We start from the raw sequence: 113,368 nt of genomic DNA, 5'->3' as shown, positions 1-113,368 counted from the left end.
TGGACAGCGGATTCCGGAAGTGGCAGGCGAAATCCAGAAGAACGTGAAGAGCGCGATCGAGTCGATGACGGGCCTGCTCGTAGTGGAAGTGAACGTGCATATTCACGGGGTTATGTTCAAAAATCCGGAGAAGACGGACGAAGAAACGGCGGCTCCGATCAGAGTGAAGTAACAGTCTGTGAGCCATGCATGGATATTGAACCCCCTGCTTAAGGAGTCAGGGGGTTCGCTTCTAAATCGGAGGGAGACAAGCGCCAGTGGTTAGAATATTAGACAGGTTGCTTCTGTTTATATACAGTTTAGCGATCCTACTCAGCTCCTGCATTCTGCTTTTTATGGCTTTTGGCTGGATACCGATTATGGACACAGGAATGTTCATCCAAAGAATCTATTATGATCCCGCCACCGCGATTGCTTTTATCGCTGCCTGCTTTGCCATTTTCTTCATCAGCCTTCGTTTCTTTTATATTTCGGTGAGGCGCAGCAAATTGGAAGACTCGTCGATCAACCAGAGGACGGATTTCGGAAATATCCAGATTTCAATGGAGACGATCGAGAATCTGGCCCTGAAAGCGGCCGGCCGAATTAAAGGGGTCAAGGATTTGAAAGCCCGTGTAAGGATCGAAGAAGCCGGGCTGGATTTGATGATCCGTACGATTGTAGACGGGGATACCCCCATACCGCTGCTGACCGAAGAGATGCAGAACCACGTCAAAGGGCACATTGAAGAAATAACGGGCCTGCCCGTGGCGAATGTTTCGGTCTATGTGGCGAATATCGTGCAAGCTGGGCCCACTTTCAAAAGCCGGGTAGAATAGAGGTGATTCCCCTATGTGGAAACAGTTATGGGAACGGCATCGGGGCGCTTTGACGGGTCTCGGCGCCGGTGTTATTCTCGGATTCATCTATCTGTTCAGCGGTTTTTGGGATATGCTGATTTTTGCGTTTATCGCTTATCTCGGTTTTTATATCGGCCGTAAGATCGACCGCAACGAAGAGTTTACCTTTTTTCGCACCGTATGGGAAAGAATCTTTGACAAGTGGAGAATGTTCAGATAAAATCCCTGGTTCTTCCATGGATTTTTTTGTTTGTGATCAAGGGTATACTATAAGCAATGAGTATGGAATTAAGGAGGAATTTGCGCATGAGACGTCGGCTGGCTAGAGAGCTTGCGCTGCAGAGTATGTACCAGATGCAGATGACCTCGGTTTCATCCAAGGAAGCCGTGACAATGGTAGTGGAAGAGGCGATAACGGACAACGAGGCCAATCTCTCGGTAAAAAAGGATGCAATATCACAGGAATATATTCTGCAGCTGGTGGAAGGCACGCAAAGCAATAGAGAGAGAATCGACAAGGTGCTGTCCGAATACTTGAAAGGCTGGCAGATCGACCGGTTGTCCCGTGTGGACCGGGAGGTGCTGCGTCTCGCCGTGTACGAGCTGCTTTATACGAAGGATACACCACCTAAAGTCGTAGTCAATGAAGCGATCGAATTGGCGAAGCATTTTGGCACAGAGGAGTCGGGCAAGTTCGTCAACGGCGTGCTGGGTAAGCTGTTCAAGGAGTTGGACGCGGTCCAGGAGAAGCAGGAGTAACCTCGGGAGTTAGTAAGTGCAAGTTAATGAGGATGTGCCGCTTTGATGGGCAGGTACGCCATGTGGGAGTCGGTTTATGAACTGGGAGCAGCGTGGAAATGGGCTGCGGGGACGCGGCGGGTCTGGAAAAGCTTCATACAAACGGGTACACTAAGTGTAGAATATAAGCATGACCATTGTACTCCCTACTCGGGCAGAATCAGAAGTATTTAGGCCGCTGCCGGAAAAGGTCAAGGATAAAGCGCTCGGAAGGCCGCCTGGCACTGTGTACGTTAGTAATCATAATTTAACGGATAAAAACACTAAACAGGGGGAAATGGGATGGCCGCACACATTATCAACGGAAAAGAGATAGTAGCCTCCGTAAGAGAAGGTATCGCCGCAGAGGTGGAAGGGTTGAAAGAGCAGGGCATTCATCCGGGGCTTGCGGTAGTTATTGTCGGGGACGACCCCGCTTCGCATGTCTATGTAAACAACAAGGAAAAAGCGTGCCTCAAGGCAGGCATCTATTCCGAAGTCCACCGTCTGCCCGAAACGACGACCCAGGAAGAACTGCTTCAGCTGATCGCGAAGTTGAATAATGATTCCCGTATTCATGGAATTCTGGTACAGTCGCCTCCTCCTAAGCACATTGCGGAAGAGGAAGTTCTTGCGGCGATCAACCCGGATAAAGATGTGGACTGCTTCCATCCGCTCAATGTCGGCAACTTGATGGTCGGCAAGGAAGGTTTTTTACCCTGTACGCCTGCAGGCGTTATTGAGATCATTAAGATTTTGGGCATTGATATGACCGGAAAGCACGCTGTCGTGATGGGAAGAAGCAATATTGTCGGCAAGCCGATGGCGCAGTTGTTCTTGCGGGAGAACGCCACAGTGACGGTGTGCCATTCCAAGACCAGGGATCTGGAGTCCATTACCAAGCAGGCCGATATTCTGGTAGCTGCGGTCGGACGGGCCCAAATGGTGAAAAGCGGTCATGTGAAGCCGGGGGCGGTTGTCATCGATGTGGGAATGAACCGTCTGGAGAACGGGAAGCTCGCAGGCGATGTCGATTTTGACGATGTGCTTGAAATTGCGGGATATATCACGCCAGTGCCCGGCTGCGTCGGCCCTATGACGATCACCATGCTGCTCAAAAACACCGTATATGCCGCAAAAAGATTAGCGGCCCGTGTAAACGCGTAAAAGGTTGGGCAGGACACCAGTGCCGGGGAAGCTGTTGGAAGGCTGATTGGCGGAGAGACAGCGGAATGCGGCGGGCTGTTGTATGTGTGGCAGAGCGATGAGGAATGGAAGCAGGTGTCGAGCGGCACCTTCCGCTCTAAGGAACGGAGCGTGTGTGGATGAACCAGAAAATATTATCTATCAAAGATTTGAACAGATATATCAAGCTTCGGCTGGAAAACGATCCCGGTCTGCAGAACGTGTGGGTACGGGGTGAAATATCGAACTATACCCACCATTCAAGCGGGCATATGTACTTTACTTTAAAAGACGAGGGCAGCCGGCTAAAAAGCATCATGTTCGCTTCGGCGAATCAGAAGCTTGCCTTTCTGCCGAGGGAAGGTTCTATGGTGCTGGCGCGCGGCAATATTTCCGTGTATGAACGGGACGGGCAGTACCAGTTCTATGTCACTCAGATGCAGCCGGACGGAATCGGCAATCTGTATTTGGCATTCGAGCAGCTGAAAAAGAAGCTCGAAGCCGAAGGCCTTTTTGCGGCTGAGCGCAAACGGGCGATTCCCCGATTCCCTAAGGCAATCGGGGTGGTCACTTCGCCGACGGGAGCTGCTGTGCGCGACATCATCATCACGCTGCAGCGGCGGTATCCCGCGGTGCAGGTGCTGCTGTACCCTGTGCTTGTGCAAGGGAAGCAGGCGGGTCCGTCGATTGTCCGTGCAATCGAACGGATGAATGCGCTGGCCGAGGTCGACTTGCTTATTGTCGGCCGCGGCGGCGGCTCGTTGGAGGAGCTCTGGGCCTTCAACGAAGAGATGGTGGCGAGGAGCATCGCGGCCTCCGCCATCCCGGTCATTTCTGCCGTCGGCCATGAGACCGATTTCACGATCGCCGACTTCGTCGCCGATCTGAGGGCGGCCACGCCGACGGCAGCAGCCGAGCTGGCCGTGCCGCACCACCTGGAGCTGAAGCAGCAGGTGGCGGCCGCCGGCCAGAGGCTGCACCGCGCGCTGCAGAAGGAGCTGCAGCGCGTGCGGGAGCAGTGGGACAGGCTGCGCAGGGCGCCTGTCCTGACGAACCCGCGCCGGCAGCTCCAGCAGCCGGCGCAGCGGCTCGACCGGGCGCGCGAAGGACTCGCGTACCGGATGCGCAGCCGCCTCAGCCGCTCCACGGAGCGGCTGGCCAAGCTGGACAAGGGCCTGTCCAGCTGCAATCCGCAGGAGCAGGCCGCATACGCCGCAAAGCGGCTGAAGGCCACGCGCCATGGCCTGCAGCAGTCGATGCAGGCCATATACAAGGACAAGCGCCACCTCTGGCTGGCTTCGGTCAGGCAGCTTGACGCGTTGAGTCCTCTGAAGGTGATGCAGCGCGGCTATAGTCTCGTATACGACGAGCGAGGGAAGCAGCTAGTAAAATCCATCAACCAAGTCCAACCCGGAGATGTCGTGAAGATTCGATTGACGGACGGACGGCTGGATTGCCACGTCTGGTCTATGGAGGAGAACAAAAATGGATAAAGAGGAAAGCAGCGTAAGCTTTGAAGAAGCTATGGAGAAGCTGGAGGAGATCGTGGCCCGGCTGGAAAGCGGCGACGTCCCTTTGGAGCAGGCGATAGATCTCTATCAAGAGGGGATGAAGCTCTCCCGGCTGTGCGGGCAGAAGCTTGAGCAGGTGGAGAAAAAAATCGAAATGCTGCTGGATAACGAAGAAGGGCCGACCCGCAAACCGTTCCTTCCGGCCGCTGAAGAATAGGTGAACGTGTTGAACAAGGAAACGGGCATCTTAGATTATATTAAATATTATGCGCAAAAAATGGAACAGGAACTCGCTCACTGTTTTCCTGCGGACTGGGATGTGCCTGCGGCGCTTCGCGAATCTGTGGAGTACTCGTTGATGGCAGGGGGCAAAAGGCTGCGTCCGGTTCTGGTGATCGCCGCCTGCGAAGCGTTGGGCGGACCGCTGGAAGCGGCGATTCCGGCCGCCTGCAGCATTGAAATGATACATACGTATTCCCTTATACACGACGACCTTCCAGCTATGGACAACGATGATTACCGAAGAGGCAAATTGACGAACCACAAAGTGTACGGCGAAGCCATGGCGATCTTGGCGGGCGACGCCCTATTGACCCATGCGTTCTATACGCTTTCACAAATAAGAAAACATGGCGTTCCCGCCGAACAGGTGCTGGCCATGGTAGAGGAGCTGTCGGCCCTGGCGGGAGCCAAAGGCATGGTCGGCGGCCAGGCGGCGGATATCCTCGGTGAGCAGGGTATGACCAAGCTGAGCGAGCTTGAATTCATCCACCTTCATAAGACAAGCGATCTTATCGTTTATTCGCTGCTCGCCGGAGGCCGGATCGCGGGAGCGAACCAGGAGCAGCTGAACGCCTTGGAACGCTTCGGCTACTCCATAGGTCTCGCCTTTCAAATCCAGGACGACATTCTAGATGTGATAGGCGATGAACAGAAGCTGGGTAAGCCGCTGCGCAGCGATGAGAAGCAGCAGAAAGTGACTTATCCGTATTTTATCGGGCTGCAGGCCTCCAAGGCCAAGGTGGCCGAGCTGACCGAACGGGGCAAACAAGCCATTCTTGCCGCCGGTTTTCCGTATCCCGGCCGCATGCTGGAAATCGCCGACTTTTTGATGGACCGCGACCATTAAGGCACTGCGAACCTTGTAACTCCGTGTCTGAGCTGGCGGGCTCCGTGCTCTGGCCGGCGAATATCGTGCTGCATTCGGTCCAGCTCCGCACTGCGCCTCGCCAACTCAGAGCTTCTGCTGACCCGATCCCTGGATTAACAGAGTCAAGATATGGCTTTGTTATGTTATGTCTGTGTTCCGTTGAGGAACATTTCTTTTTTGTGTTATAATATAGATCAAGTTACCCATAGTATTCTGGGCCAAGAATGCAGAGGCCGATTGCCGTGTGAAATCCGCTTTGCAAAAGAGGCTAAGAAATGGTTAAGGGTTGCCGAGGAAAACTCCTAGGTCATGGGGCTGGCCGCAGCGGCTGCCAGTGAAACTTTTAACGCAATGGCTTTTGAAAAGGTGAAAGGGTCAAGACAGGCCATCTTTATCGTAAGGAATGCGGATCGGTTTTCCAATTTTTGCAATAATGTCTTAGGAGACATAACGAGCGTAATCAGCGGCGTGGCCAGCGCCTTGGTTATTTTAAAATTGATGTCCTCCTTCGGGAGCAGCGAAGTACTGCGGTCCGTCGTCAGCGTTGTTTTTACCGCGCTGGTTTCAACGGTTACCGTAGGTGGGAAAGCGATGGGGAAATCCTTTACCATCCGTTACTCCACCACAATTGTTTTGATGATCGGCCGAGTTTTTTATTTCATGGAGCACCGCTTTAATATCCGGCTGTTCACTCTCAAAAAAAAGCAGAAGTCGTCCAATGGAAAGCGAGGAAACAAGCGTGCTTCTTGAACAAATACACGGTCCTGGGGATTTGAAAAAATACGGCCCCGCAGATCTGGAAAAGTTGGCAGGGGAAATCAGGCAATTTTTAATTGAGAAATTATCGATCACGGGAGGCCATCTCGCCTCGAATTTAGGGGTTGTGGAATTGACTCTGGTGCTCCATTACTTATATAACAGCCCACAGGACAAATTGATATTTGATGTGGGCCATCAGTCGTACGTTCATAAAATGTTGACCGGACGCATGGATCAATTCGATACGCTGCGCAAATACAAAGGACTGTGCGGCTTCGTGAAACGGTGCGAGAGCCCTCATGACGTATGGGAGGCCGGACATAGCTCGACATCCTTGTCGGCTGCGATGGGTATGGCGATTGCGCGGGATTTGAAAGGGCAGACCAACAAAGTCTTGGCCATCATCGGGGATGGCGCGCTCACGGGCGGAATGGCACTGGAAGCGCTAAACCACATCGGCCATGAGAAAAGGAACCTTACCGTCATCCTAAACGACAACGAAATGTCCATTGCACCTAATGTAGGCGCTCTGCACAATTATTTGAGCAAGATCCGCTCCGACAAAACCTATTTGAGAGCCAAAGAAGATATCGAATATCTGCTCAAAAAAATACCGGCGATAGGCGGAACCTTGGCCAAGACAGCCGAAAAAGTAAAAGACAGCTTGAAGTATATGCTCGTATCAGGCGTTTTGTTCGAGGAATTCGGCCTCAATTACATGGGGCCTGTGGACGGCCATAATATCCCTCTTCTGCTGGAAACGTTCAGGCAGGCGGATAAAGTCCAAGGGCCGGTGCTCATCCATGTCATTACGACCAAAGGAAAAGGATACTCGCCCGCGGAAGAAGACTCCCACAAGTGGCACGGCGCGTCGTCTTACAAGATTGAATCCGGTCAAATGCTGAAAACTGTAGGACCTCCTATGTATACGGAAGTATTCGGAGAGACATTGATTGAACTGGCCAAGCAGGATCCGCGGATTATTGCCATTACTCCCGCTATGCCTGGCGGTTCCGGACTCGTCAAATTCGGTAAAGCGTTTCCTAGCCGGATGTTTGACGTGGGTATAGCAGAACAGCATGCGGCAACGTTCAGCGCGGGTCTTGCGTCTGAGGGGATGAAACCGGTGTTCGCCGTATACTCCACCTTTATGCAGCGTGCGTACGACCAGATCGTCCACGATATTTGCCGGGCCAACCTGAATGTGATCTTTGCTGTGGACCGGGCCGGTTTCGTTGGAGCGGACGGGGAAACCCACCACGGCGTATTCGATATCGCCTTTATGCGGAGCCTTCCCAATATCGTGATGATGATGCCGAAAGACGAGAACGAGCTGCGTCATATGCTTAAGACAGCGGTTGATTATGACCAAGGTCCCATCGCAGTCCGTTATCCGCGTATCAGCGGGACGGGTGCCGATTTGGACGATGAGCTTGTGCCGATTCCGATCGGTTCCTGGGAAGTGATAAGGGACGGGGAGTCTGCCGCTGTTCTGGCTGTAGGCCAGTCCATGCTTGGCATAGCCTCAGCAGCTGCGGACCGGCTGAGCAAAGAAGGAATCAACCTTCGGATTATCAATGCCAGGTTTATTAAGCCTATGGATACGGACATGCTGCTGCAGCTGGCCAAGGAGCATATGAGCATCCTCACGCTGGAGGAAGGCGTCAAGTTAGGCGGTTTTGGCAGCGCCGTGCTGGAATTTTATGCCGAAGAGAAGATCTATGGCCTGGAAGTGCGTAATTTGGGGATCCCGGATGAGTTTGTGGAGCACGGTTCGATTAAAGAGCAGCTCGGCGATGCCGGTATCACCATTGAGAACGTCATAGCGGAAATCAAGTCGCTCATTCCGCGGAAGAGACAACGGGCGTGAGGATAAGGACAGGAGCTGACAATGCCTTCAGACAAAGAACGGTTGGATGTTTTACTGGTGGAGCAGGGATATTACGAGAGCCGGGAAAAGGCAAAGGCCGCCATCATGGCGGGTCTTGTACTCGCGGATGACGAGCAGGTCGACAAGGCCGGCACGAAGGTGAGCCGTACGGCGAGAATTACCGTCAAAGGCGCGGTTCATCCTTATGTAAGCCGGGGCGGATTAAAGCTGGAAAAGGCGATCAAGCTGTTTTCAATTTCCCTGCAAGGGGTGACGATGATCGATATCGGGTCATCGACAGGAGGATTTACGGACTGTGCTCTTCAGAACGGCGCCGTTTGCGTCTACGCCATCGATGTCGGCTATAACCAGCTGGATTGGTCGCTGCGCAACGATCCCCGAGTAAAAGTGATGGAACGGACGAACTTTCGCCACATGCAGCCCGAAGAACTGCCGGGCCCTCGTCCTGACTTCGCCACAATGGATGTGTCGTTCATTTCTTTAAAACTGATGCTTCCTCCACTGAAAACGATGCTCAAGGGAACCGGTGAAGCGGTCGCCCTGGTCAAGCCGCAGTTTGAAGCAGGCCGGGAGAAGGTAGGCAAATCCGGAGTGGTTCGCGAGCCCAAGGTTCACAAGGAAGTTCTAGCGTCAACGATCAAGTTTGCGGAGGAAACGGGCTTCCTGCTCAAAGGGCTTACCTATTCGCCCATTACGGGAGGAGAGGGCAATATCGAATTTCTCGCTTACCTCACCGTGAACAAGGAAGATCCGCATATTCTGCATACTCCTTTGGAGCAGCTGATTGAACAAGTTGTAACCGAGGCGCAAGAATTACATAAAAACCCATCGGTTTGATGGGTTTTTCGTTCTATAAATACCGATATGTGTTCCGAGCGTTTCCTTCACTTTTGGGAGATGTATTTTTCCAAGCTCAAGACACAGTGATCTCCCCTGAGAGACACGAGACACCAACTGCAGGCTTTTTGCTTAGATGTAAAAGGATTCCTGCCGGTTTCCGCGAATTACCTAATTGAGGTGACCGCAGTGCAGAAAAGTGATGTGCTTGTTATTTGGCTGATTCTCATTGCACTCATCATATGGATCTGGATCCCGGTGAAAAATCGTTTGTCCCGGAGTCGGGTGCTGCCCAGGCCCGGAAAGATACCGGTGGACGATGTGATTGAACAGAATGAAACGGTGGAGCTGCTGGAAGGAGCGGGCTTCGACGTGATTTCCGCCAAACAGCGAATTCCCGTCTATATTACGGTAAACGACACGGAAGAATTCGAAAGCCGGCTGTACATTGATTATTTTGCGCGAAAAGCTGGGGAATACTATATTGTTAAAGTAGCCAAGGAGCGCAGGCCGGTGGAACTCAAAGGGGCGGCGATGAGAGACGCCTGGCTGTCCTATTCCCTGCTGTATCCCGAAGCTTCGGGCGTGCTATACGTGGACATGCAGACAAGGAAGATCAAGAAAATATCTTTCTCCGTAGAGAGTGAATAACGGGCGGCCGGTTTAAATAATGAGGAGGATGCGGATGAAAGGCCAACGGCACATCAAAATCAGGGAGATCATTACGAGCCGGGAAGTGGAGACGCAGGACGAGCTTGTGGAAGCGTTGAGGGCGGCGGGCTATCAGGTGACCCAGGCCACGGTGTCGAGAGACATTAAAGAACTTCAGCTGCTGAAGGTGCCGCTTGACGACGGGCGGTACAAATATTCCGTTCCCGCGGATCAGCGGTTCAACCCGATTCAACGTTTGCGCAGAGCACTGACGGACCATTATGTGGGCGTCGATTTCGCCAATAATCTAGTGGTGATGAAAAGCCTGCCCGGCACGGCGAATATTTTCGGGGAGCTGATCGACAACCTGGAGTGGGAGGAAGTAATGGGCACGATCTGCGGAGACGACACGATCCTTATCATCTGCCGATCCGAGCAGGGCAGTCAGGCGGTGGTGGACCACATCAAATCGATGGTATCTTGATACATATCAAAATTCATGGCAGAGGTGAATTATGTTAACGGAGTTGTCCATTCGAAATTTAGCGGTCATTGAACAGGTCACGCTTCATTTTAGAAAAGGGTTCGGGGTGCTGACGGGGGAAACCGGAGCGGGAAAATCCATTATCATTGACGCTTTGAGCCTGATCGTGGGAGGCAGAGGCTCTTCCGAACTGGTCCGCCACGGCAGCGACAAAGCGGAGATTGAAGCCATGTTCGATATGGCGCCGGCCCATCCGGTGTGGGAAACGCTTGCGCGGCTCGGGCTGGAAGCGAATGCCGAGGAGCATCTGCTCATACGCAGGGAGATTACGGCGTCGGGCAAAAGCGTGAGCAGAATCAACGGCCAGCTTGTTAATTTAACGATGCTGCGGGAAGTGGGGGATTGGCTGGTCAACATCCATGGACAGCATGAGCATCAATCCCTGCTTAAGACCGACGAACATATCCATTGGCTTGATTTATACGGCGACCAGGAAATCAAATTCGTCAAGAAATTGTACACTGATGCTTACCAAACATACACTGCCCTGCAAAAAGAATTGAACGATCTGCTTGACACGAATAAGCAGTCTCTGCGCATGGCGGATTTGTACCGTTTTCAGGTCGAGGAAATTACGGCAGCGGAGCTTGATCCTGGCGAGGAGGAGAAGCTGCAAGAAGAGAAGATGAAGCTGGCGAGCGCCGAGAAGCTGTACCAGAACGCTTCGGAAGCTTATGAGGCCGTGTACGGCGCAGGCCGGGGCCTGGATTCGATCCGTAAAGCGAACCAAAAGCTGCAGGAAATCGCAGGCCTCGATGCTTCGGCGTTACAGCCGCTCGTCGATCAGATGGAGTCCGCATTCTTTCAATTGGAGGATGCCGCCTTTCAGCTTAGAGATTACAGGGACGGCGTTGAGTTCAATCCCGAGCGTCTGGATCATATTGAGCAGCGTCTGGACCTGATCCGAAATCTGCGCAGAAAATACGGAGACACGGTTGAAGAGATTTTGGCTTATCTTGGCGGCATTGTAAAAGAGCTAGATCTGATCGATAACAAGGACGAGAGAATACATAAGCTTCAAATGGCTTTGACGGACGAGCAAGAGAGGCTGGTCACCGCCGCCGCGGATTTATCCAATAAAAGAAAGAATCTCGCGACCGAGCTCTCCGCGGAAATCGAGCATGAACTCCGCGGCCTGCAAATGGAGAGGACCCGCCTGGAAGTAAGGGTTATGGCGCATGAAGACCCGAACGGAATCGAAGCGGACGGCAAGAAGGTGCGTTTTACCAAGGACGGCTGGGACGATGTGGAATTCCTGATTTCGCCCAATCCCGGGGAGCCTTTGAGAGGACTGGCGAAGATCGCTTCCGGTGGCGAACTTTCACGGATCATGCTGGCAATGAAGACGATTTTTTCCCGGATCGACCAGATTCCCGTCCTTGTGTTCGATGAGGTGGACACCGGCGTCAGCGGACGTGCCGCCCAGGCGATTGCTGAGAAAATGTCCCAGCTTGCGCTGTACTGCCAGGTTTTTTCCATCACGCACCTGCCGCAGGTAGCCTGTATGGCCGACGCCCATTACTTGATCCGCAAGGAAGTCGACGGCGACAGGACCTTCACCCGGGTGACCGATATGGACCGCCGGCAGCGGGTGGGCGAGCTGGCCCGGATGCTGGGAGGAGTGGAAGTCACGGACACGACACTCCAGCACGCGCAGGAAATGCTTGATCTGGCAGAGGCCAAAAAACAAAGGATATAAAAGCTTTCGTGGGATCATTTTCAGTTATAAAACGAATGTCGTGGGGTTAACTTAAAGGTACAGTTTTGGAGAAGGTCAACTTCCTCAGAATGAAGCCAAGGGAGCGTGATGAAGTGCAACCCCACAACAGAAAGAGAATGATTGGTTTATTGCTCGCTTTCTTTGTATGTGCAATCTGTTTCTCCACTCCTTTCAGAAATTACGCCTCTATACCTGATGAAATGCGCCTGTTTAAGGGCCAGAACAAACAGATTGAGCTCGCTGTTCCGGTCAATGGGCAAGTGACAGTCGATAATCCGGATATAGTAAAAGTCAACGGCAGCGCTGCGCACTCATTTCAAATGAATTTTAAACACCCGATTTCGCTGGAATCGCTGCATTCCGGACAGGCAGAGATGAAACTGAAGCTGTTTGGCGCGATCCCCGTGAAAACCGTCAAAGTCAACGTAGTCCCAGATTTAAAAGTAATACCGGGCGGACAGACGATCGGGGTCAAGATCAAATCGGCGGGGATTCTCGTGGTCGGGCATCATTTGGTGACCGCGGCCGACAATAAGAAGGTATCTCCCGGCGAAGATGCCAAGGTGCAGGTAGGCGACCTTATTATTAAATTTAACGGAACTTATTTGAATGATGTATCCAAAGTCGCGGATCTTGTTACCAAAGCGGGAGAAAGCAACAAGCCCCTCAAGCTGACGATTTCCCGGGATAACCAGCTGCTCGATGTGGAACTTACGCCGGCGTTTGACACAGTGGATAAATCGTACAGGCTGGGGCTTTATATCCGCGATACGGCCGCCGGGGTGGGTACGCTTACATTCTACGCGCCGGACCAAAAAGTGTATGGCGCGCTCGGCCACGTCATAAGCGACATGGACACCCAGACTCCGATTGCGGTAGGCGAAGGCGAAATCGTCCATTCCAGCGTAAATTCCATCTCCAAGAGCCAAAACGGCGAACCCGGAGAAAAGAGGGCAACCATCTTCAAAGGCGGCAAGGTGATCGGAACGATCGAGAAGAACACGTCCTTCGGCATATTCGGTAAAATGGCCGACAAGCCCGATCACAGCGTAACCGATAATGCGATGCCGGTCGCTTTTGCGGAAGAGGTGAAAGAAGGCCCGGCCCAGATCTATACGGTGGTGAACGGCCAGAAGGTGGAGAAATACAACATTGAAGTGGTGCATGTGGCCCGGCAGGACCATCCTGCGACGAAAGGTATGGTGATCAAGATCACCGATCCGAGGCTGTTGGAGAAAACAGGAGGAATCGTGCAGGGGATGAGCGGATCGCCGATTATCCAGAACGGCAAAATGATCGGCGCGGTGACCCACGTGTTCGTCAATGACCCCACTTCAGGCTACGGCTGTTTTATCGAGTGGATGCTCCAGGATGCAGGCATTATGCTTAAGCCCACCGCTGCATCCCCGATGTACCAGGCAGCGTCTTAATCCCTTTGAGAAAGGGATTTTTTTCTGTCAAAATGTCGAATTTTGTTATATTATGAAGTTAAATATTTAATTATAAATTAGCGCGGCCAAAATATAAAGAAAAATAATTTTCGACAGAAGGAATCAAATCATATATGTCGAAATCATTAACGGAGAGAAAAGAAAAAAATGACATTTACTTTTGTATGTAATATGAAGGAGGCTTTTACGTTGCCGAAGATAGAGGTTATGTTAGCGGACGATAACAGGGAATTCATTAATCTTTTATGTGAATTTATCGATGAACAAGAAGATATGCAAGTGGTCAGCGCAGTGTACAACGGCAACGATGTTCTGCGATATATCGAGGAGCAAAAAAAGGTGCCCGATATTCTTATTCTGGACATTATTATGCCGCATTTGGACGGTTTGGGCGTGCTCGAGAGGCTGCGTGAGATGGACATTAATCCGCAGCCCAAAATCATTATGCTGACAGCCTTCGGACAAGAAAACATTACGCAAAAAGCGGTGCAATTAGGCGCTTCCTACTATATACTGAAGCCTTTCGATATGGAAGTGCTTACGAACCGGATCCGGCAGCTTGTGCAGAAGGATACCTCGTTTACAACTTCTTCAATGCCTTCGGCTTCCAAAGCGAATGTGGTGCCTATGACCAAGGGTAAGAACCTGGACGCGAACATAACCAGTATTATCCACGAAATTGGCGTGCCAGCCCATATCAAAGGCTACCAGTATCTGCGTGAAGCGATCACGATGGTATACAACAACATCGAGATCCTGGGAGCGATCACCAAGACACTGTATCCGGCAATAGCGGAAAAATACAAGACGACTCCAAGCCGGGTGGAACGGGCTATACGCCACGCGATAGAAGTCGCCTGGACGCGCGGCAATATCGACAGCATCAGTTTTATTTTCGGCTACACGATCAATATCAGCAAATCCAAACCGACCAATAGCGAGTTCATTGCAATGGTTGCGGACAAGCTGCGAATCGAACACAAGGTGTCCTGAATGAAAGGGCAGTCGCCGCATCCAGTGCTTTTGCTTCCCGCTCCAGATAAAATCAGTCCCATAAGGGCATAGTAAACATAAGATGCAGTCTTCTATGGACTAATGACGTGCTGTGGAGCGGGCAGGTGCTTATGAACGATTTTGACCGATACGGGTTTCTGGGGGAGCAGATCGATGTGCTGATGGCACCCGTCCTTGAGCGCAACGCGGCGTATTACTCCCTGATCGAAGAGCTCAATGTTTTCTGCAATGAAGTGAAGAACAGAATTATCGTCAACCCTGATGATGTACGTTCAGCGATAGCCTCCATGCTTTTTCTCAAAATATCGAACGGTTTTCAAGCCATCGTACTTTTAAGCAAAAAAGGGCTGGGCGTCGAGTGCATTATACTTACACGTTCCCTTCTGGAGGTTACCTTTCCGCTGCGCATCCTTTCCTTGGAAGAAAATTTCGCACGGCAGTTCGTCTTGACGGAGAAGGCCAAGCAGCTGAGGCTTCTGAACGTGATCATAAACAACAAAGAGGCGTTTTCGCCTTATATTTCCGAGTTCGCAGAAGAGCTCCGAGTTCAGCTGAGAGCGGATATCGAGAGTAAGCAGATCCGCACTTTCACCGTCGAAGAGCTGGCCAAGAGAGCGAACATGCACCATTTTTACCAATTGGCGTACCGGCATTTCAGCGAAGAAGTGCACACGACGGTCAAATCGCTGGAAAGCTACGTCGTCTCTGATGAACACGGGTATATCCAGACGTTTGAAAAGGGGCCTCAGCTGTTTGAAGTGAATGAATTTAATACCGCCGCTTTCTGCCTGCTGATCGCCCTGGAGAGCATTAACGATATTCTGCAGATGGGGCTCGAGGCCAAGATTAAAAGCTTCGAGGACAGGATCCTGGGCCTTTCCTTGCCGTGAATCTAAAAAATCCGCACAACCCGGAGGGCAGGCGGAAGCGGCCGTCGGCTATTATTTGGGCAGCCCGGTTTTTTTGATCGCTTGGTCGGCAATCGTGTTCATGTACGTCTTCATGCAGTTGCAAAGGAAATCCTTCTTGCAGACAGGACAAGGCTCCACTAAAAGACGGCTGATGTGGCTGGCGCGGATTCCCTGCTCCTCATCTGTTTCAAATGTTACGCGGCAGACGCTGCGGTCTTCGAGCTTCGTTACAACTTCGAATAATCCGTTCTTTTTGTTATTGCTGACGATTTGCGCATCTCTGACGACTGGTTTATATGCCACTGGGGTAGCCTCCTTAGACCATTCCAAAAGTTAATCTTAGGCAAAGTATATAGAATTACTTCCTTGTCTGCAAGTGCCGGCGTTGCACGGCGGGCGATCAGACCCTTTGCTCTCCGGAGCGGTCGATAAAAAACAAGCAGTTGACCGCGTTACGAATCATTTTATTTGCCAATAATGAAATTTGTACGTTCTATCATGTACAAGAGTTACAGGACGCGATTCGCTGAACCGGATCGGATCCATTGATAGGGCAGCAATTTTTTATGATGGAAGCAGGTTTGGAACATGGCAAAAACCAAAGTTTCGGTCGTTGTCCCCGCCTGGAACGAGGAAGACACGATCATGGCCACCCTTGAAGCGGTGAGGCGCCTGGCGTCCGACGATCCGTATTTCGATTATGAGCTGATCGTTGTGGATGACTGCAGCTCCGATCAAACCTTTATTCTGGCTATACCTTGGGTGGACTTGCTGGTCAAGCATACGCAGAATCAAGGCAAAGCCGCGGCTTTGACGACAGGATGGAAAAGGGCGCGAGGGGAGTACATTGTGTTTCTGGACGCGGATGTGGGCTGTTCGGCTTTTCATCTGTCCGGTCTTCTTCAGCCGATCCATGAAGATATGGCGGATATCGCGGTCGCCCGTGTTCCGGTCCGCAGGAGCAGCAGGTTCAGCTTTGCAGCTAACCTGGCCCGTGAAGGAGTATTTCAGCTAAGCGGGTTCCGTTCCACAGCGATGATATCGGGTCCGATCGCCGTCAAAGCCACGGTGATGAACAGCATCGGCAGGCTGGAGGACGGCTATGGCACCGGGGTGGCATTAATGATCGACAGCATCAGGCGGGGCTATCGTGTAGCGGAGATGGATTTGCCTTTCAGCAGCAAGGAAAGAATGAGGAATTGGAACGGTATCCCTCATATGGGCAGGCAGATGTATGATGTAGGCAAGACGCTTTGGAGCCGGTGGCGGAACCCGGTTTCTTAGCCTTTCCCCCATATTGCAACCGAGACTAAAGACAGACGGGGCAGCCCGAGCTGTCTTTTTGAATGTTAAAGAGATGCATTTACCGTTTTTTCTTTTTTTGTCGAAAGCGCGGCGCTACATAGTTTCTCCTCCGGTCTCTGTAGAATGTCCAGCCCCCGATAAAAGCTACGCCTGCAGCGAACAGCGCCAGACCCAAGGCCAATTTGCCCCATTGGATATGCGGATCGTTGTTTGCCGCGCCAAACTGGTTGAACCAGGCGTCCTTCATCGTCACAAACCCGTATGTAGCCATCAGGCCGGGGACCACGAGCAGCAGTATGGCTATTAATCTTTGAATTACCAGCTTCATCTATGGGCCTCCCCATGTATTTGCCATTTTCCCGGGGCTCCCGCAAAGTAATCGGATTTCGCTCCGAAGCTTCACTTCACTTTGTGGGGTTTCTTCCCGGGGCTCCCCGCAAAGTAATCGGATTTCGCTCCGAAGCTTCACTTCACTTTGTGGGGTTATGATAATGATAACTGCCGCTATGGGGAAAGTCTATTGCAAAAGAACGACTATTTTTCTGAGACGGCAAAAAAAGGTACAATAGAGGCATTGATATTTTTAGGGGGCATTCATACATGAACAAAACATACGATATTGTCGTGCTGGGAGGCGGGACCGGAGGGTACCTTGCAGCGATTCGCGCGGCTCAATTGGGGAAATCTGTGGCCATAGTGGAACGGGACAAGCTGGGAGGGACCTGTCTGCACCGCGGCTGCATACCAAGCAAAGCGCTGCTGAGGAGCGCCGAAGTCCACGCTACTGTTCTGAAGGCTGAGGAATACGGAGTAGTCGCGTCGGGCGTGCAGCTGGATTTCAAAAAAGTACAGGAACGGAAAAACCAGGTGGTGGAGCAGCTTCATACCGGAGTTCAGTATTTGATGAAAAAGCACAAAATCGAAGTGTTCCGCGGCAACGGCCGGATCATCGGGCCTTCCATCTTTGCTCCCAAGAGTGGGGCAGTAGCCGTGGAACTGCAGGACGGGGAAGTGGAAACGCTGCTGTCCGCCAATTTGATTATCGCTACGGGATCAAGGCCCCGGGAGCTGCAAGGACTTCGCTCGGACGGAACTCATGTGCTGAACAGCGATCAAGCACTGCAGCTGGAGGAGCTTCCGGAGTCGATCCTCATTATAGGAGGCGGTGTAATCGGAGTGGAGTGGGCTTCGATGCTGAACGATTTTGGCGTTAAAGTCACGGTTGTAGAAGCGGCTGACCGGCTGATCCCTCAGGAGGACAAGGAAGTCTCCAGGGAATTGGAGCGAATGCTGTCAAAACGGGGAGTCCGCATCATTACGAATGCGGCTGTTATTACGGAAACTTTCGCCGCGGGAGAAGGAACGATTTCCATCACGGCTCAGCGGCAAGGAGAGAAGCTGGAGCTTGAAGCGGCGAAAATCCTGGTCTCCGTAGGCCGTCAGGGCAATGTGGAAGGAATCGGCTTGGAAAACACGGATATTAAAGTGGACAATGGGACAATCAAGGTAAACGCCCGGCTTCAAACGGCGGAATCGCACATATATGCCATCGGCGACGTCATCGGAGGCCTGCAGCTGGCCCATGTCGCCGGGCACGAAGGGATAGCCGCGGTCGAGCATATTTGCGGCGGCTCGCCGCATCCCTACAGCCCGCACCTGGTGCCAAGATGCGTGTATACCCGGCCGGAAACGGCGAGCCTCGGTTGGACCGAGGACGAAGCCCGGGAGAAGGGGCTGCGGCTGAAGGTCGGAAAGTTTCCGTTTCAAGCTGTTGGAAAAGCCCTTGTATACGGTGAAGCCGGCGGGTTCGTGAAGGTCGTCGCGGATGCGGACAGCAACGACATTCTCGGCGTCCATATGATCGGCAGCCATGTGACGGATTTGATTTCCGAGGCCGCCTTGGCCGCGCTGCTTGACGCGGCCGCTTGGGAAGTGGGGCAGACGATCCACCCTCACCCCACCTTGTCCGAGGCGATCGGAGAAGCTATGCTTGCGGTGGACGGCCGGGCGATGGGCATATAGGTGCGCATCGCAACGCTCACTGAACGGGATTTTTTTTGAAATTGTCATCATACCCAAAAAAGTTTATAATAAGCCTATAGAGTCAAGTCTTAGGACCAAGTCTTAATGAAACGAATTGAAGGAGGCTGGATTCATGTCCGTCGGTCAATTGGTTAAACACAGAAAGCTGGGTTTATCTGACGAGCAAGCGGTAGAAATGTACCGCACCATGATGAGGGCGCGCAAGTACGACGAAAGGGCACATATGCTGCAAAGATCGGGCAAGGTCGTGTTCCACGTTTCCGGAATCGGCCAGGAGGCCGCGCAGGCGGGAGCCGCTTTCGCATTGGATAAAGGCAAAGACTATCTCCTTCCTTATTATCGCGATTACGCATTTGTTCTGGCGTTCGGCATGACGATGAGGGATCTGATGCTGGCTCTTTTTACCAAGGCGGAAGACCCGAACAGCGGAGGGCGCCAAATGGCGGGCCATTTCAGCGACAAAAGCAGAAATATCGTGACGGGTTCAAGCCCTGTGACCACTCAAGTGCCGCACGCAGTAGGCATCGCTTTGGCTGCAAAAATGAAGAAACAGAAATTTGTTACGGTCACCTGCTTTGGAGAAGGCTCCAGCAACCAGGGCGACTTCCACGAAGGCTGCAATTTTGCGGGAGTTTACAAGCTTCCGGTTATTTTCATATGCCAGAACAACCAATACGCGATTTCGATGCCGAACCATAAGCAGTTTGCGGGGAGTATTTCGGAGCGGGCGATAGGGTACGGTTTCCCCGGCGTGAAGGTGGACGGCAACGATCCGCTCGAAGTTTACCGGGTCGTTAAGGAAGCCAGGGAAAGAGGGCTCGCAGGAGAAGGGCCGACTTTAATCGAGGCCGTGATGTACCGGATCTCACCCCACTCGACGGCGGACAACGATTTGCTGTACCGGACGAAGGAAGAAGTGGACGCAAACCGAGAGAAGGACGGAATCCCGAAATACAGGCAGTATTTGACGGCTTGCGGTCTATGGAGCGATGAGCGGGAAGAGGTTCTGCTGGAGGAAATCAAGCAGGAACTCAATGATGCGACGAAGTATGCGGATGCGGCTCCTTACCCGCAGCCGGAAGATACGCTGCTGCACGTGTATGGAAAGCCAGGGGAAGGGGTGCGGTAGATGGCGGTTATATCTTATTTGGAAGCGATCCGCTCGGCGATGGAGGAAGAGATGGAGCGGGACGGCAATGTGTTCGTCCTCGGGGAAGACATCGCCAAAGGCGGGGTGAATAACTCCACGGTCGGGCTGCTTGGCAAATTCGGCGAGGAGCGGGTGCTTGACGCGCCTTTGGCCGAATCCGCCATCGCCGGCGTGGCGATCGGAGCGGCGATGTACGGCATGCGCCCGGTAGCCGAAATGCAGTTTGCCGATTTCATCTTTCCGGCAGCCAATCAAATCATCAGCGAAGCGGCCAAAATCCGCTACCGCTCCAACAACGACTGGTCGTGCCCTATTGTGGTGCGTGCGCCGTACGGCGCGACGGGTGCCGGGGCGCTATATCACTCCCAGAGTCCCGAATCGGTATTCTTCGGCACCCCGGGGCTCAAGATCGTGGCACCGTCGAATCCCTACGACGCCAAGGGCTTGATGAAATCGGCCATCCGCGATAACGATCCTGTCTTATACTTCGAACATAAGAAGTGCTATCTCGGCGTAACCGGAGAAATCCCCGACGAAGACTATACCGTTCCGATCGGCGTAGCCGATGTCAAGCGGGAGGGCTCGGACATTACCGTCATCTCCTACGGATTGACGGTGCAGTATGCACTTCAAGCCGCCGAGGAGCTGGCGGGCGAGGGCATCAGCGCGCATGTCCTCGATCTGCGCACGCTACAGCCTTTGGACCGCGAGGCGGTGCTGAAAGCGGCGGCCAAGACGGGCAAGGTGCTGATTGTGCATGAGGACAACAAGACAGGGGGAGTCGGCGCGGAAGTGGCGGCCATTATCGCGGAGGAGCTGTTGTTTGACCTGGACGCTCCCATCATGCGATTGTGCGCCCCGGACGTTCCTGCGGTGGGCTCCAACCCGGTGATGGAGAAATTTTTCCTGATCTCTAAAGACAAACTGGTGGAAGCCATGCGCAGCCTGGCGCTATACTAGGACAGGGAGGCAGACTGTATGAGTAAACCGGCAGCACAGGGAACCCCGGTCCCGGTTCCGCATCTTGCGGAAACATTGGTGTCCGCTACGGTGGCCAAATGGCTCCGTAAGCCCGGGGACGCTGTGGAACAGTATGATGTAATATGCGAATTAATTACGGATAAAGTAAACGTGGAGATGCCTTCGCCGGTAGCTGGCGTTATTACTTCGATCCTGGTGGAAGAAGGCGGAACGGCTATGGTCGGCGAAGCGATCTGCTACATTCAGGAGCAGGGCGGTTCGTCCGTCGTGCCGGCGTCCACCGGCGGCGCGGACGTGGCCGCTGCTAAGACGCCATCCGCCGCCGAATCGGACGGGGGGGATCAGTCGATGAGAAGCCGCTACTCTCCTTCCGTGCTTAAGCTTGCAGCGGAGCATGGGATTGAGCTGGACTGGCTGCAGGGCTCCGGGCTGGGCGGCAGAATCACGCGCAAGGATGTGGAGCAGGCGGTCGCAAGCGGCACATACCGCAAAGCGCCTGTGGCCACGGCTGCCGCAGCAGTGCCGGCTCTGGCGCAGGCGCCGCTCACCCTGCCGGAGAATGCCCCTTCTATCCCGGTTCGTACTACTGGCATCCATTTGTCGGAGAACCCGCCGCTTCCGAAAATCGAAGTGGAAGGCACGGGCGATACCGCCAATGAATATTTCATTGACATTACGCCGATCCGCCATACGATTGCGAGCAGGATGAGGCAGAGCGTGTCGGAAATCCCGCACGCCTGGATGATGGTCGAAGTCGACGTGACGAACCTGGTCCAGCTAAGGAACAAGGTGAAGGACGAGTTCATGAAGCGCGAAGGAGTCAACCTGACTTACCTGGCTTTCATGATCAAAGCCGTAGTCAGCGCGATGAAAGATTATCCGATCATGAATTCCGTGTGGGGCGTAGACAAGATCATAGTGAAAAGAGACATCAACATCTCTCTGGCAGTGGGCACGGAGGACTTCGTCCTGACCCCGGTCATCAAGAAGGCGGACCAGAAAAATATCGCCGGATTGGCCAGGGAAATCGACGAATTGACAAAGAAGGCGCGCAACGGCAAGCTTTCGTTGAACGATATGCAGGGCGGCACGTTTACCGTGAACAACACCGGCTCGTTCGGTTCGATCCTGTCTTACCCGATCATCAATTATCCGCAGGCGGCTATCGTCACTTTCGAATCGATCGTGAAGAAGCCGGTTGTCATCCAGGATATGATCGCGGTGCGTTCTATGGCGAACCTGTGCTTATCGTTGGACCACCGAATTCTGGACGGCGTCATTTGCGGACGTTTCCTGCAGCGGGTCAAAGAAAACCTCGAGAGCTATACGCTGGAAACCAAGCTTTATTAAGCTCCCCGGATCACGAGAGAAACAGATTCAAGCTGAACAGCAGCGTCGAAGCCAGCATGATGATAAGCATGGTATAAATAACGATTTTAAACAGAACACTTTTATTGTTCATTACAACGAATCTCCTTTACGCGTTACTATCTCTATTCTAGCCAATCAAGCAGCAAGCTTGCAAACATTCTAACCTGCAAAAGCAGTTGGAGGACAGTCTATGGTGAACAAGGATCGTATCGTAAAAGAATTTCTTGAGCTTGTCCAAATTGACAGCGAAACTAGAAACGAAGCCCAAATTTCCAAAGTACTGAAGGAAAAATTTGCGGCTCTCGGGTTGGAAGTGGAAGAGGACGATTCGGCGCAGCGCAGCGGCCATGCTTCCGGCAACCTGATCTGTACCCTCAAGGCTTCGGAAGGTTTGGAAAAAGCGCCTGTGCTCTTCTTCACGTCCCATATGGACACTGTAGCCCCGGGCAACGGAATCAAGCCGCAGATCGGCGACGACGGAGTCATCCGCAGCGACGGGACGACAATACTCGGCAGTGACGACAAGGCGGGACTCGCCGTTATGTTCGAATCGCTCCGCTTGCTGAAGGAACAGAATGCTGCCCACGGAACCGTGCGATTCGTCATTACCGCGGGGGAAGAAGCGGGCCTCAAGGGCTCGAGGGCGATGGACCCGTCGATCATGAAGGCGGATTTCGGCTATGCGCTGGATTCCAACGGAAGCATCGGCGACATCGCCGTAGCCGCTCCTTCCCAGATGAAGGTATATGTTACTTTCAAGGGTAAAGCCGCTCACGCAGGTGTGAATCCTGAGGACGGCATCTCCGCCATTACGGTGGCAAGTAAAGCCGTGTCGCGCATGCCTCTCGGCCGCATTGACAGTGAAACGACCGCCAATGTAGGTTATTTTGCCGGCGGCGGCGAAACGAATGTCGTGACGGAGAGCGCGAAGCTTGTGGCGGAAGCGAGAAGCCTTGTCAAGGAGAAGCTTGACCGGCAGGTGGAAGCGATGCGCCAGGCTTGCGAGTCTGCGGCAGCTGATATGGGAGCGGAAGTCGATTTCAAGACTGAGCTGATGTATCCTTCGTTCAAATACGACGAGACGGCTCCGGTTGTGCAGCTCGCGTCCAAAGCCTTCGAGAAGAACGGCAAGAAGACGAAGCTGTTCCACTCCGGCGGCGGAAGCGACGCCAACGTATTCAACGGCATGGGTATTCCCACCGTTAACCTCGCGGTAGGCTACCTGGACATCCACACCACCAAAGAACGGATCGCCATCCAGGACATGGTCGATCTGTGCGCCGTCGTTGTGGATATTGTGAAAGAAGCCGCGCAGGCGTAAGGGAATAAAAGTATAAGGGTGAAGACCGCTGACCGTCGGCCTTCACCCTATTTTTTAACGTTAATTGAATGGCTCGGATTGAGGTTTTCTTATTGCGGAATTAACGGATGATTCGAAGATCCGCGGCCGCTCTGGACATCCCGCTCTTGCGATTGGCGTTTCTTGAAGGACTTGACGCATTAGACGGCTGTCCGGACAGATATTCCTTCAGCGTGGTATCTCCGCCTGCCTTCTCTATCATTTGCCCGATCGCTCTGCGGATTTCCCACCCCTTGCCCACCATTTTCATCTCATTGCCGGAAGCATAGCTTTTCATAGGAACTCATCCCTTCAAAAAATTTGGTATACTTGAAGGTATGACCAACTTGGACAAGTTATTCATCCGGAAACCGTTCCGCAGTGTACAAATCAAACATAGAAAGAGGACTCCCTATGACGTTATCATCCGACCGACCGAATTCTAAAAAATTTGAAGAAGTGACCTTGTCGACTCAGCCGATTTACGAGGGACGCGTGATTTCGCTGCAGGTGGATACGGTCAGGCTGCCCAATGGCCAGACATCCACGAGAGAGATCGTAAAACATCCAGGAGCGGTGGCCGTTCTGGCTTTGCTTGGCGATAAAATGCTCGTCGTGGAGCAGTACAGAAAGCCCATGGAGAAAAGCCAGGTGGAAATCCCTGCAGGCAAGCTTGACGCGGGCGAGAATCCGCCGGATGCGGCGGCGAGGGAGCTGGAGGAAGAAACGGGCTACACGGCGGGTAAGCTTGAGCATATCGCTTCCTTTTACACTTCTCCGGGCTTCGCTGACGAGCTCCTTCATCTATATGTGGCTCAGGAGCTTGTACAGGGCACCGTCAAGCTGGACGAGGATGAATTCCTTGACTGCGAGGCGATCGGTATGGAACAGGCTCTGCAGTATATTGCGGACAACCGTATTTCGGACGCCAAGACAATTATGGCCGTCTATGCGTGGAAGCTTTACCGGCTGACAGGATCGTTCAAAGCATGAATTCGTATTTTGCCGATCTGCATATCCACATCGGCAGGACCGAAGCCGATACTCCGGTGAAAATCAGCGCCGCCCGCAGCCTCACATTTTACAATATCGCGAAGGAAGCTTCAGAACGCAAAGGCATCGAAATGATCGGAATCATCGACTGCCACGCCCCCAAGGTGCAAAGCGATATTATGGAATATTTGCACCGGGGAGAAATGGCGGAGCAGGCCGGCGGAGGCATACGCTATCACGATACGACCGTGATCCTCGGCTGCGAGCTCGAAGTGAAGGACGAAGGCTTTGGCGCCGCACATTTGCTGGCTTACCTGCCCGACCTTGCGTCAATGCAGGATTTTACGGCGTGGCTGCGCAAAGTCATGAAGAACGTTGAGCTGAGCTCCCAACGGATCTATGCCCCGGCCCGGGTTCTGCAGGAGGAGGTTTACTCCAGAGGGGGAATCGTAGTTCCGGCCCATATTTTTACGCCTTACAAAGGGGCTTACGGGAACGCGTCCGCCAGAATGGAGCACTTTCTTGATCTTCGGCGGATTGCCGCCGTTGAACTGGGGCTGAGCGCCGATACGGAAATGGCCGGCGTCATTTCGGAGCTCGACCCGTTTACTTACGTGACCAATTCGGACGCCCACTCATTATCCAAAATCGGCCGGGAGTACAACCGGTTGGCCATGGAAGCCGCAACTTTCGAAGAGCTGGCTAAAGCGCTGAACAGGCAGGACGGCAGAGCGGTGAGAGCCAACTACGGCTTGAACCCGCGGCTCGGCAAATATCACCGGACCTACTGCTCCCAGTGCGACTCGATACTCAGCGAGCGGGAATGGGGTCTGACCACCCTCAGTGCAACGCTACAACGGGTGCCGGGAGAGGCGGCAGAGCGCTGCCCCTATTGCGGCTCCAAATCGATAGTCCGGGGAGTCTTGGATCGCATTATGGACGTGGCGGACCGGGAAGCGCCTGTGCTGCATGGCAGCCGCCCGCCGTACCATTTTCAAGTCCCCCTCGAATTCATCCCCGGCCTCGGTCCGAAAATGCTCACCCGGCTGCTGGAACGGTTCGGCACGGAAATGGACATTATCCATCACGCTTCCGAGGATGAGCTTGCCGAAGAGGCGGGCAGCGAGATTGCAAGATATATTGTGTTGGCGCGGGAAAACGCGTTGGAGCTCACCTCGGGAGGAGGCGGCACCTATGGAAAAGTGAGCAAATTGCTGTCATAGGAGCGTTTTGCAGTTCATATGCTTCTATTAAGCCGGCTGCGGACACGCTGTGGCATCGGTTAAGGAGGCATTACGACTATGTACAAAGCTCATGCCTTGCGCCAATTTTCGAAGGAGCACTTTATTCTTTATGTGTTTGTATCTGTGCTTTTTGTGGTTGGAGTGATGTTCGGCGCAATTATGGTGAACGCATTGACGACGGAGCAGAAGCAGGATCTCACCCGGTATTTGGGAAGCTTCTTCCAGACGATGGACGGGGGGATGGATTACGACCGCATCAGTTCGTTTCATCAGTCCTTTTCGCTTCATATCAAATGGATACTGATGGTGTGGATTCTGGGGATGTCGATTATCGGCATGCCGCTGATTCTGTTCCTTAATTTTCTAAAAGGGGTGCTGATCGGCTTTACCGTCGGCTATCTGGTCGGACATTGGTCGTGGAAGGGGATGCTGTTCGCCCTGGTTTCCGTCGCTCCGCAGAATCTTGTCCTCGTCCCGGCGCTCATTATCGCCAGCGTGTCGGCTTTGTCTTTTTCCATTCTGATGATCAGGAACAGGTTTGTGCTGCGCAGAACCAATCTGTATCAGACGTTTATACAATATACATCGGTTTCCCTCGTCATGGGCATTCTTACCGTCGGGATTTCTTTGTTTGAAGCTTATCTTTCCCCCGTCATGATGAAGTGGGTTACGCCTATGCTGCTGACCTTGAATTGAAGCGCAGGGAATTGACTTTCTCTTTCTCCGGACCCTATAATAAATAGAAGGTGATTGCCTCTAAGGGGGAGGAGTATGGAAGCGCGCATTGAAAAGATAAAAGGACAGCTGCAGTCGCATGGTTATAAGCTTACTCCTCAGAGGGAAGCGACCGTGCGCGTACTGCTGGAGAACGAAGAAGACCATCTGAGCGCGGAAGACGTGTTCATGCTGGTTAAGGATAAAGCGCCCGAGATAGGGCTTGCGACCGTATACCGCACTCTTGAATTGTTAAGCGAAATGCATGTAGTGGAAAAAATGAATTTCGGAGACGGAGTGGCCCGCTACGACCTCAGAAACGAAGGCACGCACCACCACCACCATCACCTCATCTGCGTCCAATGCGGAGCGGTGGATGAAATCATGCAGGATTGGCTGGGCGAGCTGGAGGAACGGCTGCTTGAAGAATACAACTTTAAAGTGCTGGATCACAGGCTTGATTTTAACGGCATTTGCCACCGCTGCAACGAGAAGAAGCAGAACGAGTAAGGGCGGGCCGTACCGCTGCAACTAGAAGAAGCAAGTGAGCGTGTCTGAAAAGCTCATTTAAGTTGGTTCTCTATATTTTTCAATCTACTGACCGCTCTGGTACCGGACTCCTTCCGCTGCCGGGCGGTTTTTCGTATACAATGCGTTTTGAATCGGAAGCCTATGGTTAATGAGCCATAGGAGGGGATACATATGCCGGAACAACAACTTAAAAATAAAGTTGCCGTAGTCACAGGAGCGAGCTCCGGAATCGGAAAGGCGGCCGCACTCCGTTTAGCGGAGCACGGGGCCAAGGTGTGCCTGGTCGATGTGAAGGAAAGCCGCGCGGAAGAGGTCAAACAGCAGATCGAGCGGTCGGGAGGCGAAGCGTTTATCACGGAAGCGGATTTGCGCAACGAAGATGAGGTAAGGGCGGCTTTCAAGGAGACGGCGGACAAGTGGGGCAGGGTCGATATCGTGTTTGCGAACGCGGGGATCAACGGAGTGCTGTCGCCGATCGAGACGATGGATGTGGAGGATTGGAACGATACGATCCACACGAACACAAGAGGCACGTTCTTATCCGTCAAGCATGCCATCCCTTACATGAAGGAGAACGGCGGCTCAGTCATTATTACAAGCTCCATCAACGGAAACCGTACATTCTCGAATATCGGCATGTCGGCTTACAGTACGTCCAAGGCGGGACAAATGGCTTTCGGCAAAATGGCCGCTCTTGAGCTCGCTCGCTATAAAATCCGCGTCAACATTATTTGCCCGGGTGCTATCGAGACCAACATCTCGGAGAACACCCACCCGACTCCGGAGCTGGAGGAGCTGAAAATCCCCGTGGAGTATCCGGAAGGACAGCAGCCGCTGGAGAACAAGTCCGGGGAGCCGGAGCAAGTGGCGGATTTGGTGCTTTTTCTCGCTTCGGACCAGTCGAGCCACATTACGGGTACCGAAATCTATATCGATGGGGCTGAGTCCCTTCTGTAGCACCGATCAGAGATAAGCCTGGAAGGCTTGCTTGATTTTGCGGGTAATTTGTTGGAATATCCTTTACGATGAAATCATAATCTTTCCTTGAAAGCGAGGGGACAGGTTATGATTTTTTCATACCGGAAAATGGTGAGCCGCTTTAAATTTCTGCTGTTGTTTGTTATATTTACCTTTGCCCTATATCATTTCATGGTTCTGGTGTCCTCCTGGCTGGAGCCGCCCCAAAAGTACCGCGAGCCTGCGGGAAAAGCCGTCAAAGTCTTCCATCATCAGATATCGCAGGTGGAAAAAGAGCCGATTTCCGAGAGGCTGAAGCTGTTTTACTGGTACGGGGAATAGTCTCGACGGCAAACTTACAACAGAAAGGGACAACAATCAGATGAAGCAGGAACTGAACTCTTTTATCCGTCACCTGGCTGAAGAACGAGGGTTGGCCCGCAGCACATTGGAATCGTATCGACGTGATCTTGGCCAGTATGCCGATTATTTGCAAACGCAGGGTATCGGAGACTGGAATGATGTAACCAGAATGAATGTCAGCTCCTATATGCTCAGGTTAAAACAGACCGGCAAAGCGGCCGCCACCATTTCACGCAGCTTGGTATCGATCCGGTCTTTCCACGGATATTTGAACCGCGCAGGCCGGATGGACCATAATCCTTCCTTGCACCTGGAGACGCCGAGGACTGAGAAAAAGGTGCCCAAAATCCTTACCGTCAAAGAGGTCGGGATTTTGTTGGAGGCGCCTGACGGAGAAACGGCGGCCGGTATGCGGGACAAGGCTATGCTGGAGCTGCTGTACGCGACCGGCATTCGGGTGTCGGAGCTCACTTCCCTGGACGTGCCGGATGTCAATCTGGTATTGGAATATGTACGCTGTGTCGGAAATGGCGGTAAAGAGCGGCTCATCCCTCTCAGCCGGGTTGCCGTCCAGTGTCTTCAGGCCTATATAGAAGAGAAAAGGCCCTTGCTGGTCAAGAAGAACGGAGAAGAACCGGCGCTGTTTATCAATCATTTGGGGACCCGGCTTACGCGGCAGGGCTTCTGGAAGATCATGAAACGGTACGCGGAGGAGTCCGGCATACATAAAGAGATCACTCCACACATCATCCGGCACTCGTTTGCGGCTCATCTGCTGGAGAACGGGGCGGATCTCAGGTCAGTGCAGGAAATGCTGGGCCACTCCGACATTTCCACGACCCAGGTCTACTCCCGGCTGGCGAAAACGAAGATGAAGGAAGTTTACGACAGGGCTCATCCCAGAGCCAAAATGTAATTTCGGTCACTGGGTGAAGCTATCGTACGGTACCGCTTGTCCGTTTGCCGGATGAGGCGGTATCGTTTTTTGTATTCGATCGGTATTTTATGAGATAATAATGTCAATGACTGATTGGAGGTTTCTTCCTGTGAACTTTAAACGCATCTGTTTAATCGTGTTGGACAGCGTAGGCATCGGAGAGTTGCCGGATGCCGCCAGGTTCGGGGACGTCGGGGCCCACACGCTTGGGCATATTGCCGAGCGTGCGGGCCTTGTCGTGCCCAACATGGAGAAGCTTGGGCTGGGCAGCATAGCGCCATTGAAGGGTGTCGACGAGGTGCGGCCCGCACGAGGTTATTACGGCAAGATGGCGGAGGTCTCGGTCGGAAAAGATACGATGACCGGCCACTGGGAGCTGATGGGGCTTAAAGTCGAAATCCCGTTCAAGGTATATCCGGAAGGCTTTCCACCGGAGCTGATTCAGCAGTTCGAGCAGCGGACGGGCAGAAAAGTGCTGGGCAACAAACCCGCATCGGGAACGGAAATATTGGACGAGCTGGGAGAAGAACATGTAAAGACAGGTTCATGGATCGTATACACCTCCGCTGACAGTGTGTTCCAGCTGGCCGCCCATGAAGAAGTAGTGCCCTTGGAGGAGCTCTACCGCGCATGTGAAATCGTCCGTGAACTGACGCTGGATGAGCGGTTCGCCGTGGGCCGCGTTATTGCAAGGCCGTTCACAGGTACGCCGGGCGCATGGAAGCGTACCTCTAACCGCCATGATTATGCCGTCAAGCCTCCGGCTGCGACCGTGATGAACCATTTGAAGGACGCGGGTCTGGATGTGATTGCTATTGGAAAGATCAACGATATCTATTCCGGTGAAGGCGTGACCTCGGCGCTGCATACCAAAAGCAATGAAGACGGGATCGAGAAGACGATCGAGACGCTGGGGAATGATTTTCACGGTTTGTCGTTTACCAACCTGGTCGATTTCGATTCCCTGTACGGCCACCGCCGGGATCCTGAGGGGTATGGGAAGGCATTGGAGGATTTTGACCGGAGCCTCCCACGGATCATGGAGCGAATAGGCAGCGAAGACCTGCTCATTCTGACAGCCGACCATGGCAACGACCCGGTTCATGAGGGGACCGACCATACGAGGGAGTATGTACCGATTCTGCTGTACAGCCCTTCCCTGACTGGAAGCGGATCGATCGGCGAAAGAAATTCGTTCTCCGACCTCGGAGCAACCATTGCTGAAAATTTCGGTACAAAGGGAACAGGGAACGGTGACAGCTTCCTGGCTGAATTGAAGTAGCAGACTTTATCGGGAGGGATCGAATGTGATGGAGCAGCAAACGCTATTGGAACGGGTGCGTGAAGCAGCGGAATATATCGCGGGCAAAAATACTCGAAAGCCGGAGGTCGGGCTTATTCTCGGTTCGGGGCTGGGCGTCCTGGCCGATTTGATTGAAGCTGCGGTCGTGCTGAAGTACGAAGATATCCCTCATTTTCCTGTGTCCACAGTAGAGGGACATGCTGGAGAGCTTATTTCGGGGACGATACAAGGCAAGTCGGTCATCCTCATGAAAGGCCGCTTTCACGGGTATGAAGGTTACGGACCGGAAACCGTATCGTTTCCTGTTCGAGTCATGAAGCAGCTCGGCGTACATACTCTGGTTGTGACCAATGCGGCCGGAGGCGTAAACACCGGGTACGAGGTAGGCGACCTTATGCTGATCAAGGACCATATTAATATGACGTCACGAAATCCGCTGATCGGCCCTAACCTGAGTGAGCTCGGAGTCCGCTTTCCGGATATGTCGGAGGCGTACAGCCGCAGATTGCGCGAGCTTGCCCACCAGGTGGCTTACGAGCAGGACATCCGGCTGCAGGAAGGCGTTTATTTCGGACTGTCCGGTCCATCTTACGAAACTCCTGCAGAGATTCGCATGATCCGCATTCTGGGCGGGGACGCGGTCGGCATGTCCACCGTACCGGAAGTGATCGTCGCACGCCATGCGGGGTTGGAAGTGCTGGGCTTTTCTTGTATTTCCAATATGGCAGCCGGCATTTTGGACCAGCCTCTTTCACACGAAGAAGTGATGGAAACCACAGAGAAAGTAAGACAGAAATTCCTTAACCTTCTCTTGGGCATTATCTCGAGGCTGTAACAGCAGCTGTACATAACGTTAACTCTTCAATTACTGGAGGTTTGCAGACCATGGCGGTATCTTATTTGGATCAAGTTAAAGAAGCGGCAGATCACTTGCGGGAACGCCTGAAAGGGATCAGCCCGTCGATCGGACTCATCCTCGGATCGGGACTAGGTGATCTGGCCGAGCAGGTGCAGGATGCGGTTTCCATAGATTACTCGGATATTCCGGGCTTTCCGATTTCAACGGTGGAAGGTCATGCCGGACGTTTTGCGGCGGGTACGCTGGAGGGCAAGCCGGTCATCGTTATGCAAGGACGCTTTCATTATTATGAGGGCTATCCGATGAAGAAAGTCGTATTCCCTGTATATGTACTGCAGCAGCTCGGAGTCCGCACCCTGGTTATTACCAATGCGGCCGGAGGCATGAACCGCTCCTTCCGTGCGGGCGACTTGATGCTGCTGAGCGACCACATCAATTGGACCGGCGACAACCCGCTCATCGGGCCAAACGAACCTGAGCTCGGCGTGCGGTTCCCGGATATGTCGGAGGCGTATTCGCGGTCTTACCGGCAGCTCGCCCGCCGGCTGGCTGAGAGCATCAAAGGCGAAGACGGTGAACCGCTGAAGCTGCAGGAGGGCGTGTACTGCGGCGTGTCAGGGCCGACGTACATGACGCCTGCGGAGCTGACAATGCTCGCCCGCCTGGGCGGCGACGCCGTCGGCATGTCCACCGTCGGCGAAGTGATTGCGGCCCGGCACGCTGGACTGTGTGTGCTTGGCATCTCCTGCATCACCGACATGGCGATCGGCGAGGAGCTGGAGCCGCTGACGCATGAGCAGGTCGTTGCGGTGGCGAACAAGACCAAGCCGAAGTTTCAGGCGCTGGTTAAGGCTTTTGTGCGTGAAGTGACGATGTAGCGTAAGGTAGTGGTTGATTAAAACGTTTTTCGTTAGCCACGACTACTTTCTGTTGATTGGAAATAATCAAAAGGAAGTGGTCTTTTTGTTGTTAAAATTAGCTGTTAAGGATTTCGTCGGGGACAGGCAGTATCAAAATGTCACTAAAAAAACAGTGATGGTTATTTACACATTTATATCTATTGGTTATTTTGGTGCAACAGTTTTGAGTGGCTGCTATGAGTGCTAAGCGCCGTCAAGGAAGCACGATCACTAAGGGGCAGCATGAAGCTGCTTGTGCTTTTTGTATTCCGGCAAGTACAAGTGGCAGGACTCTTATGAAAATGAAGTATGGCAATAACATCGTGTTGAATAGGCGCACTTGATCTCTATGCATATTTTAACAAGGGTGTAGATAATCTTGGTTTCGTTGTTGAATATGGAATATTTCCGGCGGTGAGTATTTTATTTTTATGTGGGTGGGTCACTAGCGAAAGAATTTTGGGGGAAATTCGGATACATTCTTATTTGTACTTGTATCTCGACAGGATATGAGTTTTGTTAAAAAGCGGTTATTTTTATTATAACGGTTGGAAGTTTTGGTACTCATTCATTCAATATCCTTTTCTGTTCTTAATTTTGGTTGCAAATCTAAGAACATTACAATGGTTATACAACAAAAGCAAATTGAAGCTATAAGTTGCACCTACTGGGGGAAATCAGATGTATTATATGTTCACAAATATCATTATTTTGAATTTGTATGTGTACTTTATGCAGAAGCGATTGCCAAGGATTTATTATTACGCAACCGTTCTATTTGCATTGATCTTTGAAGAAACAGTTAACATCTACCTCGATTTTAAATTGGACTTATACGGCTTTTTTCGGAATGGCGTCGACTGGCAGTATTTGTTCGTTATCTTCGGTGTAGTACCACAGGCTAACATGATTTTTATAAATTACTATCCCTTTGCTAGCGGAGCATTCCGAAAGGTTAGATACATACTGCTCGCCGCGATTCTATTTACGATTTGGGAATGGATAACGTCATTCACTTGGGTCTTTTACTACAACGGATGGAAAACGTGGTACTCACTCCTATGCTATCCTGTGATTTTATGGATTATCGTTCTCAACGCTCAATATGCACGACACTTACTAAAAAGAGCTACGTCCGATGTGATACGATCCCCTCATAGTAGACAGAAAAAAGAAAGCCATTTACTATGTCTATTGTGGAGGGGATTTTTTCTATGGGCGAAATAGCGAGAACATACGATGTTGCATTCAAGAAAAAGGCAGTAGACCTTTATCTTAAAGAAGGAATGGGCTATAAGACCGTAGCGAGGGAATTAGCGATTGACCCTTCCCTTGTTCGTCGGTGGGTGAAGAATTTTGAGGCAGAGGGCATAAAGGGGCTTGAGGAAAAACGGGGAAAAGCAAATGGCCCTGGAAAAGGCAGACCGAGAACACGACCCGAAGATCCGGAGGTGAAGCTGAAACGTCTTGAAGCGGAGAATGAACTGCTAAAAAAGCTCTTAAAAATGTGAAAGGAGGCATGGATGCTGTACAAAGCGGTAAAAAGTTTGCCATTATCCAGGAATTAGCCAGCAAGGGTTACGATGTCATCTTGCTATGTGAGCTGGCCCAAGTGTCCAGAAGTGGTTTCTATAGATGGAAAAAACGACAGACATTTGTGTCCCAAAAACAACGGGAAGACGAGGCAATTAAAGGGAAAATGTTAGAATGCCATGGACAATTGAAAGGGATTTATGGATACCGTCGTGTAAAGGTCTGGCTTATGCGGAAACATGGGCTGCACCTCAACCATAAGCGTGTGCAAAGGCTCATGCGAGAGCTAGGGATAAAGGCAGTCATTCGAAAGAAAAGACCTTACTACGGCAAGAAAGAGGCTTACGTTATCTCGGACAACCACCTTAACCGGGAATTTACAGCCTCTAATCTAAATGAGAAGTGGGTAACCGATATTACTTATCTAATTTTCAATGGACAGAAACTTTATTTGTCTGCGATTAAAGACCTGTACAACAATGAGATTGTAGCCTACCACATCAGTCGCAGAAACGATTTAAAGCTGGTGTTTGACACGATCAGGAAGGCAAAGAGAAAACGGAATGTGAAAGGGATCCTCCTGCATAGCGACCAAGGCTTCCAGTACACGTCTCGTCAATTTAACAACTTGCTTAAACGATACCATATGAAGGGTAGCATGTCCCGAAAAGGAAACTGTTGGGACAATGCATGTATGGAGAACTTTTTCAGTCATTTTAAGTCAGAGTGCTTTGATCTTTATTCCTTTCATTCGGTTGAACAAGTAAAGCACGCTGTTCAACGTTATATCCATTTTTATAACAATGAACGTTTCCAGAAAAAATTAAACAACCTGAGTCCTTATGAATACAAGACTCAGGCTGCTTAAAAGTTCTTTTTAATAGCTGTCTACTTGACAGGGGTCACATCAATGGAAGGTAGCAGTTTCTTTTTGTTCCGGCAATAAAGGGAATGAATTGGATATATGGGCAAATTATAGGAGAGCATTCTGGACGATTTATCTTCTAAAGGAATGGAATATTCCCTTGATACCTTTCACATTACAACTTTTCCGTTAATAAGCGAATTATTTAATGGGGGGTTCAAAATGGGGTTTATAAGTGTTCTCTTTGTTCTTTTTGGATTGTTGTTGCTATTCAAGCCATCAATAATAGCGTAAGCCCTTATTTGTGTCTGTTGATGTTATAATGCCCTCAAGGAATAAAAAGGGAATGTATTTGTTGATAGAATAATAATAAAAAGCCGTTTGGGCTGCCGATAATCTAAAGTCCGAAAAAGCTAATGAAATTGTATCACAATTCGCACAAGGAAAAGAGTATTTTCAGAGCGCTTCTAATGCTGCCGAAATGGTAAAACCATTACTTCTATATTACGGAGTAGTATCGCTAAGTAGAGGTCTTATGTTATTTCTTAATCCTGAATCAAGAGAAATTAGTTTATAGAAGCCTCATTATTACTGCCCATGCATTTGAATATACCAACACTAATCCTGCACATAGAATTGGCGCTGTTCTGTTTGGATTATTGATCTTAATCGTGTTGATGGAAATCTTCCGTCGTTTATTCAGCCAAGCCTTTTTTAACGGGTTTATCGTTGCAACTGGTTTGTTTCTTAGCTTTGATATTGTAGTATTTCATTGGATATTCAGGCTTCATCGCATTACAAGCGGCGCAGAAGCGAATTATTTGGAGCCTATATTTGTTTGCTTTGGGATAGTGCTAGTATGGCAAGGTATTCGCAGGGAATACAAAGTAAGGTCAACAATAGGAAACGTGATTTAAACAAAAAACGGAGGTTATACAATGCCACGAACAATTGAATTTGCGGAAGATAAGATGATTCTCCATCTTACTGGCTTAACAAGCGTCGCAGCCTTAAAACGCAATGGATTTTTACTTAATGAACTACCTCAAATTCTGTTTCTGCCGATACACCACCGGATGTAACGGAAATAGGCCACTTACCAAGCGTTGTATTTCCTCCCACATGCCAGGACCAGCTGACATTACCGTCGGAGTCCGCCTTTTTTGTTTCAAGTCCGGCAGCTTTGCTCGGTCCGCTTTTATAATGAACTACTATTGACGCGGATGCTCCTGGAGCTACTTTCGCTTTAAGTGTTGCAGTTGAATTACGCGGTGCAGGAGATGAAACACTAACGATTTTAACTGCAGCCGGCGTTTCCTCTTTCTTGGCCGCTTCCAGGGTTGATGTTGGTGCAGGTGCCGTTGTTGATGTTGGTGCCTGTTTTGGTGCGGATATTGGTTCTGACGATGATTTTGGAGAAGGAGTTTGCTTTATCTCCGTCTGTGATTGATCTTTTTTGTTTGCTGCAGGATCTTTAGGGGCATCCGAAGGTTGGCTGTTATCCTGTTTGACTCCGGTTTCCTGACCTGAATGTGCTTGGGTTTCAGGTTTCTTTTGGTCAGTTGGACTGCTCGGTGTACTCGCCTGCGCAGAAGCCGGCTTTTCGGTTGAAAGAGCAGTTGGTGTGGTCACAGTGCCGCATGCAGTGAGAGAAAGAGCAATGGCTAAAGAAAGAATGGTTGTACGTAAGATTTTCATTTCAGATTAAGACTCCTTTGAAAACAGTGATCTTTTCTCTCATTTTACACGATATGGGCATGGTAATTTATTGAAAAGTGAGTGGAAAGCAGGAACCACACCGTATATTTAGGCGATACCAACTAAAAAATTAGGCTCGTATCCTCATCTTAGCGGCTCCCTGGAGCCCGCTCGTTGATAGAGTTATTATATACAATAAATGGTAAAATGAACATGCCTTTTGGAATCCTCTCAGCGGCTGGGAATAGGCAAAGAGCTCTTTTCAGCTGTAGTGGAAGGCTTGGTGGAGCTTGGGTTTCAATCAATGCTTATTTGGGTTCTTGAACATAATCCGGCACGTTCCTTTTATGAAGCTCTCGGCGGTAAGCAGCTGAGGAAGCAGACCATTGAGATCGGCGGAGCGATGCTACAGGAGTTTGCTTACGGGTGGGTAAACATACCTGCATGAAGCAGAAGGGGATAAGGGACAATGCAATATTTTATCGGCATCGTACCTCCAGAGGAATTTAAGGAAAAGATCGCCGGCTTCCAAAATTTATGATTTACACAAGAAAATGGTGGAGGCTGTTTCCCGCCTGTGGAAGAGATCGGGAAATATTTTGAACTTGAAAACTATACACCGCATTTGACTCTTGGTCAAACCCATTTCGGGATGATTTCCGAAGAACTCCAAGAAATGGCGCAAAAAGCAGAAAGCGAGTTAACACCTAATCCGGCCTTCGAGGCCTCCTATGTAAGAGTGTATCAAGAGATTGAAGCTGATAGATATGTAAAATACAAAGATATTCAACTAAAAAAATAGAACGTTTCGATCTGTCCATATGCGACTGCAGGTGTGTACTTTCTGATGCTTATTTTCACGCTCGTCCGGGTATTAATATTACATACACATTGCGGGGAGGTTTTTATATGAAAATAATCGTTACAGCCGCCGAGGCGCAGGAAAAAGGCATCTGGCCGCAGGTCATGCGGATGTTCGGAAGGGACGAGAATGAGGACATCTGGCCGAAAGAGGAATTCATTCTCACGGAAGACCAGGCGAGGGAATTAAAGTTGATCCAATAAAGCAGAGAGGCGCGGGATTTCCCTCCAGAACGCAACGGTTGAAAAAGGTCTGGAAGGCGTGATCGCAAAACGTGCAGATTCTCGTATTCGGTCGGAACGCGTTCTGCAGACTGGATCAAGCTGAAAAACAAGTTTGAGATCGATGCTGTCATCCTGGGCTACCGGCAAGAGCCCGATTTTGCCTTGATCATCGGATTACATTTTCCTACGGTTGCCAATAAGCAAGTGGCCCGTAGTGAGCGGGGGCATAACAGAGCGGGATCAGGAGGACTTGATCCAGGCGGCAAGCCCGTTTCTCTCACTTCGTGACAAGAGTACCCAGTGGCTGAAGCCTCTTCTTTGCTGCACAATCGAATATTCGGATCACAACGAAATGCATCAATTGAGCGGAACCAGATTTAAAGGAATTCTTTCGGACAAGGATCCGAAGGACTGCAGGTGGGGTGAGCAGGTTACTGTTAAAACGTAAAGGAACACGGTTAATATCATTTTTGGTTGTTTAGACCCCTTCCCTTTTGGTTTAGATAAGAATTATCACCTATGAACGAATGGTATGTTATGTTAAAATATAGGAAATAGGTACCAGATGTTCCTTGTCGGAGCGGATAGAGGAGTGATGAGGATGGCGCTGCAGAAGGAGATCCGGGTTGCGAATTGCCCTCAGTGCGGTCATGTATATCAGAAAAATATAAGCAACCTTTGCCAATCCTGCATTTCTGAGCGGCAGGAACAGCTTGCGGCTTGTCACCGTTTTTTGAGATCGAACCGAAAAGCGACGATAGCGGAACTAAGCGGGAATACTGCTATATCTTCCAAGCAAATTTTTGCTTTTCTCAAAGAAGGCAGGCTGATATTATCGGATTACCCCAATTTAAGCTATCCTTGCGACAGCTGCGGAGCCGGGATTCGCAGTCATAAGCTCTGTTCTTCCTGCTCGTTGCGATTGTCCAAAGAAATACGCAAGCTGCAGCATTCGGATCGCAGCAAAGAGCTGGCGTCTTCGAACACAAGAATAGGATTTCAGATTGGAGACAGATTAACTAAATAAAACGCATAAATATTTCATAATTTTGTAACAAAATAGTCACTTTCTTGCCATGAAATGGATTTCTTACGGAGTCAATCCTTTTGTACAATAGAAAAGTGATTACATAACAGGGGGATTTCCGACATGTATAAATGGGCTTTGTTTGCACTATTGATCGTCTCAGGGGCATTGGGATTGGGCGTTCTTTTTGAAGAAATCTCGGTTCGGCAAGCCGCGGCGGCTGCGGAGAAAGCTTCGGGGCCAACGGTGAAAGTGGTTGCGACCAACTTCCAGTTCGACAAACCGGAATATACGGCCAAAGCCGGTGAAAAAACCAAAATCTCCTTTAACTCCAAAGAGGGCGCGCACGGACTTCATATTACCGGCGAAGGCGGCGTCGACATTAAACTTGATAAACAAACGACATCAGCCGATGTCACTTTGAAACCAGGCAAATATAATATGGAATGCAACATCCCATGCGGATCCGGGCATGCGAATATGAAAGCCGTATTGGTTGTATCCTAAAGAGAGGGGGGCGAAAGCTCCCTTTTTTTGTCTTTATGGTTGTGCGGTTTGATTTATACAAATTGGATAATTGATCGGGGTGGAGCGGAATGAGAACAGTTGACCTGATACAAAAGAAGAGGGACGGGGAAGAGCTGTCCACCGAAGAAATCGTTTATTTGGTGGACGGGTATACGAGCGGCAGGATTCCGGACTACCAGATTTCCGCTTGGGCGATGGCCGTTTTCTTTAAAGGAATGTCGGCGCGGGAAACCGCGGATTTGACAATGGCCATGGCCCGCTCCGGCGACCAGATGGATTTAAGCTCCATCTCCGGCATTAAGGTGGATAAGCACAGTACAGGAGGAGTGGGGGACACGACTACTTTGGTACTGGCGCCTTTGGTGGCCGCAGCCGGAGTGCCCGTTGCCAAAATGTCGGGCAGGGGGCTCGGCCATACCGGCGGCACGATCGATAAGCTGGAATCGATCGAAGGTTTTTCCGTGGAGCGAACCAGGGAGCAATTTATTGAACAGGTGAATACTGTAGGTGCAGCGGTCATCAGCCAGTCCGGGAACATTACACCTGCCGACAAGAAACTGTACAGTCTGCGCGATGTTACGGCTACGGTCAACTCCATCCCGCTCATTGCGAGCTCGATTATGAGCAAGAAAATCGCTTCGGGTGCAGATGCCATCGTACTGGATGTGAAGACAGGGGACGGAGCTTTCATGAAATCGCTGGACGATTCCATCGAGCTGGCGAAAGCCATGGTCTCCATCGGAGAGCAGGTTGGAAGAGAGACGATAGCGGTTATCACCGATATGGATGAGCCTCTGGGCGCTGCGGTAGGCAACGCGCTGGAGGTGCGGGAGGCGGTGGAAACGCTGAGAGGCCGCGGATCCAAAGATTTGGAGGAGCTGTGTCTCGACCTCGGCGGCTACATGCTGATGCTGGGAAGAAAAGCCGAGTCCATTGAGCAGGGCAGAATTGTGTTGAAAAAGCTGATCGAAAGCGGAGATGCATTCGAGAAGCTCAAGCAAATAGTCAAGGCACAGGGAGGCAATCCAGACGTGATAGAACATCCGGAGAAGCTTCCGGCCGCGAGAAGAATCCTGACCGTAGAATCGGCTGACGAAGGGTATGTCTCCCGGATTGCCGCCGAATCTATCGGTGCAGCGGCGATGATGCTTGGTGCCGGAAGAGCCACCAAAGACGCTGAGATCGATCTGGCCGTAGGGCTGGTGCTCCGCAAGAAAACCGGCGATGCCGTCGGCAAGGGAGAAGCGCTGGCTGACCTGCATGTAAACGAAGCGGATGAAGCTCTTCTTCAGCAGGTCATTGGGCGGGTGCGGGAAGCGTTCCAAATTACGGAGGAGAAGCCCACTTTCATTCCCCCGCTTGTTTACGCCGTCGTGACCAGGCATGGAGTCCAGCGAAAAGGTTAATAAGCGTCCTGTCGGAGGTTGTCCCAAAAGCGAGAATAATGCGCTGGAGGGGCAGTCTTTTTTTATGAGCGAAATGTGCTTCTACTAGATACAGTTCGTCCATACCTCTCTCAATCTGTGGAATAGAGTATAACAGGGAAACCAAAATTTCCCCAGCAGATGGTCGAAGGAGGTGAATACCGATATGTGCACGATTCCTCGTTCTGCCGATGTGGTAACAATTACTACCGTAAGGAATCCTTTTACAGGACTGCTTACTATTGCATCATTTTGCGTGATCGGAAGAGCCTGCCCCTGCAGACGCCTCTTATTTATCGGAGGCCGTGTCAGCCGGGCCAGAAGATGCCTTCTGAGACACGGTTTTGTACTGGTGTCGGTTTCCGGAAACGTTTTGGTGTTTAAACGTTCTCGCTGCTGCTGATGCCAGAGCCCCGATCGGAAGTAAGTTCCGGCGGGGCTTTTTTTCTTTTTCCATGTGCTGGAATATTCTTTCCCAAATCGGTCAACAATGGATAGCAGTCATGGTCATTGGCAGATTGAACATTTTCTATGGGGATAGATTAGGAGGGTACATACGACATGTTGAACAAATTGTGGAAAACGGTGCTCATTTTGCAAATGGTATTGATGCTTGCGCTTCCTTCCATCTCGGCTGCCGAAGAAGGTAAAGCGAAGGAAGAGAAGAAAGCCGCTCCTGCGGTGGATCTTGCTCCGAACGCGCAATCCGCCGTGCTGATGGATGCCGACACAGGCACGGTCATGTTCGAAAAGAACAAAGACGCGAAGCTGCCGCCCGCCAGCATTACCAAAATTATGACTATGCTGCTCATTATGGAGGCGCTGGACCAAGGCAAGCTGAAAATGGACGAAAAGGTCCGCACAAGCGAGTATGCCGCATCCATGGGGGGATCCCAGATTTTCCTCGAGCCCGGGGAAGAGATGACGGTTCAGGATATGCTGAAAGGGATTGCGATGGCGTCCGGCAATGACGCGTCCGTCGCAATGGCCGAGAAGCTTGCCGGTTCTGAAGAGGCTTTCGTTCAGATGATGAACGAGCGGGCCAAGCAGCTGGGAATGAAGAATACGCATTTTCTAAATCCGAACGGGCTGCCTGTCGAGAACCACTATACTACGGCCCAGGACATCGCCATCATGTCGAGAGAGCTGCTGAAGCATGGCAGTGTGACCCAATTTACGGGAACTTATCAAGACTATTTGCGCAAAGACACGACCAAGCCTTTTTGGCTTGTGAACACGAATAAGCTGGTGCGTTTCTACACTGGTGCGGACGGTTTGAAGACCGGATATACGAGCGAAGCGAAGTTTTGCCTGTCGGCGACCGCCAAACGGGAGAATCTCCGTGTCGTGGCTGTGGTGTTGGGAGAACCGAACACGAAAACGAGAAACGCGGAAGTGACCAAGCTTTTTGATTACGCGTTCTCCCAATATACAAACCAGCCGATTTTCAAAGAAGGCGACAGCCTGGGCAGCTTTAAGGTGAGCAAAGGGTCCGTCGCGGAGGTTCCTTTGACCGCCAAGCACCAGATCAGCGTCCTTATGAAAAAAGGAGACGCCAGAGACGGGCTGCGCCACGAAGTGGTGATCGACGATAAATTGAAGGCGCCTATTGCGGCCGGACAACCTATCGGCAAAATCATCGTCTACAAAGGCGACCAGAAGCTGTCCGAGTTTCCTGTGGAATCCCCGGTGGAAGTGAAGAAGGCGGGCTTGTGGACGCTGATGAAACGGACGGCGGCTCATATTTTTTTCATAAAATAAAATTCGCTCCTGTCAAAAATTAGCGGATCCCTTCTAGTTATAGCGCTTTTCTTCTAGTTTTGTCGGGAGGGCAGGATTCCACTTCGAAGTGTAGAAATCTATGTTCAAGACTGGAGAAGGAGTGTGCATAGATGGGTCTGCAAATCGAAATGGAGCACGCGCGCAAAGCGTTGATCGTCAGGCTGAAGGGCGAGCTTGATCACCATACCGCCGAATTTGTGAAAGCACGCATGGAAGAGGCCATTGAAAAAGGGGAACACAGCAACATTGTCCTCAGCATGAAGGACCTCTCTTTTATGGACAGCTCCGGATTGGGAGTCATTCTGGGAAGGTACAAGCAAATCAGCCAAAAAGGCGGCAAAATGGTTGTCTGCGACGTGCATCCCTCAGTGTACCGTTTGTTCGAAATGTCGGGCATGTTCAAAATATTGTCTATTCAAGAAAACGAGAGATCCGCGGTCTCCAGTCTGGAGGTCGTATCATGAGTGGACACAACCACATGACTCTGCAGTTCGCCAGCCGGTCGGAGAACGAATCGTTCGCACGGGTGACGGTCGCCGCCTTTGTCTCCCAATTGGATCCGACTATGGAAGAGCTCACCGATATAAAAACGGTCATTTCGGAAGCCGTTACGAATGCGATCATTCATGGCTACGACAACCGGGCCGACGGCGTGGTCACCATTTCGGCGGAAATCGACGGAGACCTGATCGTGCTATCGGTGGAAGACCGGGGAGCGGGAATTGAAGATGTGGAACAGGCCAAGGAGCCGCTTTATACTTCAAAGCCCGAGTTGGAAAGATCGGGAATGGGATTTACGATTATGGAGAATTTCATGGACGAGGTCCAGGTGGCCAGCGAGCCGGGCAAGGGCACCAAAGTGATGATGAGAAAGAGAATTGAATCGAAATCAGCGTTATTCAATTAGGGGTCGATGCTATGGATGTCGATTTGAAGCATGCAACGCACAGTTATTTGGACGATACCGAAGTCAAACGATTAATTGCTTTGAGCCAATCCGGCGATACCCTGGCGAGAGAAACTTTGGTGAACTGCAATATCCGGCTCGTATGGTCGGTGGTACAGAGGTTTCTGAACAGAGGATATGAAGCGGAGGATTTATTCCAGATCGGTTGTATCGGCTTATTGAAATCAGTGGATAAATTCGATCTGTCCTATGAAGTCAAATTCTCAACCTACGCCGTTCCCATGATTATCGGAGAGATCCAGCGGTTTCTGCGCGACGACGGGACGATCAAAGTGAGCCGCTCCCTCAAGGAACTCGCTAACCGGGTCCGCAAGACGAAGGATGAGCTGTCCAAACGGATCGGCAGGCTCCCGACCATTTCCGAAGTAGCGGAGGAGCTTGGAATTAGCCCGGAAGAGGTCGTTTTTGCCCAAGAGGCGAATAAGCCCCCTTCTTCCATACATGAGACCGTATTTGAGAATGACGGCGATCCGATTACACTGATGGACCAAATATCCGATGAATCCCAGGACAAATGGTTCGAGAAGCTGGCGCTGAGCGATGCCATCGGTACTTTGTCGGAGCGGGAACGCTTGATCGTTTATCTTCGATATTACCGGGATCAGACGCAATCAGAAGTAGCCCATCGACTCGGCATTTCGCAGGTCCAGGTGTCCCGCCTGGAAAAAAAGATACTGCAATCGATCAAGGACCAGATAGCGCAATGACTATCTCGGTCTTTTTTTATTCTCCGCTTGGAAAAAATGTCCTTCCCAAAGACTGACTATCCCGCATTTTTTTTCACATAATACAAGAAAGAGTTTTTTCCAAACAAGGACTGTGAAGGGAGAGAAAAGCAGTGGCGACTTCTCCTCCAACCTTATATATCCGTCTGCGCAAAAGAGTGCAGCTGGCCGCCGGGCGACCCGTTACATTGGGCCAAGTGTCCCAGATCCTCGTCAATTCCGAATGGGAGGAATCGTTAAGGAGCCTTCCTCTTTTGTATCCCAAACGTTCCGACGGCAACCTGCATCTTATCGATATGATGCTGATCGTGAAGAAAGTGAAAGAGCTGCTGCCCGAGCTTGTCATCGAACAATATGGCGAACCTCATGTGCTGGTGGAGTTTATCACCCGGCGGCGAAAGCCTAACCTGCTGCTTATTTCTCTCGTGTGGGTGCTTTTGTTCATAGGCTCGGGCCTGGCCATTATGAATTTTCACGCGGACGTCAGCATGCTTGCCGTGCAGCGGAAAATTTACGAGATGTTCACCGGGGAGTACATTCCGAACCCGCTGCTGCTGCAGATTCCTTATTCGCTGGGCATCGGTATCGGCATGGTCATCTTTTTCAATCATCTGTTCAAGAAAAAATTCAACGAAGAGCCGAGCCCTCTGGAAGTCGAGATGTTTACTTATCAGGAAAGCTTGAACCAGTACGTGATAACGGAGGAGTATAACCGCATCCACGGAGGAAAAAATAACCGCGATGATTGAGTGGAGCGAGTGGTTCGGGGCCGGACTTCTGATACTGATAGGCCTTGGAGGGGGACTGGTGGTAGGAAGCGGGTTCGTCGCTTTTCTGGTTGTGCTGGATATTATCCCGCGGCTCGCCCAGATTACGAAATCACGTCCTTACCTTAGCTGGTATGAAGGGGGGATTATCAGCGGTTCGGTTGTTTTTACGGTGGCGGATTTTTTTCATTGGCGCTTCCATTTGTTCCCGTGGACGGCGGCCTTATTCGGATTATTCGCCGGGGTGTTTGTCGGGATGCTTGCCGCTGCGCTGACGGAGGTGGTCAATGTGCTGCCGATTCTGGCCAAAAGGATAGGGATGGACTCTTATCTGATGTGGCTGCTCGTGGCGATTATCCTTGGAAAAGTGTGCGGTTCGCTGTTGGATTGGCTTTTATTCGCGAAGGAGTGATGGTTGATGGCAAGGATTATCAGAACGTGGGATTCGAGCGGGGAGAACGGAGGCGGCGTAGCGGCAGAGAAGGCGAACACGCCGCGGACCGGAGGCAGCGGAGCGGAGAATAATAAGAATGAGACGGAGAGCATCGCTTCCAACAACTTATCCGGCGGGGGAGCGCCCAAGGATGCGGTGAAGGTAGCGGAGCTTTCTTATTTGAAGGCGGGCTGGAAGAAAGGGAGCCCGGTCCGCACGGTTCAGAAGGTCGACTCGGCGTCATCCAAGACAAACGGCAAACAAGGCGGCACAGCCGCCGGGCGATCAGATTGGGCGCTCCCATCCGATGGAGACAAGCCGCCCGCCGAACCGCAGTCCAGGCAGGATAAGCGGCAGAATCGGTCGAAACATCAGGGTGATAACCAAGACCAGAATCAGGATGAGAAGGAAAACAGATCCAAGAAGGACAACAAGACCCGCTCCAAAGAAATTCTGACGGTCGAAGAAAAACGGTTTAAGGAAATGGAAGAAATTCCTAAATCCATGGAGCTTCTCCGCCGGGCATTGGAGGAACAGGTCGGACTGAACCGCAGCTTTGACGTTGTCCTCCGGGAAATGGCCATCGGCAACAGAAGGATTGCCTTCTTCTATTGCAACGGTTTTGCCAATAACTTGGTGTTGACCGATGTGTTGAACCGGCTCACTTATGTTAGCCAGGAAGAGTTGGAGCCGCATGCCCTGCAGGCATTGGAGAAACAATTCGTTCCCCATACGCAGGTGGAAAAAGTGTTCAAAATGCCGGAGATACTAAACAAAGTGCTGGCCGGAAGCACCGCTCTGTTTGTTGAACATGAACAGGCCGCGCTAGTTATCGACGCCAAGCAGTTCCCTGTCCGCTCTACAGAAGAGCCCGAACTCGAAAGGGTGGTAAGAGGCTCAAGGGACGGGTTTGTCGAAACGCTGCTGACGAACGTTACTTTGGTACGGAGAAGGATTCGCGATCCGCGGTTGAAGTTTGAGATGCTGCAGGTGGGAAAACGAAGCAAGACGGACGTCTGCCTGGCCTATATCGGAGACATAGCCGACATGAATCTGGTGGAGGCGGTGCGCGATAAAATCACCGGCCTGGAAGTCGACGGCCTGCCGTTAGCCGATAAGCAGCTTGAGGAAGCGATTCTCGGCAAAACCTGGAATCCTTATCCGGTAGTAAGATATACGGAGCGTCCGGATGTAGCCGCAGCCCATCTGCTCGAGGGGCATTTGGTGGTAATGACGGACACTTCTCCCAGCAATATGATCCTGCCCAGCACCTTCTTTCATCATGTCCAGCATGCAGAAGAATTCAGGGAGACCCCTCTGGTCGGCTCTTATTACCGCTGGGTGCGGTTTCTGGCCATGATGGCTTCCGTCGTGCTCATTCCGCTATGGATACTGCTCGTCTCCGAGCCTCATCTGAAACCGCCGGGACTGGAATTCCTCGGACCGTCCAAGCCGGCGAAACTTCCTCTGCTCGTCCAGTTTCTGATTGCCGAATTCGGCGTCGACATGATGCGGATGGCCGCGATTCATACACCGGGTCCGCTCGTCTCGGGCATGGCTTTCGTAGCGGCGGTGCTGCTGGGGGACATTGCGGTAAAGACTGGGCTTTTTGTCAACGAAGTGATTCTTTATCTGGCGGTGGCCACCATTGGCATCTTCGCCACCCCCAGCTATGAGGTTGGTGCTGCAAACCGGATCGTGAGGATCGTGCTCCTGGTGGCCGTCTCGATATTCAAGATCCCGGGGCTGGTCATCGGCTTGACTCTGTGGATTATTTTGCTGGCTGCTCAAAGGTCGTTTAATACACCATATCTGTGGCCTTTCATTCCTTTTAACCGTAAAGAATTGGTGCACATTCTGATAAGGAAGCCTTTTATGTCGTCTAAAAAAAGGCTGAGCATCACAAGGCCGAGGGATAAGACGAGAAAAGAGGAGTAGATTGGGGCACAGCAGCAGGCTTGATGAATACTTCCGCTCTTTTTTACAGCGGTGTATTGTCATAAAGCCGGGAATTGTGGTACTTTTACTGTAATGTCTGAGACCGCTTATATTCCTGCGCTGCAGGAGGCCGTCTCTAGGAAGAGAGGGACCGGTAATGTACTTGCATGGTACGAGCACAATTAACAGCAAAGGTCATTTAGAGATTGGCAAATGCGATACGACGGAGCTGGCCGCCAAGTTCGGCACTCCGCTTTATGTAGTGGATGAAGCGTTGGTGCGCAGCCGCTGCCGCGAATATATAGAAGCCTTCAGGGCTTCCGGCTTGAAGTTCCAGGTGGCCTACGCCAGCAAGGCTTTTTGCGTCATGGCGATGTGCCGGCTCGTGGAGGAAGAAGGGCTCTCGCTCGATGTCGTCTCCGACGGGGAATTGTATACTGCGCTGGAGGCCGGCTTTCCGGCCGAAAGAATTCATTTTCACGGGAACAACAAGACCCCTCAGGAGATCGAGATGGCAATTGATGCGGGTATCGGCTGCTTTGTGGTCGACAACGAGGTAGAGCTGCTCATGTTGAATGAGATTGCCGGAGAGAAGCGCCGCAGGGTGCCGATCCTGTTCAGGATCGCTCCCGGCGTGGAAGCTCACACCCACGAATTCATCTCTACAGGACAGAGGGATTCCAAGTTCGGCTTCGACCTTGAGAACGGTGCTGCCTACGAAGCGGTGAAAATGACCGCACGGCTGCCGCATGTCGAGCTGCTGGGCATCCATTCGCATATCGGCTCGCAAATTTTTGAAGTCGAAGGGTTTAAAATTGCCGCAGATAAAGCGGCGCAGTTCGCGTTTGAAGTGCGCGAGAAGCTGGGAGTCATCTTTAAAGTGATCAATTTGGGCGGAGGCTTCGGGATCCGGTATGTGGAAGGCGATACTCCGTTGGAAGTCGCCAGTTATGTACAAGCGATTACGCGGTCCATCCATGACAATTTTGCCGACAATGTTTATCCTATGCCCGAGATCTGGGTGGAGCCCGGCCGCAGCATCATTGGAGAAGCCGGAACTACTCTCTATACGGTCGGAACTTATAAGGACATCCCCGGTGTCCGAAAATATATATCCATTGACGGCGGGATGACCGATAACCCGCGTCCCGCGCTGTATCGGGCCGAGTATGAGGCTATGCTTGCCAACCGGGCCAATGACCCGAACGAAGAAACTGTGACCGTCGCGGGGAAATGCTGTGAAAGCGGCGATAAGCTGATCATCGATATCGACCTGCCCGAGGTGCGCACCGGCGATATTCTGGCTGTAGCCAGCACGGGCGCTTACAACTACGCCATGGCAAGTAACTATAACCGGCTGCGCCGGCCCGCTGTGGTGTTCGTCAAGGAAGGCCAGGCGGATATGGTTGTCAAAAGAGAGACCTACGAGAATCTGGTCGGCAACGACGTCATCCCTGAGCGGCTTCGGCAGTTTACCAAAACCGCAAAATAACTCTTAAGCCGCATAGAAAGAGGCCTTCCGGGCTGACGTTTGCGTCCGGTAGGTCTCTTTTGTATCTTTAGCACCATTTTTGCTCTGAAATTATGAGAACACTTGTTCTTATTGGAAATTCAAGGTACAATAAGGTTGTACAATTGAACCTTGGGTGGGTGCGGTTCTCCCGGGAAGGGAGGTGACGCCATGGACTTTAAAGACACGTTATCGCTGATGATCCTGTTCGGGAGCTTCCTTATCGCTCTTCTATCCTACATCGGCAACAACTTCAAGAGAAAGTAAAAACCCACCCCAAGGTTGACCGCCGAAGGTGGGTTTTCTTACCGGGAACTCAGACGAAAGAAATTCCATCCGAGCCTATTGTACAGGCCAAGTGTTCCAGCACTTGGTCTTTTCTTCCTTTATGTTAACATATTTAAGAGAACATTTCAACGAACAAGGATTTGTGCTCCCGCCATTTTAATAGTAGAATAATGAGGTAAAAGCGGAATAACCATTTTTTTGTTAAAAGGAGTGTACATACATGTCAAAACAAGCGAACATCACGATGGAAAACGGGGCCAAAGTCGTCATCGACCTGTTCGAAAAGGACGCTCCGAACACGGTGGCCAACTTCGAGAAGCTGGCGAATTCGGGATTCTATAACGGGTTGGTATTTCACCGCGTCATTCCAGGCTTCGTTGCCCAAGGCGGCTGCCCTGCAGGTACAGGCATGGGGGGCCCTGGATACACGATCAACTGTGAAATTAACCCGAACAAGCATGAACGCGGAAGCTTGGCTATGGCTCATGCAGGAAGAAACACAGGCGGAAGCCAATTCTACATCGCGTACGCGCCTCAGCCGCATTTGGACGGCCAGCATACCGTGTTCGGCAAAGTGGTCGAAGGCATGGACCAGGTGGACCAGTTCAAAGGCAGAGACAAGATGGAGAAAGTCGAAGTCGTGGAAGTATAAACATCGATGCAAACAGTAAAGAACCTTTTCATTTTGAAAGGGTTCTTTTTTCTGGAGCGAGATATGTTTTTGGGTAGAGTGTTATTTCAGGTTTTTGACGGATTATTGGCCTTGATTTCCTGATTTTGAGCCTACTCGTCAGAGGAATAAGAAGACGCCGCAACATCCGTTTAGCGTAAATTGTCGCATTAACTTTGTTGTGATTTAGGTGTAAAATAGCCCCCTCTCTATTTAGGCGGGGGTAGTTTCGTTTAATCCGATGCTGGACGGACGGGCAACGGACTTGCAATTTATTATTGAAGGTGTTAAGATTCACTCAAAGTTGGATGCTTTCACAGCAGCAATTATATATTCCTTCGGGGCAGGGTGAAATTCCCTACCGGCGGTGATGCCCGCAGTTTCCTTGTATGGGAAAGCTGCTCGCTCAGTCCGTGACCCGTGCCTGCTTTATGCAAAGCGGCCGGTGGATTCGGTGCAACTCCGAAACCGACAGTATAGTCTGGATGGGAGAAGGAAAACGGTAATCTCACTACTCATATTTATTTTGTGCTTTTTTTCACATGTAATGGGCAAGGGATAGTACGGCATACTTAATTGTCCTTCTTCGACAAGGCTTGGGGCTGGTTTATTTGGCCTCCCGCTTTATTTACAATTACCCCAATCCCTTTGTTTCGTTATCATGCAAGCACTTGTGGAATAGAGTCGACTTTGCCTTGTCCACCGATCCCGCGACAGCCCCTTCCTGAAGGAAGACGGGCTTTTTTTGCTTACTTGGATTGGGGAGGATGCCGCTTGGAAATGTTGAACGACGAAACGTACATGCGTATCGCTTTACAAATGGCTCAGGGGGCGCAGGGACAGACGGGCATTAATCCTGTTGTCGGATGTGTGATCGTCAAAGAGGGCAGGATTGTCGGAATGGGCGCCCACCTGAAGCGGGGAACTCCGCACGCGGAAATTCATGCGCTGCAAATGGCGGGCGAAGAAGCCGAAGGAAGCACCGTCTATGTTACATTGGAGCCGTGCAGCCATTACGGCAGGACCCCTCCCTGCAGCGACAGGCTGATCCGCGAGAAAGTGAAGCGGGTCGTTGTGGCGGCCGTGGACCCGAACCCTGCCGTGGCGGGCAGCGGCATCGCCAGGCTTCGTGAACATGGAATCGAAGTGGACGCAGGGCTGCTGGCCGATGAATCGGCACGGATGAATGAAATGTTCAATAAGTACATCGTCACCCGGATGCCCTTCGTTACGCTGAAAACAGCCTCCACCCTGGACGGGAAAATCGCCAGCCGCACCGGCGACAGCAAATGGATTTCTGGCGAGTCCTCCAGAGCTTATGTGCACACGCTGCGCCACAAGCATCAGGCGATTATGGCAGGCGCCGATACCGTGATTGCCGACGATCCGCAGCTGACTACCCGGCTGGAAGTGCCGGCACTGCATCCGGTGCGGATCGTGGTGGACTCGGAGCTGCGCATTCCTGCCGGTTCCAGGCTGCTGGGCGACGGGCTGTCTCCCGTGATCCTCCTGACGGTGGAGGAAGCTCCGGCGGATAAAGCAAAAGCGCTGCAGGACAAAGGAGCCGAGATTTTGTTCTGCGGACCGGGTCCGAAGGTGGATCTGGCTCTGGCTATGAAGCTTCTCGGCGAACGCGAGATCGGCTCGATCCTGCTGGAAGGCGGAGGCCGTCTGAACGGAAAGATGCTTGAGAAGAGGCTGATAGATAAAATGGTGCTGTTATTTGCGCCAAAGATTATCGGCGGAGAGTCGTCTCCGGGGAATTTTTCGTTTGCCGGCTATGAACGGATGAGCGAAGCTCTCCGCCTGGAGCGTACGAAAGTGGAAATGATAGGGGAGGATATTTGCCTGACCGGCTACCCCCGTTATTTTAACAGTTAGGAGTCGGTATCATGTTTACAGGGTTAATCGAAGAGATTGGCGTTCTGCGCAGCGTGCGGAGGGAAGGGCAGGCGATGGTGCTCGGCATCGAGGCGAGGCGCATCATGGAGGATATCCGCCTGGGCGACAGCATCTCTGTCAATGGGGTTTGTCTGACCGTGATCCGTTATGACTCCTCATCTTTCGCAGTCGATGTAATGCCGGAGACGTACCGCCACACGAGCCTGAAATTTATGCAGCCGGGCAGCAAGCTCAATCTGGAGCGGGCGATAGCGGCGGGAGGACGGTTCGGAGGCCATATCGTGCAGGGGCATGTGGATTCTACAGGCACAATCATTTCCAGAAAAACGGAGGAGAACGCCGTCGTATTTACGGTTGAGCCCGCCGACTCTTCCATACTTAAATATATAGTATCAAGGGGCTCCGTTACGGTTGACGGTATTTCTTTGACAGTCGTCGATGCGTCGCGTACCCAATTTAGCGTTTCCATCATTCCGCACACACTGTCGCAGACGATTTTACAAGGGAAAAAAGCAGGGGACCTGGTAAATGTGGAGTGCGATTTGATGGGAAAATATGTAGAAAGAATACTTCAGTACCAATCGGCCGAGCCTCCAGGGAACCGGAAATCCGGGGGATTAACGGAGCAGTTCCTGTTGGATCACGGCTTTGCTTGACAGACACAGGAGGTGGATGCATTGGAGAACCAAGATGGACATAAAGAACAATTCAATCAGATCGAGGAAGCGATCTACGATTTGATCCTGGGCAAAGTGGTGATCGTAGTGGATGACGAGGACCGCGAGAATGAAGGGGACTTCATCGCGTTGGCGGAAAAAGCGACGCCTGAAGTGATCAATTTCATGATCACCGAAGGGAGGGGACTCGTATGCGCACCCATAACGCAGGAACGAGCACGAGAGCTCGACCTTCCGCCGATGGTGAAGCACAACACAGATTACCACGGCACCGCGTTCACGGTTTCCATCGATCATATCGAGACGACGACCGGGATTTCCGCTTTTGAGCGTTCAACAACGGTGCGGGCTTTGCTCGATCCGGATACGAAGCCCTACGATTTCCGCAGGCCGGGCCATGTTTTCCCGCTGATCGCCAAGGACGGCGGAGTGCTGCGCAGAGCGGGCCACACCGAAGCGGCGGTCGATCTCGCCAGAATGAGCGGGGCGTATCCTGCAGGCGTCATCTGCGAAGTGATCAAGGAAGACGGCACCATGGCAAGGGTGCCCGACTTGTTCGAGATCAGCAGGAAGCACAATCTGAAAATTATAACAATCAGGGATCTGATCGCTTACCGCAACCAGAAGGAGAAACTGGTCAAACGCGAGGTGGAGGTCAAGCTGCCCACCGATTTCGGTACCTTTACCGCGATCGCATACACCAATACAATTGACGAAAAAGAGCATGTGGCCCTTGTCAAAGGCAAGATTGACCCTACATTGCCCACTCTGGTGCGGGTACACTCCGAGTGCCTGACCGGGGATGTGTTCCATTCCCACCGCTGCGACTGCGGCCCGCAGCTGGAAGCCGCCCTGAAACAAATTGACGAAGCGGGGTCCGGTGTGCTTTTATATATGAGGCAGGAAGGCCGGGGCATCGGGCTGATCAATAAATTGAAAGCCTATGTGCTGCAGCAGCAGGGATTGGACACCGTCGAAGCGAATATTAAACTGGGATTTGCGCCAGACCTGAGAGAATACGGCATTGGAGCGCAGATTCTCAAGGATCTGGGGATCCGCCAAATGAAGCTGCTGACCAATAACCCGCGCAAGATCACAGGGCTGGAAGGATACGGCCTGGAAGTGACGGAACGGGTTCCGATCCAGATGCCGGAGAACGAGGATAACACGAATTATCTGCATACCAAGAAGCTGAAGCTGGGCCATATGCTGCAGTTTGAGACCGATAAAGAGACCACAAACTAAAGGGGAGACCAACATCATGGCAAAAGTATACGAAGGCTATTTAGTTTCGGAAAATCTTAAATACGGCATTGTTGTAGGCCGTTTCAACGAATTTATCGGCAGCAAGCTGCTGGGAGGCGCACTTGACGCGCTAAAGCGCCATGGAGCGAAGGATGACGAAGTGGAAGTGGCATGGGTGCCGGGAGCTTTTGAAATTCCGCTGATCGCCCAGAAAATGGCTGAAAGCGGCAAATACGACGCGGTAATCACCTTGGGAGCCGTGATCCGGGGCTCCACGCCGCATTTTGACTATGTGTGCAGTGAAGTGGCAAAAGGGGTGGCGGCGATATCGCTGAAGACCGGAGTTCCTACGATCTTTGGAGTGCTGACCACCGATTCCATCGAACAGGCGATCGAAAGAGCGGGCACGAAGGCAGGCAACAAAGGCTGGGAAGCGGCTTCCACAGCGATCGAGATGGCTAATCTGGCGAAGCAGTTCCAGGCTTAATGAACCTGTCCTCGTTTTTTCAGCTCGACTCGTTGCTTTATCGGGTGGCGGCTTTTTTGCTCGCGGCGGCTGTACATGATTTCGCCCATTCTCTTGCCGCACTCGGCCTTGGAGACCGCACGCCCCGGGAACAAGGAAGGCTGACGCTGAATCCGCTCCCCCATCTGGACGTTCTGGGCCTCAGCATGCTGCTGTTCGGCCCTTACGGCTGGACGAGGACCTTACCTGTGCAAGAGGAACGGCTGAGTTCCCCGAGACGGGGTTCTTTGCTTTTGGTCTATCTCTCGGGTCCCTTGGCCAATCTGCTGCTCGGTATTTTGTTCTGGTGGCTGTATTTTACAGTACCCGCTTTAGTCTTGCAGGAAGGGAAGCCCGGCTGGTCCAATCAGCTGCTGGAGGGACTGATCCATTACGCTTTTATTGTCAACATCCTGTACTTCCTTATTCATATTATTCCGGTCTATCCTCTCGACGGCTGGTTTGTGGTGAAGAGCTGGTTTTCTGAAAAAGCGAAGCACGCCATTGAAAAAAAGGAACGTTTCGGGTTAATATTGGTTATCGCGCTGTTCGTGACGCCTATAGGCGAATTGGGGCTTGAACTTGGCTATCAAAAGGTAACTCAGCTGATCATGGACTTGTTCGCGCTGGGGAGTTAAAGGAGAAAGGGGTTCGCTGACGTGAAGGTACTGTACAAGTTGGGAAGTTTCGAAGGACCCCTTGACCTTTTGCTGCATTTGATCGATAAAGCCGAGGTGGATATTTACGATATCCCGATCAAAGAAATTACGGACCAATACATAGAGTACGTATCCGCCATACAGCAGCTTGAGTTGGACGTGGCCAGCGATTTTCTGGTAATGGCGGCGACGCTGCTGTCGATCAAAAGCAAGCTGCTTCTGCCCAAGCCTCCGGTTATGGAGTTCGACGGGTTTGACGATTTCGGCTACGAGGAGGATCTGGACCCGAGGGCGGAGCTTGTCCAGAAGCTGATCGAATACAAGAAATACAAGTTGATCGCAGACCAGCTGCGGGAAAAAGAGCTTGAGCGCAGCCTTGTTTTTACCCGGGAACCGGAAGATTTGACGCCCTATGTGCCCGCTGCGCCGGCAAATCCGTTGGAAGGGCTGCAGATCAAGGACCTGGTTGCGGCGTTTCAGAAAGCGCTGCGCAAAATGGTTGTCCGCAATACCGTCACCAAAATCCGCAGGGATGAAATTTCAGTGAAAGACCGGATGAAAGAAGTCATTTTCACAGTGAAGCAAAAAGGAGGACGTGTTCTGTTCTCCCGCCTGTTTGAGCAGCAAGCGACACGGGATGATATCGTGGTAACGTTTTTGGCCATCCTTGAGCTGATGAAAATGAAGCAAATCACCTGCTACCAGCACAGTTTATTCGACGATATCGTTATTCAAGGCCGAGAGGATGAGAAGTATGTTGAGCTTCCCGCAGATGAAATCCATTATTGAAGGGCTGCTGTTCGTAGCTGGGGACGAAGGTTTGGATGCAAAGCAGCTGTCGGAGATCATGGAAGTCGATGTCCAGATGGTGAAGGACGCGATCAGCCGGATGCAGGAGGAATTTCAGTCGCAGAACCGCGGGATTCTCGTGGCTGAAGTGGCGGGCGCTTATCAGCTTACGACCCATCCGGAGCTTGCCCCCTATTTTGAGCGGCTTGCCCAGTCCCCTTCGCGCAGCGCTTTGTCGCAGGCCGCGTTGGAGACGCTGTCCATTGTCGCCTACCGGCAGCCGATCACCCGCGTGGAGATTGAAGAGATCCGCGGAGTGAAGACAGAAAGGGCGCTGCACACGCTTGTTGCCAAGGATCTCATCGAGGAAGTGGATCGGGCCGATGCTCCCGGAAGGCCGATTCTATATGGCACGACCAGAACTTTCCTGGAGCACTTCGGATTGAATAGTATAAAAGATTTGCCGGATTCCACCCAGTTTGAGGCCGAGCTTACCCTGGAGGATGAGTCGCGCATGCTGTTCAACAAGCTTGACGAAGACGAGAACAGGCAGCAGATGACATTTGACGACATGCAGGAGGAGTAGCGTATATTTTTCCATGGCAGGGCTATACTAACTTCGATAAGCAAAGTAGAATCTCTTTGCGAATCGAAGTTTTTTCATGTTTGAAGGGTTCGGCAAAATATCGGGATATGATCCAATTAAATTATATCCGCGGGGCTGCAGAAAAGGAGGCGCCGATGATCTGGCTGGGGATTGCGGCGCTTTTGGCGCTGGTCGGACTGGCAGTGGTTTTTAGTCATATCCGTTTTCATTTTTACTTGGCGCGCGTAAAGGGCAGGGATGAAATCTATGTCAAGGTTAGTGCGCTGTATGGATTGATACACTACAAATACAAAGTGCATGCGATGCAGTTCATAAATTTTTTAGAGGGAAGCAGCAAAAAGTCCAGCCCTAATCAAGGGAATCCGGTGGAAACGGATGAAGATTCGCATATTAGTCTCGAGACTCTACAAAAATTATACACTCGATTCAGGGGGCTGCTTACCAAAACCTTCGTCCTTAAGGATTGGATTATGGGCACGCTCTGCCGGTTCCACTGCACGGAGCTCACATGGGAAACCCGGATCGGAGCGGGCGACGCGCCTGAAACCGCAGTGTCGACCGGCGCGGCGTGGGCGGTTAAATCGGCGATGCTCGCAGTCATTTACAGAGCCGTGGCGTTCGATATCCGGCCGCTGGTCTCCGTTACTCCCAAGTACAACCAGATCGAGTTTGCCACGGAGTTCAGCTGCAGGCTGAAAGTTCGGGTGTTCAGTTTGCTGGCGTCGATGTCCTTGCTTTTAAAGCGGCTCGGCAAAATCAAGGGCGGGTGGAAAATGTGGCACCGTGTCCTCTCCAACAAAGCTTAAAAAAAGCCCAGTTAGGCCGAACACATACTCTAACTCTTTTCAGGGCAAATTTAAAATGAAAATCAACGTATTCATTCTATCAGGAGGTAAATTCAAATGGAACATCCGATTCAGGGTTTAATGAAGACGGCGATGGAAAACATCCGCGATATGGTGGACGTCACGACGATAGTGGGAGACCCGGTTGAGACGCCGGACGGTACGGTTATTTTACCGATTTCGAAGGTTGGTTTCGGCTTTGCGGCGGGCGGCAGCGAATTTGCTACGGAGCTTGAGCAGGATTCGTCAGGCAAGTCGGGCGTGAATGACGGCCATAACGCCATGGTCGCTCTTCCTTTCGGCGGCGGCAGCGGCGGCGGCGTGTCGATCACCCCTATCGCTTTCCTCGTAGTTGGCGCGGCGGGCGTGAAAGTGGTTCCTTTGGACAATCAGACCCACATTATTGAAAGGATCATCGATTCCGCCCCTAACCTGGTGGATAAAATCCAGACGATGGTGAAGAAAACGGGCGGCAGCGCAAACACATCAGGAACAAGCGGATTGGACGGGAAGCAGAATGCGGGCAATCAGAATTTAATTATTTAAGCAGAAGTATGGTTTGAAAGCATCCATTGCACAGGCCAAGGCCGTCCTCCGGGGCGGTCTTTTTTTGTGCCGGGTGAGGCATACGCGCGATTTTCCCGCATAAGACAGGTCTATACGAAGATTTGTTTGGAGGAAAATCATGCTGCCTGTTCTTGTTCTTATTGTTACTCTTGCGATGCTGTTCGATTTCATCAATGGTTTCCACGATACGGCAAATGCTGTCGCCACTTCGGTCTCCACCCGGGCATTAAGTCCGCGCACGGCGATCGTGTATGCAGCAGGACTGAACTTTGCGGGCGCGGTGGCCTCCTCCGGCGTGGCCCAGACGATAGGGGGCGGAATCGCCAATCCCGCGGTCATGCCCCATGGAACCGAAATCGTCACCGCCGCACTCATCTCGGCTATATTATGGAACCTGCTCACATGGTATTACGGTATCCCGTCGTCCTCGTCCCACACGTTAATCGGTTCAATGGCGGGAGCAGTCGTGGCCGGAGCGGGTCCGGAATTTCTGAAATGGGAAGGCTTTTCCAAGATCATCCTGATCCTTATACTGTCTCCAATCGCCGCCTTTATCGCAGGGGTTATAGTTACGGCGGTTCTTCGCTATGTCATCGGTCTAGTAGGCAGTAAATCCCGAACCCGGTTAAGCCGCATTTTCAAAATGTTCCAGATCGCATCAGCAGGGCTTGTCTCCTTCTCACACGGCGGCAACGACGCTCAAAAGGCGATGGGGATCATCGTGTTCGGATTGGTTGCGGCTGATGTGCAGCCCGATATGAATGTGCCTTTGTGGGTCAAAGCGGGCGCAGCTGCGGCAATGGCGCTTGGCACGTCAGTCGGCGGCTGGAGAATCATCGATACGGTCGGAACAAAAATCGTCAAGCTTGAACCTGAGAGCGGATTCGCATCCGACCTGGCCTCATTCATCGTCATCCAAACCTCGACCGCGCTTAAGATGCCTCTTTCAACAACCCATGTCGTTTCCTCGGCCATTATCGGGACAGGCAGCGTTATTCGCCTAGGGGAGATCCGGTGGTCTACCGTGGTAAAAATGCTGCTCACATGGATCATTACCATTCCGGTTTCCGTTGTCCTGTCTTATCTGGTATATAAAATCCTGCACTCGCTCACCTGAATCAGCTGTTTAAAAGTGACGCAACTTAGCATTCATATCGGGGTGGGATAAGCATATACATGTACAAGCAGCAAAACCGTGATGAGCAAATCTGCCGAATCCGCCGCTTTTCGGGCAGCGCAGCGACTATAGGAGGAATTTATGAACAAAGCCGCTCTCCTGTGTACAACCGCACTCTTGTTTGCATTGGTCTCACCCTTCGGCCCGCCGGCTTCCGCCAAAGCCCCTGCCGTCTCCACGCACGCTCAGGGCGCCGCGTTAATCGACGTGAAATCGGGCCGCATCCTCTACAGCAAGAACGGGGATGCGCCTCTGAAAATAGCGAGCTTGACCAAGATTATGACGGCCATCGTCGCCATTGAGAACGGCGAAATTACGGATACGGTCACCGTGGGCAAGAACGCTTTCGGCAAAGAGGGCTCATCCCTCTACCTGAAACTGGGGGAGCAGATGAGCCTGCGCAACATGCTGTACGGCCTGATGCTGCGTTCCGGCAACGATGCCGCGGTCGCTATCGCCGAGCATGTGGGCGGCTCGGTGGAAGGCTTCGCCTACCTGATGAACGAGAAGGCCAGGATAATCGGGATGGACCATTCTTATTTTGCCAACCCCCATGGGCTTGACGACAGCAAGGAGCATCTGGCTTCAGCGAACGATATGGCCAAGCTGGCCGCCTATGCGCTCCAGAATCCTGTTTTCCAGGATATTGTTAAAACTAAAGTGAAGAAGGTGCCCAATCCGAATGAAAGCTGGGATTATACCTGGTTGAACAAGAATAAAATGCTGTCTTTCTACGAGGGCGCCGACGGAATCAAAACGGGATATACGAAGCTGGCCAAACGCTGCCTTGTCTCATCTGCCACCAGAAACGGCCAGCAGCTTGCCGTTGTCACACTGAACGACGGCGACGATTGGGAAGACCATAAACGGCTGCTTGATTTCGGCTTTGGCAATTATCCTTTGCTCCGGGTTGCGGAGAAAGGGAAGGGGGTGGAGGGCAGCAGCCTCGTCGCCGGCAGTTCGTTTTATTATCCGGTCACCGAAGAAGAAAAGCCTCTTATATCGACCAAGATCGCCATGAGCAAGCCCGGTTCGTCTGAGTACAGGCTTGGAGAGCAAGGCCGGCTGACCGTTATGCTGGAAGGAAAAGAGGTGGGCAGCGTGCCTTTGTACACCCCGAATTCGCCTCTGCTCAAAGTGCCGGAAAAATCGGCTTTTCAATTCGTGGAAACCGTCGAGAATGCGTCTAGCACAAGCCGCTGGGTGAAGGTATGGAAATCGGTATGGAGAGCATTGTTCGTTCTGCACTAAACGGCGGATGCCGTTTGATATGAGAGGTGGGGCAAATGGTTAACTACATCTGGTTGTTCTTTATCGTATCGGGTTTTGCCGTGGCGGCCGCCCAAGGAAATATCGACGGAGTCACCGCGGCCGTTTTTGACGGGGCCAAATCGGGGGTTACGGTGTGCTTCGGCCTGATCAGCATCCTTGTATTCTGGCTAGGGATCATGCGGATCGCGGAAGATGCGGGCCTGCTGCAGAAGGTGGCCAATTTGCTCGGGCCTGTCGTCCGGTTCCTTTTTCCAAGCGTGCCCCGCAATCATCCGGCCTTGGGATATATCATGTCGAATATGAGCGCGAACATTCTGGGCCTGGGCAACGCCGCTACTCCGATGGGAATCAAGGCGATGCAGGAGCTGCAAAATTTGAACCCAAACAAGGAAGTTGCCAGCCCGGCGATGTGCACTCTGCTCGCGCTCAACACATCCAGCATTACGCTCATTCCTACCACCTTGATCGCTATCCGGATGAATTTTCATTCGCTCAATCCCGCCGAGATTGTGGGCACCACGCTGCTCGCTACGGCAGTCGCGACGATTGCCGCCATTGTGGTCGACAGGTGGTACAGGCGGTCCTATCATCCGGGTAATCCGCCGAAGAAAGGATGATGGGACGTGTATTCTCTCGTGTCTGCGATCTCCGCCTGGGCGATTCCCGTCATTGTCGTGTTCATCCCCCTGTACGCCGCCTTCCGCCAGGTGCCGGTTTATGAGTCGTTTGTGGACGGGGCCAAGGAAGGCTTCGACACCGCTATCAAAATTATGCCTCATTTGGTGGGAATGATGGTCGCGATCAGTGTGTTCCGGGCTTCCGGAGCGATGGACCTGTTGATCTCCTGGATGAATCCTTTTCTCGAATCCATTGGCGTTCCCAGCGAGGTGCTGCCTCTTGCTTTTCTCCGGCCGATTACGGGGGCAGGCTCATTGGCGTTTACTGCGGATCTCATCCAGCAGTTCGGCCCGGATTCAATGGTGGGCAGAATCGCCTCGACCATCCAGGGCAGCACCGATACGACTTTGTATGTGATCACCGTTTATTTCGGCGCGATCGGCATCCGCAAAGCGGGATACGCCCTGAAGGTCGGCTTGATATCGGACGCAGTCGGCTTTATCGCCTCGATCATTATTTGCTACCTCGTATTCGCTTAAGAAGGAATTGCCGGCCAACTTGTGATTTCCATGCGGGACGGGTATCATTAGGCTAGAGGTGAAGTTCGATTCATGGAAAGATTACAGAAGGTTATGGCCGAGGCCGGCGTCGCTTCGCGCAGAAAATGCGAGGAGATCATTTCCGCGGGAAGAGTGCTGGTGAATGACGAGCCGGTGACGACTCTCGGAATCAAGGTCGATCCTGCGGCGGATGTCATTAAAGTGGACGGCAGGACACTGCATTTGCAAAAAAAAATCTACTTGATTTTCAACAAACCGAAAGGCGTCATTACGAGTGTGACCGATCCAGGGGGCAGGAAGGTCGTAACGGATTTTATCAAAGGCATCAAGGAAAGGATTTATCCGGTTGGGCGCCTGGATTATGATACGGAGGGCTTGCTTCTGCTGACCAACGACGGAGAGTTCGCCAACTTGCTCACGCATCCCAAGCACCATGTGCCCAAAACCTATTTGGCTACGCTGAAAGGAGTGCCGCACGGCACTCTGCTGGACAAGCTGAAGCAGGGGGTGCAGCTGGAGGACGGCATGACGGCGCCCGCGGAAGCGGAATACCAGGATATCGATCCGGAAGGCAAGCAGTCGGTCATCAAAATTACGATCTATGAGGGACGCAACCGGCAGGTGCGCCGCATGTTTGAAGCCATCGGCTTCCCCGTCGCCAAGCTGAAGAGGGTTCAGTTCGGGCCCATTGCGCTGTCCGGCCTGCCTAGAGGCAAGTATCGGGTCTTGTTGCCCAACGAGATTAAAGAGCTTAGGGACGCGGCTTTAAGGACACACAATATTCAAAAAGAACAATGAGTGTCGAGGCGAAATTTAGCTATAATGGGATTAGCTGCATGCTCTTTGAGGGACTGCGGCGTAATCCCCTTTTGTTATGGAAAGGTATGTGGTCATCCCTATGGGCAAGAATAGAAAGTGGCTTCAAATGACCATTCTGGCGGCTGTGTTTGTGATCGGCGCACTCACTATCATAAGCAGCATGTATTCAAATAAAAAGGCTGCTTCCGAGGGGACGAAGGCACCTGATTTTACGCTGACCGCTTTAAACGGAGACACCTACAAACTGTCTGAACTGCGCGGCAAGCCCGTTATGCTGAACTTCTGGGCCACTTGGTGCCCTCCCTGCGAGAGGGAAATGCCGGCCATTCAGAGCCAGTACAGTAAATGGAAGGACAAAGGCTTCGTCCTGCTGGCGGCGAATATGGGGCAGAACAAGCTGACGGTCGGCGATTTTGCGGACAGGCATAAGCTCACCTTCCCTATCCTGCTGGACACCAAGGAAGAAGTACGCAAAAGCTATAATGTCACCCAATATCCTACGACGGTTTTTATTCATCCGGACGGAAAAATTTACAAAGTGAAAATTGGCGAAATGGACGAAGCCTTCATCAATGAGACGCTTGCCGGGATGCAGGGGAGGTAGAGATCCATTCTAATACAGAATACGAAATGCGAATGCGGGCACCAGAATCCTGTAGGCACGGTATTATGCGAGTCCTGCGGCAAACCGCTGGATGAAGGCGGCGCAGACTTCCCTCTTGAGATGAGATACGACGGAATCCTGAGAAAATCGCAAAGGGAGCGGGTCTCCTGGATGGATTCGGTGTGGCGTTTTTTTTCCTCCGTTAAGGTGGCCGTCTATTTGATCGGGATCACTTTGCTGGGCGCGACTTTGGGAACGGTGTACCCGCAGGAAAACACTTTTATGAACATAGACCCGGCCGTGTACTATGAGGCCACCTATGGTACGCTCGGGAAAATCTATTATATGCTGGGACTCTCCCATACTTATGAATCTTGGTGGTTTCGCACCCTGCTGTTCATGATTGGCACCTCACTCGTCATCTGCTCATTGGACCGGGTGCTGCCTCTGTACAGGGCGCTGAACAAGCAGCAGATCCGCAAGCATACCCAGTTCCTTTCCAGGCAAAAAATAGCTTACTCAGGTGATCTGCCGTTTGAAGGGCTGCAAGGGTCCGGCTTCACTGAAGAAGACGGGGCGCGCTGGACGGAAGGAATGGCCAAGCAGCTGCGCAAGATGGGTTACAGGGTACATACAGACGGCACGGCTCTGCTGGCGGAGAAAAACAGATTCAGCCGCTGGGGACCGTATATTAACCATATCGGACTGATCATTTTTCTGCTCGCAGCTTTGGCGAGGGGCATTCCCGGCTGGCATATGGACCAGTATGTGTCCGTGCTTGAGGGCCAGACGGTGAAGATACCGAACACCTCGTATTATATTAAAAATCAAAAGTTCACCATAGACTTCTACACCGAGAATGAAATGAGCGAAAAGTTCCGGAAGACAGAGAAGGAAGTCCCCAAGCTTTATGAAACCAAAGCGGTACTGTACAAATGCACAGCCGTTTGCGATAATGCCAGCCAGGATCCTCAGCTTGAAGAGGTTGCGCGGCATAATATTCTCGTCAACCAGCCGCTGGATTACAAGGGGTTAATGGCCTACCAATACGATTATAAGCTCAGCCCGGTGCTTATTTCAGTGACGCCTACCTTGAAGAATAAAGAGACCGGACAGGCCTACGGTTCCTTTACTTTGAATATGGGCAAACCGGAGGACCAATATACGGCGGGTGAGTACAGCTTGAAGCTGAAAGGGTACTTCCCGGAGTTTGGACTGGACGGTAAAGGAACGCCGGTCACGAAATCGAATGAAGCGAAAGCGCCTGCATTTATTTTCAACATTTCGGGGCCGGGACTTGCCGAGGGTGGGGAGCCGTATATTTACTTCCCGAGGCAGGTGGACAAGGTAAATTTCCGTCAGGACGATCTGAACGGCAAGCTCGCCCAAACATTGGATATTTCCGTTGATTCCATGGATAAGGTAAAGTTTGCCGAATATACGACTTTCCTCAATATCCGTGTAGACCGCGCGATTCCTTTTATCTGGACAGGCGCGGCGATTTCCATGGCCGGATTGATCATGGGCTTCTATTGGCAGCACCGCAGGATTTGGCTGCGCGTGGACGGCCGCCGGTTAACCTTGGGAGCGCATACGAACAAGAACTGGTTCGCCATCCGTAAAGAGGTGTCCAGCGCGCTTGAGAAAACCGGAATCCGGGTGAACGCCAAAATATTAGAAAGAGGGCGGCAACAGTGAACTCGACGTATGACGGCAGTGTTTTTCTATTGATCGCGTTTGTGCTCTATAATCTAGGCTTTCTTTTATTCGTCCTGACCATAACAGGAAAAAAGTGGAATCATGGAAATCCCGAGCGGCATGAGAGAAAATGGGGGCGTGCCGCTTTTACGGTTTCCGCGGCGGGGTTCTTGTGCCACCTGATTTTCTTTTTTAACCGCTGGTACACGGGAGGCCATATACCGACCAGCAATATGTACGAATTTATGACCTTCCTCGGAATGATGACTATTTTTGCCTTTATTGTGGTTTATCTTCTCTACCGGACCCCGGTCATCGGTGTGTTCGCCCTGCCTGTGGCCGTAATTATCATTGCGTACGCCTCCGTCTTTCCGGGTGAGGTGCAGCCGCTTATTCCCGCGCTTCAAAGCTACTGGCTGAAAATTCATGTCACGACGGCCGCCACGGGGGAAGCATTCTTCGCAGTCGGCTTCGCCGGAGGGCTGATGTACCTTCTGAGGAGCGTGAACTACGCAGGCGAAACCGCGGCGGACCGGAAGGAACAGCGATGGCTGGAGTTTACTTTGTTTTTCATAATCATTATTATTGGATTTGTGGGATCGATCTTCGGATTTAACGCCGCGGGGTATCGGGCTGAATTCCACAAGCAGGTGACGGTACAGCAGGACGGAAAGCCCGCGGAAATCACCGAAAAATCCGTTTATGTTCTGCCGCCGCTGATCAAGTCCTACGGCAGCGAGCAGATAGAGATGAAGCCGTTCCTTGGCATGACGGAGCCGATTCTCGGCCAGACGCCGGGCTGGATGAAAGGGGCGCAGGCCGGAAGGAAGCTGAACACCGTCATTTGGTCCGTTCTTAGCGGCATCGTGCTGTATGCGCTGCTGCGCTTGATTGCCCGCAAACCGCTTGGAGCGGCGATTTCTCCGCTGCTTAAGGGGATGGATGGCGAAGATCTGGACGAAATTGGTTACAGGGCGATCGCTATCGGCTATCCGATCTTTACCTTGGGTGCACTCATTTTTGCGATGATTTGGGCTCATGAAGCATGGGGAAGATTCTGGGGATGGGATCCCAAGGAAGTGTGGGCTCTTATTACCTGGCTGTTCTATGCGGTGTATCTTCACCTTCGGTTATCGAAAGGCTGGCAGGGCAAACGCTCCGCATGGATGTCCGTGATCGGCTTCCTCGTGGTCATGTTTACTTTAATCGGTGTAAATTTAGTTATCGCAGGATTGCATTCTTATGCTGGAGTCTAGGAGTGAGCAGATGATTGAGATGAATTCCACCATTCTGGTAGTTGATGATGAAGAGCGCATCCGGCGCTTGTTAAGGATGTATCTTGAGAAAGAAGGCTATGTGATCGATGAAGCGGAAGACGGGGAGACCGCGCTTCATAAAGCGTTAGACCAGGACTATGACCTGATTCTGCTGGATGTGATGCTCCCCGGGATCGACGGTGTCGAAGTCTGCCAACGGCTCCGCCAGGTGAAATCAACCCCGGTTGTGATGCTGACGGCCAAAGGGGAAGAAACGAACCGGGTGCAGGGCTTTGAGGTAGGTGTGGACGATTACGTGGTCAAGCCGTTCTCTCCGCGTGAAGTGATCTACAGGGTGCGTGCCATCCTGAGGCGCTCATCCGCCACCGCGTACCTGTCCAAAGATATCAACTCCGGCAACAACATCGTCTTTCCCAACCTGATAATCGAACATGACGCGCACAGAGTGACCGCCGGAGGGCAGGAAATCGCTCTGACTCCCAAAGAGTATGAGCTCCTCCATTATTTGGCGGTATCTCCCGACAAAGTATTCTCACGGGAAGAGCTGCTGAAAGATGTATGGAACTATGAATTTTTCGGCGATTTGAGAACAGTGGACACGCATGTGAAAAGGCTGAGGGAAAAGCTGAACAAAGTATCACCGGAAGCGGCGGGCATGATTACGACAGTGTGGGGTGTCGGTTACAAGCTAGAGGTGCCGAAATAAGTGTTTATTTTCCGCACGATCGTAGGGAAGCTGTGGTTGACCATCATCGCGCTTGTCGCCGTTGTTCTGCTGGCCTTGGGCTTTTTTCTCACGCAATATATCCAGAAGGATTTTTCAAAATACCAGCATCAAACCGAGAACCTGGTCGCGCTGGGCTCTAAAGTGGCTGTGGAGGTCTCCCAAAGGCTTGACGACCCGAAATACCATGACCTGGTCAATGAGCTGCTGAGCGCCCAGAACGCCCGCTTAATCATTCTGGGTGCGGATTACAATGAAATGTTCAACGGTTCCGGCAAAGGGCAGTCAGTGCTGCACGCGACGGATTTATTTACCGTGAACCAGCTCAGGGAAGTGTTTAAAGGCGCGACAGTCGACAACGGAAACGCCGCACAGGAGCAGAAGCACACGGAAGATTTTCTCGCAGTGGCCGTGCCGATGAAGAATGCCAAAGCCGACGTCACGGCTGCGGCGATTATCTACCAATCTCTATCGTCGATGAAAATGACGCAGCACTATATCATCCGGCTGTTTGCGTACACTTCTGCTATCGGATTTCTGCTGACGACCTTTTTCGCTTTTTTCCTGCTGACCCAAATCACTCAGCCTCTGCAGCGTTTAAGGAAGGCGGCGGATCTGATCACCGTGGGGCAATTCGGCACGAGAGTGAAGATGACCTCTAACGACGAGATCGGCGAGCTCAGCAACACCTTTAACCATATGGCGGAGCAGCTTGAGGAGAATATTAAGGATCTCAGCCATGAAAAAGAGAATCTCGTCAGCATTCTAAGGAGCATGACGGACGCGGTTATCACATTCGACGCCCGCGGTTCTGTCGTACTGACCAATCCGCCGGGCGAGAAGGTGATACGGGATTGGGGCGAGATCGAGTGGATTCCCGGAGGGGAGGGGAAGAGCGCCAGTGCTGAACAAACGGTGCCTGAACCGCTTCTTCACTTGTTTCACACGTTGGTGGCGGAAGCCAAAGAGGAATTGACCTACAAGCTCCATGTACAGAATGAGGTCTGGTCTATTGTTATGGCGCCTCTATATTCCAACACCCAGCTGCGGGGAGCCGTCGCCGTGCTCAGGGACGTCACGGAGGAGCACCGGCTTGACAAGCTTCGCAAAGACTTTGTAGCAAATGTGTCCCATGAGCTTCGGACGCCGATTTCCATGGTCCAGGGCTACAGCGAGGCATTGATGGACGATATTGTGGAATCGCCCGAGCAGAGGATGGAGCTGGTCCAGGTGATCCATGACGAATCGCTGCGTATGGGCCGGCTGGTCAAGGATCTGCTGGATCTCGCACGGATGGAATCGGGGCACATGATGATGAATATGCGGGAAGTGGACGTCGACGCTCTGATGAAAAGGATGTACCGGAAATTCACGGTGCTTGCCAGAGAGCAGAAGATCACGCTGTCGTACAACGTAACCTCACCCGATCTGAAGCTGGAGCAGGCAGACGAAGACAGGCTCGAACAGGTGCTTACCAACCTTCTCGACAATGCTTTCCGGCATACTTCTCCCGGAGCGACGATCACCATGAAAGCCGCCCCGGCGTTATTCAAAAGCAAACCAGCCGTCCTGCTGGAAGTGACCGATCAAGGAAGAGGCATTCCACAGGAAGACCTGCCATACATCTTTGAGCGCTTTTACAAAGCGGATAAAGCCCGAACGAGGGGGTCCGGCGGAGGAACGGGCCTAGGGCTCGCGATTGTCAAAAACATCATTGAAGCCCACCAAGGCTCGGTGGATGTAAAAAGCGAGATAGGGCAGGGGACCACGTTCTCCATCCTGCTGCCATTGAGATTAAACGAGGCATGAAATAACACGCGTAAAAAGAGCGATCCCTTCTAAAAGGAATCGCTCTTTTTAACGGCTGCCTGCCGGCCGGCCCCAAACCTCATCCGATTCACGCTTTCAGTCGGACCGGTAAATTTTTGTTGAAAAAAAAGTTTAAATCTTGTTGTTCGTGAAACAATTGTGCATTTTTTGGTGAATTTAGTCTAAACGGACAGCAGTTGAATGTTTTTCAAATCAGGGAACTTGGCCAGCTCGGCAATCACTTCTTTAGGCGCGGGCTTGTCGGTGGAAAGCACCATGATGGCGGAGCCTCCGAATACTTTACGGCCGACCTGCATGGTCGCGATGTTGACGTCATTCTTACCCAGCAGCGTGCCCACATGGCCGATGATACCGGGTTTGTCGTTGTGGGAGATCAGCAGCAGATGGCCTTCCGGCGCCACGTCGACAGGATATTGGTCAATCTGCACGATTCTTTCTCCGTATCCGGAGAGCAAGGTGCCTGCCGCCGATTTTACCTCATTCTTGGTTTTTAAGGTCAATGTTACAAGGTTGGTAAAGCTTTTGGATGCGTTGGACTGCTGGGTGGTGACATTGATTTCACGTGTTTTGGCGATATGCATCGCATTAACCAGGTTTACGGATTCCATCGCATTGGAAAGCACGCCTTTGACAATAGTGCGGGTCAATGGCAGAGTATCCACGTCAGCCAGATCTCCGGAGTACGCTACGACGATTTCCGAGATCGCGCCTTCGATCGTTTGGCCCAGGAAGCGGCCCAGCTTCTCGCCCAGCGTAAAGTAAGGCTGCAGCTTGCCCATCAACTCCGCAGGGACAGGAGGCATGTTCACCGCGTTCTTGAACGGTTCATTCCTTAAGATATGGAGCACTTCCTCGGACACGTCGATCGCCACGTTCTCCTGGGCTTCGACAGTGGAGGCTCCGAGGTGGGGGGTGACGATAATTTTCGGGTTGTTAAGGAAAGGATGGTCCGGCGCGGGCGGCTCCACTTCAAATACGTCGAAGGCAGCGCCTGCGACTGTACCGGCTTCGATCGCTTCTACAAGCGCCATCTCGTCAATAATGCCTCCGCGCGCGCAGTTGATGATGCGTACGCCCTTTTTCATCAGCTCAAATTGTGGGCGGGCGATCAGGTGTCGTGTTTCCTTCGTGAGCGGAGTATGAACAGTGATAAAGTCTGCTTTCGCGGCAATCTCGTTCACCGTTGCCAGCTTCACACCCATTTTCTCCGCGCGCTCTCCAGTCAGGAAAGGATCATAGCCGATCACTTCCATGCCGAACACTTTGGCTCGTTTGGCCACCTCGCTGCCGATCCGGCCCATGCCGAGAATACCCAGCACTTTATTGCGCAGTTCTACGCCGACAAATTTGCGGTCCCATTCGCCGGAAACCGTCTTTTTGTAAGCTTGGGGAATGCTGCGGGCAATAGACATCATCATAGCGAATGTCAGCTCGGAGGTGGCGATCGTGTTGCCATCCGGGGCGTTGATTACGACAATTCCGCGTTTGGTGGCGGCATCAAGGTTAATATTATCTACGCCGACTCCCGCGCGTCCCACCACTTTAAGCCGGACTGCCGCCTCCATTACACGCTCGGTAACTTTGGTCTGGCTGCGGACGAGCATGGCATCATAGTCTGCGATAATGGAAATGAGCTCCTCCTCAGGCAACGTATTGCGTTTGTCCACCTCGACGTCCTCTGCGTCGTAAAGCTTTTGGATTCCTAAATCACTGATTGAATCGAGCACCAGCACTTTAAACAACATGGTTTCTTCCATCCCCTTTGTTTTTAATTAATTCTTCCCCGCCACAGCAAAAAACTCTCAATCCCCATACATATTCCGTATGAAAGGGACGAGAGTTCATCTTCGTGGTGCCACCCTAATTCACTGTCGTTTGCACGCGCAGCCTCAATGGTCTGTCGACCGGGAAAGGTAACGGTATCCTGCCGGCAACGGCTACTCCCCTGAGGATTCGCCGCTGCAACTCTGGAGTGCTCCGCGTAAATCCAACCACCGGTTCACACCAGCCACCGGCTCTCTGTATGTCATTCTTACGCTTGGCTCCGTCAATGCTTATCGCACTATGAATTTGTTTCAATTTAACATGCCGCGGGAAAAAGTGTCAATACGGGAAGCAAAAATAACCGCTGCTGCTCAGTTTGGTTCACACAATCTTCATAAAGCTGTCACGTAAAATTGGCCCCAAGCGGACACCGTCAATCTTTTCACTTGATCAAAGTGCGATTTTTCGATATTCTTTCAACAAGAATCGATTGCGGCGCTGAGGCGGAAAGGAGTCGGGAATATGGCTCACAAACAGATCCAACCGGCGGAATTTATGAAGATGTATGAATCCGGAGGCCTGGACGACGCAGTGGTGATAGATGTGAGGGAGCCTGTCGAGTGGGAATATTATCATCTTGAGGGGATGGAGCTTATCCCTGTGAACGACATTCCGGACAGGCTGCAGGACATACCTGAAGACCTGCCGGTTTACGTTGTTTGCGCTCATGGAGTTCGCAGCGAAGCGGTGTGCAGGTATTTGTCGAACCAAGGGTACCGGAATTTGGTCAATGTCGAAGGCGGTATGGCTGCTTTATCCTCGTTTAGAGGGTTCCAATACGACTGACGGCACGGCATTTGAACCTATGTGGCGGAAAGGGCTTTTAAGTGAAAAAATTTAATATTAAATTTCGAAGAATAAACGCCGCAGACCTGGATGAACGTACGATTTTGCTCAATTTATATATAACGCAGGGGGCCGTGCTGCTTCTTGCGGTCATCATTATTTTGTTTCAGGGCGGACGGTTTGCGGATAAATTTATTGTCCAGGACTGGCCGCCGGTGATCGGATGGGGCTTGGCTTTTGCCGCGGTTGTTGTTGTAGTGGACGTTCTCATTTCAGGCTGGGTCCCCGAAGACGTGACAGACGACGGCGGAATCAACGAGCTGCTTTTCCGGTCGAGGCCTTTGTGGCAGATTGCCCTCTTGTCGCTGGTCGTCGCTGTCTGTGAAGAGCTGCTGTTTCGGGGAGCGATTCAAGCGGCATGGGGGCCCTATTGGACGAGCATCTTCTTCGCCGCCATCCATTTCCGGTATTTGAGGCATTGGCTCATGACGGGAATGGTTTTCTGCATCAGTTATGGATTAGGCTGGATTTACATTCATACCGGAACTCTGTGGACAGCTATTTTGGCCCATTTTGCAATTGATTTCGTGATGGGATGTATAATTCGTTACAGGAGGGAATCTTAATGCGCAGTACTAAAAACAAGCAGCAACAGAACCCTGACGATCAGAAGGATGACCACTTCCTGCCGCCCAGAAAAACGGTTCACCCTTCGGAAAAAGCCAAGCTGGTGAAGATTTTTTACAGTTCGCTGATCCTGCTGTTTGTCGCCTTGACCGTTTGCTTGTTTTTATGGGGAGCCAGACATTCCTGACCTTTTTTTGAATTAAGCTATGTTAAATGTTGATATTTGCAATATACAAAATTGCGCTCTCTGTTCGCTTTGGGATGTCGAAGAAATGGATTCCGAAACTGGTATGCTGTCATGGATGCTTCGAAAAGACTTTCAGCAGCATTAAAGGGCTTCAGCGGGTGGAGCCATGATGCGTAAGCGGCGTAGCCCAATCCCCTCTGTTAACTCGCTTCAGGCTCGATAGCGTACGGATCGACAAAAGTATATCCGGCTTCTTCCATTTTGGTCAGCAGCTCATCGAGAGCCTTGACGGTCCAGGGCAGCTCGTGCATAAGGATATTGCTGCCAGGATGCAGCTGCTTCATCACGCTGGCTATGACCAGTTCGGGAGACTGCTTGGTGCTCGCGTCCCAATCGAGGGAACCGTTGGACCAGGTCATGAACAGCATGCCTTGATCCTTGGCCACCTTCTTGACATAGTCGCCGCCGGAACCGAAAGGGGGCCTGAAGAATCGGGGAGCCTCGCCGGTGAGCTCTTTTACTTGGTTCACTACATCTCCGATTTGCTTGTCGACCTTCTCGTTAGTTTCTTTTTTCAGGTCGATGTGATCCCAGGAATGGTCGCCGATCACCTGGCCGTGGTCGTGAATCAGCTTCAGCAGCTCAGGCTTTTGCTTCACGCGGTACCCGTTCACAAAGAAAATGGCTTTGGCTTTATGCTTTTCCAAAGTGGCGATCAAAGATTCATTCATTTCCTTTTCCTTGGGACCATCGTCAAAAGTTAACAGCGCAACCTTCTTGTCGCCGTTCGGGTCGTTGGGCACGATATCATAGTTCTTGTTCATGTGATATTCCTTCTTGACTTCAGCGGGAGCGACCTTGGCAGGAGCGGGGACCGCCGCGGGCTCTGTTTTGGGCTGCTGAGCGCCTGCGCCGCCCTGATCCTTGGTCCCTTGTCCGCCAGACGGAGCGGATCCGGTGTCGCCATTAGCGGGCTGGGAGGATTGAGCAGCGGAAGGTGGGGAGGCGGCGGGTGCTGTGCCGGATTGGCCGCAGCCCATTAACAAGGCGGTCATAAATAGGACGATGGCGGTTTTATTCATAATTATGATCCCCTTTGCGGTTGGTTTCAATTTCTGGATTGCTTTTCCTATTTTAACACAACTTTTGGCGGTATCCGCAACTCTTTATGTCGAACGTTCCCGGTTTTCCCGTATTTTACGATGCATGTGTTCATTTCGTCAGGAGAAACTAAGGTCGAGAAAACGAAAGGAGGATGTACAAATGCGCACAACCAGTTTCTTGTTGGGAGCCTTGGCCGGCGTGACCGCAGCTGTGTACCTCGGCAGAAACCGAAACATGCGCGTCATGCTGAACGGCCTGCGTGACATGGACGCTGATCAAATGTTCGGGAAAGCGAAAAATTTCGCAAACAACATGATGCAGAATTCCTCTCATTCCGACCATAAAGCTAAAGACGCGGGCGGCGATCTGGGAAAAGTAAAGGACATCGTCCAGCAGGACAGCCACTTAAAGCATCATGTGGATGAAATTTTATCCGAAAATAATCGGCCTGCTTCCATGAAGCAGTAACTCGTTCGTTTTCTTGTCTTTCGGAAAGCACATCTTCAGACATTTCTGAGGGTGTGTTTTTTGACATTGTAGGATGGGTTTCTGTTTTTGACATTGTCAGAAAGTTTAAAATTTAGAGAGCGTACGGTTTCTGTTTTTGGCATTGTAAAAATATAAATTTAGGTAGCATATGGTTTCTATATTTCAGCATATCTTTTCTGGTGGTTTGTTTTTTGTCCCAACAGAGGTTGGAATCCCGTACTCGTTCCCTCCCCACGCGCAAACGTATGGGTTGGCACCAAAAATGACCGCCAGGGTGTGCTGTTCCTGACGGTTTTTCTTGTGTTTTTTTAGCTTGAGTACAAGCCCTGCAACGATTTTTGGCCCTTTTTTAGTGCAAAACGTTTAAAAAAATGATAACATGGTATATAAGCATAATACTATACAAGCTATACACATTTTACCGTTCTTTTTCATATGGTAATATTAGAAAGTCTTTGAATAAGGGGGATCCTGTCATGAAAATTGAGCGTTTGAGTACGGATAAGATTAGGATTTTCCTTACATTCGACGATTTGATGGAGCGCGGTATACAGAAGGAAGATATGTGGAGGGAAATTCCGAAAGTCCACGAACTGTTCAGTGAAATGATGGACCAGGCATATTCGGAGCTCGGGTTTGACCCGTCGGGCCCGCTTGCCGTAGAAGTGTTCGCTATGCCGGCGCAGGGGATGGTCGTTATCGTCACCCGCGGCAAGCTGGACATTCACCATCACCAGGACGGTCTCGATGAAGAAGAGGATCTGCCGGAAGAAGTGTTCGAGATGGAAGTGACTATGGAGCAATCAGACTTGATCTCTTATGTATTCTTTGATTTCGAGGATCTTATTCGCGCCGCTAAAGTACTGTCCACCATGCTTCCTGAAGGCGGCGTGCTCTACTCCTATAAAGATAAATGGATTCTGCATTTAGATCCGCTCGATATGGAAGAAAGTCGATACCAGGCATTGATCGCCGTGCTTTCCGAATTTGGCGAAGCCGCATCGGTAACCAAAGCAGTCCTGGAAGAGTACGGAAAGACGGTTATAGAAGGCAACGCAATCCAAGTATTATGCCAACATTTTCAATAAGAGAAAGAAGCTTCTCAAAGCATCTCAAAAACATTTGTTTTTGGCGGGTGCTTTTTTCTCGTTGTATGGACCCAGCATTTTTATGTTTTATTAAAGAGGGGGACAAGCTAAATTAAACGTTTGGATTTTACAAATTGAAGAGGTGTACCCAAATGGCTGAAAATATGAACGTACTGACATCCACCCAGTTGGTGATAGAGGAAGCCCTGCACAAACTGGGCTACGGCAATGAGATGTATGAACTGCTGAAAGAGCCGATGAGGGTATTGACCGTGCGGATTCCCGTGAGAATGGACGACGGAAGCATGAAGCTTTTCACCGGATACAGAGCCCAGCACAATGACGCGGTCGGGCCCACCAAAGGGGGAGTCCGGTTTCATCCAGACGTGAACGAAGACGAGGTTAAGGCGCTGTCGATCTGGATGAGCCTGAAATGCGGTATTGTAGATCTTCCATATGGCGGAGGTAAAGGCGGTATAATATGCGATCCGCGCAACATGTCTTTAAGCGAGCTGGAGCGGCTCAGCCGGGGCTATGTCCGTGCGATCTCGCAGATTGTGGGGCCGACCAAGGATATTCCCGCGCCTGATGTCATGACCAACTCCCAGATCATGGCCTGGATGATGGATGAATACAGCCGTATACGTGAATTTGACTCTCCTGGCTTCATCACAGGCAAACCCCTTGTACTCGGCGGATCCCATGGACGCGAGACGGCTACGGCCAAGGGAGTGACCATCATGATCGATGCCGCGCTCAAGAAGAGAAGCATCGATGTACTGGGTGCCAGAGTCGTTATCCAGGGCTTCGGCAACGCGGGAAGCTACCTGGCCAAATTTATGCATGAAAAAGGGGCGAAAGTCATCGGCATCTCCGACGCTTACGGGGGGCTCCACGACCCGGCGGGCCTGGATATCGATGATTTGCTGGACCGCCGGGATTCGTTCGGCACGGTGACCAAGCTGTTCAAGGATACCATTTCCAATAAAGAACTGCTCGAGCTGGAATGCGACATTTTGGTGCCGGCCGCCATTGAGAACCAGATCACTCTCGAGAACGCCGAGCGGATCAAAGCGGGCATCGTCGTAGAAGCCGCCAACGGCCCTACAACCTATGAAGCGACAAAGGTCCTGACACACCGCGGCGTGCTGCTAGTCCCTGACGTACTCGCCAGCGCAGGGGGCGTGGTGGTCTCCTACTTTGAATGGGTGCAGAACAACCAGGGCTATTACTGGACGGAGGAAGAAGTTCATACAAGACTAAAATCAGTTATGGAAAAAGGCTTCGAAAATGTCTATAATATACATGATACCAGAAAAGTAGACATGCGCCTGGCCGCTTATATGGCCGGTGTCCGCAAGACTGCGGAAGCCGCCCGTTTCAGGGGCTGGGTTTAAAATAACGTTTTCAGTTGAAAGGAGGGCAATAGATGAATGTCCTGTCTTTAATGATGGCGGCTATTGCCCCTGGTTTTGCGCTTCTTGCTTATTTCTATCTCAAAGACCGGTATCACTCGGAGCCGTTGCAGCTGGTAGGCAGGTTGTTTATTTTCGGTGTGCTTATTGTATTTCCGGCGATCGTGCTACAGAGGGCGTTGACCGCCGGATTGGGGCACAACACCTGGGTGCTGTCTTTTCTTATCTCCGCTGGACTGGAGGAATTCCTCAAATGGTTCGTGCTGTATTTCGTCATTTATAAACATACCTCGTTCGACGAGCCTTATGACGGGATTGTTTATGCGGTTGCGGTATCCATAGGGTTTGCCACCGTGGAGAATATTTTTTATGCGATATTTGAATCGAGGGATTTTTCGTCGCTGCTCCTGCGCGCGCTGCTTCCGGTTTCAGGCCATGCGCTGTTCGGGGTGATGATGGGATACCGGCTTGGCAAGGCAAAGTTTAACAAAGACAAGGAAAACCGGTATCTGCTCATGTCGCTGCTGCTTCCTATCGTATGGCATGGAGCTTTCGACTTTATTCTGCTCGCACATACGACTGACTGGGAATGGTACATGATCCCGTTCATGGGGCTGTTGTGGCTGCAAAGCATGTGGAAGGTCGAAAGGGCCAACGCGGTTTCGCCTTACCGCACTTTATTTAGGGAAGACAAGGTTAAAATCTGAAATTCTTGTCCATACTGGGTAATATCTTACCGAACTTATAAGCGGAGGTTGCCCGATGGCAGAGACGCGCGTGAAAGTGAAAATTCGCTGCAATCAATGCGGGGAGCGGTTTACGCTCCGCGGCAGACGGGACAAGGGGCGGGTGGATACGGGGTTCAAACAGTGTATCTGCGACAACCGCAGCGATTTTGAAATCGAAACGGAATCGTTCTGATCAAGAAGCCTTCGGGCTTCTTTTTTTGCTGTTTATCGGGAACCGGCTGAAAAGCTTCGTTTTGCGGTACGGCTTCCAATTGGAGATGCATAAACTTCCTTTCTTCAACGAAAGATAACAGCAACGTTAGGAAATGAAAGGAGTTATCGACATGTACGCGCGTTTAAGCGGAATTCTGTTTCCCATTGCTTTAGTGGTTTTGGTAGCTGTGGTGTTCTGGGGGTATAAGGAGCATCAGGACAAGAACTCGGTGCTCATCAAGGCGGAGAATCAGTACCAGCGGGCTTTTCACGATCTCTCTTTTCACATGGACCGGCTGCAGACAGAGCTTGGCAACACAATGGCTGTGAACTCCACCTCCAATGACTTTTACAGGAAAAGACTGGTTAATGTATGGAAGTTGACCAGCGAAGCCCAGAACGAGGTGGGCCAGCTTCCTCTCACTTTATTGCCGTTCAGCAAAACGGACGAGTTCCTGACCAAGATCGCCAACTTTACATACCAAACCGCGGTACGCGATTTGAGTAAAACCCCTTTGGACGAAAATGAGGTGAAGACACTCCATTCGCTGTACGACCGTTCCAAAGAAATCTCACAGGAGCTGAGGAATGTCCAGACCAAAGCGCTTGCGAACAATCTGCGGTGGATGGATGTCGAGATGGCGGTCGCCACGGAAAACACCAAGGCGGATAATGCTATCATCGACGGATTCCGTACAGTGGACAAGAAGGTGGGCGATTATCAGGACCTGAACTGGGGACCTTCCATGACCGGCTTGTTTGAAGCACGGAACGCGAAGGCTCCTGCGGGTTTGGATGTTTCCGCTGAGGAAGTCAAGCAGAAAGCCGCCCAGTTCCTGGATATCGGCAATGCCGACTATCTTCAGGTGAGGGAGAATGGAGCCGGAACGGAGTACAATACCTTCACAGTTTCCGCAAAGGACAGCAGCAAGCCAGGCGGTTTCCAGCTGGATTATACGAAAAAAGGCGGGCATCTGGTCTCGTTCACAGGCAACCGCGATTTAGGGCCGAAGACGTTGACCATAGAGCAGGGCCGTGAAATAGCGCAAGCCTTCCTCGAGGAGAAGGGCTATAAAAATTTACAAGCGGTAAACTATGACGAATACCATAACTCGGCAGCCTATACCTTCGTCAAAAAAGAAGGCGGCGTGCTCGTTTTTCCTCAGAAGCTGGCTGCCAAAGTGGCATTGGACAACGGGGAAGTCGTGGGCCTGGAAGCGAGGGACTATATCTACAATGAAAAGGACCGCAAGCTCGCGGCGCCGAGGCTGACAGAAGAGCAGGCAAGAAAATCGATTTCCAAGGATCTGCAGATTACGGACACTTCCAGGGTAATCATCCGCAACGATCTGGAACAAGAGGTACCGTGCTATCAGTTCATGGGCAAAATAAAAGGAACTTTGTACAAGCTGTACATCAACTCGGACACCGGCGCGGAAGAGAAGATCGAAACCGTGGGGCCGGTGGAAACCGAAGGCCAGCATTAATGGGGAGCAAGGGCTACGTGACAGCGACGGGAAGAAGCAGGAAGAAGCGGGCAATCCCGTTTCTTCTTTTTTTTTTCTGCAGACAGCGCCTAAGAAAGAATGTGATAGCCGGGTTACAAAAGCTTCCTAAAATCCGCTGCCGTGATATAATGGAAAAGGATTGGACAAAATCTTCCGCGCCGCCACCCATAACTTCAAGGAGGTGCATGCTTGTGCTGCCCAAAATAAATCAGGTGCTACATATCAATCAGCTTTCAACCAATGAAGAGGAATCGAGGAAAGAATATAAAAGCAGAATCGCCGATCTCACGGAATTTTACATAGCGATGGAAGTGCCCCTTGACGAAGAAACGGGAAAGCTCAAAAGACTTCAACCCGGCGAAGAGCTGTCCGTCTATTATACTTCGGAAGCCGGCGTGAAGAATTGTTTCAATACGTCCGTGATCGGGATTAAAGACGATGTCATCCGTCAGGTGCTTATCCAAAAACCGGCTCCCGAATCCATTACCAAAATTCAAAGACGCAGCTTTCTGAGAGTCCAGTCGCAATTGGAGATAGCGGTGCAGTATGGCAGCCATATTCATTTTGTGTCGCTCACGGAGGATGTCGGCGGAGGCGGCCTTTCTTTTGTTTGCGACGGCCATATCCCCCTTATGGTGCAGTTTCAGCTGTCATGCTGGCTGCTCGTTTCCTATAAAAACGGCAGCATCGAACATATCCCTTTCAAGGGCTCGATCGTCAGGATCAAAGCTCTGGAAACAGGCAAGCAGCTGGTTATGCTCAGTTTCGATGAAATTTCGGACAGGGACCGGCAGCTGATCGTCCGTTTTTGTTACGAAAGGCAAATGGATTTCCGCAAAAAATAATGCATAGCATCCGACCCGACCGCACAAAATACAGCCATTATCTGTAAAAGGGGCGTAGAGCGGGTTGGAAAAGAAAGACACGGAGGAATATGAGGCAATATTCGTCAGGTTTTCCGATACGGCGGAAAAGATGCTGAAGACCCTGCTCATCGGATTAGCCGTTCTTCTGCTGCTGGGCCAGGGGCTTCTCCTTTACCAGCCGGTGCGCGGTCTGCTGACGGGAATAGACCGTTTAGAGGGCACGCCGCTGCATTATAAAAATTAGCAGCATCTTGTTTATAACCCGGTGTTTCCGTTTATTAGAAAGTGAGTGTGCTTTTGCATCATATGTCTTAGTGTGGTATAATTTTCAACGTTGCAGGCTTGACCTGCCTTTTAAAATGAACGTCGAAAGACGTTTTTCTTGTTAGGTTTGGGCTCCCTTCAAAGTCACCGGATCTCTTCGTAAGCGTTATGTCACTTTAGGGGGTCGTTTTGTTCATCATAGAGGCTCGGGAGGAAGTTGTTTGAAATACAATATAGCTATAGACGGACCTGCCGCAGCCGGCAAGAGCACGATAGCCCGACTGGTCGCCAACGAATTGGGCTTTATTTATGTAGATACCGGGGCTATGTACAGGGCAGTCACATGGAAGGTCCTTAAACAGGGCATCTCCTGCGACGACAGGGCATCAGTTATCGAATTGGCCCGCGAGACGGACATACGGCTGCTTCCCGGCGCTGTGCCGCAGGTTTACGTCGACGGCAGCAATGTGACCGACGAGATCCGCTCGCCGATCGTGACGTCCAACGTGTCCTATGTGGCCGCGATCGGCGAAGTGCGAGAACTGCTTGTCGCCAAGCAGAAGCAGCTGGCCTCCGCCAAAGGAGTCGTGATGGACGGCAGGGACATCGGCACCCAGGTCATTCCCGATGCGGAAGTGAAGATATTTATGACTGCCAGCGTCAAGAAGAGGGCTGTGTGGAGGTTTATGGAGCTGCAGGCCAATCATCCGGAAATCACGCTGGAGCAGCTGGAGCAAGACATCGCTCGCCGCGACAAGCTTGATCAGGAACGAGAGGTTTCGCCGTTAGTCCGCGCCGAAGACGCCATCCTGCTGGACAGCACGGATTTGACAATCCCCCAGGTGGTACAGAGAATCCTGGAAATATGCAAATCCAGGGCAGGCGGAGGGCTGTAGCAGATGATCTATCGTTTAATCAGAGCGTTCTTTCGGATATTCTTTGCGGTGCTCTACCGCTGGAAAGTGATCGGGCTCGAGAATATCCCTGACACCGGACCGGTAGTTCTATGCTCCAACCATATCAGCAACCTGGATCCTATGCTGGTGGCCGCTCCGCTTGCGAGAAAAACCCACTTTATGGCTAAGGCCGAGCTGTTCAAGTTCGCTCCCCTTCGCTGGCTGCTTCATCACATGGCCGCTTTTCCGGTCAAGAGGGGCGGAGTCAGCAAGGAGTCGATCAAGCTGGCGCTGCAGCTGCTCAAAGACGGGAACGTGATGGGGATTTTCCCGGAGGGAACCCGGGGCGGAGGCATGGGAAAGAAAGGCGCCGCCATGTTGGCTCTCCGCTCCAACGCCGCCGTCATACCGACTGCGGTCGTGGGCAAGTACAGACTGTTCTGCCCGATTGTGGTCCTATACGGACAACCGGTCGACTTGTCCGAATTCGCGGAAGCGGGCTCCGACCAAATGGAACTGGCTACCGAGAAGATCATGGGCACCATTCGCGGGATGGTAGAGCAGTATAAAACAGGCGGCGTCAAGTAAAGAATGGAAATCCGCTATTGTACTTATAATACTTAATGTGCAACGTGTTCAACTGCGCTTTTCAAGCAGATAACATATATCAATTAATGGAGCGGCTTGAACTGGCAGGGCAGCGAGCCTGACTTTTTGAGCGTAACTAAGGAGGTAATGTAGATGTCAGATGAAACGAACAACGCACTCGAATCCCAAACTACAGGAGCTAATCCCCAAGAATCCGAAGCTGAAGAAAATCAGCTTTCGATGGACAATGTGACCACGGTTAAGAAAGGTGACATCGTCAAAGGGAAGATCGTCAAAGTGGAAAACGACCAAGCGTTAGTAGACATTGGGTACAAATATGAAGGTACGCTTCCTTTGAAGGAAATTTCCTCCGTTCAGTTGGAAAATGCTTCTGACGCACTCGAAGTCGGACAAGAGCTTGAACTCAAGGTGCTCAGCATCAATGACGGCAAAGAGACGTTGCTGTTGTCCAAACGCGCCGTTGACAGCGAACAGGCTTGGGACAAGATTCAAGGCCAGATGGAAAGCAAGGAAATCATCGAAGCGAAAGTCGCCGAAGTTGTAAAAGGCGGTTTAGTTGTCGATATCGGCCTCAGAGGGTTTGTTCCGGCTTCGATGGTGGAACGCCACTTCGTTGAAGACTTCAGCGATTACAAAGGGCGCACGCTTAAGCTTCGCGTGAAGGAAATCGACCGAGAGAAGAATAAGGTCATCCTGTCGCAGAAAGATGTCCTGGATGAAGAGTTCGAAGCGAACAAGAAGGAAACTATGGCGAACTTGTCCGTAGGCCAAGAGCTGGAAGGAACCGTGCAGCGGCTGACCCAGTTCGGCGCTTTTGTGGATATCGGCGGCATCGACGGCCTTGTCCATATTTCCGAAATGGCTTGGCACCATGTGGAACAGCCTTCGGAGGTCGTGAAAGAGGGCGATAAGGTGAAAGTAAAAATCCTTAAGCTCGATCCAGAAAACGACCGTATTTCGCTCAGCATCAAAGCGACCCAGCCGGGTCCATGGCAGCAGGCGGCTCAATCCTTCAAGTCCGGTGATATTATAACCGGAACCGTGAAGCGTCTCGCATCCTTCGGGGCTTTCGTAGAGATCGCTCCGGGCGTTGAAGGTCTGGTGCATATTTCACAGATCGCGCACCGTCATATCGCCACTCCTCAAGAAGTGTTGAAGGAAGGCCAAGAGGTACAGGTGAAAGTACTCGATTTCAACCTGGATGAGAAGCGCGTATCCCTGAGCATCAAGGAAACGGAAGAAGCTCCGGCAGCCGAAGCCAAGCCGGAAAGAGAGAGACAGCCCAGGGAGCACAGGGAAAGACAGCCTAGACAGCAGAACCACAGCAAAGAAATCGAAGGTAACGAGAACGTTTCTCTGAACAACCAAGGCATGAGCTTGACGCTCGGCGAACGCTTTGGCGATAAATTAAGCAAGTGGAAATAAGAACCGGTTTTTGGGAGTCGGCGGATCCTTCATAAGGGTCCGCCGATTTTTTTTGAAAATTATAGTAAGTATAAATTTGGGGAGCTTGAGGTGTCCTTTTTTCAATGGCCCGACATTGGTTTCAAAGGGTCTATTGGAAATGTAGAGGATTTAATGGGCGTTGAATATATGTTAACTCATGTATCCTGAGCATTACAAAGGACTGTGCTGGACAAGGGGCCGTTAATACAGAGTAAAAAAGGGATAATTCCGCATACTAATAAAAATTCCCGCTGAATAAGCAAACATAGGAGAATTAGATGAATCCCGGGTATTTATCTCTTATTCTGATATCGGTGATCCTCATCCTGCTGGCGAGCGGTTGGAAAGATATCCTGATCAAAGGCGCCACCCATAAAGCGCTTATGTTGTTCTTTATTTCCTGGTTTACGAGTTTATCCTTCACGGTCCACGCAGGCACAGCGAAGATCAATCTTGTATTTGCAGTCATTGCGCTGTGGAGCAGCGCTTTGGCAGCAAAGGCGGGAGGGATGCTTTATAAGCTGCATCTTCTGTCGGCCGGGCTGCTGCTGGGGTCGGTATATTTTTTGCTGAAGGAATTGTCCAACGATCTGTTATTTATTTACACCGCTCCTCACCTGGATGCGGCTGCGGCGCTCGCTGTGTTCGCCTTTCTGCTGAACCGGAGCCCAATACACCAAGTGGTTGTAATATCGCTGGGATTTATAACAGGTGAGCTGTATTACAGCTTTTTTCATTATCATGAAATGCCTGTTGTGCTGGGGGAACCTCGGTTTCTTGACCAATATTGGCTTACCCTGTTTGCCGCCAGGATGCTGACTCTATCTCTGCACACGGCAGTAAGAGGGTGGCACAAGGCGATGAATTATATAACGGAGCGGAAGGAGGGCTTGAAAGAGAAATGAATCTCGCGATTCTATTTCACAGCAGCTATACGGTAGGAATCATCGTCGGTTTGTTCTTCGGTATTCTCACTCGTATATTTTCTCTTCGTACAGACTACAGGCAGTACCCTACTTACCCTCACGGCAAAATCATCCATGTGTCTCTCGGAGTCATTGCCGCAGGGCTGGGCGCTGTCGCCGTCCCTTCTTTGCTCGAAAAAAATTATGTGGCCGTCACTTTTCTCACCGTCGCCGCACAGCAGTTCAGGGATGTACGGAACATGGAGCGGCAGAGCTTAACGCAGATCGACTCCGAAGAGCTGGTAAGGCGCGGCGCCTCTTATATTGAGGGGATTGCTATGGTATTCGAGGGGCGGAACTACATGGTTATCTTCACTTCTTTGCTCGCGAGTCTGTTCAGTGTCCTGTTCGGTTGGATATGGGGCGCTGTGGCTGGCGTGGCGGGCATTCTCATAAGCATGATTTACAAATCCGGCCAATGCGTGGACCATATCGCCGAGGTGACGCCGGCAAAAGTAAGGATGGAGGGACCGAATCTCTATGTGGACGATATTTATATCATGAACATTGGTTTGGAGAAAAGCCAGGAAGTAATCCTTGAGCATGGAATGGGATTGATGGTAAAACCAAAGAACAGGGACAGCAGGGTGACACTTGCCAATCTTGGCCAGCGGCAGGCCATGCTGCACGACCTGTCCGTTATTCTGGGCGTTTACCGTGATTCCGGAGAGCCTTCCCTCATGCCGTTGGCCAAACTGGATTTAGACAGCGGCAGGCTGGGGGTTTTCATTCTTCCGGTAAATAAGGATATGGACACTGCACTGAGAACGCTTAAAAAAGTGCCTGTCCTGGAAAACGCTGTACGTATGCCGACAGAATCGGGAGCTGTGAAATAAATGGATAAGACTGTAAACAGCATATTGGCCGTTGTGGCGTTAAGGAAAGAGGATGTGGCTGGAGGAGCGCCGATTTTTTTGGTTCCGAATAAGGAAGAACAGCAGACGACAGCTTTTTTACTGGAAAAAATTCTGGATGCGACGGCGCACGATTTGAACAACGGAACTTTTATTCTTGTGAAGCATTAGGATCAGAAATTTCGTCTTAATGGTCTCGAGATGCATGAAAAAATTAGCCAACCACTCGCTTTTTTGTTATGATGTACAAGTAAAATTTTCTAATCGAGCTGTAAATTTAAGGAGTGAACCGGATGGCAAGACCCATCGTGGCTATAGTCGGACGTCCTAATGTCGGCAAATCGACCATATTCAACCGCATTATCGGCGACCGTCTGGCCATTGTTGAAGATAAACCGGGAGTCACCCGGGACCGTTTGTACGGAACGGCGGAATGGCTGGATAAACCTTTCAGTGTCATTGATACGGGAGGCATAGAGATCGAAGGCGAAGACGAGATTATGAAATCCGTCAAAGCGCAGGCGGAGCTCGCAATCGAAGAATCGGACGTGATCGTCTTTATGGTGGATGCCAAGGCCGGAGTCACCCCCGCGGACAGCGAAATCGCCCAGCTGCTGTTCAGAGCCAATAAACCGGTCATTCTTGCGGTGAACAAAGTGGATAACTTGAAGCGCCAAGACGAAATTTACGAGTTTTACAGCCTGGGATTCGGCGATCCGATCGGCATTTCCGGCGCGCACGGCTTGGGAATCGGGGAACTGCTGGATGAGATCGTAGAGCATTTTCCTGAAACCGACGATGTCGACTACGGAGAGGATGTTATCAAAGTGGCTCTGATCGGCCGCCCGAACGTCGGCAAATCTTCTCTGGTCAACGCGATCCTGGGAGAGGAAAGGGTCATTGTCAGCAACATTGCGGGGACGACCAGGGACGCCATTGACACTCCTTTTGAAAAAGACGGCCAAAAATACGTCATTATCGATACCGCCGGCATGCGCAAACGCGGCAAGGTTTATGAAACGACCGAGAAATACAGCGTAATGCGGGCGATGAAGGCGATTGAGCGCGCCGATGTGGTGCTTGTGCTGTTCAACGCGGAAGAAGGGATTATCGACCAGGACAAGCATATCGCTGGTTACGCCCATGAAGCGGGTAAAGCGGCGATTTTTGTAGTTAACAAGTGGGATGCTGTGGAAAAGGACGACAAAACGATGCAGCTGTTTACCCAGAAGATCCGGGATCACTTCCTGTTCATGACGTATGCCCCGATCGTGTATTTATCCGCTTTGACCAAGCAAAGGCTGCAAAAACTGCTGCCCGTCGTCAATCAGGTCTCGGAAGCGCACAGCATGAGAATCGCCACGCATATGCTGAACGATATCGTCATGGACGCGATTGCCATCAATCCTCCTCCGACAGATAAAGGAAAGCGGCTGCGGATCAATTACGTGACGCAAGTGGCTGTAAAGCCGCCCACACTGGTGTTGTTCGTTAACGAACCGGAGCTGATGCACTTCTCCTACGAACGCTACCTGGAAAACAAGATCCGCGCCGCCTTCAATTTTGAGGGTACTCCTATCCGCATGTTTACCCGCAGAAAATCTGATGATGAATAGGAGCGATGGTTTTCGTGAATTATGTACTGCCCATGGTGATCGGATATTTGCTTGGATCCGTCAGCTTTAGCCTGCTGATCGGCAAATTTTCTAAAAATATCGATATACGCAAGCACGGCAGCGGAAACGCGGGGGCGACCAACACTTTGAGAGTACTCGGAGTAGGTCCGGCCATCGTTGTTTTGTTATTGGATGTGCTTAAAGGAGTGGCGGCGGTATGGCTCGGCCGCAGCTTGAGCAATGGGGCGGTTTGGCCGGTTATTCTAGCCGGCCTCTGTGTCATCATCGGGCACAATTGGCCTGTTTTCTTCGGCTTCAAAGGAGGCAAAGGCATTGCCACAACGATAGGCGTGATGGTGACGCTCTGTCTTGTACCTTCCCTCCTCGCCGGAGCGGTTGCCATCCTCGCCGTTGTCCTCACACGCTATGTCTCTTTGGGATCGCTCCTGTTTACCGGACTTTTACCTATTATGCTATGGCTTACCAACAGCCAGGGAGAGCTTCTCATTGCGAGCGTCATAGTTGCCGTCTTTGCTTTCTATAAACACCGGAACAACATAAGGAAGCTGATTCAGGGCAAGGAAAACAAGCTGGGGGTCAAGGCTTCCAATTAGCCGTACATAGCATTCGATAGAAAGAATAGAGCCGAGAAAGAATGGGGGATGAATCGTGCGCAAAAAGGTTTCGGTTTTTGTCGCGGGTTCTTGGGGGACCGCACTCGCTTCAGTTCTTGCCGACAATCAGTGCGAAGTGGCGCTGTGGACCCGCAGCCCCGATCAGGCCAAGGAAATAAACGAACTTCACAGCAATGTCAGGTTTCTGAAGGACATCCAGCTGTCAAGCCGAATTAAAGCGACTGATTCGATCCAGGAGGCTGTGGAAGGAGCCGAGGCCGTTATTCTGGTTGCCCCTTCCGGCAGCATGGGGGAAGTGGCAGCAAAGCTCAGCCCGCTGCTGAAAGAAGACGTCCTCCTGGTCCATGCGACCAAAGGCTTTGAAATGAATACACTGCAGCGGATGAGCAGAGTTATAGCCGATGCGATGCCTCATTACGATTCGAGTAATATTGTCGTCCTCTCAGGTCCCAGCCATGCGGAAGAGGTTATCCAGAAATGCCCTACGACCGTTGTAGTGGCCTCGGAAAACCACAGTGCCGCGAAGCAAGCCCAGGAATTGTTCATCAACACGTATTTCCGCGTATACACCAACCCTGACATATCGGGCGTGGAGGTGGCCGGGGCATTGAAGAATATTATCGCCTTGGGGGCCGGTCTTTCGGACGGCCTTGGCTTCGGAGATAACGCCAGAGCTGCTCTGATCACGCGTGGACTCGCAGAAATGGCCCGACTCGGCGTAGCGATGGGCGGCAGGCCGCTGACCTTTGCCGGTCTGGCCGGCGTCGGCGACCTGGTTGTGACCTGTACAAGCAGGCACAGCAGAAACTGGCGAGCCGGATATATGATCGGCCAAGGAAAAGCTCTGCAGGATGTGCTGCAGGAAATGGGGATGGTGGTGGAAGGGGTCAAAACGACAAAAGCCGCCTATACACTTTCCCGCCAGTATGGGATTGAAATGCCGATTGCCGATGAGCTTTATCGCGTGCTGTTCGACAATAAATCGCCGAAGCTCGCGGTTGAAGATCTTATGGGCAGAGGACCGACGCATGAGCTGGAGGAACATATCGACAAAGTCCATACGCAATGGTTCGGGAAGCCCGCACCTTAATCCCGCCCTGTTCATAGTATACCTTAGCAAAAGGCGCAACGCTTTTTCGTTAAGGAGGGTTGAGTGATGAGCGACAAAGACATGTCTAAAGACGTTCTCAATATCGTTAAAAAGAAAACTGGCAAAAGCGTTTCCCCGCAAGATATAAAACAAATCGCCAGCGGAGTAAAGCCTTCCACGGTACAGAGCGAAACCCAACTCCGCCAGCTGATTAAACAAGTATCCTCATTGGTGAATATCCCTGTATCCGAACAGCTTACTAAAGAAATTGTGGACGCGGTCAAGCAAAGCAACTTGAATCCCAACAACCTGGAACAGCTGATGAAAATGATGATGAAGAAGTAGCGAACCGGAAGGGCGCACTCACGTGTGCGCTTCCTTTTTTTTATATGATTGGAAATTATGATTTTCGGCAGATGTGGATAAAATGTTTATTGTGCGTAAGTGTTAAATACGTTCAACCGCGGCTTAAGTGTGGGTTTAGATACATTCAACCGTTAGGGAGATGTTGTTTGCAACCCAAATCCCCTTTAAAACCAAAAGCATGCGAAATAAGCTGCCGGAACTTTCCTTCACTTTGTGGGCCCCGTTTTCTCCTCCTTCTTTCCCAAAATCGGAACCGGATGATATAATCAAGGATGAATTACATAGTATTAGGAACCGGGAGACCAGGCAATGACTTCATTGGATAAAATGTGGATATCGTTTATCGCCATCGGCCTTATGGCGGGCTCTTCTCTTTTAATCTCTTTTGCCAGAGTGAAAACAAAAGGCTTCTTTAGATCCATATTATCGATTCTTGCTTTTATTTTATTGGTTATCGGTTTTGTTTATATGGTCGTTACGATCTTTTCGTAATATACAACCTAAGACGGAGCAGGAGGAACACCTTAATGTTGGAGTTGAAAGGGCGCCGGCGGACAAAAACCGTGGAACTGGAAACCGGCTTGACTATACTGGATTTGGCTTTGAAGAATGATGTGGATTGGGGCTTTTCATGTACAAGGGGGACATGTGCGAGATGCCGCTGCCTGGTGACGGATGGAGCGGGCTTTCTGACGGAACCGACCGAGGAAGAGCTTGTCCGGCTGGACGAAGAGGAAATCAAGGCAGGCTTCCGGCTCGGCTGCCAGGTTGCGGTAGAATCCGCCGGCCCGGTCTGCGTTACGTACAAGCCTTATTTTTAAAAAATGAATCCAATCAGCCCTATGATCGGCAGTGTACTTGCGAGGCTCATTGAGCTGCTGAGCCCCGCTTCGGGAAGCTGGCTGGTAGGAGGCAGCTGCGGACTGCTCCTGCAGGGCGTAGCGCTTTCCAGGGAACCGCGGGACCTGGATCTCTATGCCGACGAGCCCTTGGTGGCGGAAATCTATAATAAGCTGTCCACCTTTGCGGTGGATGGACCCGCATTCAGCCGCACGGACAGATATGAATCGACCTTGAGCCATTTTCTTATCGATAATGCAACAGTGGAGCTGGTAGGAGGCTTTAAAGTTCGCTCGATGGAATCCGAATACGAAGTAGAAGCGGAATGGACTGCTGCAGAATGTGCCCGCCTGTATAAGCTTGGAGGTCAAAGTCTGCTTGTCATGCCTTTAGCTCACGAATTGTTGTTCAATCTGCTTAGAGAACGGCCTGACCGCTATGTTCCGATCGCTGGCCATATGAAGGGAAATCTTTCCGAGACGGAAACACTTAAGGAACTGATAAGGCGCAATCACATTAGCAAGCGGGTAGTTAAGCAGTGTTCGGAGCTTCTCGGCGCAGTTTTGTAACCGGATGGAAAGGAGCGGGTCAGAATGGAAGCAGAAATCACTTTTCTGCCCGATAATAAGCGGATCACCGTCCGTCAGGGAACCACTCTGCTTGACGCGGCCCGGAAAGCGAAAGTGCACATCCGCACCCGTTGCGACGGCAGGGCATCCTGTTTGATGTGCAAAGTGAAGGTTAGCGAAACCTCCAACCTCGCGCCCATGGGCAAGAACGAACGATTGAAAATCGGGGAGCTGGCATCCCAGGGAATCCGCCTTGCCTGCCAAGCCAGAGCCGCGGGTGCGGTTGAAGTCACCTTGCCTGAAGATCCGTTGAAAGCGGCGGTCCGCAAGCAGCTTGCCAAACAGAAGGAAGAGGATGAGCTTTGGTGATGAAATGCGATAAAGGAATGATGAACTGTGAATCCGAGTAAGGTCCGGTTGCTGCTCCTGGGCTCAGCGGTTTTGTGTTTGGTGGCGTTATCCGGTTGTATGTATCCCAAGGAAATGCGTAAAGAAAACACCGTCGCAGCAGGAGAGTACGCGATAGTTGTGCAGAACGCTGTGGAGAAGTACCGCAGTGCGACGGGCGTGCCGCCGATCAAGAATAAAGACGAAGATACGCCGTTATATGAAAAATATCCGGTTGATTTCAAAAAATTAAAAGAGCGCGGTTATCTCAGCAGCATCCCGGCCAACGCTTTCGAGAACGGGGGCACCGCCATCTATGTGCTGATCGATCCGGAGACGAAAACCGAGGTCAAGCTCCTGGATCTCGCAACCTACCAGCAAACGGTGGAACTGCAAAAGAAAGTAGATGATTATATTTACAAAAATAACGGGCAGCTCCCTAAAGGGGCTCCCCTCGCGATGCCGTTCTTCAGCATCGATTTCAGCAAGCTGAACATGAAAGCCGAGCAGGCGCAGAGCCCGTACACCCGCTCAGTGTACCTGCCTTTTATAGTAGACGAAACGGGCCGGGTCGGAATCGATTACTCGGTCGAGCTCATGAAGCTGATCGAAAGAAAAGGACTGCAGGGCAAGCTGGATGACAAACGGGATTTAAGGGAACTGCTCGTAGCCGAGTCTTACTATGTGCCCGTTCGCTCTTTTCCCTATCATTGGCAGAATGGCGAGCCTATGCTATCAAACCGATAAACCTACTGAAACCTGAGGTCTCTATGATTTTTTTTCAATCATAGAGATTTTTTTTGCATGTTTAGAATAAGGCGGCCGGCAGGGTCATATATTGTCTCGTAAGGCCAAACGGGTAGGAAAAAGCTTCGGAATCAAAGGATGAGGTCAAGGAGTGGATGAATTTTTTTTCTTATCAATCTTGCAAAAAGCATCATATTTAAAATCCGGCTACATATATTTCTTAGCAGTCCAAATGATGTACGAGTTTTATCGTATGCGGAAGCTAAAGGTAAAAGCCTGATGACTCGTATCGTGGCTCATGCTTCATTACACAACCTGTAGGAGGGGATCTCATTGGAGAAAGTGGATATCTTTAAGGACATTGCAGAGCGAACTGGCGGGGATATTTACCTGGGGGTCGTTGGAGCGGTCCGTACGGGAAAATCGACTTTTATCAAACGTTTTATGGAATCGATCGTGCTGCCCAACATTCAAAGCGAAGCCGAGCGCGCACGGGCGACAGACGAATTGCCTCAAAGCGCCGCCGGCCGCACGATCATGACCACGGAACCCAAGTTCGTGCCGAATAACGCCATCCGCCTGAATGTAGCGGAAGGCTTGAATGTCAATGTGCGCCTTGTAGACTGTGTCGGCTATGCAGTCGAAGGGGCCAAAGGGTATGAGGATGAGAACGGTCCGAGGATGATTACGACTCCCTGGTTTGACGAGCCTATCCCCTTCCAGGAAGCGGCGGAGATCGGGACGCGCAAAGTGATACAGGAGCATTCCACTCTGGGCGTCGTAGTAACGACCGACGGATCCATCTCGGAAATTCCGCGTTCTTCTTATGTGGAAGCGGAAGAGAGAGTTATTGCGGAGCTGAAGGAAGTCGGCAAGCCGTTTATCGTCATCGTCAATTCCTTAAAGCCAAACGGGGAAGTGGCTCAGGAGTTGAGAGGCGATCTGGCTGCAAGATACGATGTGCCTGTAGTGACAATGAGTGTCGCTAACATGGGCGAAGAAGATATGATCTCGGTGCTGCGTGAGGTACTGTATGAATTCCCCGTGCATGAAGTGAACGTCAACCTGCCGAGCTGGGTCATGGTGTTGAACGAGAAGCATTGGCTGCGCTCGCAATTTGAAAGCTCGGTTAGAGACACCGTCCAGGATATCAGGAGGCTGCGAGATGTCGGCCAGGTCGTCGACCAATTCTCCGAATATGATTTCATTGACCGCGCCGCACTCGCCGACATGAACATGGGGCAGGGCGTGGCGGAGATCGACCTGTACGCCCCCGACGAGTTATACGATAAAATCCTCATGGAAGTCGTAGGAGTCGAAATACGCGGCAAGGACCATCTGCTCCAGCTGATGCAGGACTTCGCTCATGCCAAACGCGAATACGACCAGTTTGCGGAAGCGTTGGAGATGGTCAAGACGACCGGATATGGAATAGCAGCTCCTACGCTGGCCGAGATGGCTCTCGACGAGCCGGAGCTCATCCGTCAAGGCTCACGCTTCGGAGTCAGGCTCAAAGCCAATGCTCCTTCGATCCATATGATCCGCGTCGATGTGGAGTCCGAGTTTTCCCCGATCATCGGCACGGAGAAGCAAAGCGAGGAGCTCGTGCGCTACCTGATGCAGGATTTCGAAGAGAATCCGTTAAAGATATGGGATAGCGACATCTTCGGCAGATCGCTTCATTCTATCGTCCGCGAAGGGATCCAGGGCAAGCTGGCCATGATGCCGGACAACGCCCGCTACAAGCTCCAGGAGACGCTGGGACGCATTATAAACGAAGGCTCCGGCGGATTGATCGCGATTATTCTGTAACACTGTAAAAGGTTCTGTATGCATGTTTGTACGCCCATGGCGTTACAAGCATGTTTTTTTGTGCGGAAAAGAAAGAAAAAGAGAAGCCTTGAAATGAAAAATGACGTTAATAGTCAAATTTTCCAATACCTGTGCAATGCGCAGCAATCTCACTGACAATAAGGCGTTAAAATGAATTGCGTACTTGAAATTGTAGCATGGCTGTATTACTATAGGTTTGTTATTTGCTCGGCAAAAAGGTTGATACATAAAGGAATTGAGGGCCTGACACTGAAAATGCCGCTTTTCAGGTATAATTTTTGCAGAAACGGTAAAGACAGGAAGTAACGGGCTTATCCAGTTTTTTTGGGGGGAGGTGAATCGCATGAATAAATCTGAATTAGTTGCAAAAGTAGCTGAAACCAGCGAACTTTCCAAGAAGGATGCCACTAAAGCCGTTGACGCTATCTTCGACGCCATCTCCGAAGCTCTGCAAAGCGGCGATAAAGTTCAGCTAGTCGGATTCGGAAACTTCGAAGTTCGTGAACGTTCCGCTCGTAAAGGGCGCAATCCGCAAACCGGTGAAGAAATCGAAATCCCGGCCAGCAAAATCCCGGCTTTCAAAGCGGGAAAAGCGCTGCGTGATATGGTTGAAAGCAAGTAACACCTGAACATATTCAGTACCGTACGCACATACTTAATTGTAATTTTTCACGGTAAAACGCCTTCTGAGCAGGGCGTTTTTCTCGTCCCCATGTTATTGACAAAAGCCATGCGATGGATTAGAATTTTTTTGCAGCCATGCTGCTGCAGTCAGTATCGGGGTATGGCGCAGCCTGGTAGCGCGCACCCTTGGGGTGGGTGAGGTCGCACGTTCGAATCGTGTTACTCCGATAATTTTTACAACCACAAGCGATTTCGGTGTTTTCCGACAACGAACAAGGTTGTGATCATAGTTAGCACACTTTTACTCATATAAACCGCTATCTCAATTGTATTGATTACGTTGAGGGAGTGGTTTTTTCGTGTTGATAAGTTAGGTCAAACATATTATAGTAGCAGAGATTTACCGGTATCCTGCCTGCATTGCACCGTTGGTGCTGAGACTGGATTCAGTGGGGGCTGCGTTGTCGGCTCGATCCCATGGTAGATGTCGCCAAGATGCTTCAGCACCATTACGATGGTTCTCCTCCAAACTGGCCAACGGTCTGCTCGAGGGAGTAAACAGCTTATTCCAGGCCGCTAAACGGAAAGCCCGTGGCTACCGCTCGGAAAAGAACATCATCGCCATGCTATACGTGCTGGAACCAATTCCCTTGTCCGATTTTAAAAGAGTTACTTGAGAGGTTACACACTTTATTGTACAGACCCTCCAACACCACCACCCATATTTCCGCGAGCGAAATGAATGATGTTACGTGGAGCACTCCAGCCCCAGTAGCGAAAGGTTTCCGCCGACTCCAGACCCCCTTCGGGGTACCGCTGGAACATGTACAAGCAATAAGATCCGAAAATGAGTATGACGCTGATCAACGATACGATGCTCTTTTTTTCTTGATGGGTCATGGTTTATTTAGTTATAGCTAATATTCGCCCGGCAGAAGTGTTTTTGTTGTGTCAATGATAGGAGGTTTTTTTATATTATCACCAATAAACAAATATTGACAATTATCCTTTAGGCGTATACACTTGTATACAAAAGAAGCTACGTATACATATATATACAAACTAAGGAGGCGGGTAAATGATGCGCGAAGGAGGAAAACATGGGCATAAAGGGCATCACGGTCATAACGGTCATTGGGAACACCGAGGTCATGAACATGATGTTAAAGTCGGAATACGGGATCTTTCAGAGCAGCGTTTCCAAAGCGCCCAAACCTTTCGCCGAGGCAGGGCTATCGCATTTCTGGAGAAGCTGAATGTAAAGCGTTCGACTTTATTGCAGCAGCTGAGTCAGCCTGAATACGACTCCATTAAGCAAGTTATAAGCGGTGAATTAAAAGCGGTCGATACGATCATCCAAGAGTTTATCCATACGTTTGAGCTGCGCGAAGTCTCCTACGAAAACGATAAAAAAAGGGATGGAGATGATGTGAAATATGACAACAATCGATGTGATTAAAACAGGCAGGAAGTTTAAAGTTTTTAAGCGGGATCCGATCGTCAATAGAGGTGAGCAGCTGTGTGGAAATTGAAATCGTATTTGAAGCCTTACTGGAAATGCGCTTTATTGGCGCCTGTTTTAATGCTGATTGAGGTCTGCATGGATTTGCTCCAGCCGAAGCTGATGGCGTATATCGTTAATGACGGTATCATGAAAGGTAATCTGTTTCTGATTCAAAGCACGGGACTGCAGATGATCGGGATTGCCTTTATAGGTTTAATCGGAGGTGTTGGATGTACGGTTTATTCCAGTATCGCTTCCCAAAACTTCGGAGCCGACCTAAGAAATGATTTATTCCAAAAAGTGCAAACGTTATCATTTCGTAACTTGGATCAACTGAACGCCGGTTCTCTTATTATCAGGTTGACGAATGACGTAGTGCAGGTTCAAACGTTGGTACAAATGATACTGCGTGCAATCCGATTTCCGCTGCTCGTAGTCGGCAGTCTGACGATGGCGATTGTAATTAGTCTTCGATTGACGCTAATATTAGCCTTTGCAGTTCCAGCACTATTCATCGTTTTGTTTTTCCTGATTCGGCTTTCCTTTCCGCTTTTCTCCAAAGTCCAATCCAGGCTGGATCGCGTAAACACGGTGATACAAGAAAATTTATCCGGGATCCGGGTAGTTAAATCGTTTGTCCGGTCAGATTACGAGCGCACAAGGTTTGCCCATGCTAACAGGGATTTTACGGAAATCGCGGTCAAAGCTTCCAGAACCGCAGCTTTAAACATACCGGTCATGATGTTGATTATGAATGTCAGCATCGTAGCCGTACTGTGGTACGGAGGAGTACAGACCTGGAACGGAAGCCTTTCTGTCGGCGATCTGATTGCATTTACCAACTATGTGATACAATTGCTCTTTGCGATGCTCATGCTCGGAAATATGCTGTCGTTCGTTTCCCGCGCCCAGGCATCCGCAGAGAGGATTAATGATGCGTTGGTCATTGAGCCCGAGATCAAGGATTCGAGGAAGCCTGTCCTGGGAGAAGCCTTCCATTCGGGACAGTTGATATTTGAGAACGTTTGCTTTGCCTACGATAACGGACAAAAGGATTTTGTTCTGCATGATATATGCTTTCGGGCGGAGCCCGGCCAGACTATCGCGATCTTGGGTGCTACCGGGGCCGGCAAGTCTTCTATGGTCAATTTAATCCCCCGATTCTACGATACGACAAGCGGCAGAGTGCTGATTGACGGCTCCGACGTAAGGGATATTCCGCTGGACCTTCTTAGAAGCCGAATCGGGATTGTGCAGCAGCAATCCATACTGTTCACCGGAAAGATCCGGGATAACATTCGTTTCGGAAAGCCTGATGCCGCTCAGGAAGAAGTAGAGGCTGCCGCCAAAGCCGCTGAGGCTCATTCCTTCATCATGCACTTGCCGGACGGTTATGATACAGAGCTCGGTCAAAGAGGAATAAATTTATCCGGGGGCCAGAAGCAGCGGATTGCAATTGCAAGGGCTCTGCTGATGCGTCCCAAACTATTGATCCTCGACGACAGTACCAACGCGTTGGATCTAGGAACGGAGTCGAGAATTCAGAAATCATTCAAAGAACTAATGAAGCAAAACACTAAACTCATCATCGCTCAGCGTATTACATCGGTTATTGATGCGGATAAAATCCTTGTTCTTGAACATGGGAGAATAGTGGCCGAAGGCACCCACGATGAACTTCTCAGGAGCAGTCCGATCTATCAAGATATTTATCGCTCTCAATGGAAAGAGGAGGAGCTAGCCTATGTCAGAGCGCGTTAACCGAACTCAGCCCGATTCCATGCAGCCACAGAGCAGCCCGATCGGGATAGGCGGCGGACCCGGCAGGTTCATAGGTCCCAAGGTGCGGCCTCAAAATACTTACTCAACTGTAAAAAGACTGTGGGTCTATTTAGGCAGGCAGCGGGCCGGATTGCTGATCGTCGCTCTTTTAACAATGCTGAGCTCCATCATCGGGCTTGTCGGCCCTTATTTAATGGGAAGAGCCGTCGATGCATATATTATCCCGAAAGATTATACGGGTCTTGTATGGTTATGCTTATTGTTGCTTGGCTTTTATTTGCTTGGCACCTTTTTTTCATGGATGCAATCCTACGTAATGGCAGGTGTATCCGGACGGACGGTGCAGGAACTGCGTAATGACATATTTGAGAATTTTCAGCAGCTGCCGATCAAATTTTTCGATGGCCGCCCCCATGGCGAACTGATGAGCCGCGCTACGAATGATATAGAGAATGTATCAAATTCCTTGAATCAAAGTGTTATTCAACTGCTTACCAGTGTCATTACACTTACCGGCTCGCTCGTTATGATGCTCCGATTGAACCTGTTTCTAACTTTTGTCAGCCTGGCAAGTATTCCGCTTGTCTTATCCGCGACCAAAAAGATCTCAAGTCTCACCCGAAATTATTTCAAAGGACAGCAGCAGCACTTAGGAGAACTGAACGGATTTATAGAGGAGACGATCGGAGGTCAAAAAGCTGTAAAAGCATTTCGCCGCGAAGCCGAAGCCGTCAAACAATTTCAAGAGATCAACCAAAGACTGAATCGTGTTGGAATCAAAGCTCAAATTGTATCCGGCATGGTCGGTCCGGTCATGAACTTCGTCAATAATCTGAGTTTTGCCTTCATCGCGGCCGCAGGGGGCTGGATGGCGTTCCACGATTGGACGACGATCGGCGTTATCGTCAGCTTCTTAAATTATTCGAAACAATTCAACCGGCCGATCAACGAATTGGCAAATCAATATAATATGATTCAATCCGCCGTTGCCGGAGCCGAACGTGTCTTTGAAATATTGGATTTGGAATCCGAATACAGAGAGGATGGGGAGAAGCGAGCTTGCCGCGAACTGAGAGGCGAAGTCGGGTTTCATGAGGTTTCCTTTAGCTATAAAATGGAGTCGCCTATTTTGAAGCAAGTCTCCTTTATTGCGGTCCCCGGTGATAAGATTGCTTTGGTCGGGCCGACGGGAGCCGGCAAGACGACCATTGTCAACCTGTTAACCCGTTTTTACGACGTTGATGAAGGCGCCATTACGATTGATGGCGTCGACATCCGGAGCATGGACAAGAGCAGCTTGCGCAGTAAGCTTGGAATGGTTCTCCAGGACGCTTACGTGTTTTCCGGCAGTATTCGTGAGAACATACGATACGGCCGCCTGGACGCAACGGACGAAGAAGTCGAGACTGCGGCTAAGCTGGCTAATGCGCATGGTTTTATCAACAGGCTGCCGCATGGCTATGACACTATTCTGACTGCAGAAGGCAGCAATTTGAGCCACGGGCAGCGCCAGCTGATTACCATTGCCAGGACGATTCTGGCCGATCCCGCCATTCTGATTCTGGATGAAGCAACCAGCAGTGTCGATACGCGCACGGAAATGCACATACAAGAAGCGATGAAAAACCTGATGAAAGGCCGCACGAGCTTTGTGATTGCCCATCGTTTAAACACTATTCAGGATGCCGATATGATCGTGGTGCTAAACAGCGGCGAAATTGTCGAAAAGGGAACGCATCTCCAGCTTTTGGAGGCTCAAGGCTTCTATTATGAATTGTATACAAGCCAGTTTCAAAGAGCAGTATAGGAGGTTAAAGACGGAATGGCCGCCTGAGAGGCGCTCTTCCGTTTGACAACAGACTTATTTTTTAGCATGATTGAAGGTATACGAAAAGACAGTTGTCAAACGGAGGGTTACCATGGACCAAGAGGGCGATTATTTTGTGATTAAGGCCAGGGAAAGCGGAGTTCACGTGATCGGACTTACACGGGGCAATGACACCAGGTTTCACCATACAGAGAAACTGGACAAGGGCGAGGTCATGCTCGCGCAGTTTACACAGCATACTTCTGCAGTGAAAATAAGAGGGAAAGCTACAATTTACACAAAATACGGAATCATTAACACGGAAGAATAATTTCCGTCAGCGCAGGCATAGCCTGCTTTTTTTCTTTGTACAATGGTGGTAGGAGTCTGTCCGGCGGATTGCATTTACGTCAGTCAGACTTATAGAACCTACGCCAGGAGGTTTTCCGCCAATGAAAGGAACCGCCCGTATTCTGGTTACCGTCATTCTATCCGGTCTCGTCGCCGCCCTTTTGTCCTATTTGCCGCAGTTTGAGCAGGGCCGGTCCCAAGGCAAGCTTGCTCTTTCCGTGTTCAAAAAAACGGGGGCCCAGCAGTTGAATCAGCAAAATATAGTTGATATAATGATCGAGTTACCTTTACAGCTGAGGATTCGCAAGGTGGAACTGAGCCGGGGCATCCTTTCCATTGATTTGAACATCTCTTCCTCGACGGAATCGGGCACGGTCTACAAGGATTTATACCAAATTGCCTTCTTCGCGCTGAAAGACACCTCGAATGTGACGCAGGTACTCGTTCGAGGATTGGACGCTTCCCACGCCGCCGTGAATCCGACCGGACAATTGTTGATTGCGATGGACGCCAGAAGGGAAGATATTCCGGCCGGCCAGGCTGCTGTTAAAGCTGATAATGCTGCGCTGCTCCGGCAGTTCGTGCAGAATCATTTTCGGGTGACTACAACGTCAAGATGGAACGAACGCTACAACGGGGAATAGTTACGAAAATGGATGCTGATGTGATATAATAGTTTAAATATATAGGACGGGTGTAGCCCGTAAGCTGCTATCAGGTTCGGAGGCATCGTATGAACGGTTATGAAGTCCCACAGATCGCCAAAAAATATACGGAATACGACATGATTCAAATTCACACTGACCTGCCTCCTTTTCCGGATATTCGGACCCGGCTGCTGTACTCTTTCCTGAGCAGCGAATCAGGCGCAGCCCAGAGCGAGCTGCTCTCGCTGGCCACTTCGCTCATGCAGCTTGGAACGGATACGCACGACCTGGTGTCCAACGACAAAGAGGAGAACGGGCAAGTCGCACTGCGCTCCAAACAGTTGAAAGTACTGGCCGGCGATTATTTCAGCGCCCGGTTTTACCATATTCTTGCGCAATCGGGTCAGATCGGGATGATCAAGGCGCTCGCGCAGAACATATGCGAAGTGAACCGCCAGAAGATGAGCCTGTACTTGACAATGAAAACTTTAAAGCTGACCGCTGAGGAATATATCCAGCGTTCCGTGCAAATCCGCAGCCAGCTTTACCTGTCTTTTACCGGTCTGCTGAAGGGAAAGGCCTCCTCGCTCTGGCCGGAGATCGTGCAGGCATTCGTCAAAGGGGAATTCCTGCTCCAGGAGCTGTTCAGGACGCAGGCGGCGGGGGATTTCAAAGAGAGCTGGGGTTTCTGGCATGTCCTTCAGAACGGGGCCAAAGAGGACAGGAAGCTGCTTCAAAGCCAGGAACTGGAGCCGGGCCGTATCAGAACGATTTTAATGAAGTACCATATTCCGGGACAGCTTTATCAACTTCTGGACGATCATATCAAAGGGCTGGCGGCCAAAGTCAAGCAGCTGGAGCCGGACAGGCTGGCCGGGGAGCTTGCCGCGCTGTACGAGCCTTTTACGCATTATCTATCGTCTTTAAAAGTGCAGGAAGAAATATGAGGTGGACATCCGATGGAGTTCAAGGCGGAGAAATCTAAAGAAGAGTTTGTGCACTCTGTATTCCAGAGCATCGCGACCAAATACGATTTGATGAATGACATTCTAAGCTTTAGACGGCACAAAGCCTGGAGAAAGTTCACTATGAAGAAGATGAACGTTAAGCCGGGCGAAAGTGCAATCGATCTATGCTGCGGAACCTGCGACTGGACGTTGGCCATAGCCGAACAAAGCCGTACAGGCCGGATTGTCGGCCTCGACTTTAGCGAGAATATGCTGGCGGTAGGGGCTGTCAAGGTAAAGGGAGCGGGGCTCGACAAGCAGATACAGTTAGTCCACGGCAACGCGATGAGCCTTCCTTTTGAAGACAATTCGTTCGATTACGCTACGATCGGGCTAGCGCTCCGCAACGTACCTGATCTGGTGAAAGTGATTGAGGAGATGCAGCGGGTGGTCAAACCCGGAGGGATGGTCGTTTCGCTGGAGCTTTCCAAACCGACCTGGCAGCCGTTCAAGGGCATTTATTATTTTTATTTCCGCCGAATTCTTCCCTTTCTTGGCAAGCTGATTGCCAACAAGTACGAGCAGTACCGCTGGCTGCCCGAATCGCTTGTTCATTTTCCCGACCACAAGCAGCTGGCGCAAATCTTCAGGGACACCGGCCTTCAGAACGTGGCGGCTTTTCCTTTGACCGGCGGCATAGCGGCTCTACATATCGGGTACAAAGCAGGCCGTCGTTCAGACGAGTAAAAATCGGGAGCGGTAAACATGTTGTTGAAAAAAATAAAAATCTTTCTGGAAATGATCAAAATCGAGCATACCGTGTTTGCTTTGCCTTTTGCCTACATGGGGGCCTTGTTGGGTTCTGTCGTGCTGACAGGGAAGCTTCCCGCTTGGGCGCAGATCGGCTGGATCACTCTCGCGATGGTGGGGGCTCGAAGTGCGGCGATGGGCTTGAACCGCCTCATCGATAAAGCGATAGACCACAAAAATCCCAGAACGGCCGGACGGGCTTTACCCGCAGGTCTTTTGTCGTCCAAAGAAACCTTGATCTTCATTATCGTTTCTTTTATAGCTCTGTTTATCGCCTCTTATCATTTGAATCCGCTCTGCATGAAGCTGATGCCGATCGCGGTTTTTTGCCTTGTGGCCTACTCTTTCACGAAACGGTTCACCTGGTTATGCCATTTGTTCTTGGGGTTGACGATCGGCCTCGCTCCCTTGGGCGGCTGGATTGCCGTAACGGGCAAGTTCACTTTGGCTTCGATCATATTTTATGTGGCGGTAGCTTTCTGGATAGGCGGATTTGACATCATTTACGCCACGCAGGACGAGGAGCACGACCGCAATGAGGGATTGTATTCCATACCGAGCCGCTTCGGAATCGGAACAGCTTTATTTCTGGCCAGAGGATTTCATTTCGTGACGGCGGCCGGTTTGATCTCTTTGTTCTTTTTGACCGGGCTTAGCTGGTGGTACCTTGCCGGAGTGGTCATATCTTACGGGATCCTGATGTACGAACACAGCATCGTTTCGCCGCAAAATATGTCCAAGCTGCAAACCGCGTTTTTCACGATGAACGGTGTGCTCAGTATCGTCATGTTCGTTTTTACATTCATCGATTTGGTGATCCGTTATGCGTAAAAAACCTTGGGTTATCGGCATTACCGGAGCCAGCGGAGCAATCTATGGCGTAAGGCTGTGCCGTTATTTGCTGTCTGCAGGCCATAACCTCCATTTGATTATTACGGAGGCAGGCTGGAGGGTGCTGAAGGAAGAACTGGGCTGGGACGCCGCCCGCAGAAAGGAATCGCTGGAGAGGCATATGGGCGGCGAGCATGGCAGTTGCATCTATCATCCGATCGGCGATATCGGAGCGGGCACGGCCAGCGGTTCTTTTGTGACCGCAGGAATGGTGGTGGTTCCCTGTTCCATGGGCACGATCTCTGCTTTGGCGCACGGCAGCTCCGCGAACCTGCTTCAGCGTACGGCGGACGTCATGCTGAAAGAAGGGCGCAGGCTGATCCTGATGCCCAGGGAAACCCCGCTGCACGCGATCCATTTGGACAATATGCTGACCCTTGCGAGAACCGGAGCGCGAATCATTCCCGCAATGCCGGCCTTCTATAATAAGCCCCAATCGATCGATGAAATGGTGGATTTTCTTGTAGGCAAAGTGTTGGACAGCATGGACATCGAGCATGATCTCTATAGAAGATGGGGAGACAAAGATGAACAACACAGATAGTATCATTCGAATCGGCAAGATCAATTATACGAACGCATGGCCTATGTATCATTATTTTCCAATGGAGGGCCTGCACGGCCTGACGGAATTCGATTCCCAGGTACCCACAGGGCTTAACAAGGCGCTGGCTGCCGGGGAGATCGATATGGGGCCGATTTCTTCGTTCTCATATGGGGAGCATTTTGAACATTATATGATGTATCCCAATCTTTCCGTGAGCGCGAAGAACAAAGTCAATTCCATCCTCTTGTTTCACCGGGAACCGCTTGAGGTTATTAAGGATGGTCGATTTGCGCTTCCCACGACTTCAGCCACTTCCGTCCATCTGCTAAAAATTTTGCTGCAAAAGTTTTACGGAGGCTCGCCCCATTATGAATATGCTTCCCCGTCGCTGCATGATATGATAAAAGGAATGGACGGCGCTTTGCTGATCGGGGACGACGCCATTAAAGCAAGCTGGGAAGACCACGGTTATTTGGTGACGGATTTAGGGGAAGAATGGAAGAAGCAAACGGGCCGGGGCATGACCTTTGCCGTATGGGCCGTCAGGAAGGATACGATCGGCCGCCACCCCGGGACGATTGCCGCAATCTACAAAGCTTTTATCCACAGCAAGCAAGCTTCCAAGGAAGAGCCGCTGTCCCTGATCCATGAAGCGATGGCCAAAGTAGGCGGGACGGAACAATATTGGAGACATTACTTCTCCCAATTGACCCACGATTTTGGCCAAGAGCAGGCGGCCGGCTTGGAGCTGTATTATAAATATGCTTGGGAGCTGGGTTTTCTTCCCCGGCGGGTCCCTCTGCAAATATGGTCTAATGACTCCTTATAACAGGTGAACGCATGAAATTATTGGATTTGTACGCAAGAATGAGAAAAGACATAGCGTTGGTGGAGAATGAACTGGAAAAGAGCGTTTATTCGGAGCATCCGACGCTGCGCCAGACATCTGTCCACCTGCTGAAAGCGGGAGGGAAGAGAATCCGCCCCGTTTTTGTACTGCTCGCAGGACAGTTCGGCAAATATGATGTGCAGAGGATCAAGAATGTGGCGGTGGCCTTGGAGCTCATTCATATGGCGACGCTAGTGCATGACGATGTTATTGACGGAGCGGATACAAGACGCGGGGAACTGACGGTGAAGTCCAAATGGGATAACCGGATTGCGATGTACACCGGCGACTATATTTTTGCCAAGGCTCTAGGGGTAGTGACCGAACTGCCGGACCAGACTATACACCGGATTATGTCCAAAGCCATCGTAGAGATGTGCATCGGCGAAATGGAACAGATCCGCTGCTTCTTTCAGGCGGACCAGTCGATCCGCGATTATCTGCTGCGCGTAAAGAGGAAGACGGCCCTTCTGATCGCCATCGCGTGCCAGCTCGGCGCCGTGGCGGCGGAAGCTGACGAGAAGACCGTCAACAAACTCTACTCTTTCGGCTATAATGTCGGGATGGCATACCAGATCCGGGATGACATTCTGGACCTGAACGGTACGCTAGATCAGCTTGGCAAGCCTCCGGGAAGCGATATCCGGCAAGGGAATATTACACTTCCGGTCATTTTCGCGCTGCAGGAACCCGATCTTCGCCAACCGCTGCTGTCCGAGCTGGCCAAGATTCAAGACGGTCAAAGCGATGCGGGGGCGGAAAGCGTTATAGCCATCGTGAGGCGGAGCGAAGGAATCCGGAGGGCGGACGAGCTTGCGACAAAGTACATAAACAAAGCGCTTTCGGCTTTGGACTCGCTCCCAAATGTGCAGGCCAGGCAGGATTTGGTGAATATCGCGCATTTTATCGGCAGCCGCTCTTATTGATCACGCCTTTTGATCAGGGAAAGGCTTTCATTTTTTCCCGGGAGGGTGGTATACTGTTAAAGGTTGGACAGCCTTGGCAGGCTATCCATCCCGACAAGCATCTGCAGGTTAATAAAGAGTCATATTATTTGGAGGCGTTAATTGATGGAAAGAACTTATTTAATGATCAAGCCGGACGGAGTTCAACGCGGATTAATCGGAGAGATCGTGAAGAGGTTTGAGCAAAAGGGTTTTCAGCTTGCCGCAAGCAAGCTTATGGTCGTCACAAAGGAGCAGGCCGAATTTCACTACGAAGAGCACCAAGGCAAGCCGTTCTATGACGGTCTGATCTCTTTCATCACATCCGGCCCGGTTTTTGCTATGGTGTGGCAGGGGGATCAGGTGATCACGCTGTCGAGGACGTTGATGGGCAAAACGAATACTTTGGACGCCATTCCGGGAACGATCCGCGGAGATTTTGCAGTACATACGGGAATGAACCTTATCCACGGCTCCGATTCTCCCGAAAGCGCAGAGCGTGAAATCAACAACTTTTTCCGCAAGGAAGAAATCGTGGAGTACAATCGCGTCATCAGCCAGTGGATTTAGTACTTAAGAACAAGGCTCCCTCTGCCGATATAGAATGCGAGAAACAGCATATAACATAAGGTGGGGGAGCCGTTGGCAGTACAGCAGGAAGAACTCGATTTTCAGGATTTTGTCCGCAAGTTTCACCGTTTTACAAATATAGATTTATCCCAATATAAAGAAGCCCAGATGAAGCGCAGATTGACTACTCTCAGGACAAAAAACGGGTTTAGCACCTTTGCCTCATACTATGACGAATTAATTAAGGATAAAGCGCTGCTCTATGAATTTTTGGACCGGATGACGATCAACGTGTCCGAATTCTGGAGGAATCCAAACCGTTGGCAAGTGTTTAGAGATAAACTGATTCCCGAGATGGCGCACAAAAGCAAGAAGCTGAAAATTTGGAGCGCAGCCTGTTCGACCGGAGAAGAGCCCTATACGATCGCGATGATTCTTGCGGAAAAGCAGCTTCTTTCATCGGCTTATCTGCTGGCAACCGACATCGACGCAGGCGCGTTGGAGAAGTCGAACGAGGGAGTTTATCTCGCACGTTCGCTGAAGGAGGTTCCGGAGCCGTATCTTAAGAAGTATTTTCGAGAGGTCGGAGCGACGTACCATATCAGCGGGGAATTGAAGCGTTCGGTGAATTTCCGCAGGCAGAATCTTCTGGTGGACCCGTTCGAAAGCGGATTCGATTTAATCGTGTGCAGGAACGTGACGATTTATTTTACGGAAGAGGCAAAGCACCAGTTATATCACAAATTCGCCAAGGCGTTAAAGCCGGATGGGCTGCTTTTCGTGGGCAGCACGGAGCAAATCTTCAGTCCGGCACAATATGGCCTGCAGCCGGCGGAAACGTTCTTTTACAGGAAAATAAACGCGTAATGGCGCATGTATATCTTTTTCCATAAATTCCTATACTAAGGCTACAACACAAGCCGGAAGGATAGGAGGGCAAGCCCGTGGATAAAAGAAAAGTGATTACAGCCTACCGCAGGGGATTGATTACAATTCAGGAGTGCGCGCAAATACTGGGCATTGACTCTGTCCAAATCATGGGACTGGTGAATGACCACGCGCAGAACGACGCATCGAAGAACAGAAAACAGCCTATAACCGGTTAAAAGGAAGCGGCCGTTTTTTCAAGCACGCTATTCGGGATTCCGAACGGCGTGTTTTTTAGTGCCGGCAATCATTCGATGCCATTTCTTTGGATTGTCAAATAGATGGACCTATACTATAATCAGTACATATCTATTAATACTTAAAAGCGCTAAAGCGTTCCGCACAACTGCAAGCACGGCCGCTGCCCGAACACAGGAAGGCGGACGGAGTTTACGGCGTTTTGGCTTGTGAACGGATGAAAGGGGTAAGGGATTTTGAGATACTTAACAGCGGGAGAGACGCACGGACCGCAGCTGACTGCGATTATTGAGGGGCTTCCCAGCAATTTGACGATTGATTTTGAGGAAATGAATTTTCAGCTGCACCGCAGACAGAAAGGGTACGGCCGCGGCAAAAGGATGCAGATCGAGAAGGATACCGCGCAGGTGGTCGGCGGAGTGCGGCACGGAATAACCACTGGAGCGCCTGTGGCGCTGGTCGTAGCGAACAATGACTGGAAGAACTGGACGTCTGTCATGGGCATAGGGAACGTGGAAGAGGGCAGCGAAGGCAAGCGCAGACTGATTCGCCCGAGACCCGGCCACGCCGACCTGAACGGCGGATTGAAATATAACCAGCGCGATATGCGCAACATCCTTGAGCGTTCCAGCGCCCGTGAAACGACGATGAGAGTGGCGTGCGGAGCGATTGCGAGACAGCTTCTTGCGGAATTCGGCATCAAGGTGGCCGGCCAGGTGATCCGCATCGGCGAAGTGGAAGCGAGGAGGCAGGAGCTGCCGCTGGACGAACTGGTCCGCATAACGGAGGAGTCTCCGGTGCGTGTGACGGATAAAGAGGCGGAAGCCAGGATGATCGCGGCGATCGACGAGGCGAAGAAGGACGGCGATACGCTGGGCGGCATCGTCGAAGTGGTCATTGAAGGCGTGCCCGTCGGTCTGGGCAGCCACGTGCAGTGGGACCGCAAGCTAGACGGACGCATCGCGCAGGCGGTGCTGTCGATCCAGGCGTTCAAGGGCTGCGAGTTTGGTATCGGCTTCGAAGCGGCAAAACTGCGCGGCTCCAAGGTGCATGATGAAATCATGTACAGTGAGGAGCGGGGATTCTATCGTGCGTCGAACCGTGCGGGGGGCTTTGAAGGCGGCATGACTACGGGCGAACCGATTGTAGTGCGCGGCGTGATGAAGCCTATCTCGACGCTGTACAAAGCGTTGCAGAGCGTCGATATCGACTCGAAGGAAGCGCTGACTGCGCAGGTCGAGCGATCCGACACTTGTGCCGTTCCCGCAGCAGGCGTGATTCTGGAGAATGTTGTGGCATGGGAAGTGGCGCATGCGTTCATGGAAAAATTCGGCGGAGATTCGATTGAAGAGATCCGTAATAACTTAAATGCATACAAAGCTCAAGTGGAGAGCTACTAATATGATGGAGCTGACCGTTGATCTAGGAGCGCGTTCATATCCCATCTATATCGGCAGGGGCCTGCTCGAGCACGCCGGAGCTTACTTAAAGCGAAGCGGCATCGGTGCAGGCTCTCCCCTGCTCGTCGTCACCGATGACGGGGTTGCGCCTCACTATCTGGAGTCCTTGAAGGAACAGTTGGAAGCGGACGGCTACACGGTGTCTTCGTTTATCATCCCGGCGGGAGAGAAATCCAAATCGATCTCCATGTTCGAGAAGATCATCACCTACGCGCTGGAAGCGGGCCTTGACCGGAAATCGGTGATCGTCGCTCTGGGCGGAGGGGTCGTCGGCGATTTGGCCGGATTTGCTGCCGCGGCTTATATGAGGGGAATCCGCTTCGTGCAGATTCCAACAACGATTCTCGCCCATGACAGCGCTGTCGGCGGCAAGGTTGCGGTCAACCATCCGCTCGCCAAAAACTGCATCGGCGCTTTCCACCAGCCGGAACTGGTTCTGTATGACACGGATACGCTGCTGTCACTGCCGTCAAGGGAAGTGCGTTCCGGGCTGGCCGAGATGATCAAGCACGGGTTAATCTGGGATCGGGCTTTCGCCGAATGGTGCTTCGATAATGCGGATAAGCTGATCGGACGCGATCCGGATGCTCTTCAGTACGGCTTGTATCAAGGCTGCAGGGTGAAGTCCATCGTCGTTTCCCGCGATGAAAAGGAGAATGACCTGAGGGCGATCCTGAATCTGGGCCATACGATAGGCCATTCTTTGGAGGCGGTTGCCGGCTACGGCGAGCTTACGCATGGGGAAGGTATCGCCATAGGTATGGTGGGGGCGGCAAAACTGGCAGCGCGTTTAGGCTACACCGAAGAAATATACCGCTTTACCAAGTCCATAATGCTGAAGTTCGGGCTTCCCGTTGCTGTTCCTAAGAGACTGGCAACGGATGAGATCATGAAAGCGATGATGCACGACAAGAAGTTTAACGAAGGACAGATGGTTTTTATCATTCCGACAGAGATTGGCAAGGTAGAGATTGTCAAGATGATGTCCGCCGAATGGGTTCGACAAGTGGTGGATGAGTTGAAAGAGGAGGCCTAGACGATGTTTGTAAGGGGAATTCGCGGGGCTACGACCGTAGAAGTGAATGAAGAGAAAGAAATTCTGTCCGCGACGACGGAGTTGCTTAAAGAAATTGTGGCCGGCAATGCGATCAAGCCTGAGGATATCGCCTCCTTGTTTGTTACGGTAACGGAGGATATTACCGCTACTTTTCCGGCTCGCGCCATTCGCCAAATGCCAGGCTGGGAACTTGTGCCTTTGATGTGCTCGGTGGAGATCCCGGTGCCTAACTCGCTGAGAAAATGTATCCGCTTGATGGTACAAGTTAATACGAATAAGACCCAGGCCGAGATGGTTCATATTTATTTAGGCGGAGCCAAACAGCTCAGGCCTGATATAAGCAAATAACCGTTGACAATCGCGTCCTCATAACGGTATAGTTATAAGAAGTAGAAGAGTTGAGCAGAGAGCGTTTTGAGTAGAGATGAGAGAAGTTGAGATGAGATGAGGCAAGTTTTGAACGATACATAAGAGGTGTCTGTCCACGTTGGTGGATACACTCTATTATGATATTTTTCCATCCCTCAATGAATACTATTCTCGAAAGCCTCCGCTTAACCGTGAGAGGCTTTTTTGCACGTTAAAGAACTTTCGCCAAAGCGAAATGCGACTTTCGTTACCAAGAAAACGGCGGCAAGCTGCTCTAACCAATAGGCTTCAGAGGCTTGCTTCACTTTTGGGAGAACATATAAGGAGAGGTGTTTATGTATTCACAAGAGGCCCAAGCAATCATTCGTCTGGCCAAAGATTACAATCTGATTCCGGTGACCCGGCAGTTGATGGCGGACACGGAAACGCCGATTCGGGTGTTCCAGCATTTCCATGAGGAGAAGCGGGCCTTTCTGCTGGAAAGCGTGGAGGGTGGAGTAAAATGGGCGAGATATTCTTTTATCGGGACGGACCCCTTCCTGATGTTGACCACCAAAGGCGGGGTAAGCCGCATAGAGACGGCGGAGGGCACAGAGGTGTCTTACGAGAAGCCGCTGGATCTGTTAAAAGCCCGCCTGAGAGCCTACCGCTCTCCGGCGCTTGCCGATCTTCCCCGTTTTACCGGCGGGGCCGTTGGATTCTTCGGTTACGACTTGCTGCAATATTATGAAAAGCTGTCTTCCCATAGAGTCGACGATCTGCATATGAACGATATTCAGTTTATGTTCTGCGACCAGGTCATTGTGTTCGACCATTTTAAACAGCAAATCCAGGTTATTGGCAATGTGCATATTCCGGCGAATGCCACGGACAGTCAGATCGTTCAAGCCTATGAGCGGACGTGCAAAAGAATCGAGGCGACCGTGGACAGATTGACGAAGCCGCTGCCTCCGCAAACGATGCGCAACACTCCGATTCCGGAAGACGTCGAGCTCGGCGAAGTATGCTCCAATGTCAGCAAAGAAAAATTTATAGCTAACGTGGATCAGGCCAAAGAATATATCCGTGCGGGCGATATTTTTCAAGTGGTGCTGTCCCAGCGGTTCGAAATTGCCACGGATATTTCTCCTTTCCATGTGTACCGCGTACTAAGAACGATGAATCCTTCGCCTTATATGTATTACTTGAAAATGGACGACGAAGTCATTGTCGGCACCTCGCCTGAGATGCTTGTCAGGGTCGAGGATGAAAAAGTGGAAACAAGGCCGATTGCAGGCACACGCAAGCGCGGCGGTTCCGAGGAAGAGGACCTGGCGCTGGAAAAGGAACTGCTGGCCGATGAAAAAGAGCGGGCGGAGCACCTGATGCTGGTGGACCTGGGACGCAACGATATTGGCAGAGTGTCCGAATTCGGAACGGTGAAGTGCGACACTTATATGGAGATCGAGCGGTATTCCCACGTCATGCATATCGTTTCCAACGTTTCCGGCAAACTCCGGGAAGACAAAGATTTCTTCGACGCCTTCTTGTCCTGCATGCCGGCGGGAACAGTGTCGGGCGCGCCCAAGCTGAGAGCGATGGAGATCATTGCCGAATTGGAAAATGAAGCGAGGGGCTCTTACGCCGGAGCCATCGGTTATCTCGGATTCTCCGGAAACCTGGATACATGCATTACCATCCGCACGATTGTGTTCAAGAACGGCAAAGCCTACGTCCAGGCAGGAGCCGGAATCGTATGGGACTCCATACCTGAGAACGAGTACGAAGAGACGGCCAACAAGGCAAAAGGAATGCTGAAGTCCATCCGCACGGCGGAAGCGATCTTCGGAGCGCCGTCAGAACAGCGGGCGATCACCAATCATGACTACTATATCAACGTATAGTAACGAGTAAACCAACATGCAGATCCAGGGAGGGTTAAAACAATGGAGCTTATCTTTTCCATACCGCATGCAATCGATAAATTGATCTCGGGCGCCCATCTGGAGCGCTCGGAAGCCCGGGCGCTCATGTCCCAGATTATGGACGGCGCGGCAACGGCGGCGCAGATCGGCAGCATTGCGACGGCGCTACGGATGAAGGGGGAAACGATCCAGGAGGTGGCGGGCTTCGCCGAGGCGATGAGAGAGAAGGGCGAGCGCGTACGCACCGTGCAGCAGGGGCTGCTGGATACGTGCGGAACCGGCGGAGACGGCGCGGAAACGTTCAATATCTCTACAGCGTCCGCGATCGTTGCCGCTGCGGGGGGAGTCCGGGTGGCGAAGCACGGCAACCGCGCCATGTCCGGCAAGAGCGGCAGCGCTGATGTGCTCGAGGCGCTTGGCGTTAACATCTCATTAAGCGCAGAGCAGGCTTCGGTCTGCCTCCAGGAGGTAGGCATCTGCTTCATGTTCGCGCAGCTGTTTCACCAGTCGTTGAAGCATGCCGCTGCGCCGCGCAAGGAGATCGGCGTGAGAACCATCTTTAATCTGCTCGGACCATTGACCAACCCGGCGGGAGCCGATCACCAGCTGCTCGGCGTGTACGATGCGGAGAAGACGGAGCTGATTGCGAGCGTCATGAAGGAGCTGGAGCTTCGCAGGGCGATGGTCGTGGCCAGCTATGACGGACTGGACGAGATCAGTATCTCCGACGTAACCAAGGTAACGGAGCTAAGGAACGGCGAGATCCAAACATACGAGATCACCCCGGATTTCCTCGGTGTGCGCGCAACTTCCATCCGCGATGTGCGTGGAGGGGACGCGGCGCTGAACGCCGAAATCATCAACAGCATTTTCAGCGGTTCCCGCGGTGCGCACCGCGATATCGTGCTGGCCAACACGGCAGCCTGCTTCTATGTAACCGGGCGCTGCAGCACGCTGCAGGAAGGCGTCAAGATAGCCGCGAATCTGATCGATTCCGGTAAAGCGTCTGACAAACTCCGGCAGCTAGTCTATTTTACAGGAGAAGTGAGCCATGTTTCTTGACCGGATCGTAGCAACCAAACAGAAGGAAGTCGAGCAATTGAAGCAAACTGCAACCATTTCCGCGTTGGAAAATGCTGTTGCGGATATGAAGCCGTGCCTTGGCTTTGAGAACAAGCTGTCCGCCGGGCGAAACCGCAACATGGGATTGATTGCGGAAGTAAAGAAGGCTTCGCCCTCTAAAGGCCTGATACGTGAAAATTTTGAGCCTGCAGGTCTTGCGTGTGCATATGAAAAGGCGGGTGCAGACTGCATTTCCGTCCTCACGGATGTGGAATATTTTCAAGGCTCCAACGATTATTTGAAGCTTGTACGGGAAGCGGTGAAGCTGCCGATCCTGCGTAAAGATTTTATAATAGATGTGCGTCAAATTTACGAAGCCCGAATTATAGGCGCTGATGCCATTCTGCTCATAGCGGCGATACTCAACACACAGCAGCTTAGTGAGTATCAGGCAGCCGCCAAATCCATCGGGCTCGATGTGCTCGTGGAAGTGCATGACCGGGAGGAGCTCGAGCGGGTGCTCCAAACGGGTTCCACTTTGATCGGCATAAACAACCGCAATCTGAAGACGTTCGTCACCGATCTGCATACAACGGAAGAGCTGATCGGCTTGATCCCGGCAGGGCGCACTATCGTCAGCGAAAGCGGAATCTCCAAAGCGGAGGAAATCGGCTATTTGTCTTCGATCGGGGCGGATGCCGTGCTTGTGGGAGAGCATTTTATGAGGCAGCCCGATGTAGGCGAGGCGGTATCCAAGCTGCTTGGTCCTCTTCCGCCGGAAGGAGCCAGTTAAATGCCGGCCCAGGTAAAAATTTGTGGACTTCAGGACGTTGAAGTGTTAAAATCTATCGTAAACTTACCGATCGATTACGTCGGACTCGTCTTTGCGCCGAGCAGGAGACAGGTGACTCCGGAACGGGCGGGTGAAATGATCCGGTGGATGCGGTCCGTGGGCAGCCGCGGAAAGCTTCTCCAAAACGGGCAGAATTCCGGTGCGGAAGCTGCCTTTTCTGTTCCCGCGTTTGCGGGCGTTTTTGTAAATCCTGCGCAAGGGCAGCTGCGTGATACGATGGCAAAGGCGCCGCTTGATGTCATTCAGCTGCACGGCCAGGAATCGCCGGAGTTCTGCCGCTGGGTGAAAGAGACTTTTGCGGTGAAGGTGTTCAAGGTCGTTTCTTTTCCGGAAGCAAGCGACTCAAATGATACCTCCGCGCACTCCGTGAATAAAGAAAAAGACTCCGTGAGCTCGCAGCTGGATCCTTTTCGCCATTCCATTGACGCGGTGCTGCTGGATACTCACGATCCGCTCACCGGAGGGGGAAGCGGCAAAGCTTTTGCCTGGAACCGGATCCCTTCTTATTTGAATTGGTCGCGCAAGAATGGGCTGCAGCTGTTTGTCGCAGGCGGTCTGCATGACGGGAATGTGGATGTCCTTGTAAGGGACTACCTGCCTGACGGCGTGGACGTATCGAGCGGCGTGGAAACGGAAGGCAAGAAAGACATAGAGAAAATCAGGCGGTTTGTGGAAAGGGTGAAGGCAAATGATTAACGTACCAGACCAGCAGGGGAGGTTCGGCAAATTCGGCGGACGCTACGTGCCCGAGACGCTGATGAACGCATTGATCGAACTTGAGGAAGCTTACCATAAATACTCCAAAGATCCCGAATTTGCTGAGGAGCTCCGCTACCTGCTGACGGAATATTCCGGCCGGCCCACTCCTCTGTATTATGCCAGAAGATTGAGCGAGCAGCTGGGCGGAGCCAAAATCTATCTCAAACGGGAAGATTTAAACCATACGGGCGCGCATAAAATCAACAATACGATAGGGCAGGCGCTTCTGGCCAAACGGATGGGCAAAACCAAAGTCATCGCCGAAACCGGCGCCGGCCAGCACGGGGTAGCCACCGCTACGGTTGCCGCGCTTCTCGGCCTGGAATGCAAGGTTTTCATGGGTGAACAGGACACGAAGCGGCAGCAGCTCAATGTGTTTCGGATGAACCTGCTGGGCGCCGAGGTAGTTCCGGTTACTTCCGGATCGAGGACGCTGAAGGATGCGGGAAACGAAGCGCTGCGCTACTGGGTCAGCCAAGTGAACGATACCTTCTATATTCTCGGCAGCGTGGTCGGACCTCATCCTTATCCGATGATGGTAAGGGATTTTCAGCGGATCATCGGGGACGAATCCCGCCGCCAAATCCAGGAGCTTGAAGGCAGGCTGCCAGATGCCGTAATTGCTTGTGTAGGAGGCGGAAGCAATGCGATGGGGATATTTTATCCCTT

Annotated in this window: 128 protein-coding genes, 1 tRNA gene, 3 pseudogenes, 1 riboswitch and 1 other annotated feature (2 of these 134 running past the window's edge); of the genes and pseudogenes, 124 read left to right on the top strand and 8 right to left on the bottom strand. The window is 51.4% G+C overall.

What is annotated here, in order from left to right; all coding sequences use genetic code 11:
* From ACZ5N7_RS07875 to ACZ5N7_RS07840, 8 genes are all read left to right on the top strand, one after another.
* A protein-coding gene (locus tag ACZ5N7_RS07875; RefSeq protein WP_464658549.1) for an Asp23/Gls24 family envelope stress response protein crosses the window boundary here: on the top strand, positions 1-172 show its 3' end. The gene continues 239 nt to the left of window position 1, outside the view; 172 of the gene's 411 nt are visible here — the last part of the coding sequence; the start codon falls outside the window, past its left edge; its stop codon occupies positions 170-172.
* A gap of 85 nt (positions 173-257) precedes the next feature.
* A complete protein-coding gene (gene amaP / locus ACZ5N7_RS07870) occupies positions 258-818 on the top strand; it encodes an alkaline shock response membrane anchor protein AmaP (protein WP_464658548.1) in 561 nt (186 codons plus the stop codon).
* Between the two features lie 13 nt (positions 819-831).
* Positions 832-1,059, top strand: coding sequence for a DUF2273 domain-containing protein (locus ACZ5N7_RS07865; RefSeq protein WP_464658547.1), 228 nt, complete (start codon positions 832-834; stop codon positions 1,057-1,059).
* Between the two features lie 86 nt (positions 1,060-1,145).
* Complete coding sequence (nusB, locus tag ACZ5N7_RS07860; protein WP_464658546.1) at positions 1,146-1,598, top strand: transcription antitermination factor NusB; 453 nt, start codon at positions 1,146-1,148, stop codon at positions 1,596-1,598.
* A gap of 321 nt (positions 1,599-1,919) precedes the next feature.
* On the top strand, positions 1,920-2,783 hold the full coding sequence (folD, locus tag ACZ5N7_RS07855; protein ID WP_464658545.1) for a bifunctional methylenetetrahydrofolate dehydrogenase/methenyltetrahydrofolate cyclohydrolase FolD: 864 nt from the start codon (positions 1,920-1,922) through the stop codon (positions 2,781-2,783).
* A 158-nt stretch (positions 2,784-2,941) separates the two neighbouring features.
* Entirely contained in the window at positions 2,942-4,294 is a 1,353-nt protein-coding gene (gene xseA, locus ACZ5N7_RS07850) for an exodeoxyribonuclease VII large subunit (RefSeq protein ID WP_464658544.1), read from the top strand.
* Complete coding sequence (gene xseB / locus ACZ5N7_RS07845) at positions 4,287-4,529, top strand: exodeoxyribonuclease VII small subunit (protein ID WP_464658543.1); 243 nt, start codon at positions 4,287-4,289, stop codon at positions 4,527-4,529. The genes xseA and xseB overlap by 8 nt, the downstream gene beginning before the upstream one ends.
* A 9-nt stretch (positions 4,530-4,538) precedes the next feature.
* Positions 4,539-5,441, top strand: coding sequence for a polyprenyl synthetase family protein (locus ACZ5N7_RS07840; RefSeq protein WP_464658542.1), 903 nt, complete (start codon positions 4,539-4,541; stop codon positions 5,439-5,441).
* Between the two features lie 323 nt (positions 5,442-5,764).
* Here ACZ5N7_RS07840 and ACZ5N7_RS07835 read toward each other — a convergent pair whose 3' ends face one another.
* Positions 5,765-6,073 (bottom strand): hypothetical protein, encoded by a 309-nt coding sequence (locus ACZ5N7_RS07835; protein ID WP_464658541.1) that lies wholly within the window; start codon positions 6,071-6,073, stop codon positions 5,765-5,767.
* A 107-nt stretch (positions 6,074-6,180) separates the two neighbouring features.
* Between ACZ5N7_RS07835 and dxs the strand changes: the two genes are divergently transcribed.
* The 8 genes from dxs to ACZ5N7_RS07795 all read left to right on the top strand — a co-directional run bounded on the left by dxs (position 6,181) and on the right by ACZ5N7_RS07795 (position 15,219).
* Positions 6,181-8,091 (top strand): 1-deoxy-D-xylulose-5-phosphate synthase, encoded by a 1,911-nt coding sequence (gene dxs, locus ACZ5N7_RS07830; RefSeq protein WP_464658540.1) that lies wholly within the window; start codon positions 6,181-6,183, stop codon positions 8,089-8,091.
* Positions 8,092-8,112: 21 nt separating this feature from the next.
* Positions 8,113-8,949 (top strand): TlyA family RNA methyltransferase, encoded by an 837-nt coding sequence (locus ACZ5N7_RS07825; RefSeq protein WP_464658539.1) that lies wholly within the window; start codon positions 8,113-8,115, stop codon positions 8,947-8,949.
* A gap of 189 nt (positions 8,950-9,138) precedes the next feature.
* Complete coding sequence (locus tag ACZ5N7_RS07820; RefSeq protein ID WP_464658538.1) at positions 9,139-9,600, top strand: hypothetical protein; 462 nt, start codon at positions 9,139-9,141, stop codon at positions 9,598-9,600.
* Positions 9,601-9,634: 34 nt separating this feature from the next.
* A complete protein-coding gene (gene ahrC / locus ACZ5N7_RS07815) occupies positions 9,635-10,084 on the top strand; it encodes a transcriptional regulator AhrC/ArgR (protein WP_464658537.1) in 450 nt (149 codons plus the stop codon).
* 31 nt (positions 10,085-10,115) lie between these two features.
* Positions 10,116-11,843: a DNA repair protein RecN gene (gene recN, locus ACZ5N7_RS07810; protein ID WP_464658536.1), complete on the top strand. Its 1,728-nt coding sequence runs from the start codon at positions 10,116-10,118 to the stop codon at positions 11,841-11,843.
* Between the two features lie 137 nt (positions 11,844-11,980).
* Positions 11,981-13,294 carry a SpoIVB peptidase gene (gene spoIVB / locus ACZ5N7_RS07805; protein WP_464658535.1) on the top strand — a complete coding sequence of 438 codons (1,314 nt, stop codon included), beginning with the start codon at positions 11,981-11,983 and terminating at the stop codon, positions 13,292-13,294.
* 210 nt (positions 13,295-13,504) lie between these two features.
* Positions 13,505-14,308 carry a sporulation transcription factor Spo0A gene (spo0A, locus tag ACZ5N7_RS07800; protein WP_464658534.1) on the top strand — a complete coding sequence of 268 codons (804 nt, stop codon included), beginning with the start codon at positions 13,505-13,507 and terminating at the stop codon, positions 14,306-14,308.
* A gap of 131 nt (positions 14,309-14,439) precedes the next feature.
* Positions 14,440-15,219 carry a DUF5677 domain-containing protein gene (locus ACZ5N7_RS07795; protein WP_464658533.1) on the top strand — a complete coding sequence of 260 codons (780 nt, stop codon included), beginning with the start codon at positions 14,440-14,442 and terminating at the stop codon, positions 15,217-15,219.
* A 51-nt stretch (positions 15,220-15,270) separates the two neighbouring features.
* On the opposite strand, the gene ACZ5N7_RS07790 is transcribed toward ACZ5N7_RS07795, so the two are convergent.
* A complete protein-coding gene (locus tag ACZ5N7_RS07790; RefSeq protein WP_464658532.1) occupies positions 15,271-15,543 on the bottom strand; it encodes a hypothetical protein in 273 nt (90 codons plus the stop codon).
* Between the two features lie 128 nt (positions 15,544-15,671).
* On the opposite strand from ACZ5N7_RS07790, the pseudogene ACZ5N7_RS07785 reads away from it, so the two are divergent.
* Positions 15,672-15,749: pseudogene (locus ACZ5N7_RS07785) on the top strand (carboxymuconolactone decarboxylase family protein); the annotation flags it as partial.
* A 79-nt stretch (positions 15,750-15,828) separates the two neighbouring features.
* On the top strand, positions 15,829-16,524 hold the full coding sequence (locus ACZ5N7_RS07780) for a glycosyltransferase family 2 protein (RefSeq protein ID WP_464658531.1): 696 nt from the start codon (positions 15,829-15,831) through the stop codon (positions 16,522-16,524).
* A gap of 79 nt (positions 16,525-16,603) precedes the next feature.
* On the opposite strand, the gene ACZ5N7_RS07775 is transcribed toward ACZ5N7_RS07780, so the two are convergent.
* Complete coding sequence (locus ACZ5N7_RS07775) at positions 16,604-16,873, bottom strand: DUF2627 domain-containing protein (RefSeq protein WP_464658530.1); 270 nt, start codon at positions 16,871-16,873, stop codon at positions 16,604-16,606.
* Positions 16,874-17,145: 272 nt separating this feature from the next.
* On the opposite strand from ACZ5N7_RS07775, the gene lpdA reads away from it, so the two are divergent.
* The 4 genes from lpdA to ACZ5N7_RS07755 all read left to right on the top strand — a co-directional run bounded on the left by lpdA (position 17,146) and on the right by ACZ5N7_RS07755 (position 22,069).
* Positions 17,146-18,567, top strand: a complete 1,422-nt coding sequence (lpdA, locus tag ACZ5N7_RS07770; RefSeq protein ID WP_464658529.1) for a dihydrolipoyl dehydrogenase — start codon at positions 17,146-17,148, stop codon at positions 18,565-18,567.
* Positions 18,568-18,700: 133 nt separating this feature from the next.
* Positions 18,701-19,717, top strand: coding sequence for a thiamine pyrophosphate-dependent dehydrogenase E1 component subunit alpha (locus ACZ5N7_RS07765; protein ID WP_464658528.1), 1,017 nt, complete (start codon positions 18,701-18,703; stop codon positions 19,715-19,717).
* Positions 19,718-20,698 carry an alpha-ketoacid dehydrogenase subunit beta gene (locus tag ACZ5N7_RS07760; protein ID WP_464658527.1) on the top strand — a complete coding sequence of 327 codons (981 nt, stop codon included), beginning with the start codon at positions 19,718-19,720 and terminating at the stop codon, positions 20,696-20,698.
* Positions 20,699-20,716: 18 nt separating this feature from the next.
* Positions 20,717-22,069 carry a dihydrolipoamide acetyltransferase family protein gene (locus ACZ5N7_RS07755; RefSeq protein ID WP_464658526.1) on the top strand — a complete coding sequence of 451 codons (1,353 nt, stop codon included), beginning with the start codon at positions 20,717-20,719 and terminating at the stop codon, positions 22,067-22,069.
* A 10-nt stretch (positions 22,070-22,079) separates the two neighbouring features.
* Here the strand turns inward: ACZ5N7_RS07755 and prli42 are convergent, their stop codons facing one another.
* A complete protein-coding gene (gene prli42 / locus ACZ5N7_RS07750; RefSeq protein ID WP_464658525.1) occupies positions 22,080-22,181 on the bottom strand; it encodes a stressosome-associated protein Prli42 in 102 nt (33 codons plus the stop codon).
* A 99-nt stretch (positions 22,182-22,280) separates the two neighbouring features.
* On the opposite strand from prli42, the gene ACZ5N7_RS07745 reads away from it, so the two are divergent.
* Positions 22,281-23,411 carry a M20/M25/M40 family metallo-hydrolase gene (locus tag ACZ5N7_RS07745; RefSeq protein WP_464658524.1) on the top strand — a complete coding sequence of 377 codons (1,131 nt, stop codon included), beginning with the start codon at positions 22,281-22,283 and terminating at the stop codon, positions 23,409-23,411.
* 100 nt (positions 23,412-23,511) lie between these two features.
* On the opposite strand, the gene ACZ5N7_RS07740 is transcribed toward ACZ5N7_RS07745, so the two are convergent.
* Entirely contained in the window at positions 23,512-23,727 is a 216-nt protein-coding gene (locus ACZ5N7_RS07740; RefSeq protein ID WP_464658523.1) for a hypothetical protein, read from the bottom strand.
* 116 nt (positions 23,728-23,843) lie between these two features.
* On the opposite strand from ACZ5N7_RS07740, the gene ACZ5N7_RS07735 reads away from it, so the two are divergent.
* The 14 genes and pseudogenes from ACZ5N7_RS07735 (at position 23,844) to ACZ5N7_RS07670 (ending at position 35,544) form a co-directional block, all read left to right on the top strand.
* Positions 23,844-24,422 (top strand): NUDIX hydrolase, encoded by a 579-nt coding sequence (locus ACZ5N7_RS07735; RefSeq protein WP_464658522.1) that lies wholly within the window; start codon positions 23,844-23,846, stop codon positions 24,420-24,422.
* The gene (locus ACZ5N7_RS07730) at positions 24,419-25,645 is read left to right on the top strand and encodes an endonuclease Q family protein (protein WP_464658521.1); all 1,227 of its coding nucleotides are present in this window, start codon (positions 24,419-24,421) and stop codon (positions 25,643-25,645) included. The genes ACZ5N7_RS07735 and ACZ5N7_RS07730 overlap by 4 nt, the downstream gene beginning before the upstream one ends.
* Before the next feature lie 78 nt (positions 25,646-25,723).
* Positions 25,724-26,362, top strand: coding sequence for a stage II sporulation protein M (spoIIM, locus tag ACZ5N7_RS07725; protein ID WP_464658520.1), 639 nt, complete (start codon positions 25,724-25,726; stop codon positions 26,360-26,362).
* A 75-nt stretch (positions 26,363-26,437) separates the two neighbouring features.
* Positions 26,438-26,890: a ferric iron uptake transcriptional regulator gene (fur, locus tag ACZ5N7_RS07720; RefSeq protein WP_464658519.1), complete on the top strand. Its 453-nt coding sequence runs from the start codon at positions 26,438-26,440 to the stop codon at positions 26,888-26,890.
* Positions 26,891-27,082: 192 nt separating this feature from the next.
* Positions 27,083-27,868 carry an SDR family oxidoreductase gene (locus tag ACZ5N7_RS07715; protein ID WP_464658518.1) on the top strand — a complete coding sequence of 262 codons (786 nt, stop codon included), beginning with the start codon at positions 27,083-27,085 and terminating at the stop codon, positions 27,866-27,868.
* Between the two features lie 108 nt (positions 27,869-27,976).
* Positions 27,977-28,210, top strand: a complete 234-nt coding sequence (locus ACZ5N7_RS07710) for a DUF4227 family protein (RefSeq protein ID WP_464658517.1) — start codon at positions 27,977-27,979, stop codon at positions 28,208-28,210.
* Positions 28,211-28,250: 40 nt separating this feature from the next.
* Entirely contained in the window at positions 28,251-29,147 is an 897-nt protein-coding gene (gene xerD, locus ACZ5N7_RS07705) for a site-specific tyrosine recombinase XerD (RefSeq protein ID WP_464658516.1), read from the top strand.
* Positions 29,148-29,277: 130 nt separating this feature from the next.
* Positions 29,278-30,450, top strand: coding sequence for a phosphopentomutase (deoB, locus tag ACZ5N7_RS07700; RefSeq protein ID WP_464658515.1), 1,173 nt, complete (start codon positions 29,278-29,280; stop codon positions 30,448-30,450).
* 28 nt (positions 30,451-30,478) lie between these two features.
* Positions 30,479-31,306, top strand: coding sequence for a purine-nucleoside phosphorylase (locus ACZ5N7_RS07695; RefSeq protein WP_464659193.1), 828 nt, complete (start codon positions 30,479-30,481; stop codon positions 31,304-31,306).
* Positions 31,307-31,356: 50 nt separating this feature from the next.
* The gene (locus ACZ5N7_RS07690) at positions 31,357-32,208 is read left to right on the top strand and encodes a purine-nucleoside phosphorylase (protein WP_464658514.1); all 852 of its coding nucleotides are present in this window, start codon (positions 31,357-31,359) and stop codon (positions 32,206-32,208) included.
* Between the two features lie 1,235 nt (positions 32,209-33,443).
* Positions 33,444-33,740: a transposase gene (locus ACZ5N7_RS07685; protein WP_464659191.1), complete on the top strand. Its 297-nt coding sequence runs from the start codon at positions 33,444-33,446 to the stop codon at positions 33,738-33,740.
* 8 nt (positions 33,741-33,748) lie between these two features.
* A complete protein-coding gene (locus tag ACZ5N7_RS07680; RefSeq protein WP_464654018.1) occupies positions 33,749-34,630 on the top strand; it encodes an IS3 family transposase in 882 nt (293 codons plus the stop codon).
* Between the two features lie 400 nt (positions 34,631-35,030).
* Positions 35,031-35,204, top strand: a pseudogene (locus ACZ5N7_RS07675) (YaaC family protein); the annotation flags it as partial.
* Positions 35,176-35,544 carry a DUF2243 domain-containing protein gene (locus ACZ5N7_RS07670; protein WP_464659189.1) on the top strand — a complete coding sequence of 123 codons (369 nt, stop codon included), beginning with the start codon at positions 35,176-35,178 and terminating at the stop codon, positions 35,542-35,544. The pseudogene ACZ5N7_RS07675 and the gene ACZ5N7_RS07670, both read left to right, overlap by 29 nt.
* A gap of 115 nt (positions 35,545-35,659) precedes the next feature.
* On the opposite strand, the gene ACZ5N7_RS07665 is transcribed toward ACZ5N7_RS07670, so the two are convergent.
* Positions 35,660-36,325, bottom strand: a complete 666-nt coding sequence (locus ACZ5N7_RS07665; protein WP_464658513.1) for a hypothetical protein — start codon at positions 36,323-36,325, stop codon at positions 35,660-35,662.
* A 220-nt stretch (positions 36,326-36,545) separates the two neighbouring features.
* Between ACZ5N7_RS07665 and ACZ5N7_RS07660 the strand changes: the two genes are divergently transcribed.
* The 35 genes from ACZ5N7_RS07660 (at position 36,546) to ACZ5N7_RS07490 (ending at position 67,824) form a co-directional block, all read left to right on the top strand.
* The gene (locus ACZ5N7_RS07660) at positions 36,546-36,773 is read left to right on the top strand and encodes an N-acetyltransferase family protein (protein WP_464658512.1); all 228 of its coding nucleotides are present in this window, start codon (positions 36,546-36,548) and stop codon (positions 36,771-36,773) included.
* 129 nt (positions 36,774-36,902) lie between these two features.
* Complete coding sequence (locus ACZ5N7_RS07655) at positions 36,903-37,127, top strand: hypothetical protein (protein ID WP_464658511.1); 225 nt, start codon at positions 36,903-36,905, stop codon at positions 37,125-37,127.
* A 107-nt stretch (positions 37,128-37,234) separates the two neighbouring features.
* Entirely contained in the window at positions 37,235-37,390 is a 156-nt protein-coding gene (locus tag ACZ5N7_RS07650; protein WP_464658510.1) for a hypothetical protein, read from the top strand.
* A 235-nt stretch (positions 37,391-37,625) separates the two neighbouring features.
* Positions 37,626-37,859, top strand: a complete 234-nt coding sequence (locus tag ACZ5N7_RS07645) for a hypothetical protein (protein WP_464658509.1) — start codon at positions 37,626-37,628, stop codon at positions 37,857-37,859.
* Positions 37,860-38,561: 702 nt separating this feature from the next.
* On the top strand, positions 38,562-38,945 hold the full coding sequence (locus ACZ5N7_RS07640; protein WP_464658508.1) for a cupredoxin domain-containing protein: 384 nt from the start codon (positions 38,562-38,564) through the stop codon (positions 38,943-38,945).
* Positions 38,946-39,034: 89 nt separating this feature from the next.
* The gene (locus tag ACZ5N7_RS07635; protein WP_464658507.1) at positions 39,035-40,372 is read left to right on the top strand and encodes a pyrimidine-nucleoside phosphorylase; all 1,338 of its coding nucleotides are present in this window, start codon (positions 39,035-39,037) and stop codon (positions 40,370-40,372) included.
* Between the two features lie 579 nt (positions 40,373-40,951).
* Entirely contained in the window at positions 40,952-42,151 is a 1,200-nt protein-coding gene (locus ACZ5N7_RS07630) for a D-alanyl-D-alanine carboxypeptidase family protein (protein WP_464658506.1), read from the top strand.
* Positions 42,152-42,282: 131 nt separating this feature from the next.
* Positions 42,283-42,636 carry an anti-sigma F factor antagonist gene (gene spoIIAA / locus ACZ5N7_RS07625; protein ID WP_464658505.1) on the top strand — a complete coding sequence of 118 codons (354 nt, stop codon included), beginning with the start codon at positions 42,283-42,285 and terminating at the stop codon, positions 42,634-42,636.
* Positions 42,633-43,079 (top strand): anti-sigma F factor, encoded by a 447-nt coding sequence (spoIIAB, locus tag ACZ5N7_RS07620; RefSeq protein WP_464658504.1) that lies wholly within the window; start codon positions 42,633-42,635, stop codon positions 43,077-43,079. The genes spoIIAA and spoIIAB overlap by 4 nt, the downstream gene beginning before the upstream one ends.
* Positions 43,080-43,090: 11 nt before the next feature.
* Positions 43,091-43,846 carry an RNA polymerase sporulation sigma factor SigF gene (sigF, locus tag ACZ5N7_RS07615; RefSeq protein WP_464658503.1) on the top strand — a complete coding sequence of 252 codons (756 nt, stop codon included), beginning with the start codon at positions 43,091-43,093 and terminating at the stop codon, positions 43,844-43,846.
* Between the two features lie 131 nt (positions 43,847-43,977).
* Complete coding sequence (locus tag ACZ5N7_RS07610; RefSeq protein WP_464658502.1) at positions 43,978-44,613, top strand: stage V sporulation protein AA; 636 nt, start codon at positions 43,978-43,980, stop codon at positions 44,611-44,613.
* Positions 44,606-45,043 (top strand): stage V sporulation protein AB, encoded by a 438-nt coding sequence (locus tag ACZ5N7_RS07605; RefSeq protein WP_464658501.1) that lies wholly within the window; start codon positions 44,606-44,608, stop codon positions 45,041-45,043. Before ACZ5N7_RS07610 ends, ACZ5N7_RS07605 begins: the two co-directional genes overlap by 8 nt.
* Before the next feature lie 6 nt (positions 45,044-45,049).
* Complete coding sequence (locus ACZ5N7_RS07600; protein ID WP_464658500.1) at positions 45,050-47,002, top strand: spore germination protein; 1,953 nt, start codon at positions 45,050-45,052, stop codon at positions 47,000-47,002.
* A gap of 157 nt (positions 47,003-47,159) precedes the next feature.
* Positions 47,160-48,494 carry a diaminopimelate decarboxylase gene (gene lysA, locus ACZ5N7_RS07595; RefSeq protein ID WP_464658499.1) on the top strand — a complete coding sequence of 445 codons (1,335 nt, stop codon included), beginning with the start codon at positions 47,160-47,162 and terminating at the stop codon, positions 48,492-48,494.
* A gap of 189 nt (positions 48,495-48,683) precedes the next feature.
* Positions 48,684-48,779, top strand: coding sequence for a putative holin-like toxin (locus ACZ5N7_RS07590; protein WP_464658498.1), 96 nt, complete (start codon positions 48,684-48,686; stop codon positions 48,777-48,779).
* Between the two features lie 241 nt (positions 48,780-49,020).
* Positions 49,021-49,452 (top strand): peptidylprolyl isomerase, encoded by a 432-nt coding sequence (locus ACZ5N7_RS07585; protein ID WP_464658497.1) that lies wholly within the window; start codon positions 49,021-49,023, stop codon positions 49,450-49,452.
* A 348-nt stretch (positions 49,453-49,800) separates the two neighbouring features.
* Positions 49,801-49,971: riboswitch (FMN riboswitch) on the top strand.
* Between the two features lie 279 nt (positions 49,972-50,250).
* On the top strand, positions 50,251-51,351 hold the full coding sequence (gene ribD, locus ACZ5N7_RS07580; protein ID WP_464659187.1) for a bifunctional diaminohydroxyphosphoribosylaminopyrimidine deaminase/5-amino-6-(5-phosphoribosylamino)uracil reductase RibD: 1,101 nt from the start codon (positions 50,251-50,253) through the stop codon (positions 51,349-51,351).
* Positions 51,352-51,362: 11 nt separating this feature from the next.
* A complete protein-coding gene (ribE, locus tag ACZ5N7_RS07575; RefSeq protein ID WP_464658496.1) occupies positions 51,363-52,028 on the top strand; it encodes a riboflavin synthase in 666 nt (221 codons plus the stop codon).
* Between the two features lie 21 nt (positions 52,029-52,049).
* Positions 52,050-53,294 (top strand): bifunctional 3,4-dihydroxy-2-butanone-4-phosphate synthase/GTP cyclohydrolase II, encoded by a 1,245-nt coding sequence (locus ACZ5N7_RS07570; RefSeq protein WP_464658495.1) that lies wholly within the window; start codon positions 52,050-52,052, stop codon positions 53,292-53,294.
* 16 nt (positions 53,295-53,310) lie between these two features.
* On the top strand, positions 53,311-53,781 hold the full coding sequence (ribH, locus tag ACZ5N7_RS07565; protein ID WP_464658494.1) for a 6,7-dimethyl-8-ribityllumazine synthase: 471 nt from the start codon (positions 53,311-53,313) through the stop codon (positions 53,779-53,781).
* Positions 53,781-54,437: a site-2 protease family protein gene (locus ACZ5N7_RS07560; RefSeq protein WP_464658493.1), complete on the top strand. Its 657-nt coding sequence runs from the start codon at positions 53,781-53,783 to the stop codon at positions 54,435-54,437. The genes ribH and ACZ5N7_RS07560 overlap by 1 nt, the downstream gene beginning before the upstream one ends.
* Before the next feature lie 21 nt (positions 54,438-54,458).
* Positions 54,459-55,247 carry a segregation and condensation protein A gene (locus ACZ5N7_RS07555; RefSeq protein WP_464658492.1) on the top strand — a complete coding sequence of 263 codons (789 nt, stop codon included), beginning with the start codon at positions 54,459-54,461 and terminating at the stop codon, positions 55,245-55,247.
* A complete protein-coding gene (scpB, locus tag ACZ5N7_RS07550) occupies positions 55,216-55,833 on the top strand; it encodes an SMC-Scp complex subunit ScpB (RefSeq protein ID WP_464659185.1) in 618 nt (205 codons plus the stop codon). Before ACZ5N7_RS07555 ends, scpB begins: the two co-directional genes overlap by 32 nt.
* 155 nt (positions 55,834-55,988) lie before the next feature.
* Positions 55,989-56,660 carry a DUF2953 domain-containing protein gene (locus ACZ5N7_RS07545; protein ID WP_464658491.1) on the top strand — a complete coding sequence of 224 codons (672 nt, stop codon included), beginning with the start codon at positions 55,989-55,991 and terminating at the stop codon, positions 56,658-56,660.
* Between the two features lie 96 nt (positions 56,661-56,756).
* The gene (ytfJ, locus tag ACZ5N7_RS07540) at positions 56,757-57,245 is read left to right on the top strand and encodes a GerW family sporulation protein (RefSeq protein WP_464658490.1); all 489 of its coding nucleotides are present in this window, start codon (positions 56,757-56,759) and stop codon (positions 57,243-57,245) included.
* 139 nt (positions 57,246-57,384) lie between these two features.
* Positions 57,385-58,383, top strand: coding sequence for an anion permease (locus ACZ5N7_RS07535; protein WP_464658489.1), 999 nt, complete (start codon positions 57,385-57,387; stop codon positions 58,381-58,383).
* A 141-nt stretch (positions 58,384-58,524) separates the two neighbouring features.
* Positions 58,525-59,694: a D-alanyl-D-alanine carboxypeptidase family protein gene (locus ACZ5N7_RS07530; RefSeq protein WP_464658488.1), complete on the top strand. Its 1,170-nt coding sequence runs from the start codon at positions 58,525-58,527 to the stop codon at positions 59,692-59,694.
* Between the two features lie 35 nt (positions 59,695-59,729).
* Positions 59,730-60,332, top strand: a complete 603-nt coding sequence (locus ACZ5N7_RS07525) for a nucleoside recognition domain-containing protein (protein WP_464658487.1) — start codon at positions 59,730-59,732, stop codon at positions 60,330-60,332.
* 6 nt (positions 60,333-60,338) lie between these two features.
* Positions 60,339-60,872 carry a spore maturation protein gene (locus ACZ5N7_RS07520; protein ID WP_464658486.1) on the top strand — a complete coding sequence of 178 codons (534 nt, stop codon included), beginning with the start codon at positions 60,339-60,341 and terminating at the stop codon, positions 60,870-60,872.
* 72 nt (positions 60,873-60,944) lie between these two features.
* A complete protein-coding gene (locus ACZ5N7_RS07515) occupies positions 60,945-61,691 on the top strand; it encodes a pseudouridine synthase (RefSeq protein WP_464658485.1) in 747 nt (248 codons plus the stop codon).
* Between the two features lie 100 nt (positions 61,692-61,791).
* Entirely contained in the window at positions 61,792-62,316 is a 525-nt protein-coding gene (resA, locus tag ACZ5N7_RS07510) for a thiol-disulfide oxidoreductase ResA (protein ID WP_464658484.1), read from the top strand.
* 171 nt (positions 62,317-62,487) lie between these two features.
* Entirely contained in the window at positions 62,488-64,014 is a 1,527-nt protein-coding gene (gene resB / locus ACZ5N7_RS07505) for a cytochrome c biogenesis protein ResB (protein WP_464658483.1), read from the top strand.
* On the top strand, positions 64,011-65,270 hold the full coding sequence (gene ccsA, locus ACZ5N7_RS07500) for a cytochrome c biogenesis protein CcsA (protein WP_464658482.1): 1,260 nt from the start codon (positions 64,011-64,013) through the stop codon (positions 65,268-65,270). The genes resB and ccsA overlap by 4 nt, the downstream gene beginning before the upstream one ends.
* A 10-nt stretch (positions 65,271-65,280) precedes the next feature.
* Positions 65,281-65,997, top strand: a complete 717-nt coding sequence (locus tag ACZ5N7_RS07495) for a response regulator transcription factor (RefSeq protein WP_464658481.1) — start codon at positions 65,281-65,283, stop codon at positions 65,995-65,997.
* A complete protein-coding gene (locus ACZ5N7_RS07490; RefSeq protein ID WP_464658480.1) occupies positions 65,998-67,824 on the top strand; it encodes an ATP-binding protein in 1,827 nt (608 codons plus the stop codon).
* Between the two features lie 182 nt (positions 67,825-68,006).
* Here the strand turns inward: ACZ5N7_RS07490 and serA are convergent, their stop codons facing one another.
* Complete coding sequence (gene serA / locus ACZ5N7_RS07485) at positions 68,007-69,587, bottom strand: phosphoglycerate dehydrogenase (RefSeq protein ID WP_464659183.1); 1,581 nt, start codon at positions 69,585-69,587, stop codon at positions 68,007-68,009.
* 84 nt (positions 69,588-69,671) lie between these two features.
* Positions 69,672-69,905 (bottom strand) — a binding site (T-box leader).
* Between the two features lie 226 nt (positions 69,906-70,131).
* On the opposite strand from serA, the gene ACZ5N7_RS07480 reads away from it, so the two are divergent.
* Genes ACZ5N7_RS07480 through ACZ5N7_RS07470 form a run of 3 tightly spaced genes read left to right on the top strand, consistent with a single transcriptional unit; the run spans position 70,132 to position 71,269 of the window.
* Positions 70,132-70,455 (top strand): rhodanese-like domain-containing protein, encoded by a 324-nt coding sequence (locus ACZ5N7_RS07480; protein ID WP_464658479.1) that lies wholly within the window; start codon positions 70,132-70,134, stop codon positions 70,453-70,455.
* A gap of 41 nt (positions 70,456-70,496) precedes the next feature.
* Positions 70,497-71,081: a CPBP family intramembrane glutamic endopeptidase gene (locus ACZ5N7_RS07475; protein ID WP_464658478.1), complete on the top strand. Its 585-nt coding sequence runs from the start codon at positions 70,497-70,499 to the stop codon at positions 71,079-71,081.
* Complete coding sequence (locus ACZ5N7_RS07470) at positions 71,081-71,269, top strand: hypothetical protein (protein WP_464658477.1); 189 nt, start codon at positions 71,081-71,083, stop codon at positions 71,267-71,269. Before ACZ5N7_RS07475 ends, ACZ5N7_RS07470 begins: the two co-directional genes overlap by 1 nt.
* A 200-nt stretch (positions 71,270-71,469) precedes the next feature.
* Here ACZ5N7_RS07470 and ACZ5N7_RS07465 read toward each other — a convergent pair whose 3' ends face one another.
* Positions 71,470-72,351, bottom strand: coding sequence for a polysaccharide deacetylase family protein (locus tag ACZ5N7_RS07465; protein WP_464658476.1), 882 nt, complete (start codon positions 72,349-72,351; stop codon positions 71,470-71,472).
* A gap of 181 nt (positions 72,352-72,532) precedes the next feature.
* Here ACZ5N7_RS07465 and ACZ5N7_RS07460 point away from each other — a divergent pair, with 181 nt between their 5' ends.
* From ACZ5N7_RS07460 to trpB, 49 genes and pseudogenes are all read left to right on the top strand, one after another.
* Complete coding sequence (locus ACZ5N7_RS07460; protein WP_464658475.1) at positions 72,533-72,841, top strand: hypothetical protein; 309 nt, start codon at positions 72,533-72,535, stop codon at positions 72,839-72,841.
* A gap of 497 nt (positions 72,842-73,338) precedes the next feature.
* Entirely contained in the window at positions 73,339-73,950 is a 612-nt protein-coding gene (locus ACZ5N7_RS07455; RefSeq protein WP_464658474.1) for a genetic competence negative regulator, read from the top strand.
* 152 nt (positions 73,951-74,102) lie between these two features.
* Positions 74,103-75,347 carry a Glu/Leu/Phe/Val family dehydrogenase gene (locus ACZ5N7_RS07450; protein WP_464658473.1) on the top strand — a complete coding sequence of 415 codons (1,245 nt, stop codon included), beginning with the start codon at positions 74,103-74,105 and terminating at the stop codon, positions 75,345-75,347.
* Between the two features lie 32 nt (positions 75,348-75,379).
* Positions 75,380-76,072 (top strand): glutamic-type intramembrane protease PrsW, encoded by a 693-nt coding sequence (gene prsW / locus ACZ5N7_RS07445; protein WP_464658472.1) that lies wholly within the window; start codon positions 75,380-75,382, stop codon positions 76,070-76,072.
* 55 nt (positions 76,073-76,127) lie between these two features.
* Positions 76,128-76,286, top strand: a complete 159-nt coding sequence (locus ACZ5N7_RS07440) for a hypothetical protein (RefSeq protein ID WP_464658471.1) — start codon at positions 76,128-76,130, stop codon at positions 76,284-76,286.
* 151 nt (positions 76,287-76,437) lie between these two features.
* Complete coding sequence (ypeB, locus tag ACZ5N7_RS07435) at positions 76,438-77,793, top strand: germination protein YpeB (RefSeq protein WP_464658470.1); 1,356 nt, start codon at positions 76,438-76,440, stop codon at positions 77,791-77,793.
* 206 nt (positions 77,794-77,999) lie between these two features.
* Positions 78,000-78,659: a flagellar brake protein gene (locus ACZ5N7_RS07430; protein WP_464658469.1), complete on the top strand. Its 660-nt coding sequence runs from the start codon at positions 78,000-78,002 to the stop codon at positions 78,657-78,659.
* Positions 78,660-78,723: 64 nt separating this feature from the next.
* Positions 78,724-78,924 (top strand): hypothetical protein, encoded by a 201-nt coding sequence (locus ACZ5N7_RS07425; RefSeq protein ID WP_464658468.1) that lies wholly within the window; start codon positions 78,724-78,726, stop codon positions 78,922-78,924.
* Between the two features lie 241 nt (positions 78,925-79,165).
* Positions 79,166-79,840 (top strand): (d)CMP kinase, encoded by a 675-nt coding sequence (gene cmk / locus ACZ5N7_RS07420; RefSeq protein ID WP_464658467.1) that lies wholly within the window; start codon positions 79,166-79,168, stop codon positions 79,838-79,840.
* A gap of 3 nt (positions 79,841-79,843) precedes the next feature.
* Positions 79,844-80,428 (top strand): lysophospholipid acyltransferase family protein, encoded by a 585-nt coding sequence (locus tag ACZ5N7_RS07415; RefSeq protein ID WP_464658466.1) that lies wholly within the window; start codon positions 79,844-79,846, stop codon positions 80,426-80,428.
* A gap of 153 nt (positions 80,429-80,581) precedes the next feature.
* Positions 80,582-81,874 carry a 30S ribosomal protein S1 gene (gene rpsA / locus ACZ5N7_RS07410; RefSeq protein WP_464658465.1) on the top strand — a complete coding sequence of 431 codons (1,293 nt, stop codon included), beginning with the start codon at positions 80,582-80,584 and terminating at the stop codon, positions 81,872-81,874.
* A 299-nt stretch (positions 81,875-82,173) separates the two neighbouring features.
* Entirely contained in the window at positions 82,174-82,800 is a 627-nt protein-coding gene (locus ACZ5N7_RS07405; protein WP_464658464.1) for a YphA family membrane protein, read from the top strand.
* Entirely contained in the window at positions 82,797-83,696 is a 900-nt protein-coding gene (locus ACZ5N7_RS07400; RefSeq protein WP_464658463.1) for a YIEGIA family protein, read from the top strand. The genes ACZ5N7_RS07405 and ACZ5N7_RS07400 overlap by 4 nt, the downstream gene beginning before the upstream one ends.
* Positions 83,697-83,885, top strand: a complete 189-nt coding sequence (locus ACZ5N7_RS07395; protein WP_464658462.1) for a capping complex subunit for YIEGIA — start codon at positions 83,697-83,699, stop codon at positions 83,883-83,885.
* Positions 83,886-84,007: 122 nt separating this feature from the next.
* Entirely contained in the window at positions 84,008-85,330 is a 1,323-nt protein-coding gene (gene der / locus ACZ5N7_RS07390) for a ribosome biogenesis GTPase Der (protein ID WP_464658461.1), read from the top strand.
* Positions 85,331-85,335: 5 nt separating this feature from the next.
* Positions 85,336-85,944, top strand: coding sequence for a glycerol-3-phosphate 1-O-acyltransferase PlsY (gene plsY, locus ACZ5N7_RS07385; RefSeq protein ID WP_464658460.1), 609 nt, complete (start codon positions 85,336-85,338; stop codon positions 85,942-85,944).
* A gap of 55 nt (positions 85,945-85,999) precedes the next feature.
* Positions 86,000-87,055: an NAD(P)H-dependent glycerol-3-phosphate dehydrogenase gene (locus ACZ5N7_RS07380; protein ID WP_464658459.1), complete on the top strand. Its 1,056-nt coding sequence runs from the start codon at positions 86,000-86,002 to the stop codon at positions 87,053-87,055.
* 66 nt (positions 87,056-87,121) lie between these two features.
* Complete coding sequence (locus tag ACZ5N7_RS07375) at positions 87,122-87,400, top strand: stage VI sporulation protein F (protein WP_464658458.1); 279 nt, start codon at positions 87,122-87,124, stop codon at positions 87,398-87,400.
* A 330-nt stretch (positions 87,401-87,730) separates the two neighbouring features.
* Positions 87,731-87,913 (top strand): DUF2768 family protein, encoded by a 183-nt coding sequence (locus ACZ5N7_RS07370; protein WP_464658457.1) that lies wholly within the window; start codon positions 87,731-87,733, stop codon positions 87,911-87,913.
* A 35-nt stretch (positions 87,914-87,948) separates the two neighbouring features.
* Positions 87,949-88,242: a 2Fe-2S iron-sulfur cluster-binding protein gene (locus tag ACZ5N7_RS07365; protein WP_464658456.1), complete on the top strand. Its 294-nt coding sequence runs from the start codon at positions 87,949-87,951 to the stop codon at positions 88,240-88,242.
* 21 nt (positions 88,243-88,263) lie between these two features.
* Positions 88,264-88,830 (top strand): nucleotidyltransferase family protein, encoded by a 567-nt coding sequence (locus tag ACZ5N7_RS07360; RefSeq protein ID WP_464658455.1) that lies wholly within the window; start codon positions 88,264-88,266, stop codon positions 88,828-88,830.
* 24 nt (positions 88,831-88,854) lie between these two features.
* Positions 88,855-89,199: a 2Fe-2S iron-sulfur cluster-binding protein gene (locus tag ACZ5N7_RS07355; protein WP_464658454.1), complete on the top strand. Its 345-nt coding sequence runs from the start codon at positions 88,855-88,857 to the stop codon at positions 89,197-89,199.
* A 27-nt stretch (positions 89,200-89,226) separates the two neighbouring features.
* Positions 89,227-89,964 (top strand): hypothetical protein, encoded by a 738-nt coding sequence (locus ACZ5N7_RS07350; RefSeq protein WP_464658453.1) that lies wholly within the window; start codon positions 89,227-89,229, stop codon positions 89,962-89,964.
* 333 nt (positions 89,965-90,297) lie between these two features.
* Complete coding sequence (gene spoIVA, locus ACZ5N7_RS07345) at positions 90,298-91,776, top strand: stage IV sporulation protein A (protein WP_464658452.1); 1,479 nt, start codon at positions 90,298-90,300, stop codon at positions 91,774-91,776.
* Between the two features lie 364 nt (positions 91,777-92,140).
* Complete coding sequence (locus tag ACZ5N7_RS07340; RefSeq protein WP_464658451.1) at positions 92,141-92,419, top strand: HU family DNA-binding protein; 279 nt, start codon at positions 92,141-92,143, stop codon at positions 92,417-92,419.
* Between the two features lie 156 nt (positions 92,420-92,575).
* Positions 92,576-92,649 (top strand) — tRNA-Pro (locus ACZ5N7_RS07335).
* Between the two features lie 155 nt (positions 92,650-92,804).
* Positions 92,805-93,098 (top strand): annotated as a pseudogene (locus ACZ5N7_RS07330) (transposase); the annotation flags it as partial.
* Positions 93,099-93,499: 401 nt separating this feature from the next.
* Positions 93,500-93,880 carry a hypothetical protein gene (locus ACZ5N7_RS07325; RefSeq protein WP_464658450.1) on the top strand — a complete coding sequence of 127 codons (381 nt, stop codon included), beginning with the start codon at positions 93,500-93,502 and terminating at the stop codon, positions 93,878-93,880.
* 60 nt (positions 93,881-93,940) lie between these two features.
* A complete protein-coding gene (locus ACZ5N7_RS07320) occupies positions 93,941-95,686 on the top strand; it encodes an ABC transporter ATP-binding protein (RefSeq protein WP_464658449.1) in 1,746 nt (581 codons plus the stop codon).
* Complete coding sequence (locus ACZ5N7_RS07315; protein ID WP_464658448.1) at positions 95,670-97,514, top strand: ABC transporter ATP-binding protein; 1,845 nt, start codon at positions 95,670-95,672, stop codon at positions 97,512-97,514. Before ACZ5N7_RS07320 ends, ACZ5N7_RS07315 begins: the two co-directional genes overlap by 17 nt.
* 112 nt (positions 97,515-97,626) lie before the next feature.
* Complete coding sequence (gene mtrB / locus ACZ5N7_RS07310; RefSeq protein WP_464658447.1) at positions 97,627-97,845, top strand: trp RNA-binding attenuation protein MtrB; 219 nt, start codon at positions 97,627-97,629, stop codon at positions 97,843-97,845.
* 121 nt (positions 97,846-97,966) lie between these two features.
* Entirely contained in the window at positions 97,967-98,509 is a 543-nt protein-coding gene (locus ACZ5N7_RS07305) for a hypothetical protein (protein ID WP_464658446.1), read from the top strand.
* An 89-nt stretch (positions 98,510-98,598) separates the two neighbouring features.
* Positions 98,599-99,459, top strand: a complete 861-nt coding sequence (locus ACZ5N7_RS07300; RefSeq protein WP_464658445.1) for a heptaprenyl diphosphate synthase component 1 — start codon at positions 98,599-98,601, stop codon at positions 99,457-99,459.
* A 12-nt stretch (positions 99,460-99,471) separates the two neighbouring features.
* Positions 99,472-100,206: a demethylmenaquinone methyltransferase gene (locus ACZ5N7_RS07295; RefSeq protein ID WP_464658444.1), complete on the top strand. Its 735-nt coding sequence runs from the start codon at positions 99,472-99,474 to the stop codon at positions 100,204-100,206.
* Positions 100,207-100,227: 21 nt separating this feature from the next.
* Positions 100,228-101,100: a UbiA-like polyprenyltransferase gene (locus tag ACZ5N7_RS07290; protein WP_464659182.1), complete on the top strand. Its 873-nt coding sequence runs from the start codon at positions 100,228-100,230 to the stop codon at positions 101,098-101,100.
* Positions 101,093-101,704, top strand: coding sequence for a UbiX family flavin prenyltransferase (locus ACZ5N7_RS07285; RefSeq protein WP_464658443.1), 612 nt, complete (start codon positions 101,093-101,095; stop codon positions 101,702-101,704). Before ACZ5N7_RS07290 ends, ACZ5N7_RS07285 begins: the two co-directional genes overlap by 8 nt.
* Positions 101,688-102,536: a menaquinone biosynthetic enzyme MqnA/MqnD family protein gene (locus tag ACZ5N7_RS07280; protein ID WP_464658442.1), complete on the top strand. Its 849-nt coding sequence runs from the start codon at positions 101,688-101,690 to the stop codon at positions 102,534-102,536. The genes ACZ5N7_RS07285 and ACZ5N7_RS07280 overlap by 17 nt, the downstream gene beginning before the upstream one ends.
* An 11-nt stretch (positions 102,537-102,547) precedes the next feature.
* Complete coding sequence (gene hepT / locus ACZ5N7_RS07275; protein ID WP_464658441.1) at positions 102,548-103,522, top strand: heptaprenyl diphosphate synthase component II; 975 nt, start codon at positions 102,548-102,550, stop codon at positions 103,520-103,522.
* 144 nt (positions 103,523-103,666) lie between these two features.
* A complete protein-coding gene (gene ndk / locus ACZ5N7_RS07270; RefSeq protein WP_464658440.1) occupies positions 103,667-104,110 on the top strand; it encodes a nucleoside-diphosphate kinase in 444 nt (147 codons plus the stop codon).
* Positions 104,111-104,182: 72 nt separating this feature from the next.
* Positions 104,183-104,977 carry a CheR family methyltransferase gene (locus ACZ5N7_RS07265; protein ID WP_464658439.1) on the top strand — a complete coding sequence of 265 codons (795 nt, stop codon included), beginning with the start codon at positions 104,183-104,185 and terminating at the stop codon, positions 104,975-104,977.
* Between the two features lie 77 nt (positions 104,978-105,054).
* Positions 105,055-105,216 carry a hypothetical protein gene (locus tag ACZ5N7_RS07260; RefSeq protein WP_464658438.1) on the top strand — a complete coding sequence of 54 codons (162 nt, stop codon included), beginning with the start codon at positions 105,055-105,057 and terminating at the stop codon, positions 105,214-105,216.
* Between the two features lie 255 nt (positions 105,217-105,471).
* Positions 105,472-106,635: a chorismate synthase gene (aroC, locus tag ACZ5N7_RS07255; protein ID WP_464658437.1), complete on the top strand. Its 1,164-nt coding sequence runs from the start codon at positions 105,472-105,474 to the stop codon at positions 106,633-106,635.
* A 1-nt stretch (position 106,636) separates the two neighbouring features.
* Positions 106,637-107,731 (top strand): 3-dehydroquinate synthase, encoded by a 1,095-nt coding sequence (gene aroB, locus ACZ5N7_RS07250; protein WP_464658436.1) that lies wholly within the window; start codon positions 106,637-106,639, stop codon positions 107,729-107,731.
* 3 nt (positions 107,732-107,734) lie between these two features.
* On the top strand, positions 107,735-108,100 hold the full coding sequence (gene aroH / locus ACZ5N7_RS07245; RefSeq protein ID WP_464658435.1) for a chorismate mutase: 366 nt from the start codon (positions 107,735-107,737) through the stop codon (positions 108,098-108,100).
* A gap of 356 nt (positions 108,101-108,456) precedes the next feature.
* Positions 108,457-110,004, top strand: coding sequence for an anthranilate synthase component I (gene trpE, locus ACZ5N7_RS07240; RefSeq protein ID WP_464658434.1), 1,548 nt, complete (start codon positions 108,457-108,459; stop codon positions 110,002-110,004).
* Between the two features lie 42 nt (positions 110,005-110,046).
* On the top strand, positions 110,047-111,087 hold the full coding sequence (gene trpD / locus ACZ5N7_RS07235; RefSeq protein ID WP_464658433.1) for an anthranilate phosphoribosyltransferase: 1,041 nt from the start codon (positions 110,047-110,049) through the stop codon (positions 111,085-111,087).
* Entirely contained in the window at positions 111,077-111,880 is an 804-nt protein-coding gene (gene trpC, locus ACZ5N7_RS07230) for an indole-3-glycerol phosphate synthase TrpC (protein ID WP_464658432.1), read from the top strand. Before trpD ends, trpC begins: the two co-directional genes overlap by 11 nt.
* Positions 111,881-112,636, top strand: a complete 756-nt coding sequence (locus tag ACZ5N7_RS07225; protein WP_464658431.1) for a phosphoribosylanthranilate isomerase — start codon at positions 111,881-111,883, stop codon at positions 112,634-112,636.
* Positions 112,629-113,368, top strand: the 5' portion of a protein-coding gene (gene trpB / locus ACZ5N7_RS07220) for a tryptophan synthase subunit beta (RefSeq protein ID WP_464658430.1). The gene runs 466 nt beyond the window's last position; 740 of the gene's 1,206 nt are visible here — the first part of the coding sequence; it begins with the start codon at positions 112,629-112,631; its stop codon lies off the right edge, out of view. The genes ACZ5N7_RS07225 and trpB overlap by 8 nt, the downstream gene beginning before the upstream one ends.

The sequence above is a fragment of the Paenibacillus sp. JCM 18996 genome (genome assembly GCF_055392555.1).
This window is presented reverse-complemented; position numbering and strand designations above follow the sequence as displayed.

Coding starts and splice junctions, on each gene's coding strand:
- ACZ5N7_RS07865 (WP_464658547.1), top strand. CDS start 832: ATGTGGAAACAGTTATGGGAACGGCATCGGGGCGCTTTGACGGGTCTC.
- nusB (WP_464658546.1), top strand. CDS start 1,146: ATGAGACGTCGGCTGGCTAGAGAGCTTGCGCTGCAGAGTATGTACCAG.
- folD (WP_464658545.1), top strand. CDS start 1,920: ATGGCCGCACACATTATCAACGGAAAAGAGATAGTAGCCTCCGTAAGA.
- xseA (WP_464658544.1), top strand. CDS start 2,942: ATGAACCAGAAAATATTATCTATCAAAGATTTGAACAGATATATCAAG.
- xseB (WP_464658543.1), top strand. CDS start 4,287: ATGGATAAAGAGGAAAGCAGCGTAAGCTTTGAAGAAGCTATGGAGAAG.
- ACZ5N7_RS07835 (WP_464658541.1), bottom strand. CDS start 6,073: ATGGTAAAGGATTTCCCCATCGCTTTCCCACCTACGGTAACCGTTGAA.
- dxs (WP_464658540.1), top strand. CDS start 6,181: ATGGAAAGCGAGGAAACAAGCGTGCTTCTTGAACAAATACACGGTCCT.
- ACZ5N7_RS07825 (WP_464658539.1), top strand. CDS start 8,113: ATGCCTTCAGACAAAGAACGGTTGGATGTTTTACTGGTGGAGCAGGGA.
- ahrC (WP_464658537.1), top strand. CDS start 9,635: ATGAAAGGCCAACGGCACATCAAAATCAGGGAGATCATTACGAGCCGG.
- recN (WP_464658536.1), top strand. CDS start 10,116: ATGTTAACGGAGTTGTCCATTCGAAATTTAGCGGTCATTGAACAGGTC.
- spoIVB (WP_464658535.1), top strand. CDS start 11,981: ATGATTGGTTTATTGCTCGCTTTCTTTGTATGTGCAATCTGTTTCTCC.
- ACZ5N7_RS07795 (WP_464658533.1), top strand. CDS start 14,440: ATGAACGATTTTGACCGATACGGGTTTCTGGGGGAGCAGATCGATGTG.
- ACZ5N7_RS07780 (WP_464658531.1), top strand. CDS start 15,829: ATGGCAAAAACCAAAGTTTCGGTCGTTGTCCCCGCCTGGAACGAGGAA.
- ACZ5N7_RS07775 (WP_464658530.1), bottom strand. CDS start 16,873: ATGAAGCTGGTAATTCAAAGATTAATAGCCATACTGCTGCTCGTGGTC.
- lpdA (WP_464658529.1), top strand. CDS start 17,146: ATGAACAAAACATACGATATTGTCGTGCTGGGAGGCGGGACCGGAGGG.
- ACZ5N7_RS07765 (WP_464658528.1), top strand. CDS start 18,701: ATGTCCGTCGGTCAATTGGTTAAACACAGAAAGCTGGGTTTATCTGAC.
- ACZ5N7_RS07760 (WP_464658527.1), top strand. CDS start 19,718: ATGGCGGTTATATCTTATTTGGAAGCGATCCGCTCGGCGATGGAGGAA.
- ACZ5N7_RS07755 (WP_464658526.1), top strand. CDS start 20,717: ATGAGTAAACCGGCAGCACAGGGAACCCCGGTCCCGGTTCCGCATCTT.
- prli42 (WP_464658525.1), bottom strand. CDS start 22,181: ATGAACAATAAAAGTGTTCTGTTTAAAATCGTTATTTATACCATGCTT.
- ACZ5N7_RS07745 (WP_464658524.1), top strand. CDS start 22,281: ATGGTGAACAAGGATCGTATCGTAAAAGAATTTCTTGAGCTTGTCCAA.
- ACZ5N7_RS07740 (WP_464658523.1), bottom strand. CDS start 23,727: ATGAAAAGCTATGCTTCCGGCAATGAGATGAAAATGGTGGGCAAGGGG.
- ACZ5N7_RS07735 (WP_464658522.1), top strand. CDS start 23,844: ATGACGTTATCATCCGACCGACCGAATTCTAAAAAATTTGAAGAAGTG.
- ACZ5N7_RS07730 (WP_464658521.1), top strand. CDS start 24,419: ATGAATTCGTATTTTGCCGATCTGCATATCCACATCGGCAGGACCGAA.
- spoIIM (WP_464658520.1), top strand. CDS start 25,724: ATGTACAAAGCTCATGCCTTGCGCCAATTTTCGAAGGAGCACTTTATT.
- fur (WP_464658519.1), top strand. CDS start 26,438: ATGGAAGCGCGCATTGAAAAGATAAAAGGACAGCTGCAGTCGCATGGT.
- ACZ5N7_RS07715 (WP_464658518.1), top strand. CDS start 27,083: ATGCCGGAACAACAACTTAAAAATAAAGTTGCCGTAGTCACAGGAGCG.
- ACZ5N7_RS07710 (WP_464658517.1), top strand. CDS start 27,977: ATGATTTTTTCATACCGGAAAATGGTGAGCCGCTTTAAATTTCTGCTG.
- xerD (WP_464658516.1), top strand. CDS start 28,251: ATGAAGCAGGAACTGAACTCTTTTATCCGTCACCTGGCTGAAGAACGA.
- ACZ5N7_RS07695 (WP_464659193.1), top strand. CDS start 30,479: ATGGAGCAGCAAACGCTATTGGAACGGGTGCGTGAAGCAGCGGAATAT.
- ACZ5N7_RS07690 (WP_464658514.1), top strand. CDS start 31,357: ATGGCGGTATCTTATTTGGATCAAGTTAAAGAAGCGGCAGATCACTTG.
- ACZ5N7_RS07685 (WP_464659191.1), top strand. CDS start 33,444: ATGGGCGAAATAGCGAGAACATACGATGTTGCATTCAAGAAAAAGGCA.
- ACZ5N7_RS07680 (WP_464654018.1), top strand. CDS start 33,749: ATGGATGCTGTACAAAGCGGTAAAAAGTTTGCCATTATCCAGGAATTA.
- ACZ5N7_RS07665 (WP_464658513.1), bottom strand. CDS start 36,325: ATGAAAATCTTACGTACAACCATTCTTTCTTTAGCCATTGCTCTTTCT.
- ACZ5N7_RS07650 (WP_464658510.1), top strand. CDS start 37,235: ATGAAAATAATCGTTACAGCCGCCGAGGCGCAGGAAAAAGGCATCTGG.
- ACZ5N7_RS07640 (WP_464658508.1), top strand. CDS start 38,562: ATGTATAAATGGGCTTTGTTTGCACTATTGATCGTCTCAGGGGCATTG.
- ACZ5N7_RS07635 (WP_464658507.1), top strand. CDS start 39,035: ATGAGAACAGTTGACCTGATACAAAAGAAGAGGGACGGGGAAGAGCTG.
- ACZ5N7_RS07630 (WP_464658506.1), top strand. CDS start 40,952: ATGTTGAACAAATTGTGGAAAACGGTGCTCATTTTGCAAATGGTATTG.
- spoIIAA (WP_464658505.1), top strand. CDS start 42,283: ATGGGTCTGCAAATCGAAATGGAGCACGCGCGCAAAGCGTTGATCGTC.
- spoIIAB (WP_464658504.1), top strand. CDS start 42,633: ATGAGTGGACACAACCACATGACTCTGCAGTTCGCCAGCCGGTCGGAG.
- sigF (WP_464658503.1), top strand. CDS start 43,091: ATGGATGTCGATTTGAAGCATGCAACGCACAGTTATTTGGACGATACC.
- ACZ5N7_RS07605 (WP_464658501.1), top strand. CDS start 44,606: ATGATTGAGTGGAGCGAGTGGTTCGGGGCCGGACTTCTGATACTGATA.
- ACZ5N7_RS07600 (WP_464658500.1), top strand. CDS start 45,050: ATGGCAAGGATTATCAGAACGTGGGATTCGAGCGGGGAGAACGGAGGC.
- lysA (WP_464658499.1), top strand. CDS start 47,160: ATGTACTTGCATGGTACGAGCACAATTAACAGCAAAGGTCATTTAGAG.
- ACZ5N7_RS07590 (WP_464658498.1), top strand. CDS start 48,684: ATGGACTTTAAAGACACGTTATCGCTGATGATCCTGTTCGGGAGCTTC.
- ACZ5N7_RS07585 (WP_464658497.1), top strand. CDS start 49,021: ATGTCAAAACAAGCGAACATCACGATGGAAAACGGGGCCAAAGTCGTC.
- ribD (WP_464659187.1), top strand. CDS start 50,251: ATGTTGAACGACGAAACGTACATGCGTATCGCTTTACAAATGGCTCAG.
- ribE (WP_464658496.1), top strand. CDS start 51,363: ATGTTTACAGGGTTAATCGAAGAGATTGGCGTTCTGCGCAGCGTGCGG.
- ribH (WP_464658494.1), top strand. CDS start 53,311: ATGGCAAAAGTATACGAAGGCTATTTAGTTTCGGAAAATCTTAAATAC.
- ACZ5N7_RS07560 (WP_464658493.1), top strand. CDS start 53,781: ATGAACCTGTCCTCGTTTTTTCAGCTCGACTCGTTGCTTTATCGGGTG.
- ACZ5N7_RS07545 (WP_464658491.1), top strand. CDS start 55,989: ATGATCTGGCTGGGGATTGCGGCGCTTTTGGCGCTGGTCGGACTGGCA.
- ytfJ (WP_464658490.1), top strand. CDS start 56,757: ATGGAACATCCGATTCAGGGTTTAATGAAGACGGCGATGGAAAACATC.
- ACZ5N7_RS07535 (WP_464658489.1), top strand. CDS start 57,385: ATGCTGCCTGTTCTTGTTCTTATTGTTACTCTTGCGATGCTGTTCGAT.
- ACZ5N7_RS07530 (WP_464658488.1), top strand. CDS start 58,525: ATGAACAAAGCCGCTCTCCTGTGTACAACCGCACTCTTGTTTGCATTG.
- ACZ5N7_RS07525 (WP_464658487.1), top strand. CDS start 59,730: ATGGTTAACTACATCTGGTTGTTCTTTATCGTATCGGGTTTTGCCGTG.
- ACZ5N7_RS07515 (WP_464658485.1), top strand. CDS start 60,945: ATGGAAAGATTACAGAAGGTTATGGCCGAGGCCGGCGTCGCTTCGCGC.
- resA (WP_464658484.1), top strand. CDS start 61,792: ATGGGCAAGAATAGAAAGTGGCTTCAAATGACCATTCTGGCGGCTGTG.
- resB (WP_464658483.1), top strand. CDS start 62,488: ATGGATTCGGTGTGGCGTTTTTTTTCCTCCGTTAAGGTGGCCGTCTAT.
- ACZ5N7_RS07495 (WP_464658481.1), top strand. CDS start 65,281: ATGATTGAGATGAATTCCACCATTCTGGTAGTTGATGATGAAGAGCGC.
- ACZ5N7_RS07480 (WP_464658479.1), top strand. CDS start 70,132: ATGGCTCACAAACAGATCCAACCGGCGGAATTTATGAAGATGTATGAA.
- ACZ5N7_RS07470 (WP_464658477.1), top strand. CDS start 71,081: ATGCGCAGTACTAAAAACAAGCAGCAACAGAACCCTGACGATCAGAAG.
- ACZ5N7_RS07465 (WP_464658476.1), bottom strand. CDS start 72,351: ATGAATAAAACCGCCATCGTCCTATTTATGACCGCCTTGTTAATGGGC.
- ACZ5N7_RS07460 (WP_464658475.1), top strand. CDS start 72,533: ATGCGCACAACCAGTTTCTTGTTGGGAGCCTTGGCCGGCGTGACCGCA.
- ACZ5N7_RS07455 (WP_464658474.1), top strand. CDS start 73,339: ATGAAAATTGAGCGTTTGAGTACGGATAAGATTAGGATTTTCCTTACA.
- ACZ5N7_RS07450 (WP_464658473.1), top strand. CDS start 74,103: ATGGCTGAAAATATGAACGTACTGACATCCACCCAGTTGGTGATAGAG.
- prsW (WP_464658472.1), top strand. CDS start 75,380: ATGAATGTCCTGTCTTTAATGATGGCGGCTATTGCCCCTGGTTTTGCG.
- ACZ5N7_RS07440 (WP_464658471.1), top strand. CDS start 76,128: ATGGCAGAGACGCGCGTGAAAGTGAAAATTCGCTGCAATCAATGCGGG.
- ypeB (WP_464658470.1), top strand. CDS start 76,438: ATGTACGCGCGTTTAAGCGGAATTCTGTTTCCCATTGCTTTAGTGGTT.
- ACZ5N7_RS07430 (WP_464658469.1), top strand. CDS start 78,000: ATGCTTGTGCTGCCCAAAATAAATCAGGTGCTACATATCAATCAGCTT.
- ACZ5N7_RS07415 (WP_464658466.1), top strand. CDS start 79,844: ATGATCTATCGTTTAATCAGAGCGTTCTTTCGGATATTCTTTGCGGTG.
- rpsA (WP_464658465.1), top strand. CDS start 80,582: ATGTCAGATGAAACGAACAACGCACTCGAATCCCAAACTACAGGAGCT.
- ACZ5N7_RS07405 (WP_464658464.1), top strand. CDS start 82,174: ATGAATCCCGGGTATTTATCTCTTATTCTGATATCGGTGATCCTCATC.
- ACZ5N7_RS07400 (WP_464658463.1), top strand. CDS start 82,797: ATGAATCTCGCGATTCTATTTCACAGCAGCTATACGGTAGGAATCATC.
- ACZ5N7_RS07395 (WP_464658462.1), top strand. CDS start 83,697: ATGGATAAGACTGTAAACAGCATATTGGCCGTTGTGGCGTTAAGGAAA.
- der (WP_464658461.1), top strand. CDS start 84,008: ATGGCAAGACCCATCGTGGCTATAGTCGGACGTCCTAATGTCGGCAAA.
- plsY (WP_464658460.1), top strand. CDS start 85,336: ATGGTTTTCGTGAATTATGTACTGCCCATGGTGATCGGATATTTGCTT.
- ACZ5N7_RS07375 (WP_464658458.1), top strand. CDS start 87,122: ATGAGCGACAAAGACATGTCTAAAGACGTTCTCAATATCGTTAAAAAG.
- ACZ5N7_RS07370 (WP_464658457.1), top strand. CDS start 87,731: ATGACTTCATTGGATAAAATGTGGATATCGTTTATCGCCATCGGCCTT.
- ACZ5N7_RS07365 (WP_464658456.1), top strand. CDS start 87,949: ATGTTGGAGTTGAAAGGGCGCCGGCGGACAAAAACCGTGGAACTGGAA.
- ACZ5N7_RS07360 (WP_464658455.1), top strand. CDS start 88,264: ATGATCGGCAGTGTACTTGCGAGGCTCATTGAGCTGCTGAGCCCCGCT.
- ACZ5N7_RS07355 (WP_464658454.1), top strand. CDS start 88,855: ATGGAAGCAGAAATCACTTTTCTGCCCGATAATAAGCGGATCACCGTC.
- ACZ5N7_RS07340 (WP_464658451.1), top strand. CDS start 92,141: ATGAATAAATCTGAATTAGTTGCAAAAGTAGCTGAAACCAGCGAACTT.
- ACZ5N7_RS07325 (WP_464658450.1), top strand. CDS start 93,500: ATGATGCGCGAAGGAGGAAAACATGGGCATAAAGGGCATCACGGTCAT.
- ACZ5N7_RS07315 (WP_464658448.1), top strand. CDS start 95,670: ATGTCAGAGCGCGTTAACCGAACTCAGCCCGATTCCATGCAGCCACAG.
- mtrB (WP_464658447.1), top strand. CDS start 97,627: ATGGACCAAGAGGGCGATTATTTTGTGATTAAGGCCAGGGAAAGCGGA.
- ACZ5N7_RS07305 (WP_464658446.1), top strand. CDS start 97,967: ATGAAAGGAACCGCCCGTATTCTGGTTACCGTCATTCTATCCGGTCTC.
- ACZ5N7_RS07300 (WP_464658445.1), top strand. CDS start 98,599: ATGAACGGTTATGAAGTCCCACAGATCGCCAAAAAATATACGGAATAC.
- ACZ5N7_RS07295 (WP_464658444.1), top strand. CDS start 99,472: ATGGAGTTCAAGGCGGAGAAATCTAAAGAAGAGTTTGTGCACTCTGTA.
- ACZ5N7_RS07285 (WP_464658443.1), top strand. CDS start 101,093: ATGCGTAAAAAACCTTGGGTTATCGGCATTACCGGAGCCAGCGGAGCA.
- ACZ5N7_RS07280 (WP_464658442.1), top strand. CDS start 101,688: ATGAACAACACAGATAGTATCATTCGAATCGGCAAGATCAATTATACG.
- hepT (WP_464658441.1), top strand. CDS start 102,548: ATGAAATTATTGGATTTGTACGCAAGAATGAGAAAAGACATAGCGTTG.
- ndk (WP_464658440.1), top strand. CDS start 103,667: ATGGAAAGAACTTATTTAATGATCAAGCCGGACGGAGTTCAACGCGGA.
- aroB (WP_464658436.1), top strand. CDS start 106,637: ATGATGGAGCTGACCGTTGATCTAGGAGCGCGTTCATATCCCATCTAT.
- aroH (WP_464658435.1), top strand. CDS start 107,735: ATGTTTGTAAGGGGAATTCGCGGGGCTACGACCGTAGAAGTGAATGAA.
- trpE (WP_464658434.1), top strand. CDS start 108,457: ATGTATTCACAAGAGGCCCAAGCAATCATTCGTCTGGCCAAAGATTAC.
- trpD (WP_464658433.1), top strand. CDS start 110,047: ATGGAGCTTATCTTTTCCATACCGCATGCAATCGATAAATTGATCTCG.
- trpC (WP_464658432.1), top strand. CDS start 111,077: ATGTTTCTTGACCGGATCGTAGCAACCAAACAGAAGGAAGTCGAGCAA.
- ACZ5N7_RS07225 (WP_464658431.1), top strand. CDS start 111,881: ATGCCGGCCCAGGTAAAAATTTGTGGACTTCAGGACGTTGAAGTGTTA.